Source organism: Anaerostipes rhamnosivorans, assembly GCF_005280655.1.
Taxonomy (GTDB): Bacteria; Bacillota; Clostridia; order Lachnospirales; family Lachnospiraceae; genus Anaerostipes; species Anaerostipes rhamnosivorans.
This window is the reverse complement of sequence record NZ_CP040058.1, coordinates 3,440,383-3,555,725: the sequence shown is the minus strand read 5'-3', so window position 1 is coordinate 3,555,725 and position 115,343 is coordinate 3,440,383. Positions and strand designations below refer to the sequence as shown.

Below are 115,343 nucleotides of genomic sequence, written 5' to 3'. Positions count from 1 at the left end.
ACTGGTTTGCCTTTTCCCCGTTGATAAATAACTGCTCATTCAGCGCAGTAAAAGCTTCCTTGCTTTCTTCTTCGTGACAAAAGACTTTTACTACCTTTTGCCCGTTCATCATCTCTTCTACAAAGCCTTCCTCTTTGGCCAGGGATTTCTGCTGAAGCATCATGTATCTGGAGCTGGCGCCTCCCAGCCGTTTGGTTACAGCAATCATGATTCCTAGAATGACCAGAACAGTAATCGTCAGCCACAGACTGTAGTAAAGCATCATGACAAACATAACGGCTACGGTCAGCATAGACTGTATCAGGGCCGGAAGGCTTTGTCCGATCAGCTGGCGGATCGCATCCGTATCATTGGTATAGGTACTCATAATATCCCCGTGGGCATTGGTATCAAAATACTGGATAGGCAGCTTCTGCATATGCTTAAACATATCATCGCGCAGATTCCGCAGGGTACCCTGTGTCACAACGGCCATGATTCTGGTATACAGAAATGCACAGACAATGCCCGCCACATAAAATGCAGCCATAACACAGAGGATAGAGGTGAAGGTAACCCACACGCTGGACAAACCTCCAGTGATTCCCGGGGTGATACAATCATCAATCAGTCTCTGAAGAAAAAATGTAGATACCACTGAAGCGCAGGAACTGATTACGATACAAATCATTACAACGGTTAACTGAACCGGATAATAATGAAAAATATAGGCTATCAGCCTTCTAAAACTATGAATCTTCTTTTTTTCGTCCATCTATTACTCCTCCTTTCCGCTGTTCTGTGAAACATAAACATCATAGTATTCACCTTTCTGTTTCATGAGCTCCTGATGGCTTCCAGATTCTTTGATCCGGCCGCCCTCCATAATAAGAATTAAGTCAGCGTCTTCTATGGAAGAAACACGCTGTGCGATTATGATCTTTGTGGTATCAGGGATTTCTGTTCTCATGGCCTGCCGGATCAGGGCATCGGTCTTGGTGTCTACCGCTGAAGTAGAGTCATCCATGATCAGGATTTTCGGTTTTTTTAACAGTGCCCTGGCAATACAGAGACGTTGCTTCTGCCCGCCGGAAACGTTGGTTCCGCCCTGTTCTATGTAGGTGTCATACTGGTCCGGGAACTGGCTGATAAATTCATCTGCCTGGGCAAGCCTGCATACGTGTCTGAGTTCCTCGTCACTTGCATTCGAATCACCCCATCGAAGATTCCCCTTAATGGTTCCGGAGAATAAAATGTTCTTCTGCAGTACAACTGCCACTTCATTTCTCAACGCTTCGAGATCATATTCGCGTACATCTTTTCCGCCGACATACACGGTTCCCTCTGTGGCATCGTAAAGTCTTGAAATGAGCTGGATCAGACTTGTTTTGGAAGCGCCTGTTCCGCCCATGATCCCTATAGTAGCGCCAGACGGTATCATAAGGTCAATCTCAGATAGAGCTGCCTTTTTGCCGTGTTTGTTATATTTAAACGACACATGGTCAAACCGGATACTGCCGTCTTTCACTTCTGTAATACCATTTTCAGGAGATACCAGGCTGCTTTCGTGGGTGAGCACCTCACAGATACGATTGGCAGATTCTGCGGCCATGGAACATAAGACAAACACCATAGACAGCATCATGAGGGAGGACAGGATCTGAACGCCATAGTTGATAAGAGAAGAAAGCTGGCCCGTAGTTAATACACTTCCCTGTGTACTAATAATCATCCGGGCGCCGATCAGGCTAACCAGGAAGATGGCAAGGTAAATCCCAAACATCATGATCGGGTTATTCAGGGCGAGCAGTTTCTCCGCCTTTGTAAAATCATTGCAGACATCCTCCGACGCTTTTTGGAATTTTGCTTTCTCATAGTCTTCCCGGACAAAGGATTTTACAACTCTAATACCGGAGACGTTTTCCTGGACTGAATTATTTAATGCATCGTATTTGCGAAAAATTCGTTGAAAAACCGGAAAGGAAAACCAAGCGATTCCGAGAAGGGCCAGACCAATGACTGGGATCATGGCCAGGAAGATGAGAGACATTTTTACATTGATCGCCATGCTCATGATTACTGAAAAAATCATCATCAGCGGAGTCCTCACCGCAATACGGATGATCATCTGGTAAGCGTTTTGTACATTGGTGACATCGGTTGTAAGCCTGGTCACCAGGGAGGACGATGAGAACTTATCGATATCAGCAAAGCTAAAATCCTGTATTTTAAAATAAATATCCCTTCGCAGATTTTTTGCAAATCCGCAGGACGCTGTTGCCGCATATTTTCCGGACAGGATACCAAAAACAAGCGACATCATTGCCATGATAAATAAAGCAACTCCGTATTTTATGACCGGGTTCATGGAAGTTGCAGTCATTTCGTCAATCAGTTTTGCCATAACCAGAGGAAGGATACATTCCATGATAACTTCCAAGGTCACAAAAACCGGTGTTTTAATAGATTCTTTTCTATATTGCCTTATACTTTTTCCTAATGTTTGAATCATATAACATTTCTCCTTTACTTTTTTCTCTATACAAATTAATATAATAATCAACAATCGTCTATTATTCAATCAACGGTTCTTAAATATCGTTGATTAATCTACGGCATCGTACGATGTGTTCATTACCTTTCACAGATAGGAATACAGAACTTTTAGGAAGGATTCTGAAACCATGAAAAAACGGGAAGATTTAAGAGTTGTAAAGACAAAGGCAAATTTAAAAAGGGTCTTAAAGAAGCTTCTGAGAAAAAAGCCCATCCGCAAGATCACAGTGACGGAACTGGCCAGGGAGGCTGTGATCAATAAGGGAACGTTTTATTTGCATTATTCAGATATCTATGACTTATATGAAGAAGTGATCCTGGAGCACATAGAAGGAACTCTTGGAAATCTGGATTATTATATGGAGTTCTTTACAAACCCAAAGATGTTTGTGAAAAAGTTCTTGGAGGATTTTGATTTTGGACGTCTGGAAAAGACTTTTCCATATCTGCATGAAGACGAACATAAACTGCCGCTTCCATTGATCGTAACGAATACCCTGTCTGAAAGGTTAATGTCTACCGGACTTTTAGAGGATACAATGAAGAACAAAGTAAAGCTTACTGTTGCAATTTCCTGTATCACTGAGCCATTTATACAGATGAGAGAGGAAGCGGATTTAATCTGTGAGATCGCAGGTGAGGTGATCTCAAATATGTTTTAGTACCGGTCTGTATGGCTGGATGGAAAGATGATGGGCTTGTCCACTTTGTTTTCATATGCTATCCTTTTTGGTAAAGAAAGGTCAGACAGAGGTGTGGAGGATATGAAAGAAAAACAGTACATCCGTCAACAGATCAAACAAAAAACAGAGAAGTTATCCACAAGATATCTTCGGGATTCGGAAGAAGAAATTCAGAAACAGATCCTTATGCTGCCGGAATTTAAGAGGGCGGAGACTGTTTTCTGTTACATATCCGTAGGAAAGGAAGTATCCACAGAATTGATTTTAACAGAATGCTTCCGACAGGGAAAACGGGTGGGAGTGCCCTTGTGCACAGCTCCCGGAATCATGGAAGTAAGGCAGATCACCTGTATGGACCAGTTAGAACAGGGCATCTACGGACTCATGGAGCCAAAAAGAAATACTCCCATTGTGGAGAAACGAGAGATTGACCTGGGGATTATTCCTTGTATCAGCGCAGACTTCTGTGGAAAACGTCTCGGACATGGAGCCGGGTATTATGACCGGTATCTAAGCGATACAGAATTTTTGAAGGTGGTTTTATGCAGAAGAGAGCTTCTGTGGGAGGAGATTCCTACAGACAGCTATGATGTGCCAATGGACCTTGTGGTCACGGAGAAGGGGTGAAACTTTGATTCGATTTGATATTAACCAGAATTTAAAAGAAGTTTTTGAGGACGGAAAGCTGCCAGCCATGGTATACATATCCAGACAGGAGAGCACCCCGGAGAAAATAAGTCGTCCGCTGCACAGCCATGAATCTATCTGTGAACTTTTGCTTGTATATAAGGGGACCGGAACCTATCAGGTGGGCACCAGTATTTATCCCATAGAAGAAGGCTGTGTGGCTTATTATAACCAGGGAGACCTTCATGAGATCGCAACGGCTGAGAAGACCAACATCGGCCATTATTGTATCGGTATTACAAACCTTCACTTAAAGGGACTTAAGAAAAACCAGATGGTGCCGGAGGGCGGGCCCTATATCCGCCATGCAGGATCCCTGTTTCCGTTTTTAAAGACGATGTGTGACCAGATTTACATGATGGAAGAGCTGAATCCGGCAGGCCAGCTGGCATCGCAGCTTTTCTGCGCCTCCATGGTGGTCATTGCCAGCCAGCTGGATACATTTCCGCAGGCTATGGCCGCGGAGACGAGGGAGGAAGAGTTTATCTCAAGGATCCTGGATTATTTGAATGAACACTTTACAGAGGAATTAAATCTGGACAAGATCGCCGAGGACATGCACTGCTCTGCCACTTATGTCTCCCACGGCCTGAAAAAAGCCACGGGTATGACTCCCATCAATTATATTATCCGCAGGCGGATCGGCCTTGCCCAGACAATGCTGATCTCTACCGATCTCACGGCGACCCAGATTGCCACTATGGTGGGATACGATAATACCAATTACTTCAGCACACTGTTTACAAAGACCGTTGGTATGACGCCGATCCGGTACCGGAACATGTATCTGGAAAAGCTGAGGGGCAGGAGGGACCAGTCATGAGAGTGAAAGGAGCAGGAATACATACAAGAGGGCAGGATTTCAGAATACTTCTGATAGATTCTAATTCTAAAAAGGTAGTTGGACAGATAGCAATCAAATAATTCTAAACTTAGAGTTACATGTTTTTTTCTTGAGATAATATTGTAATGCTTCCCCTATAAACTTTGAAGCTCCTTTACAGTACTGCTGATCCATAGCCTCGATCAGCTTTGGATTGTGGAGATATCCGTCAATCAGCTTATCATAGTAGTTCTCGCCCAGATCCATTGTAGGCTGGTCTTCTTCATCCAGCAGATTCAACATCTGGCCGATGATATTCTGTACTTCTTCAGATTTGACATCCCTTGAAACGTCACTTGTCAGCTGCTCCATCAAGTCTTTATTCTTTTCTACATACCCTTTTTCTTTGATCTTCCGCATCTTCTCCATATTCTCAGAGAAATGGCTTAGGCTCTCTTTCATGGCATCTGTGTATTTTTCAACACTGCCGTAATACTCCACCGCCGTTTGAGCGATGCTGGACTCATGATCCCTGGCTCTTTTTATAAATTCATCGAAGGCTTCGGTACTTCCCCAGTATTTCATAATCTCCTCTGTATTCTCTTTTTTAAACTGCTCCAATGCCTGGATATATTCACTTAAATCAAATTCTTTAAAACTCATATAGGTTTCTCCTTGTTCCAGTCTGCCGATCAGGTCTAACAGTCTGTTCAGCCTGTCCCGTTTTGCTTTTAGCAGTGTTTTTTGCCTGCTCAGAGCTTCTTCTTTGTTAAAATTGGGATTTTCCATGATCCTTTTAATATCCTTCAGAGGAAATTCCAACTCCTTAAAAAGTAATATTTGCTGTAGAGTGTTTATTGATTCATCATCGTATAGTCTATAACCGGCGCCGGTGACCTTTGCGGGTTTTAATAAACCGATTTCATCATAATACTGTAAGGTCCGCACGCTGACGCCTGAAAGTACTGCAACTTCTTTTATGGTTCTCAAGACATCATCTCCAATCTGTTGTGTATCTTTGATTCTATCTTACATTATCACGTTACGTGAGAGTCAATGGTTTTTCATATCTTTTTAAAATCATTATATGAGTAATTTATGGGTACTTTGTTTGTGTCTTATACAAGATAGTGGAGTCCTTGTTCTCATTTCTAATATATTTCTTTGAAATGCCCCTGTTTTTAATCTCACAGCGAACAAAATAGTAAAGGCGGAGGACCTTTGTTTTCTCTAAAATAATAATTACAGAAAGCGATGATGAACAAACAAAACAGGAGGTTTTAACATGAGTATGAATATCTGCGGAGCTCCTTGCTGCTGGGGCGTGGATGATGTAAAGAACCCTTATCTGCCGCCATGGCAGAGGGTACTTAAGGAGGCAGGCCAGGCGGGTTACCGGGCCATTGAGCTTGGACCTTACGGATATCTTCCGATTGATGTGGAGACAGTCTCTGAGGAGTTAAAAAAGAATGGATTAGCCATTGTGGCAGGGACGATCTTCGACGATCTGCTGAGTGAAGAAAACTATGAAAACGTATTGAGACAGACAGAAGAGATCTGTTCTCTGGTCACAAAGCTTCCGCCGCTTCCGGTACATGAGGGCCAGCATTTTGCTGCGCCTTATATGACCATCATGGACTGGGGTCATGATGAGAGAGATTATGCGGCTGGACATCCAGACAAAGCGCCGAGGCTTTCAGAAGAAAAATGGGCAGCGATGATGGGCCACATCAGGGGAATCTGTGAAAAAGCAAATGAATACGGTGTGCGGCCGGTCATTCATCCTCACGCCGGAGGTTATATTGAGTTTGCAGATGAGATCGAAGCGGTGGTAAGGGACATTCCTTATGAGCTGGCAGGTCTCTGCCTGGATACAGGGCATCTTTATTACTCCGGCATGGATCCGGCAGAATGGCTGAAAAAGTATGCGGACCGCCTGGATTATGTCCACTTTAAAGATGTGGATGAAAAGGTATACCGGGAAGTTCTGGGAAAACATATCCGCTTTTTTGAGGGCTGTGGAAAAGGAGCCATGTGTCCCATAGGAAAAGGCGCACTGGACTACCCTGAGATCAAGCAGACCTTGGAGGATATCCAGTACAGCGGATATATCACCATAGAACAGGAACGTGATCCAAGAAATTCAGACACAAGCCTCCGGGACGTGAAGGCCAGTGTTACATATTTAAAAAGTGTAGGATATGAAATCTAATTCAGAAAAGGAACAAAACTATGTATTACGGAGAAAAGAAAATTGAAAAACCGATCCGCTGGGCTATGGTAGGGGGAGGAAAGGGAAGCCAGATTGGCTATATCCACCGGTCTGCCGCAATGAGAGATTTTAATTTTGACCTGGTTGCAGGTGCCTTTGACATTGACCCGGAGAGGGGCAGAGAGTTTGGTAAGCAGCTTCATGTGGATGAGGACAGATGTTACCCAGATTATAAGACTATGTTTGCAAAGGAAGCTAAGCGCCAGGACGGGATCCAGGCGGTCTCCATTGCAACTCCCAACGGAACACACTTTGAGATCACAAAGGCAGCCTTGCTTGCCGGGCTTCATGTTGTATGTGAAAAACCTCTCTGTTTTACAACTGAAGAGGCGGAGGAATTAGAGGCACTGGCCGCAAAACAAAATAAAATCGTAGGTGTTACTTACGGTTATGCGGGACATCAGGTCATCGAGGAGGCACGACAGCTGATCGCCGAAGGAAAGCTGGGAAAGATTCGTATTGTCAATATGCAGTTCTCCCATGGATTCCACAACGTGGCAGTCGAAAAAAATACAGCCTCCACAAAATGGCGGGTAGATCCAAAGGTTGCAGGACCGTCCTATGTGCTGGGTGATGTGGGAACCCATCCGCTGTACTTATCTGAAGTCATGCTTCCGGATATGAAGATCAAACGGCTGATGTGCAGCAGACAGTCCTTCGTCGAGTCCAGAAAACCTCTGGAGGACAACGCTATGACCATCATGGAATATGACAATGGTGCCGTGGGATACGTTTGGTCATGCTGTGTAAACTGCGGTTCCATGCATGGGCAGAAGATTCGTGTCATCGGTGAAAAGGCATCTATTGAGTGGTGGGATGAGCATCCGAACCAGCTGACCTATGAAGTGCAGAATGAACCTGTACGTGTTCTGGAAAGAGGCATGGGATATCTGGCACCTTCTGCCCTGGAGGAAGACCGTATTGGGGCAGGGCATCCGGAAGGTTTGTTTGAAGCATGGAGTAACTTATACAGCCGCTTTGCGCAGGCCATGGACGCATGTGACAGAGGAGAGCATGTGGAGTTCTGGTATCCCAATGTACACGCAGGGGCAGAGGGCGTGCGCTGGGTAGAAAACTGTGTTCAATCCGCAGATCAGGGTGCACAGTGGGTAGATTATAAGTAAGGAGCTGATGAGATGAAAATAGCATTTGACGTGGATGTGCTGGCAAAGCAGATGGATATCAACCGGATGGTGCATCAGGTGGCAGACTGGGGTTATCAATACATCGAACAGTCTCCGCATCCAAGGATCAATCCATTCTATAAACACCCGCTGTTCTCCAGGGAATGTGAGGCAGAATACAGGAAAGCACTCCGGGAAACCGGAGTGGAGATCTCCTCCTTTATCGTGGTGTACCGCTGGTCCGGACCTACAGAGGAGCAGAGACAGATGGCAGTAGCCAACTGGAAACGGATGATTGAGATCGCCGTGGATATGGGCGTGCAGGTGATTAACACGGAGCTGTCCGGGGATCCCAACCAGCAGGAGATCTGCAACGGCATGTGGTTCCGTTCTATGGAAGAACTTCTGCCGATCATTGAGAGGGAAGGGCTCCGGGTGGAGATCCAGTCCCATCCGTATGACTTCTGTGAATTAAACAATGAGACTTGTGATCTGGTGAAATCCTTCCGCTCTCCGAACCTTGGATATGTGTATTCTTCCCCACATGGATTCTTCTATGACGAGGGCAAAGGGGATGTGTGCTCCATGTTACAGTACGCAGGGGAAGAACTGACCCACGTACTGTTTGCGGATACATTCAACCAGACCATGGACTGCCGCTATATCGCCAACCCGCCGTGGTTAAACGGAAGAGGAAAAGCGGATGTGACCATTCACCAGCATTTAGCCATGGGAGAGGGAGACGTGGACTTTGACGGGATTTTTGAGACGTTAAGAGAGATGGACTTCGCAAACAGCCAGTTAAGGGAAGCTGCACCGAAAGCCGGAGGAGACAACATCGCATGTGTATCCATGTTCGGATTCCCGGAAAAGATGGAGAAGCAGGCGCCGGAGGCAAGAGAACGCATTGAACGGGAACTGCTGAAAGGGTAGAGTGAGAATGGAAAAGAAGCAAGGAACGATATTAGAAAAATTATCATGGAAAACAAGATTCTCTTATGGATGCGGAGATACGGCGTGCAATGTGGTTTTTGGGATGATCAGCACGGTGCTGACGCTGTTTTACACAGATTACGTGGGAGTCTCTGCCGCAACAGTCGGAATGGTCATGCTGCTCTCCAGAGTATTTGACGGATTCTCTGACGTTATCATGGGATTTATTGTGGAACGAACCAACTCCAAATGGGGGAAATCAAGGCCGTGGATCCTGTGGATGGCGGCACCATATGCCGTCTCAGCCGTGTTGTTATTCACAGTGCCCCACACGACAAACTTTCTGCAGTTTCTGTATATGTTTGTGACGTATAATTTTTGTACGACCATCTGTTATACGGCCATCAATCTGCCCTACGGAAGCCTATCTGCTATGATGTCCAGAAGTTCTGAGGAGCGGAGCATGCTCAGTATCGTGAGAATGGGAATGTCACCGTTCGGGCGTATTCTGGCAGTAACCTGCACCATGCCGTTAGTAAAGCTGTTTGGGGATACCCAGTCCTCATGGGTGATCGTCATGGGCATATGGGCTGTGATCGCCATGGTCCTTTTAATCATCTGTTTTGCCAACTGCCAGGAGACCGTAAAGATCGAAGCCCGTGAGAAGCAGGAAAAGATACCTGCGCTCAAGGCATTAAAGCTTTTAGTGACCAATCAGTATTTTTGGGCCGTATTGGTCCTCTGGATGATGCAGAATGTGATCTACGGTGTGACAGGGACCATTCTGCCATATTACTGCAAGTACATATTCCACAACGATACATGGATGTACAGTACACTGTATCTGACGGAAACTCTGACCATCGTGGCATCCACGTGTATCGTATGCCCTATCCTGCTAAAACACTTCGGCAAGAGGAATATGGCGCTTGCGGGGGCGGTGTTAGCGCTGGCCGGACAGCTTGTGTTCTTTGCCAATCCCTACAGTTTTCAGTGGATGCTTTTGTGCTGTATCATCAGGGGTATCGGATTATCGCCGTTAAATGCTATTGTCTTTGGCATGCTGGGCGATGTGGTGGAATTCGGACAGTGGAAGCACCATATCCGCCAGGAGAGCCTGATATTTGCCGGCGGGTCGGTGGGAACAAAGATTGGTTCCGGCCTGGCCTCAGCCATCATGACGGGACTTCTCTCACTGGCAGGCTATCTGAGTTCTGCGGCAGGAGCAGTCACCCAGCCCCAGTCGGCCATTGATATGATTATAAACATTTATAAAACGGGACCGATCATTGTCTGGGTCGTCGTCATCATAACTCTTGTCCTGTACAAACTGGACAAAAAATATGAAACGATCATGGAGGAACTGACAGAACGGGAACTTCAGGGTCAGCTATAAATGAACAGCAGGGAAGGAACTTTTGAATCAGGCTTCCTCCCTGCATTTTATATTATAACAGGACGGCGGGCCTGCCCACGTTGTTCTTTATTACGGTTCCGGTATTCACGGGGCGAGCACTGGTAAGTCCTTTTAAACATCCGGGAGAAGTTACTGGGACTGTCAAAACCGCAGCTAATGGAGATCTCCGAGATGCTCTGGCTGGTCTTTGTAAGCAGAAGGGCGCCTTTGGACAGACGGTAGCGGATCAGATACTGCATGGGAGGGATCCCCAGTGTCCGTCGGAAGCACCGTAAACATTCCCTTTCACCAATATTGGCGGACTTTGCGATGTCATATAACTTTAATGGTTCCGCAAACCGCTCCTCAATCATATGAATCATTGTTTTGATGCGGCAGGAATCCTGGTCCGGCCTCGCCGTGGTTTCTGAGATCACAGATTCATGGCTTTGATATAGAAGAAAACAAAGGCGGGAGAGCTGTTCCCTGACTGTAAATTCATGGCCCTTTGAACCTTTAGAAAAGGCCTCGAAAGCCTTTAAGATGCACTGTGTGGATTCCGGCACAGTATCGTCTACTGGAGAAAACTGCAGACAGTCTATGGCACAGGAACTGATGAGCGGCTGGATATATTTTATATAGAAAACAGAGTTTTCAGAGCCGCATATGAGATCCGGATGAAAGACAAGAGACTGAAGCCGGCAGGTTCCGGAGGTTTCAGCCTCGTGAAGGATATTAGAATTGATCATCAGGCTGTCTCCTGCATTCATGCGCAGGGATCTGCCGGGGACCCTTATCTCTAAAGTCCCGGAGTACAGATAGATGACTTCCAGTTCTTCATGCCAGTGCCAAGGGATCCTGCTGACGTTGTCAACAGAATAGACAGAGTCATAGCCGGCACACGGGAATTCGATGGTTCCATGGGGCCGCACTTCCCGCCTGTCCTGGTCAGTATAGATTGTACAATCCTGCAAAGGCATAGAGATTCCTCCTTTTTGTCGCTTTTTTTATATTATAGGTCCAAATTTATATTGTTTCAATCAGCAAAAGACGGTATTTATATATTAAGGTGACTGGTGTACAGATATACAGGAGGTATGGGTTTTTATGATAGATTTACATATGCATTCTTATTACAGTGATGACGGGGAGTTTCAACCGGAAGAATTAGTGCAAAAATGCAAGGAAAAGGGCATCCGGTATATGGCCATTGCAGACCATAACTGTGTCCGGGCCGTGGAGAAAGGAAGAAAGGCAGCCCAGAAAGAGGGGATTCATTTTATCTCAGGGATAGAGATCGACTGCACCTTTCAAGGGGTTAATCTGCATGTTCTTGGGTATGGAATAGATGAAAGGGATGCGGCTTTTCAAAAGATCGAGGACAATATATCAGAGCAGAGCAGTGAAGCATCGGTTAAGATGCTTGAGGGGACGAGAAAATTAGGATTTGATGTGTCTGAGAAAGACATGGAAGCCCTGACGGAAACTATGTTTTGGAAAAACCGGTGGACAGGGGAGATGTTTGCGGAAGTTCTATTAAATAAACCGGAATATCAGGAACATGAACTGCTCCTGCCTTACCGTCCGGGAGGAGACAGAAGCAGCAATCCCTACGTGAATTTTTACTGGGATTATTACTCCCAGGATAAACCCTGTCATGTGGGTATAAAGTTCCCTTCTATGGAAGAGGTGATAACTCAGATCCATGAAAGCGGGGGAAAGGCAGTGCTGGCGCATCCGGGAGTGAACTTAAAGGACCATATGGAACTCTGGAAAGAGATCGCCGTTTCCGGCATTGATGGGGTAGAAGCCTTCAGCAGTTATCACTCACCGGAGGATGCTATGTTTTTCAGCCATGAGGCCGGAAAGTATGAATTGTTTGTGACCTGCGGAAGTGATTACCACGGGAAGACCAAGCCGTCTATTTGTATCGGACAGTACGGCTGCAGCCATCCGGAAGATGAAATCCTGCCCCAGCTTGAGAGCATCGTGAAGTAGACAGTTCAACAGAAAAAATAATCAAGAATAAAAATAGTCAAGCCCTTCCTATCATTTTGAAGGGCTTGACTATTTTATTGCATGGAATACTTAGATAATCCGTCTATTTTCTTGCGAGCTCGTTGGCCAGCTTAACAATGGTTCCAATGGGATCGGAAAGTTCGCTCTGATTCATGGCGTTCACATAGCTTGCCCGGTTGTCATAAACCTCGTGCACTGCGTTCAGCAGGGACTTAGAGGTGACATCCTCCTCGTTCAGTACATAGCTGTAGCCTTGCCGCTGGAATGACTGGGCGTTTAAGATCTGATCTCCCCGGCTGGCGTTTAATCCCAGCGGAATCAAGATATTCGGCTTCCTGAGGGCCAGGAGCTCACAGATGGCGTTGGCCCCTGCCCTGGAGATGATAACGTCTGCGCAGGCAAAGAGATGCTTCAGTTCCTTTTTCACATACTCAAACTGGCGGTAACCACTTTTGCCTGCAAGCATAGATTCCAGGTTATTCTTCCCGCAGATATGGATGATCTGAAAATCCTCCAACAGCTCATCAATATTGTCCCTGACCGCATTGTTTATCGCTACGGAACCAAGGCTTCCGCCGATGATAAGTAGAACAGGTTTTGAAGATGTAAAGTCGCAAAGCTTAAGGCCTTTTTCCTTAGAACCGGTAAACAACTCTTCTCTGATCGGTGAACCAGTAAGTACAGCTTTCCCTTCTGGGAGATGTTTTACGGTTTCCGGAAAATTGCAGCAAACCTTATTGGCACTTGGAATGCTTAATTTATTTGCAAGACCCGGTGTCATGTCAGATTCATGGATGATGACAGGGATCCGCAGATGCTTAGCCGCCATGACCACAGGTACGGTGACGAATCCGCCTTTGGAAAACACGACATTGGGTTTCAAATGCTTTAATGTTTTTTTAGCGTCAAAATAACCTTTCATGACCCGAAAGGGATCCGTAAAGTTCTTCACATCAAAATATCTTCTGAGCTTACCGGAGGAAATACCGTAGTAGGGAAGACCAATGTCTTCGATCAGCTTCTTTTCCATCCCATCTTTGGAGCCTATATAGCTGATTTGATATCCCTCTTTCTCCAGTGCAGGTACCAATGCCATATTCGGAGTGACATGTCCGGCAGTACCCCCTCCGGTCAATACGATTCGTTTCATAATACCTCCATCAATTAAACAGATGTTAATGAGTCTCTTTATATTCCTTTAAAGCTTTGGAAAGCTGGTCAGGACATGAGGTACCGCGGAAACCGCATTGGATGCCTGAAAGCCGTTCGATCACCTCGTCTACTGCCATTCCTTTTACAAGGGCTGCCACGCCTGTGGTATTTCCCTGGCAGCCTCCCCGGAACTGTATGTCTTTTATTATATCGTCTTCTATCTCAAATTCAATAGCGCTGCTGCAGACGCCTTTTGTTTTGTAAACCATCGTAGTTACCTCCTGATTTTTTTATTGTATACCAAATGGGTAATCCGTATTATATCACAAAAATCGAAGAATACATAGATGGGGAAGCTGTGTTATAATTTTTATCAGACGGAAATAATGACAGTAAAAAGGAGAATGATTTATGAAAATAGGAATTATCGGGGCAATGCAAGAAGAGGTGGAATCCCTGATCTCTTCTATGGAGAATGTAAAAAAGAAGACAAAAGCCTCCATGGATTTTTATGAGGGAAGGCTCTGGGGAAATGACACGGTTGTTGTTATGAGCGGCATTGGAAAAGTAAACATGGCTGTTTGCGCACAGATACTGATCGACAGCTTTGGTGTGGAAAAACTGATCAATACCGGGGTCGCAGGCGGCCTGTACAAGGATATTGAGATTGGGGATATTGTGATCTCAAGCGATGCTGTGCAGCACGATATGGATGCCGTGGGATTTGGTTATCAGCTGGGAGAGATCCCGCGTATGGAGTGTTCTGTGTTCCAGGCGAATGCCGCACTGATAAAAGAGGCGGAGGAAGCCTGCAAAAAGGCCAATCCGGATATCCAATGCTTTACCGGGCGGGTTTTAAGCGGCGACCAGTTTATCTCCAGCGACGAAAAGAAACACTGGCTGATCGAAAATTTTGGCGGGTACTGTGCGGAGATGGAAGGGGCGGCCATGGCCCAGACAGCATACTTAAATGACGTACCCTTTGTGATTGTAAGAGCTATCTCCGACAAGTGCGACGACACAGCAACAGTAAATTACAGTGAATTTGAGGAAGCTGCAATAAAGCATATAATTAGACTGATTCACGGTATTTTAGACAAAGAAGCGTCTAACTTTGTAAGTCAATAATCCGTGTATTCCCCTCCTTGTGATTTTATAATATAAGAATCATAAAGGAAGAAGGAGAAATAACATGGATGTATTAGAAAACGCATTTTTTGTGCAGGGATTGATCGCAGTCCTGGCAGTGGGGATTTTAGGAAAACTCATTGTCTGGAGGAATTACCGCAGGCTTTTGAAAGACTCCTATGAGATGGATGGAAATAAAAAGCAGTGGATGGGGGTACTGAAAAAGAAGTTTGAAAGTTATTATCAGCTGGAGGCAAATCTGCATAACATTCCGTGTGTTGTGGACAAGTATATGAAAAACCACAAAATATGTGGATTATCCTCCGAGATCATGGAACAGGTCACTGGACTCTGCGCTGTACTGAGCTTTTTTCTGGGCTGTCTGGGTGTGATCCGTGGGTACATAGAGGGAGCTGACCTTAAGGTGGTGGCGGAGAGTCTGTTTTTGAGCATGGCGTCGGGATTGTTTCTCGTATTCGTGGACAGGCTGGTCGCCTTTGACGGAAAGAAGCAGCTGGTGAGAGCCAACCTCATTCACTTCCTGGAGAACATCCTGCCAAACCGCTATCTGAAATCTGTGAAGAAACAGGAAAAAGAAGAGCAGGTGAAGCAGAAGGAGAAGAAAAAAGAGGACGAGCAGGTGAAGGAAGAAAAGAGAGAAGCAAGAAAAATCGAAAGACATTGGCAGGAGGCAGCAGCATCCAGGGAATTTGAGCTGACAGATGAGGAAATGCAGGCGGTGAAAGATTTCATAAATGGATTATAAATCTTTGGCATACATAATAGAATAATAAAAAAGCAGGAAATCGAACATGAGAAAAGTTTTATTATTATTCTGTATCGTGAGTATACTCGGACTTGCCGGATGCGGCAAGGAAGAGGCGCAGGTGGAGTCCACCAAAGTCATCAGCCAGGGAAGCAATACAAAAGAGGGATGGTGGCTGAAACGCAACAAAGAACATCAGCAGCCGGAGTTTTCACAGAATATCGACTTATCCAAGTACGACGCATATAGTGTGGACACAAAGGCCAAAAATAAAAAAGTCATGTATTTGACATTTGACTGTGGATATGAAAATGGTTTTACGCCTAAAATATTGGATGTGCTTAAGAAGGAAAAGGTGCCGGCCGCATTTTTTGTGACAAAGCCGTTCATAAGGGAAGATCCGGATTTAGTGAAAAGAATGAAAAAGGAAGGTCATGTGGTTGGAAACCACACGGTTCACCATAAGAGTATGCCTACCGTTTCTGACAGGGACAACAAGCAGGAACTGATCGACTGTGCGGAATACTGCAAAAAAACCACAGGATATGACATGGATATGTTCATGAGACCGCCTATGGGAGAATATAGTGAGCACACACTGGCTCTCACAAAGAAGCTTGGATATAAGACGATTTTCTGGAGCATGGCCTACGTGGATTTTAATGTGAACAGCCAGCCGGGAAAGGACTATGTGATCCAGCATTTTGAAGAGAATTACCACAACGGAGCCATTCCGTTGATGCACAATGTATCCCAGTCTAACGCGGAGGCCCTGGAGACTGTCATCAAGAATCTCAAGGCAAAAGGATTTGAATTCCGCTCGCTGAAAAAACTCCCTGACTATTGAATAGAAAGGCGTAATTTGTTAAAATATAGATAACGCATTTAACCAAGAGAGACAACAGTAAAGGAGAAAGACATGGGGAAAATTAAGTTTGATTACAGCAACGCAAAAGATTTTATCAGGGACCACGAGATCGGTATGATCGAGAAGCAGGTCGCAGATGCGAAAGAGTACTTGCTGTCAAGAAAAGGTCCGGGAAATGACTTCCTTGGGTGGATCGATCTTCCTGTGGATTATGATAAAGAAGAGTTTGCGAGAATTAAAAAAGCCGCTCAGAAAATCCAGAGCGACTCCGATGTATTGGTTGTCATTGGTATCGGAGGATCCTACCTTGGTTCCAGAGCCGTGATCGAAGGGCTGTCCAACAACTTTAACAACAAGCTGGACAAAGAAGTAAGAAAAGCACCGGAAGTATACTTTGCCGGACATAATATCAGTGGTACATATGTAAAACAGCTGATCGATGTAATCGGGGACAGAGACTTCTCTGTGAATGTTATCTCCAAATCAGGGACAACAACAGAACCTGGCATCGCATTCCGTATCTTTAAGAAGCTCCTCAATGATAAATACGGAAAAGACGAAGCTACGAAGCGTATTTATGCTACCACTGACAAAGCAAGGGGAGCATTAAAGACACTTGCCACAGACGAGGGATATGAGACATTTGTTGTGCCGGATGATGTTGGAGGACGTTTTACAGTTCTCACAGCCGTTGGACTTCTCCCGATCGCAGCAGCCGGAATTGACATTGACGAGTTCGTAAAAGGATTCCAGGACGGAAGAGACATGTTCCTAAACGCTCCGTTTGAAGAAAACCCTGCGATGTTATATGCTGCAATCCGTAATATTCTCATGCGCAGAGGAAAAGGCATGGAGATCTTAGCAAACTATGAGCCGAACCTCCATTTTATCTCTGAATGGTGGAAACAGTTATACGGAGAAAGCGAAGGAAAAGACGGAAAGGGTATCTTCCCAGCATCTGTAGACTTTTCTACAGACCTGCACTCTTTAGGGCAGTTCATCCAGGATGGATCCGCCAACCACTTTGAGACCGTACTGAATGTGGAAGAGCCGGAATTAGACATTGTGCTTGAAGCAGAAGAGAACGATCTGGACGGTTTGAACTATCTGGCAGGCAAGACAATGAATTTTGTTAACCAGAACGCTATGAAGGGAACCATCTTAGCCCATGTTGACGGAGGAGTTCCGAACTTAAGATTCGATATTCCGAAGATGGACGCATACCACCTTGGACAGCTGTTCTACACATTTGAATCTGCGTGTGGTATGAGCGGTTACTTAAACTGCGTCAATCCATTTGACCAGCCGGGAGTTGAGGCATACAAGAAGAATATGTTCGCTCTGCTTGGAAAACCAGGATTTGAAGACAGAAGAGAAGATTTATTAAAGAGACTATAGGAGACCAAATGAAAAAGATTGCACAGTTCCATAAAGTAAGTTTTGGACAGTTTTTAGAAAGTTGGCAGGATACCTTTGAAGGTACCCCGGAAGAAGAAGTAAAACAGATTTTTGACAGCATCAAGCTTCCGAAGCGGGCCACCAGAGGTTCTGCCGGGTACGATTTTTACAGCCCCATCAGTTTTGAGCTTAAACCAGGGGAGACGATCAAGATTCCCACCGGGATTCGTGTGTACATGGAAGAAAGCTGGGTGTTGAACCTATTTCCGAGAAGCGGACTGGGATTCAAGTTCCGTCTTCAGATGAACAATACGGTAGGAATCATTGACAGTGACTACTTCTATTCAGACAATGAGGGACATATCTTTGTCAAGCTCACCAACGATTCCAACGAAGGAAAAGTTGTCAGCGTAGAAGCTGGGACCGGGATCGTACAGGGCATTTTTATGGAATATGGTGTGACCATAGACGATGATGCCAAGGAAGTTCGCAACGGCGGATTCGGCAGCACAACCAAATAACAGCAAAAGACCCCGCCATTCGGCGGGGTCTTTTTTGACAGAAGGTATGTACCCTGAATATGAAAAATATCACGTTTGTTTGAGAGTTTGTGGCCAATGATATGATATTCAGGGGAAAAGTTTCTTGCTTTCCAATACACCTTCTATTATAGAAACATTTGTAAGTTTAAAAAGGTGAACCATGTCAGGAAGTTTCCTGATGCTCCATCTGATCCAGTTCTGTGGGGGTGTGGCCGGAAGCTATGAACAGCCGGGTATCCACATACAGGTCCATCATCTTTTCAGCAAAGGTATCTGCCTGGTCCTGGTCTGCGAAGACAACATCCCCCTTCTGAAGCATTTCAAAAATGTGCTCCGGGTCGGCTCCGACTTTCATGATATAGGAGATTCTCCTGGTCAGATCTGTAGCTTCCGCAATCTGGAACCCCAGCTGGTCGATCAGATAGGAAGTAAATTTCAGAGCCGAGGGATCCGGATCTGATGCATCCTGCGTGATCTCTTCCTTGGAAGGGCGATAGTAAGCATAGTCTTTTTGGATGGACATAATATCTTCCAGAAGATTCGGATCCTCAAGAAGCATAGCATCCACAAACATCTTGTCATGATAGCCGAAGCTGTAGGCGTGGGGAGAAGGCAGGAAGTAGAGATTGATCAAGTCCTTCTGCGTGATCCGGTCTTCTTCATACGCATTGTATAGGGCTGCGATCTGGTCTAATGGAGCGGCCCCGTAGATGCTGACACAGTAATAGCAGTATTGAATCTGTTTCCATATGAGTTCCCTTTTATCACGAAAAGCTGGCGTGTTCATAGCGGAGTAGGCTGACAAAACATCTGGAGGGATATATATTTCATTGTCCTCGTCCACGGCACAGTATCCCCCGTCCAGAAAAGCGTCGAAGATATCTTCATCATCAATGGGAAAATAACCTTCCAGCGCGGCCTCAAATGCCTGGATCTCCAGATCCGTCAGGGTCAAAAAGAAGCTGCCCATAGCGTCTGGCTGTAAAATGTATCCGGACAGAAAAGTGACTAAGGTGTTTTTATCCATCTGGGTACACTGGTCCAGCTGATGGATATGTGCGATCTCCAGAAGGTCCTCCTTTGTGTACTGGCGGTAGACATCCGCCAGGGAATCTGCCGAAAAATCTGGAGAGACATCTTCGATTTTTTTCTTATGTGACTCAAGGGACTGTCTTGTACCGTCTTCAGAGAAACAGAGGTTATCCTTTAGAAGGCTGTTCATGTCTTCCACTTCCAATCCGGATAAAAATCCGCCCTTATACTTCAGGACAGTGGGAAAACGGCTGCTGTAATTGGGAAGTATCTTTTCAACCTCAATCCTGAAATCAATCTTTCCTTTTAAGATATATGTGTAACTGATCGATTGACCTTCTTTCATGTAGGAATCAACCATCTGGGATTCATCGGTTATTTTCCTGTGCTGAGCAGGAAGCTCAAAACGGAAGAGACAGTGACCGGATTTTTGAAATACAGCCTGAATTATTTCGTGAAGGCCCGAGAAAGGGATCTGACCGGGTACGATGAGACGTCTCCATACTGGGGGCCTGCTTTCTTTTACAATGATTTTTATCTGATATCCGTCCATAATAAGCCTCCTGTCTGCAGTGATGGTGAAGGGGTTTCTTTGTACTTATTTTATCACATAAATAGGACAGAAAAAACCGGAACAGGGAATCCCTGCTCCGGTCTTAAATGTTGTCTTATATCTGCGGATATTTTATGAGAATTGTCCCACCCATGTCTCAATCTTCTTACCATTATCTTCAGCATCTTCCATGGAAGATCCTTTTACACCGTAGTAGAACTTGATCTTCGGCTCTGTTCCGGAAGGACGTACACACAGCCATGCATTGTCCTCCAATTCATAGTAGAGAACGTTGGAAGAAGGAAGTCCTGTCGGAGAGGTCTCCCCTGTGGTGAGATCCACGATCTCATCACTCTGGTAGTCGCGGGATTTAAGGACCTTGAGGTCCCCGATCTCCTTCGGTGGATTCTCTCTTAAGGATTTGAGCATGTTCTGGATCTTCTCAGCTCCGTCAAGGCCTGCAAACTCCAGCGCTTTGACTTTATCCAGATAGTAGCCGTACTTTTCATACATGTCGGTCATGGCATCCCATAAAGTCTTGCCCTGGGTCATGTAATAAGCGGCAGCCTCGCACAGAGCTACTGTGGCGGATACTGCGTCCTTATCACGTGCATAGGTGCCGATCAGGCATCCGTAGCTTTCCTCCAGACCGAACAGATAGGTTCCCTTGCCGCTGTTTTCGAAGTTCAGCATCTGCTGGCCGATGAACTTAAATCCTGTGAGCACTTCAATCAGATCCACTCCGTAGCCCTCAGCCACTGCATCCACCAGGTTGGTGGTAACGATAGATTTGACCACGGCCCCGTCAGCCGGGAGAGAACCGCTCATAGCCTTCTTCTGGCTTAAAACATACTCACACAGAAGAGAGCCGGACATATTGCCAGTCAGTGCGATATAGTCTCCAGTCTTGGAATCCTTCACATAGACACCAAGGCGGTCTGCATCCGGGTCCGTTGCCAATACAAGATCCGCATCTTTTTCCTTGGCAAGGGCTAAGCCCAGCTCAAAAGCCTCTTTGGATTCCGGATTCGGATAGCTGACCGTAGGGAAGTCTCCGTCCGGAAGCTCCTGCTGCGGTACTACATAGACATTCTGGAACCCTAAATCCTTGAGTACACGTCGGACTGGAAGGTTCCCTGTTCCGTGCAGAGGAGTATAGACGATCTTTAATTTGGATGCCATCTGATCGATCGCATCCTGATTATGTACTTGCTTTTCTACCTCGGCAATGTAAGCGTCATCCACTTCAGCGCCGATGACTTCATATAATCCGGCACTGACCGCGTCTTCTTTGGACATGGTCTTAACCTTGGAGATATCTGTAATCGCGTTAACCTTGGCGGTAACGCCCTTGTCATGAGGCGGTGTAAACTGTGCACCGTCCTCCCAGTATACTTTGTAACCGTTGTATTCCGGAGGATTATGGCTGGCAGTGATGTTGATTCCGGCAATGCAGTTGTAATAACGGACTGCAAATGACAGTTCCGGAGTCGGGCGCAAAGACTCAAAAATGAAGGCCTTGATGCCGTTCGCGGCCAGACACAGAGCTGCTTCGTTGGCAAATTCCGGAGACATATGCCGGGAATCAAAAGCAATCGCTACGCGCTTTTTGTCAGTACCCTGTTCCAGGATATAATCTGCAAGCCCTTGGGTGGCCTTGCGGACTACGTAAATATTCATACGGTTGATGCCGGCGCCGATGATCCCGCGAAGGCCTGCTGTTCCAAAAGCCAGATCAGCGTAAAAACGCTCTTTGATCTCGTTGTCATCATCCTGAATGTTCTTGAGTTCCTCTTTGGTAGCTTCATCAAAATATGGATTATTAAGCCATTCCTGATATGTTTCCTGATAGTTCATAGTAGTGCTCCTCCTTTACGTTTTTCCTTATGTTTTATTATAACTTATCTGGGTCTAAAAAACATTATAAAAATTGTGATATTGTAAAAGAAATTTCTCTCTTTTTTCTTTTAAATCAACAATATCCTGAAGCTTATTGAGATATCTTGGAGATACCCAATGTTTTTTATGATTCATGTACTGATTTGAGATTTTCCATAGTTTTTCAGGGTATAAAAATAAGACGTACAAGAAAGAATAATCGTTCATTGTCAGACGTTGTACCTTATTATAGCCTTTCAGCATGGTTTCGCAGATACTGAACTGATAGTCATTCTTCTCCAGAGCCTTCCGGATAAAATAATAGAGGTCAGTAAGTGGATAACCGTAGTAAAAATGCTCAAAGTGAAGCGTCGCGGTTCCATGAGGCCCCATCAGAACATTGTGCTGGTTATAGGAACCGTGGCACCAGCCTTCCCTCATGCCTGTCAGTTCTTTCATCTTGGCGGAAGATTCCTCAAGCTGTTTCCAGAAGGATTGAATTTCCTTTAAAAACAAATACTCAAAATCCCCTTTGTTTTTTCTGCTCCCGATGTATTTCCAGATGCTCTTAAGTTCTCTGCGTCTCTGGTTATAATGCTTTGTCAGAGAGAAATGAGGCGTCCCGTAATCTGCCCGGTAGGGGATCTTGCCGGATACACGGTGGAAAGAGGCAAGATTCCTGCACGCGGAAGATAAGTCGGAAGGAGAGTGGATATTGCATTCTGTACCATTGTAAGTCCTTCTCATTACAAAGGGTTCATAGTATTTATCATAGGAAATAAATTCATGTTCTTTGTTTACTATATATTGGTCAATTTTAGTAAATCCCTGGTCAATCAATTCATTTTTCCATTGATGCTCGACAGCCAGACGCTCTTCGGACAGTTTCGTAGCAGACAGGGCAAATAACCCCTGATCAGTGCCGCAGATGATTTCGCCGCGGCCCCTTTTTAAATAATCAATATGCAGATCATATTGATCTAAAAGTATTTTGTATTTGTCGTTCACAATATGCCCTCCTCAAAGTTCTACCTCTAATTGTATGTGCCCGGGGTGCTGGATATGATATCGTCTTGTAATTCGGAAAAAAATGAAGTATACTGGTACTAATCTAAATGTTACAAATGTTACAGAAGTGCAATTGGAGGAACTTTATTATGAGAAAAAAATATTTACTTATAACATGTATGCTGATGATCGGAGCTGTCAGTTTGATGGCATGCGGCAAGAAGAGCCCAAGCTCTGAAGCTACCACAGAGGCTGCAACAACGGAGACAGAGGCCACAACGGAAAGCGATGAAGTTTCTACGGTAGCTACCGAGGAGACTGAGGCAACCACTGCGGCTACGTCAAAGTCCACAACAGAAGCGACGATCGCAGACAAGAAGGATGAAGCGAAAAAGCCAGTCAGTGCGACGGGTGTCTACAATGGCTTCGGTGACAGCAATTCTGTTGAAGTGAAGATGTCAAACGGAGAATATAAGACATTTATCATTGAGGATGAGAAGGTTATGGATGCGTTAAATGACATGGAACCTGGAACAAAGATCTCCTTTACATACGGAGCTTTGGAAGGACAGGCAAACATGCAGATGCTGTCTGTAAAGAAAAGGTAATGATAAAGGCACAAAGGAGTAGAACTCTTTTGTGCCTTTTTTCTGGAGGGATGGAAAGTATGAAAAGAAAAAACAGAATCCGAAGGATCAGTGTTGTGTTGCTTGCTGTGATGCTTTGCGCTGTCCTTCTGCCGCCGGAGCAGACGGAAGCTGCTTCGGCAAAGTATGCGGTTTTATCTGGAAGCAGTAATTACAAGGTCGGTAAGCACCGCTATAAAGTTAATATTAAGGAGAGGGGGACCGCGGTGCGCAGCCCGTCTGCTGTGTTGTACAGGAAGAAAAAGGGGAAATGGAAAAAGATCTTGACTCATAAAAATACTTACGGTATGACTGTGAAGGCAGAGTACGGAAAATGGCTGTATTATTCTGTCTATCCATATGGGAACGAACAAAATCTATACCGTTATAACCTGAAGACAAAGAAAAAGTACCTTGTGAGAAGAAATGTGCGCCATATGCTGATCTCCGGCGGAAAGCTTTATACAAATGGCTTTGCCACTGATGTCCGCAGTGTGCCGATCTATATCAGCAAGACAAATGGAAAAAAAGCGAAGCGTATCACCAAAAAGGCGAATCAGGCAAGGATGAAGATTTATGGGAAGCGGATTTACTATCTTGAGTGTACCTATAACAAATCCCACAGTAAGAGTACGGACCGGCTTGTGAGCAGAGACCTGAAAGGAAAGAAACGCAGGGTTTTGTCTAAGAAGATCAAAAGCCCGGCTTCTGTGCTTTACTTCAGCAATAAATCCCTGATTTATGCCAAACCGGTTAAAAGCTCCATCAGATACTATAAGATAAGCCTTAATTCGAAAAGGCAAAAAAGGATTTATCCGTCGGCTAAAAAAGTTGATAACTGGATCAGGACATTTTATTAAAAAGAAGGGGCACTGAAGATTGTAAATCTACAGTGCCCAAATTTAATATGGTTAAAAATTAGTAGTTTTCTGAATTGATCTGGAAGTATTTTTTTGGATGTGCACATACAGGACAGACTTCAGGAGCTTCTGTTCCATAATGTACATGTCCACAGTTTGTGCAGATCCATGCCTGCTCAGTCTCTCTTTTGTAGACAATTCCTTTGTCAATATTCTCTGTTAACTGCTGGTAGCGCTCGTCATGGCGTTTTTCAATGTCAGCGACCATCTCAAACAGGGCAGCGATCTCATCAAATCCTTCTTCTTTTGCTTCTTTTGCAAAAGTAGGATACATGTCGGTCCATTCAAAATTTTCACCGGCAGCGGCGTCTTTTAAGTTCACTTCTGTGGAAGGCATTCCTTCATGTAAAAGCTTAAACCAGATCTTAGCGTGTTCTTTTTCATTCAATGCGGTTTCAGCAAAGATATTGCCGAACTGCACATAACCGTCTTTTTTTGCCTGGCTTGCATAAAAATCATACTTTGTACGTGCCTGTGATTCCCCTGCATATGCAGCCATTAGGTTCTGTTCTGTTTTTGTTCCTTTTAAATTTGGCATTACACACGACCTCCTAATTTTATAATAGTAATTATTACTGTTTTATTATCTCAGATATAAGTACATAAGTCAATACATACTCTTCTTTTATTATGGTACAATAAGGATAAATTATTCAATTGCTGCTAATATATCAGAGATTATAATGGTACGAAGAAAGGAGCAGCCGCTATGAGAATGTATGATTTGATACTAAAAAAGAGAAACGGGGTTTCACTCAAAGAGAATGAGATCCGCTGGATGATAGAAAACTATTTAAATGGGAGTATTCCGGACTACCAGATGTCAGCTATGATGATGGCAGTGTACTTCAAGGGAATGGACAGGAAGGAAACCTACCAGCTGACTATGGCCATGGCAGAGAGCGGCGATATGCTGGACCTGTCACAGATTCCGGGCATGAAAATCGATAAGCACAGCACCGGAGGAGTGGGTGACAAGACGTCGCTGGCCTTGGGGCCTCTGGTGGCATCCTGTGGAATTCCGGTGGCCAAAATGTCAGGGAGAGGCCTAGGGCATACAGGAGGCACCATTGACAAGCTTGAGAGCATCCCTGGATTCTGTACGTCTCTGACAGAGGAGCAGTTTATGGACCTGGTGACGGAGACTGGCATTGCCATCATGGGGCAGACAAAGGATTTGGCTCCTGCAGATAAGCTTTTGTATGCCCTCCGGGACGTGACAGCCACTGTCGACCAAATGTCATTGATCGCCAGCAGCATTATGAGCAAGAAACTGGCGGCAGGGGCAGATGCGATCCTGCTGGATGTGAAATGCGGCAGCGGAGCGTTTATGAAATCTCAGAAGAATGCAGAAGAACTTGCAGAAGCCATGATCGACATAGGAAAAAAGGCCGGCAGGAAGATGGCGGCCGTGATCTCCGACATGGACCAACCTTTGGGAAGGGCAGTGGGAAATGCTCTGGAAGTGAAAGAAGCTGTAGATACGCTCAAGGGAGAAGGGCCCGAAGACTTTACAGAACTTGTGCTGACACTGGGAGCACAGATGCTGTGTATGGCCGGAAAAGCTCATAGTTCCGGGGAGGCCAGATTGATCCTGGAGCAGAAAATCTCCAGTGGTGATGCCCTTGGGAAGTTCCGGGAGTTTGTCAAGGCGCAGGGGGGAGATCCGGGCTGGACCGACCGGCCTGAGAACTTCTGCAGGGCAGATTATATAGAAGAAATCCTTTCAGAAGACAGTGGATATGTGTCGGACTTTTCCACTCAGGAAATCGGCATCTGTTCCCTTCTCCTCGGAGGCGGGAGGGAGACAAAAGACAGCAGGATCGATCCGTCCGTGGGGCTGGTGCTCATGAAGAAAAAAGGAGACTTGGTATCAAAAGGAGATTGTCTTGCGGTCATTTATGCAAATGACAGCCTTAAACTTGCGAAGGCAAAACAGCATTTTTTGAAAAATGTCATCATATCTGAAAAACAGCCAAAAGCGGAACCGATCATAAAAAAAATACTTTCCTGAAAGACATGAGGAGGCATACTTTTTCATAGGTTAATAAAAAAACGGAGTGGCCTATGAAGAGGTTTGCTGTTGTTGTATTGCTATGCCTGTGCTGTATTTCCACCGGATGCGTAAAGCAGGAAAAACAGGGGACAAAAGAAAAGATAGAGTATGCAGTCTGTAGAAAAGAAAATCTTCCAAAGGAATTGGTGGGGAGAATTGATGAACAGAAGGATAAAGTTTTTCATTTTACGTATTCTATGAAGGAAACAATGTATTACGTGATCGGATACGGAAAGCAGACCGGCACAGGGTATAAAATCCGGGTCAAAAGCATGCTGATGGATGAGGATCACATCTATATCGATACCAATTTGATCGGGGTTCCCAAGAGCCGGCAGGGAGAAGGAGGCTCCTGTCCATATATTGTGATCAAGAGCCAGAATTATGAAAAAGATGTAGTGTTTTTGTGATATATCATAAAAACTTTAGAATTGTTTTATTGATTTTGAGGCAGTGAAACCATATAATGGAGTTTATAAATGCTTGAAGAGATCTAAGGAGGAAAAGCGTTCGTGGATAACAGACAGAAGAAACCAGATAAAAATAACAAGAATTCGATACAGATGATCATATCGATTTTAATTACATCTATTTTAGTTGCTGTCTTGTTCAACTTCGTCGTCGGAAAGTGGAAAAACGGTACAGAAACCGAGATTTCCTACGGCAAATTTGTCAAGATGATCGAGAAAAAAGAAGTTAAGAAGGTCGTATTCGACAGTGATGTCATCACTGTAGTGCCAAAAGAATCAGAAAATCCGCTGTATAAGACTACATATAAAGTAGTCCAGCTTCCTGTTCCTGACTATCAGCTGGTCAACCGGCTGGAGAAGGCAGGGATCGAGAATTATCAGGCCAAGGCTAAGGATGGCTCTGAGATCTTTATGAGTGTTCTTGTGAGTATCCTGCCGGCCATCATCATATTCGGACTACTGATGTTTATGATGCGTGGAAAGAGCGGAATGATGGGCGTCGGGAAATCCAACGCCAAGGTCTACGTGGAGAAGAAAACGGGCGTGACCTTTGCCGATGTGGCAGGACAGCAGGAGGCCAAGGAGTCGCTGACGGAGATGGTAGACTTCCTGCACCACCCGGACAGATACTTAAAGATCGGTGCAAAGCTTCCTAAGGGAGCACTTTTGGTGGGACCTCCGGGTACTGGTAAGACACTTCTTGCCAAGGCGGTGGCGGGAGAGGCGAATGTTCCGTTTTTCTCACTTTCAGGATCCGATTTTGTGGAGATGTTCGTAGGTGTGGGTGCTTCCAGAGTACGTGACCTGTTTAAGCAGGCCCAATCCATGGCTCCGTGTATTATTTTTATTGATGAGATCGATGCCATAGGTAAGAGCCGTGATAATGGGATACAAGGAGGAGGCAACGATGAGCGTGAGCAGACATTAAACCAGCTGCTCTCAGAGATGGACGGGTTTGACACATCCAAGGGTCTTGTGATCCTTGCGGCCACCAACCGTCCGGAGGTACTTGATAAGGCTCTGCTTCGTCCGGGAAGATTTGACCGTAGAGTGATCGTAGAACGCCCGGACCTGAAGGGAAGGATCGAGACCCTGAAGGTCCACTCCAAGGACGTGAAGATGGACGAGAGTGTGGACTTCGACGAGATCGCACTGGCTACCTCAGGAGCTGTAGGATCTGACCTGGCTAATATGATCAACGAGGCCGCGCTGGCCGCAGTCAAGGCAGGGCGTGAGTATGTCTCACAGTCTGATCTTTTTGAGGCCGTGGAAGTGGTGATCGCAGGAAAAGAAAAGAAAGACCGTATTCTCGGCAAGGAAGAAAAGCAGATCGTTGCCTACCACGAGGTGGGACATGCGCTTGTCATGGCTCTCCAGAAAGAGTCTGAGCCGGTGCAGAAGATCACGATTGTCCCGAGGACCATGGGAGCCCTGGGATATACTATGCAGAGGCCGGAGGAAGAGAAATATCTGAACAAAAAGGATGAGATGCTGGCTGATTTGGTGTCCTTCTTCGGAGGACGTGCAGCCGAGGAGATTAAGTTCCACACGGTAACGACCGGTGCGTCCAACGATATTGAGCGGGCTACTGCTATGGCCAGAGCTATGGTGACCCAATACGGCATGTCCGAGGAGTTCGGGCTTATGGGGCTGGAGTCTATCAGCAACCGATACCTGGATGGGCGTCCTGTGATGAACTGCGCAGAGTCCACCGCCGCAAAGGTGGATGAAGTGGTCATGGGCATCCTCAAGGAAGCCTACGCCAAGGCATTGGAGCTGATTCGTGCCAACATGGATATCCTGGACGAAGCCGCCCAGTTCTTGATCGAGAAGGAAACAATCACCGGAAAAGAATTTATGAAAATATTCAACGAGAAAAAAGGTATCTCTGATGAGACAGAAGATGCCCCTTCTGATGTGGAAGAAACCGGGGATACCGACGGATCCTTGGAGGCAGAGGAAGTTTTAGTGCAGGATGAGCAGCCTGCTGAACCTGAAAATAATTCTCAGGAAGTGTAAGATTCTGGACATCCCATGTATAGATTTGACAGAATTCGGTTATAATGATACAATAAAGTTTACAGTATACAGAAGGTGTCACGAGTTCTGTATAGATAGAATGGGGTGAAAGAATGACACAAATGGATATTCAGTGCATCCGAAAGTCAATTCAGGAGCGCATTGGCAGCAAAATCAAGATCAGCTCAAATAAAGGTAGACATAAGTTTGTAACTTCACAGGGAGTCATTACGGAGACATATCCGAATATTTTTCTGGTAGAGATTGAGGATGACAGCAGCAGCTCTAAGAGCAAGACGGTCAGCTTCAGTTATCAGGATGTCATCACAAAAGATGTCAGGATGATGTTGCTGGAAGGCTGACATTTACCGGATACAATTTTAATCTTGAAGGAATAGATTCCTTCCTGTCTGAATATATTTGTATATACAAGACAGGGAGGAATTTTTTATGGATTTTAACAAAAAGGATTTTTATGGAATAGTAGCAAAAGAACGAAAGCAGGTACAGATCACGATAGACCAGGACTGCAATGTGCCGGACACAAAACCGGATGTGGAGAAGATGATCCAGACCAAAGGACTGGTGATCATGCAGGAGACGGAGATGATGGTAGACCGTATCCGGATCAAGGGAGAATTCCATTTCTCAGGACTTTATGGAACGATTGATGCCAGGACCTATCTGGAGTCTTTGGACTTCGTTCTTCCATTTGAAGAGTTTATACATATGGACGGCGCTGTGCCGACAGATTATGTGAAGGTATCTTATGTCATTGACGATATTAATACGGTGCTGATCAATTCCAGGAAACTGAGCATAAGGATCCTTCTGACCCTGACCCTGCATGTCAATGAGGAGATCAAAGAAGAAGGAATCATCGATGTTCTGGGGGATGGTATATCCGCCCTGAAAAAAGAAGTGCAGGTAACAGATCTGATCGTCAACAAAAAGGATATTGCAAGAATGAAGGAGGAGTTGGTACTCCCCGCCAACAAGTCTAATATTTACGAGATCCTCTGGAGCCAGGTGGAGTTAGAGAATGTACAGGGGAAACTGAAAGACCACAGCATTGACATACAGGGGGATATGCATGTATTTATTTTGTATCTGGGGGAAGATGAGCAGCTGCCGGTTCAGTACGCCAGATGGGAGATCCCTCTGCACACAGAGCTGGAATGTTATGAGTGTGCTCCGGGGATGATTGGCAAGATTCATATCTCACTTGGCAATCACCAGCTGGAGATCCGCCCGGATGTGGATGGGGAGGAGAGAGTTATCTCTGTAGACGCCACATTGGAATGTGATATCAAGGTCTATGAGGATCAGGTGCTCTCCTATGTAGGAGACTGCTATACGATGAAAAAGACTCTGGTACCGGAATTCAGAGATTTCTCCTTTGAATCTCTTATAGGCAAAAACCAAGCAACAATGAAGATGGCAAAACGGTTTTCGATCGAACAGGAGCCGGGTAAGCTTCTTCAGGTATTGTCGGTGAAGGGAAGCTGCAATATTGACGATGTGGAGGTCAGGGAACAGGGACTCCAGGTTGAGGGAGTCCTGATGGCTGATGTGCTGTTCTTGTCCAGTGAAGACCAGAACCCTGTCATGAGCAGCTCCTACATGGAACCATTTTCTTTCTTTATTGAGGCAAAAGGACTGATGAAAGATGATGATTACCAGCTGGATGTGATGCTGGATCAGATCAGCGCAACCCCTACCGAGGGTGACGAGATTGAGATCAAAGCGAACGTGGTGTTTGATTTTATCTCTTTCCACAAAAAGGCTGAACAAATCATGGTAAATGTCGGCGAGCAGCCACTAGACTATGAAGAACTGCAGAAGATCCCAGGAATCGTGGGTTATATTGTGAAGGACGGCGATACACTCTGGTCTATTGCAAAACGGTATTTTACTACGGTGGATGATATCCGTGATCAGAATGAAGGGGTTGAGGAAGTCAAACCAGGGGATAAACTGTTGATTGTCAAAGAAATTGGCTGGAATTGATAAATAGGATTGCATTTTTATAGGAACAATACTATAATGTTCTGTATACAATACAATACTTCAATGGCAGAAGACAGTGAGGAGTACAGATGAAGAGGATAGTTCTGAAAGCTTATGGCAAGGTAAATTTAGGGCTGGATGTAGTAAGGCGGAGAGATGATGGGTATCATGAAGTTAGGATGATCATGCAGACGGTGGGTCTATTTGACCGGCTGGAGCTTAAAAAGACTTCTGGTGATTCCATTACACTTTCCGCCAATCTTAAGTTTCTTCCGGTTAACGAACAGAATCTTGTGTATCAGGCTATCGCGGCGATAAAAGAAAAGTATGCGCTGAAAGGCGGGGTGGAGGCCTATCTGGAGAAGAGGATCCCGATTGCTGCCGGTATGGCAGGCGGCAGTTCCAACTGCGCCGCGGCTCTCAGGGGGATGAATGAGCTGTTTGATCTTGGGATCGGAGAGAGCGGGCTCTGTGAGATCGGAGCCAGTCTGGGAGCGGATGTCCCTTACTGTGTCATAGGCGGAACCGCCTTGGCCGAAGGGATCGGGGAAAAGCTGACGAGGCTTCCTGCCATACCAGACTGTTGCATTCTGATCGCGAAACCTGGGATCAGCGTCTCTACAAAGGCTGTGTATGAGAACCTTGATGTACCCGGACTTGCGTCGCATCCAGACATTGACGGTATGGTCTCTGCCATAGAGAATCAGGATCTGTCCGGGATTACCGGCAGAATGGAAAACGTACTGGAGACAGTAACTGTCCCAAGACATCCTGTGATTGATGAGATTAAAAGTTTTCTGCTGGAGCAGGGGGCGGAGAATGCCCTTATGAGCGGAAGCGGACCGACGGTTTTCGGTATTTTTGCTTCGGAGGACAAGGCGCGCACAGCGCTTGCCAATCTCAAATCCTTTGACGATGTAAAGCAGGCCTATGTGGTGCCGCCGGTCAATAGAGAATCATAATTGGAGGGAACGAAAGATGAGCAGTGATAAATTAAAAGTAAATGTCAATGAATATCTGCCTCTCAGGGATGTAGTATTTAATACACTGAGGCAGGCGATCATTACCGGAGAGTTTGTGCCCGGGGAACGGCTGATGGAGATCGCCCTGGCGAATCGGCTGGGAGTGAGCCGTACACCAGTCAGAGAGGCGATACGGAAGCTGGAGCTTGAGGGTCTGGTTGTCATGATTCCGAGAAAGGGTGCGGAAGTGGCCAGGATCACGGAGAAGGATTTAAGAGATGTACTGGAGGTGAGAAGCTCACTGGAGGAACTGGCGGCAGGACTTGCGACGGAGCGGCTGGACGATGATTCCAGAGAGAAGATCAAGACCGCTCTTGACAATTTCCGGGAAGCCATCACCACAGGCGACAATCCGAGGATCGCAGACTGTGACGTGGAATTTCATGATGCCGTATTTGAAGCTACCAAGAACAAAAGGCTGATACAGATCATCAATAACCTAAGAGAACAGATCTACCGGTATCGGCTGGAATATGTTAAGGATACGGAATACCATGCGGTGCTCATGAAAGAGCACGAAGAACTGGTGGATGCTATGTTCAGTGGTGACAAAAAGGGTGCTCAGGAGATCATGAAGCGCCACATTGACAATCAGGAAGAGACTGTGATCAAAAAGATCCAGGAAGAAGAAAAGAGAGCTTAAAAGCTTTAAGAAGGACTCTGTGCATACGCATAGAGTTCTTTTTTTTGCCCATACTACTTTAAAAAGGTGGTGTGAAAATGGACCGATTTCATGATAGAGATCATAAGATGAAGGGCAGGATATCCAAAAATTTGGAACTGAATATTGCTTATCTAGAAGCAGTATTTTCTGACTGTAATGATATTGTAAAGAAAAAGTTTAACGTAGGGAAGAGAAAAAATACCGGCATGTATGTGATCTATACCGACGGGCTTGCAAAAGCTGATATGATTCAGGAAAATGTGCTGGAACCTCTTCTTAAGGAACCGTTGCAGCCCCTGAAGGAGTCTGTGACATCGTGGGTCATAGAGAGCGCAGACCGGAAAATGATCGCTACGATGGATGAGGCTGTCACTGCAGTTTTGTCAGGAGACACGGTATTGTTTTTTGACGGGATGGAACAGGCGATCTTTATATCCAGCAAGTTTTTTCCCACAAGAGGAGTGCAGGAGGCTGACAGGGAAGTAGCCATGATCGGCCCGAAGGACAGTTTTAATGAGAGCCTTCGGACCAACACGGCACTGATCCGCAGAAGAGTCAGGGATACCAGGATGAAGGTGGTACAGCTTCGGATCGGTACGAGAAGTAAAACGGATGTGGCCTTGATGTATATTGAGGATCTTGCCAGGGATGAAGTGGTCAAAGAGATAAGAAAGCAGCTCGATGAGCTGAACATTGACGGTATTTTTGACAGCGGAATGCTGGAGCAGCTCATGGAGCAGGATACGAAGACACCTTTTCCCCAGTACCAGCTGACGCAGAGGCCGGATAAGGCTGCCAGCGGCCTAATGGAAGGCAGGGTAGTCCTGGTGGTGGACAATTCACCGGAAGTGATTGTTCTGCCGGTAACGTTAAATATCTTTTTTCAGGCCAGTGATGACTATTATAATCGGTGGGAGGTGGCCACATTTGCGAGGATTCTTCGGTATTTGTCCTCCTTTATTGCCATTGGGCTGCCGGGATTTTATATTGCAATTGCAAATTATCATCCGGAGATCCTGCCTACACCGTTTATGCTGTCCATTGTATCGGCCAGGGAAGGCGTGCCTTTCCCTGTGGTCGTGGAGGTTCTGCTCCTTGAATTGGCCTTTGAGTTGTTAAGGGAGGCGGGGATACGGCTTCCGGGCCAGCTTGGCGGGACCATCGGAATCGTCGGCGGGCTGATCGTGGGACAGGCGGCAGTGGACGCCAATATAGTCAGCACTATTGTGGTGATCGTGGTTGCGTTTACGGCGATCGCATCGTTTTCCATACCGAATGAAAGCTTTGCGGGGGTCTTTCGTCTTTTAAGATTTTCTATCATGATCGCCTGTGCCATATGGGGGCTTTATGGCTTTTTCCTGGGCTTCCTCGCCATCGCGATTCATTTAATGAAGTTGACCAGCTATGGAATCCCATATTTGTTTCCGACAGTTTCCGCCACAGTGGAAGAGACGGACCCGTGGGAAGACTATCTTATTCGTAGGCCTATAAGGAGTATGATCTTCAGGCCATGGTTTACAAAAGACGGAGCAAAAAAGAGACAGGGAAGGAGGGAAGATCATGTGGACGGCAAATCTTGAAATCTCTAAAAAACAGGGCAGCAGGATCTTTCTTCTGGAAACGTTCTGCGGAGTGGGAATGTTCCTTCCTCAGGCCGCCGTTTTAACATCCGGCCAGATTGGTCTTTATACTGTGATCCTGGGTGCCTTGGCAGCTGCGTGCTACCCTTGGATAGTACAAAAGACAGAAGGATCCCTCACCATGGAACAGGTCCTGGAGAAACACAGGGTGATTTCTTTTATTTATTATGTAAGGTTTTTTGTAAACGCCGCATTTTTTTATGGTTATATGCTGATCTTAGCAAGGACTTTTCTTCTACCTTACATGAATATCTATTGGATCGGCCTGCCGGTAATCTTTTTGGCATTCCGAATGAATGGAGAAGGTTTAGACGACAGAGGCAGAGTCATGGAAGGATTGTTTTGGTTTATCCTTATCCCATTCATCTTTATTCTCCTTCTTAGTATGACCGAATTTTCAGTACAGCCGTTTTTGATCCGGCAGTTTGAGCCGAAAAACCTGGTGGTGGGAGGACTCTATGTACTGGCCTTGTTCCATCCTATGGAGCTGGTCTGGTTTTATCAGGGGCATATGAAAGAAAAGGGTATGAAGAAGCAGACACTTCTGGGAATGATTCTTTTGTCAGCAGGAGTTTTTGCAGCCACTGCGGGCAGTCTGGGACTTGCCATGATTAAAAGAGATTCTTTTCCTGTCATCTCAATGGCACAGAATGTGGCCATGCCGGGAGGCATCATGGCAAGACTGGACATTTTTCTGATCGCTTTCTGGATCGTAGGGGTATTCTGTGTGCTGAGCGGTTATCTGTTTTATGGGAACTGGAGCTTTGAAAAAGCGTTTCCAGGCAGAAAGAAATGGGGTAGATGGATCTCCTACGGAGGATTGTTTTTGATTTCAGGAATTTTGATCCCGGCCATCCGCTATTGGGAGAATTTTATTTCCATGTTTTTGTTTGGGAATCTGCTGCTGGGAATCTTTATTCCCTTAATCCTGTTTTGGATAGAACGGAGAGGAGGCGCCCATGAAGAAGATCATCCTTAGCCTTGTCCTGACCTTATGTATGTGTATGGGCCTTGCGGGGTGTAAGGAGGCTGGAGATATCGAGGACAGCAGCTATGTGCTGGCTATGGGGATTGAAAAGACGGAACATGGCTATCTGATTGATTATTCCTGTGCTGATTTTACGAAGGCCCAGGACAACCAGGGGACAAAAGTACCATCTAAGTCTATTGTCTACACAGGTAAATCCCTGAATGATGCCAATCAGAAGTTTGAACGCTCCCAGCCTAAGAAATTAAATTTTGGACATTTAAAAGTGATCGTATTTACCAACGGACAAATGGATGATACTATGATAGAGGAACTTTTAGACCATTCGGATATTGCCAAATCCGTTCTGGTTCTGAAAAGCAGGAAGACACTAAAAGAACTGTTTTCCATTGAAAAGAACCTGCCGATCTCCTTCGGGGAATACATGGCAAAAGGTATTGAAAGTTCTCCAAAAGTAAAAAAGCCCAAGGATCTGAGCCTTGGCAGGATTTACGGCAGAAGGTGACACAATTCAGCCTTGACTTGTCTGGTATGAAATGATAAGATGGAGACATTCACACACAATATAGTACAAGTAATTGATTTACAACACTAGATATTGTGTTTTTTATTCCATTGGAATGTTTAACGAACAAAATGCGCAAAGAAGGTATTTGGCTTTGTCAAACCGCCTATGGCGCATAAAGTGGATAAGCCTCTCAAAGGGTGAGAGGACCATTAAAGAAAGTGGGATTTCCCACTTCGTTTTGAAAATAATAGCAATGAGCCCCTGCCTGCGGTGTCTCCTGCGTCATGCAGGATATACCGCAGGCAGGACAATGCTTTGGGAACAGTCAGGGAGGAGCAGGTATGTTACGGGTAGTTAAAAAAGACGGAACAAAAGAAGAATTCAATATACAAAAAGTGGTCACTGCGGTGAATAAATCAGCCTACCGCGCACTTGTTAAGTTTACGGATGAGGAACTTGAGGAGATTTGTAGGTTTGTCAAGGTAAGGGTGGATGAACTTGGAAAATCAGAAGTACATATCACAGAGATGCACAATGTAGTGGAGGGAGCTCTTGAGAGAGTGAATCCAGATGTGGCCAAAAGCTACCGGGACTACCGCAACTATAAGCAGGATTTTGTGGAGATGTTAGATGACGTCTACAAAAAGAGCCAGTCCATCATGTACATCGGAGACAAAGAAAACAGCAACACGGACAGTGCCCTGGTATCCACCAAAAGGAGTCTGATCTTTAATGAACTGAATAAATCCTTGTACCAAAAGTTCTTTTTGACCACGGAAGAGATTCAGGCCTGCCGGGACGGCTATATCTATATTCATGATATGTCGGCCAGGAGAGATACGATGAACTGCTGTCTGTTTGACGTGGAGGCCGTGTTAAAAGGCGGTTTTGAGATGGGCAATCTATGGTACAATGAACCTAAGACACTGGATGTAGCGTTTGATGTCATCGGAGATATCGTTTTGAGCGCCGCAAGCCAGCAGTACGGTGGGTTTACCGTGCCGAATATTGAACTGATCCTGGAACCATACGCTGAAAAGTCCTATGAAAAAGGGATCCAAAAGTATGAATCACTGGGGCTTTCCCGGGAAAGGGCGGAAGAGGAGTCTTTAAAGGACGTGCAGAAAGAGTTCTGCCAGGGATTCCAGGGGCTGGAGTATAAGTTTAACAGTGTGTCTTCCAGCCGGGGAGACTATCCGTTCATCACAGTGTCCGCAGGAACCGGGACCGGACGTTTCGCAAAGATGGCATCTATCACCATGCTGGATGTCAGAAGAAAAGGCCAGGGCAAAAAGGGACATAAAAAACCGGTGCTGTTTCCGAAGATTGTGTTTCTTTATGACGAGAAGCTGCACGGACCGGGCGGAGAACTGGAGGATGTGTTCGAGGCGGGTATCCGCTGTTCCAGCAAGACCATGTATCCGGACTGGCTGAGTCTTACAGGCGAGGGTTATGTACCTGATATGTACAAAAGATATGGAAAGATTGTCAGTCCTATGGGATGCAGGGCATTTTTATCTCCTTGGTACGAAAAGGGAGGAGCGAAACCTTTGGACGAGACGGACGAGCCTGTCTTTGTGGGGAGGTTTAATATTGGAGCTGTGAGCCTGCATCTGCCGATGATCTATGCAAAGGCAAAGCAGGAGAGCAAGGACTTTTACCAGGTATTGGACTATTACCTGAATCTGATCCGTGAACTCCATATAAGGACTTACGATTATCTGGGAGAGATGAAGGCATCCACCAATCCTCTGGCGTACTGTGAAGGAGGATTTTTAGGGGGGCATCTGGGACTCCACGACAAGATCAAGCCGTTGCTTGAATCTGCCACGGCATCCTTTGGCATCACAGCCCTCAACGAATTGCAGCAGCTCCACAACAAAAAGTCTATTGCGGAGGACGGGGAGTTTGCCCTGGAGGTTCTTAATTATATCAATGATCAGGTAGCAGAATTTAAAGAAGCGGACGGACATCTGTATGCTATCTACGGTACACCGGCGGAGAACCTGTGCGGACTGCAGGTAAAACAGTTTAGGAAAAAATATGGAGTTATTGAGAATGTATCGGACAAGGAGTATGTGAGCAATTCCTTCCACTGCCATGTATCAGAAGAGCTGACACCTATCGAAAAACAGAATCTTGAAGGACGTTTCTGGGAGAAATGTAACGGCGGAAAGATCCAATACGTGAAGTATCCAGTCAGCTACAACAAAGATGCTATTAAAACACTGGTAAGGCGTGCCATGGACCTGGGGTACTACGAAGGAGTTAATCTTTCTCTGTCATACTGTGATGAATGTGGCCATGAAGAACTGGAGATGGAAGTATGCCCGGTCTGCGGAAGCAAGAACCTGACCAAGATCGATCGGATGAACGGCTACCTTTCTTATTCCAGAGTAAAGGGAGATACAAGACTGAATGATGCCAAGATGGCGGAGATCGCTGACAGGGTATCTATGTAGAAAGGATGGCTGCTATGGTTTATGTTGGAAGCATACTTTTGATCATAGGAATAGGGATCTTATTTCGGCCGGCTGCAAAGCAGTTTCTGAAGAGGCGCCAGTATTCTGTCACTGTAAAAGCGGTATGCTCCGGCCAGAAGCCATATGTAAATTATCTGAATTTAAAGATGAACAATCCTGTATTTACTTATACATATGAGGGAAAGGAATACAGTTCGGTGCTGTGGCTGTACAGAAATAGAGAAAAAGAAGAGTTTCAAGAGGGTCAGGAGACAGAAGTACTCCTGGATCCATCAAATCCTGAGGACATTTACATACCGCAGCCGCTCATTTCGCTGCTGGGGACAGAACGTCTCCTGCCATTCCTTGTGTTTGCGGCGGCGGGGCTGTGGATGATATTAGCATAGAGAGGGAAGACATGAGGTACCATAACATTACGAAGGACGATATGTTAAATGGAGACGGTCTGAGGGCCGTCCTGTGGGTGGCGGGCTGTACTCATCAGTGCAGAAACTGCCATAATCCAGTGACCTGGGACATCCAGGGAGGCGTGGAGTTTGACCAGGCGGCCAAAGAGGAGCTGTTTGAGGCACTTGACAAGGATTACATCAGCGGGCTCACCCTAAGCGGAGGAGATCCGCTGCACCCAGAGAACCGGGAGACGGTAGAAGAGCTGATCCTTGAATTCAAGGGAAAGTTCCCAGAGAAGACCATATGGATGTATACTGGATTCCAGTGGGAGGATGTCCAAATGCTAAATTCTGTGAAAAATGTGGACGTGCTGGTGGACGGACCGTTCGTGGAGGACTTAAAAGACACAGCTCTTCTTTGGAGGGGCAGTTCAAACCAGAATGTGATCGATGTAAAAAAATCCCTGGAGCAAGGTAAAAAAGTGCTGTACATAAGGTAAAACAAGGCTTGACGGCCGGCCTCTTCCATGCTACAATGTGTAAGCTAGACTTTAGCGTTGGAAGAGGTCTTTTTTTTATGCCTTATTTTAAAAACAATGGAGGTGGAAGTTGTGCGCACAAAAATCACATTAGAATGTACAGAATGTAAGCAGCGTAATTACGATATGATGAAGGATAAGAAAACACATCCGGAACGTATGGAAACAAAAAAATACTGCAAGTTCTGTAAAAAACACACATTACACAAAGAAACTAAGTAATGCACGTTTATTTAAGGAAGTGAGAACATGAAGAATACCAGCAAATCAAGCAAAACCAGCTGGTTCAAAGAATTGAAATCTGAATTCGGAAGAATCATCTGGCCTTCTAAAGAACGCATTGCCAAAGAAACCGGCGTTGTGGTCGTGTGTGCTATTATCATTGGTATTATTATTGCTGTTCTGGATTTGGGACTTCAATATGGAATAAAGATGTTAGTAGGGTAAAGGTAAGGAGAGCATATGACAGAAACAAATTGGTATGTAGTTCATACCTATTCCGGATACGAGAATAAAGTAAAAGCGAATATTGAGAAGACGATCGAGAACCGTAAGCTTCAAGATCAGATCTTAGAAGTCCGGGTGCCTCTTCAGGATGTAACGGAACTGAAGAATGGTGTAAAAAAACAGGTTTCCAAGAAGATGTTCCCAGGATACGTGCTGATCCACATGGTCATGAATGACGACACATGGTATGTTGTCAGGAATACCAGAGGTGTGACAGGCTTTGTAGGCCCTGGATCCAAACCGGTTCCATTGACCCCGGCTGAGATGCGGCCTTTGGGAATCAGTGTCGGCGGTACAAACGAAGAAACGCCTAAGAAGGAAAAAATTGATATTGATGTTGAAGTAGGGGATATCATTGTTGTTACTTCCGGTGCTTGGGAAGGTACGACAAGTGCAGTTACCACGGTGAATGAGCACAAACAGACAGTGACTATCGAGGTAGAAATGTTTGGACGTGCCACATCAGTAGAGATTGATTTCTTAGATATCAAAAAAGCAGAGTAAATAACAAGACCTCTGCACGTAACAAGGTGGGAGGGATATCTCCCGTAATTACCACAATCATCAGGAGGTTAACGATTATGGCAAAGAAAGTAGAAGGATATATTAAACTTCAGATTCCGGCAGGAAAGGCAACACCAGCACCGCCAGTAGGACCGGCACTTGGTCAGCACGGTGTAAATATCGTACAGTTCACAAAGGAATTTAATGCAAGGACAGCAGATCAGGGAGACCTGTTAATTCCTGTTGTGATCACAGTATACCAGGACAGAAGTTTCAGTTTTGTGACAAAGACTCCTCCGGCAGCGGTTTTATTAAAGAAAGCCTGCAAGATCCAGTCAGGATCCGGAGAGCCGAACAGAAAGAAAGTCGCAACAGTATCCAAAGCAGATTTACAGCAGATTGCTGAGACCAAGATGAAAGATTTAAATGCTGCATCTGTCGAAGCTGCAATGAGCATGATTGCAGGAACAGCAAGAAGCATGGGAATCGAAGTGGAAGAATAGGCATTGAACACTTAATGAGGGCAAGCCAGCGCAGGCCGAGTTTAGTGTGAAAGCCGTTACCGAGACTCAGTGAAGGCGAGTCGAAGACGAAGCCTGAACGCTTAGTCGAGTGTAACTTCCTAAATATAATATTTAGAAAGTGGGAGGGTTGCTCCCGATATGACCACAGGAGGTATTTTTAGAATGAAAAAAGGAAAAAGATATGCAGAAGCTGCCAAATTAGTAGACAGAACAAAGCTCTACGATGTACAGGAAGCAGTATCTGTAGTGAAACAGGCAGCAAATGCCAAATTTGATGAGACAATCGAAGCACATCTCCGTCTTGGTGTAGACGGACGTCAGGCTGACCAGCAGATCCGTGGAGCAGTTGTACTGCCTCATGGTACTGGTAAAAAAGTTCGTGTCCTTGTATTTGCAAAAGATGCAAAAGCAGAAGAAGCAAAGGCAGCAGGGGCAGAATTTGTCGGAGCAGAAGAACTGATCCCGAAGATCCAGAAAGAAAACTGGTTTGACTTTGATGTTGTTGTTGCAACACCGGATATGATGGGTATTGTAGGACGTTTAGGACGTGACCTTGGACCGAAAGGTTTAATGCCAAACCCGAAAGCCGGAACAGTAACTATGGATGTGACAAAAGCAATCGAAGATATCAAAGCTGGTAAGATCGAATACAGACTGGACAAGAACAACATTATTCATGTACCAGTAGGTAAAGCTTCTTTTACAGAAGAACAGTTAGCGGACAACTTCCAGACGTTAATAGATGCTATTATCAAAGCAAAACCGTCAGCAGCAAAAGGTCAGTATTTCAAGAATGTGACAATCACATCTACAATGGGACCTGGAGTTAAGATTGACACAGGCAAGTTTGCTTAAATAGAATAGTTAAAGTTATGACAAACCCCTCTAAATTGATAGAGGGGTTTTTGAATGTAATAAATTGTGTGCCATGCGTGCAAAAAGAGAGGAAGAAATGAAAGATTTAACAGTAGGGACTCCTTTTGAGGTCATCGGAAAATTTGCACTCCCAATGATCCTGAGTATGATATTCCAGCAGGTCTACAGTGTTGTGGACAGCATTGTGGCCGGCCGGTTTATCGGAGTAGGTGCACTGGGAGCTGTGGGTGCTTCCCAGCCGATCACGGTTATTTTTATTGCTGTGGCCGTGGGAACAGGCATGGGAGTCAACGTTGTGATATCTGGCTTTTTCGGAGCCAAAAAATATAAAAGAGTAAAAAGCTGTATTTCTACGGCAGTCATTACAATTGTGATCATGAGTGTTATTCTGACAGTGCTGGGGCTGGCAGGATGCAGATGGATGATGAGTGCCATGTCCACCCCATCTGATATATTTGAGGATTCGGCTCTGTATTTGAGGATTTATATCATGGGCATCTTGTTCCTGATGCTTTATAACGGTGCAAATGCCATTTTTACTGCGCTGGGTGATTCTATCACACCGCTGATCTTTCTGATCTTTTCTTCGGTGCTGAACATCATCCTGGATGTGTTGTTTGTCACCACGTTTTCTATGGGTGTCGCAGGGGTTGCCTGGGCGACCTTTATTGCCCAGGGAATCGCTTCCGTCCTGGCGGTGGTGACCGTATTCCGAAAGAATGCCAAGATCCAGGTGCCAAGCTACCAGAAGTTCAGCCCTCTGTTGCTGAGGAAAATGACATGGATCGCGGTACCGAGTATCATGCAGCAGTCCTTTGTATCCGTTGGACAGCTGTTCGTACAAGGGCGGATCAATAGTTTTGGTTCAGTGGTGGTAGCAGGTTATTCAGGGGGATTTAAAATACAGATCTTCATCCTGTCAGTGCTTGGAACCATCGGAAACGCGGTGTCCAGCTTTACGGCCCAGAATGCGGGAGCCGGAAAGTGGCAGCGGACGAAGGAGGGAACGGCAGCGGGCCTTAAGATCATTGTAGCTATGGCAGCGGTCTTCTCTGCGGCATGTCTGATCTTCAGCCGCCAGGCTATGGGGCTGTTTCTTGAAGGGAGCTCTGCGCAGGCTGTAAAGAGCATGGGAGCAGGTATCTCTTTTCTGAGGATCAATGCCCCGTTCTATGCATTGGTCAGTGTAAAGTTTGTGTTTGACGGCATGCTCCGGGGAATGAGTGAGATGAAAGGTTTTATGGCATCTACATTTGCCGATTTGATCGCCAGGGTCTCTCTGTCTTACATACTGTCTGTCCCGTTCGGGGCCACAGGGATCTGGGCAGCCTGGCCTATCGGCTGGGTCATAGGGACTAGTGTGTCTGTCTGGTTCGGAAGAAGGGCACAGAAAAAATATAGATAGATAAAAAAGACCGGGAAGTTCAGTTTCCCGGTCTTTTACTGTCTTTCCAGAGAAAGAATCTGCTTTTGGATATATTTTAGTGTTTCTGAAGCGGAATATACCTCTTCGCTCTCAATGACGTGTTTGAAAAAGTCTCTGATAGAAACAGCAAGACTATGTTCTTCTAACAAAAATGGTTTAGCGGTCCGAAACACAAGAGCGTTGGAACAAGTATCTGAAAAAAGCCTGAAATTACTGCTGAGGGTGATACAGTTTGGTTTCAGCAGCAGGGGAGTCTGATGACGAAGCTCCTGCTTGGAACAAAACTGTTTCAGGGCATAAATCGTATCCCCTGTTCTTAGAGGATTAAATAAATCTTTTGAAAGCCCGGGCAGATAACCGCTCTGAAGGAATTCCTCAAACCCCTCTTCTGTAAAGAAACAAAGGAATTTAGAGGAGGCCTGCATGATCTTTCTTATCCCTTGTGCGTATCTTAGCACAGCTTCCGTGGTGGATTCAAAATCGTAGATGTCTTTCCTAACCATTTCCTTCAAAGCTCTCTCAGAATAAAAAGGCAAAAGAAAGGGAACGGCTGACAGAACTGCTAAATCAGGCGTCTCACTGGAAGTATATTCTACCGGGTTCTTGGGGAGAAAAGAACAATCCTTGTCCCTGCATATGAGATTATCCGTACAAGATAACATTTGCTGAAAAATCGAAGTATACAGTGCCTGCCGATTGGCATCTGATGATATATCAGCAAGGGTGTAATCAGCGGACAGAGATACGGTATAGCTGCTGGTTAAAACGAAAAATGGCATTACATTCATATGGTTAATATGAGCAGGAACATCATCATAATAATACTTGGCACAGTATGAATCGGAATATGACAGCAGCGGATACATGGACCGGAGGCTCTCCACATTATACACTAGCTTATCAGCTTCAGAACCGGTCTGAAGACAGATGATCTGTGTAATCTCCATTTGAGGGCAGCTCAGGCTGACAGAGACAAGAACATCCATTAAAAACTGATAGTCGGGCTGGGCAACAATCCGGATAAAACCGTTTTCTTTGGATGTCTCCGATTCTAACACCGCCTTCACAATATGATTGACATCTGTTTTCCCATAATAGACAGAATTGGTGAGAGGACTATGTTGAAACTTGCAGATGGCATAATCACCGTTGAAACCGGAGATTGATGACAGAAACTTTTTCACTGCCTGATATTGAAGAAATTGATCCTCTCCAATCAAGGAAATCTTATAAGCATCCCATAAATCTTCTTTCTCAGAAGGAGACAGCCGAAGTGCGTTGATGAGAGAAACCAGATGTTCCTTCTTTCTGGGGAGACGTTCCCCTTTTTTTATTTTTGATATATAACTGACGTCAAAATTGCTGACTGAGGATAAGTAAAGCAGTGTCAATCTGGATTTCTTGATATAGTAAGAAAGTTTCTCGGAAAATAATGACATTGCCTTCCTCCTTTTCTTTAGATTTCTTTTGTGCAGTAATCATTATATATAGAAAAATAGATGTTTCCAATTCAATGGTAGAAAATACATGTTGATTTTTATAAAAAAATGTGTCAAAGAAGTTGGACATAAAACGTCCTTTTACTAAAATTATACAAGGTTTTTGGCTGAAAATAGCTGCCAAATAGTACCATTACGACCTGGTTTATCATGACATTGTAACGTTTATCCAGGCCAAATCAGGGACCAATACTAAATGTGATATAATGGAAAAGAGAGAATACAGGCTGTGGACTTATATTTCCCGGGGAAACCCGGCGCAACGAAAAGGAGGACTGGATATGATCTCAGTTGGTAATCAGGCAGAAGAACTGACCAGACAAGTGATGGAGGCTTTCTATCATCAGGATCCGGAAAAGATCATTAAAAAACTTCACTCAGATGTGACATGGATCGGCGCGGCGGACGGACAGTACATCAACGGACGGAAAAATGTTTCCGAGTACATCAGGAAGATTGATGTGCCCATATGTGAGATTCTTGAGAATGAATTTCAAACCGTAATCAATAGCGACAATCTGTATATCGTGACAGGGTGGATGAAGGTTGCCACCTCGCGGGAGAGCGACGAGATACTCAGCGCCGTGCAGCGTATCACTTTTATATGGAAGACAGAGGATAGGCAGTCTTGGCTGTTGCATTTTCATGTCTCGAATCCGATTGAGTTTCAGAAAATAGACGAATACTTTCCGCATTCAGCAGGAAAAGAAACATTCCAATATGTAAAAAGGCTGCTCAGACAAAAGCGGCGGCGTCTCATCGTCTGCGGGAAAAACGATCAGACTCATGTGATATGGAATAAAGAAATTGTATATATAGAGGCAGAAAATACGGACAGTGTGATCCATTGTCTGCACAGGGATATTTTGTCCAGGGAGTCGATCTCCAAGCTGGAGGAAAAGTTAGGTGAAGGGTTTATAAAGTTTCACAGGAGTTTTATTGTGAATTCCAGATATATCATAAGCATCAGAAGGTACCATCTTGTCATATATCAAGGGATTGAGCTTCCTATTCCGGAGAAAAAATATAGGGAGATCAAAGAAAAAGTCCTAAGGGCAGTTACCCAGAGACAGAATGGAAATCTTATCTGACATCAGTCATTCACTTATCCTGATCGGTTATTGACAGAAAATGATTGAAAAAATTCGAAGGCCCCGATATAGTAAAACACAAGCATTGTAAAAAACTGCAGGGTCTTCGTAAAAATACATGACATCAGGAGTTTAAACAGGCACAAATACATAAATTCATTTTTAGAAGATCCTTCAATGATTGAGGGATCTTTTTGTTTATTTGAAGCTGATGGCGCAATCTTGCAGGCGGAGGTGACGGCGTGGCAGAGGAAGCAAAGCTTCAGGCAGCACTTCAAACGAGGGTACAGATCGCCGGGGAACCTTTCCGGGCGTCCATTGTCTATGGGGAAGATGGGCTTTGTCTTGGAGCTGGCTGGGAGAATAAAAAGTATCACAAGCTGAGTCTTTCGGATATGGTAAAAAGCCTGTCTGTGAGTCTGCCGGAATTTCTTAACTGGGAGCTGGAACTTGGGCGGGCTGGTGTGATGTATAAAGCCGGGCCTAAGCAGATCTTCATGGAGATCAGTACCACAGAGAATCAAAGGCTTGTGTTTGCCGCAAAAATGAAGGAAGAAATTTATAGTCTTAGATTATATCCCGAAATTTCCTGTAAGCTTCATGATCTGCCAGTGATGGGCAAATATTTAGGAGAGCAGGACACTATCAAGGTCCATTATATGCAGGCTTCCTATCAAAAACAGGGAGGGCTGCAGGGACAGTGCCTCATAGAAGCCAGATTTTCGGGAATTGCATATAAGTTTGGAGACGAGGAGGTAAAACCTCCCGAACAGGCCATTGAGGAACCAAAGCCGCCGGTTCCTTCCAAAGAAGAAAAAAGCAGTATCCACTGGATGGAACTAAACAAAAAAATCGGTCCCTGTTTTGTAAAACGAGTGGGAGGGGTATTTAAAGATGGAGCCATTCAAGTTTGTCTGGACGCAGGGATCACCCTCTCTGTTCTGACACTTACCTTCATGGAACTCTCTCTTGCCATCAAGCCGGGTCCGAAATTTGAGTTCCGATTTGGGTTAAAGGGAATGGCAGTGACCGTTAAAAAATCTCCGCTGATGATCTCCGGTGGATTGTATGTGGCAAAGCCGGGGCGGCTCTATAACGGAGAACTTACGGTAGCATTTGAGAAGTTTTCTTTTCTAGCTCTGGGTTCCTACGGGTTGACGGAAAAAACGGACAAGCCCTCCTTTTTTGTCTATCTGATGCTTGACTATGCGTTTGGGGGACCGCCGTGTTTTTATATCACGGGTCTCTGTGCAGGATTCGGACTGAACCGCAGGATCAGGATACCGGAGCTTTCCGGGGTGAGGGAGTTTCCTTTTGTGGCGGCTGCAAGAGGAACCAGCAAGACCTTAAAGCCGGGGACAGGAGCGGCGGATGCGCTTACGACCCTGAGTGACCATATAGAACCGTGTGAAGGTATGAATTTTCTCACAGCAGGAATTAAGTTTACTTCCTTTGGCATGGTGGAATCCGTGGTTATCGTCAACGTTGAATTCGGAACAAAATTTGAGATTTCCCTGCTGGGCACATCCGAGATTTCACTGCCGCCCAAAAGCGCGGATCCGGTCGTCTATGGGTGCCTGAATCTACGGGCAGTGTTCTCGCCGGACGATGGGATTCTGTTGATTGAGGGGGCTATGTCAAATGATTCCTATCTGTTTTCAAAGGACGCCAGGCTCACAGGGGGATTTGCCTTTTACTCCTGGTTCAAGGGAATGTATGCAGGAGATTTTGTACTGTCTGTAGGAGGGTATCATCCTTCTTTCAACAGAGGACATTATCCCGCCGTGGACAGGGTGGGATTAAACTGGAAGATCAGCGAGCACCTGGAACTCATCGGGGAAGCTTACTTTGCCCTGACGCCAAACTGCCTGATGGCAGGGGGAAAGCTGGAACTCAACTATCACATAGGGAAATTGAAAGCGTGGTGCCACGCCTTCGCTGACTTTTTAATCCAGTGGAAACCGTTTCACTATGATATTTCTATTGGGGTGAGCGTGGGAGCTTCTTACCGTTTGGATCTTTGGTTTATCCACAAGACTTTTAAGATTGAACTGGGAGCCGATCTGCATTTATGGGGGCCGGAATTTTCAGGGACAGCACATATTAAATGGTTTATTATTTCCTTTACGATTCACTTTAACCAGGGCAGCCAGAATGAGCCGCCCAAGCTTGACTGGAAAACGTTCCGTCAGGAGTTCCTTCCGGATTTCGACGGCGGCATTACAGGGGACCTCTCAGCTTCTGATGTAAATGAAAAGAACGGAAAAGCCGTGAAGCTTGCCAGGCTGAATGCTGCGGCTGGTTATCTCGGTAAAAAACAAATAGGAGGGAGGGCCTGTCACTATATCAGTGCCAGGCAGTTTCAGTTAGAGATTGAGACGGCTGTTCCCGTAAATAAGGTACAGATGAATGGAGGTGTAAAGGAACATAAGGATCTGGGGCTGGGAGTTTACCCGATGGGGCTTTCAAGTCTTGATGCACTGCTGGAGATTCATTTTTACCGATACCAGTCTGACGGAAGCAAAAAAGAATGTGAGATAAAGGAAACACCTCTCTATAAAAATGTTCCAAGGGCATTATGGAATCCTGAAAAACCTGACATGAACCAAGATATGATAAGAGATGCATGTATGGGAATATCCGTCTGCGGGGGAGATAAGACAGGACATTGTATACCACCGGATTTGGGAGGAAAACAAAGGTGGTACCGTTTGTCTCAGCTTTTGGAAAATGAAAGGTATGAGTGCCCTGTCCACTATGTATGGGAACCTGTAAATTCTATCGGAGAAAAAGACTTTGAAGGTGATGATATGGCGGAAACGATGGTCAGAAATCATAAGAGGAAAACCTGGCTTTTGGAATTGAGTGAATATGGGGTGAGGACAGAAGGCCAGATACAGACGGAGCATTTTGCAGAACACTTACAAGAGCTTCTTTTGGCGCCTGTGGAGAAAAGAAAAACAGGCTGCAGGGAACACAAGAAAGAAGGAGGCCGGCTATGGACGTGAACATGAGATTTGCAGACAATGACCTGCCCGAGCTTACCAGTGGATTTTATGAACTGGATATAGAATTAAATACAAAAATCATGGAAAACGGCAGTGAGAAGAAAAGCAGAGAGACGTTATATCTGACTGCCACGGGCAAACGATTTTGTATGGACCCAGGGGAGGTGTATTCTGTCCATCCGGCTGCGGGAAGTGAAGGAGAATTCTTAAACTGCCTTCCCCACATTGTCTTTAACCGGGGAACACTGCCGTGGGAATATGCATGCAATGATGGAAGTCCGGGGCTGGCGCTTTTTCTCTGTACAGAGAATGAGGGTGTGTCAAAACGGACGATGAAAGTATCAGAAATATGCAGTTCAAAAGATTCTGAAACGTTTGTTTCCGGGGAACTTGGTCTACAGCCCAGTGACTCGGAATCCGGGGATGAAACCTGTGAGGTTGTGGATATCCCACGGGATTTACACCTTAAGCTGTGCACAGATTCAGAAGAGAGAAAACTCCTTACCCATGTAAGGCAGGTAAAGTTAGACGATAAGGTCACAGATCCTCTGGTCAAAGACGGAACGTTTTCCTGTCTTGTATCCAACCGGTACCCGAAAGAGCCAGAGGAAAAAGCGGAAAAGATAACTCATACGGCATATGTGGTCTCCCTCAGAGAATACGAAGGCCTCGCAATCCCGGAACATGCAAAGTTTGTCCGTTTGATTTGTCTGTATACCTGGGAGTTTTCAGTGACAAAAAAGCCATATGATTTCAGAGCAGCCATCAAAAAGCTGGTGCCAGGTGTCTTGAAAAAAGAGGTGAATGCAAAAGGAAAGCCGGAAGAACTTGCGGACATCTTAAGACGGGGTTATTGTCCTTTGAATCACGATCTGAGAGACGGCAGCAAAACGGTCTCCTGGTACCGCGGGCCGTGGATCCCCTACGGAGAACTGCAGATGAAGCCAAGATACCGGATCTTTTCGGATGAGTTTTACTTTTATGATCCGGACTGCGGAATGATGGATGTAAGTTATGCCTGCGCCTGGCAGTTAGGACGAATGGTTTCTATGAATCATTTGTCTGTGTGCCGGGATCTGGTCTCGTGGAGGCTTAACAACTGTACTGAGGCGGCCAGGAATTTACAGCAGGAGCAGCTTCTTGAGCGGATTCCGGCCGAGGGGAAGGATGTAAGGGAACAGCTTGAAAATGCATGTATCCAGGCAGCGATGGAGCTTAAGCCGGAGGAAGGGGATGAGAATGATGGAAAGGTGGATCCGGGAAAACAATGACCGTTCAGATTACTTTGAAGCACTGACTACAGGAACATTTCCGGAAACCGTGCTGGAACTGCTGAAAGAAGCCAGTTTATTTTATCATGTACCTGCAGCTTATCTGTTCCCGGTTCCGGATATGCAGAAACCGGACAGTCTGAATTTTTTTCAGGTGGACCACAACTGGGTGCTGGCCCTGCTGGACGGCATCTGCAGTGTGGGAAGGAATGCCTCCATTGACTATTCCCACGACACAGAAATGATCGTGGAAATCTACCGCCGGGCTTTAAAAGAAAATGGACAGGTGCGCCTTGGCCTCCAGGGAAAAGAGGTTTCAGATACCGGCGGGGAAATACCGGAAGTGATCAGCGGATTTTTGCTGAACTCTGTGCTGGTGGAGAATTTCAGAGGACTTGAATTCCGGGCATATGACGAGAGAGAGGGAGGCAGTCCTCTGGAAGCACTTCGCATTGAAACCCTGGGCCGACACCTTCTTTTGGGAATTTTTAAAGGGGAGATTAAACGGCTTGAAATTGCTCAGCCGCCAGAGGGGCTTCACTTTGGCTTTTTGACGGAGGGAGGTGTCCTCAAAAAATCAGTCCGGGATATGAATGAGGGCAGGCTTATAAAAAAACAGGCAGACCTTGTCTGGAAATCAAAAGAAGACAGAGTGATTGATGTAAAAGCCTCAGCCGCGAATTTAAAGAAGACGGCGGAACTTCCACAGATGACATCGGCAGAATTTGCACTGGAGATGATTCAGAACGCACAGACCGGAGTCTTCCGGATGGGAGAATCAAAAGCGGTGGAAGGGGGCCTGTAAGTGAGAATTTCAGATGATCTTAGCGAGATCCGGCTGTTTCCGATCCATGTGGAAGCTGCTCTATTTGGCACAAAAAAAGCTGTTCCCATGGCAAATATCAATGAAAACTATAACACTCTGAGGTCCATGCCTGCGGGAAACGGCCTGGAGAGCCAGCCCTTTACCGGCATGAAAAGCCAGGAAGTTCCGGGGGTCCATCTGCATTTTATTCTTCCTGAGGAGTTTACCCATGGAAGCCAGCGGGAAGAAGGGGGGGAGATAGTTTATCCGGACTTTCCGAACCGGTGGACGGTGACCAGGATCTCTGTATTGGAAAGAGAAGGGAGCGAACCGGTTCTTACAAGAAGAAACTGGATCTTAGAGAGCGACTTTCTTTCCATGTCTCCGATGAATGGATCCCAATATTCCGCTGTCGCTTATGATGACCCAAAGATTCCATACCGCTTTTTAGGAAGAGTGAGAGAGTACGACGGGGTGATCTCATCCCCGGGAGAACATTTTCCACATTTGTCGGCAGTCAGTACAGGGAAACCTTATTTCACAGGATATTATCCAGAGTGTAAGAATGTCCTTGGCTGTTATGACGATCTCTCGGACATTGAAATCAGAGAAGGCACAAAGGATTTTGCCAGACTCACCTACATAGTCTCCGGATGGTTGGAAAATGAGAATCCCGCAGACCATACGGTGTGCCATGGGATCGTCACGCAAATCAGATGGACGGGGATTCATGGCCAATATGAAACAGGAATACCGAGCGGTACCAATATGCCAAATGCAGCGGTGGGAAATTCTCTGGAGGAAGCGGCGGCAGCGCTCTGTGGTTATTATCTGAAACAGCCGGAGATGGAAAAGGTACTGGAGCATTTGTTTTTTGGCACTCTGTCTGAATGGGAAAAGCTGGACGGTGCTCTGGAGGGAGAAAAGAAGATCAAACAGTTCCAGTTCCGGCCGGTGTCCTCTCCAAAAGGAGTAAAGATCCAGGCAAAAGAGGATGCATTTTTACGGGAGCGGCAGGTGCTGATGGAGGAGATCTCAGAGTGTAGACAACGTCAGCAGGAATATGAGGAGCAAAGAAAGGAAAAGTGCAGGGAAGTCTATCTGCTTTGGCGCAAATATGCCATGAGCCGTGATTTTCTTGAGAGTGCAAAAAAAGGGATCTTTGTCAGAATCGAAAAAATCGAAGTTTTAAAGATAGAAAGACAGAAAGAAGCCGGCCGGGAACAAGAGATGACGAGAAGACTTGAGAGTCTGTTAAAGAAGGACGAATCTCTGCTTGAGACAGCCGGAGAAAGGTATTGGCAGCCGAAAGATCTGACATTTCTCCTGGAGGGAGCCGATCAGAGCAGCATTTACAAGCGCCTGGAAAACTATAAAGTAGATGGAAAGATTCCGGAACGGACCAGAAAACAGATCATCCGACAGGCGCAGATGAAGATTCCAGGGGTTACGGAGGAAGAAGAGATTCGGATTTCAGGAAAAGAGCTTCTGACCGGGACCACACAGTTTAAAGAACAGGTCTTGGAAGAACTTGTGGAGGAAGGTATGCTGATTGCTGAAGGGTGTAGATTCTATACGGCTCATTCTCTGCTTTGCCATTATGGAAAGAAAGAAGACGCAAGAATATTATCCCATGTGGTTGTGGAGATGGAGAAATGCCTTTCCTGCGAAGAAAATTTAAAAGGCGGCAGGATGCCGAGTCCTATAGGAAATTATGTCTGGGAGCCTTCCTGGAATCCGCTGATTCTTGAGTGGAGTATGAAATATTATCCTGACCCGGACATAAAGACGGGAAATACTTCTATGAAAAACTGGAGCCTTCGGGAACTGGACTATGATTATACAGGTCCGGAGATAGGACATGATTTTTTTGAAGTTGTGATGGGAAGAAGTATTTTATCGCCTTATGGGCCTGATTACTTATCCAAAATGTTTGGGCGGTTTCTGTCTGATGAAAAGTATGAGGATATCGCCGGAAAACTTGCCGGAATGAACATTTTGTCCCAGACCCTGGAGGGTTTTCATGACAAGCTGATTACAAGGCGGGACAGCACGGTCGTGGCTCCGTGGATGAATAAAAACCTGGACCCGGAACTCACTGCCATTGCAGCCTGTGTATCGGCGGGACTGGATCTCTATGAGGATATAAACCAGGAAACCATAAATCAGAGAGAACCGGAAGAGGCGTTTTATCCCATCCGGGCAGGATTGGCACAGATCGACCGGGTCCGTGTGGTCGACAGCTTTGGAAGAGTGCTGAAATATGACTTAGGGGACGTGATTGTCCCGGAAAGTCTCCGCATGAAAAAGGAATTGCTTACTTCCAGATTTTTATTGAGACCGAGAATTATAGCACCTATGAGAGTCCAAAGCCGGTGGAATATGGAGGAGTCAGGGATTGAGGACGAGGTGTCTCCGGTTTATGGATGGATATGGGCCAACCTTCTGGAGTCCTGTCTTCATATCTATCATCCCGATGGAACCATGGCCTGCAGCATACAAAATACTGCCAGTATGGACGAAAGCGGCAGATATAAAGTCTCCCTGAGAAATCCTCCCGGTGAGACAAAGAAGGAAGAGGTGCTCCTTCGTCAGATGGGGACAGGCTTGAGGGGTTTTACAAAAGGACTTCTGGATGCCTGCAAAAAGAACCCGGAAACTTTATATGAATTTTTGAAATCTCTGGATGAGAGCATGTGGACCAGCAGGTCAGGAGGGAGCACTGCACAGGAGGAGGTTTTGGCATATCTGGGCAGGCCTCTGGCCCTGGCGGGGATTCAGATAAAATTGGATATGAAAGGGGATGGTCCAAAACCCATGTATTACACGGGCGGCGAAAAAAAGGAATCCCTGTTTCAGCAGCTGGAAGTACCGCTGCGCATCGGAGACAAAGTGTCTCAGACAGACGGAACCGTCGGTTTTTATGTGCATGGAGACGGAGATGGTTACCGGGTATTCCACAGATGTCAGAGGAGATTAAAGAGAGATGCAGACGTGCCGTATATAGATGATAAGACAACTCTGTCTATGAAAACGGCAAAAGAAACGCCGCCAGTTAGTATTACTGTTTTATTTCATCCGGCGGGGAAAATTAGTTTGACTACGGGGCTGCTTCCTGTAAAAGAAATGAAGCTTTTAGATACATGGACAGAAAAAGCCATGAAAAATATGTTTCTTACGTTATATTATGGACCGTTTTTAACCCCAGAAAGCCAGCTTCAAATGTTTCTACCGAAAGCCATGGAAAAGGAATGGAGTTTTCTATCCTTCGAGAGACCTGGAGAAAAAAAGGCGGAAAGGGATATTAAGCCTCCGTGGATGGAGACAGATCAGGAAGAGGAATGGAAACAGATCATGGAAGGCTGGCTTTTACTTGGAGCCGGCACAACAAGAAAGGAGTGACAGAGATTGGACGGGAACTTTACATTTGAAAATGTGGGAGATAAAAAGCTGACGGTTTCTGACAGCCAGGCTTCTGCTGTAAAAAATCAGTTGGAGATGAAGGTAACCTATGATATGGATGAGAAGCCTGACATTGAGGAAATTGAGCTTATATTTCCTGCCGGATCAGAAGAAACAGATTTTGCAGAGCGGCAGAATCTGGATGAAATAGAGTTTAAGGTAGATGACTGGTCAGTAGTGAAACTCTCAAAGGAAAAGTATTTGGATTTAAAAAAGAGAAGAAAAGAAAAATCGGCGGATATAGAACCTCACAGATGGTATATGTACATCGACGAGACGGACAGTGAGAGTTTTTATCACTGTAGGCTGCTGCCATCGATGGTCTGGGAAATGAAAGATCACATTATTGTGGATCTTGATATGGAAAATGTGGTCACAACCGCCAAGGAGGGTGCGTGTACCGTTCAGTTTCTTGTGACAGATTACGATGGGGATGCCAGGAAAGGTGCCCTGGAGATTGTGAAGGAACAGAACCATTCTGTACGAATCCTGGATTTTTATCCGGAATCGGGGTCCGCATGGGAAGGAGAACAGGTGAGACTCAACTGGTTTGCCGAGAATGCGGAAAAGCTGGTGTTATACTCTGACGGAAAAGAAAAGGAACTCAATAAGTCTCAGACCAGTGAAATGGTCATGGTTACAAAGTCTGCAAAATATGTGCTGAAAGCGTTTAACGGGGACCAGCAGGACAGCAGGGAAACAACGATTCAGGTAACCCCGCTGTTTCTTGGGAAGTTCGCAGTCAACTATAAAGATGAAAAGCTTATCTGGGATGTCCACTGCGGAAAAAATATAAAAATAAACAACGTCCCAACTCAATTTGCCAGCGGGTCAGCGGAACTTAAAAATTATACAGAGGGAAAGGCTATTGTTCTGACTGCAGAGGGAAAAAACACTTCGGTGGAAAGTGCGCTGTACTACGGTACCAAAGAGCAAAGCACCGATGTGGTGCATTTTCAGAAAACCATTACATTTTATAAAAACTTTCAGATCCTGGATGTATCCTGGGAACTCTATGAGCTGCAGACAGAAAATGTGGCCAAGTCTGTCCGGATTGTCTATCAGGACCGGGAACGCAATGAGCTTTATGATATTAAAGGAGGTGAAAACCTGGGAACGACGGGGAGCTGGCAGCAGATCCTGACGGGAACAGAGCCGTCAAGAGCAGGAGAAAATATTCTGGTGACCATGTATGTGGAGCCGTTTCGGGACGAAACAGCCAAAGATTATACGATCACCATTTGATGAAAGGGGGATGCCATGGAGATTCAGTCATTTAAAATCAATGGAACGGAGGCCGGGGGTACCTATGAGGCGGCAGCGGGAGAACTTTTAAAGCTTCAATGGGATTGTCCGAACTGTGACTTTTGCCTGATCTATCCTTACAACTGGAAGGTCGGTGGAAAGGGTGAATTGGAAGTATATATTTATGAAACTATGACGCTGATTCTTAGGGCGGTAAAAGACAGAGACAGTGTACAGAAGGAGATTGTAGCAAACGTCAGTGGAGGAGAGGAGTTAAATGGAGTTTTGGTTTCCCCATCTGGAATTGTGTCGCCGGGAACAACAAGTGAATTTACATTTGATCTGACAAAAACCGGGTTTGGATATATGGATCACGGCATTGGAAGGATTGAGGGCAGTAAGTACTGTAAAGTGCTGCGTAATCAATATGGTGTTTACCGATATCATATTTTAACCGGAAGTCAGGAAATACAAGAAAAAGAAAAGTCAGTGAAAGCCGGAACAAGAGATGTACTGGAGCTTCAGAGACTTAAGTATGTGATGATGCAAAACGGGAACGAGTCTCAGTATGAACTTTCCTGGAGAGTTGTAAATAATGACGGTAACGATGTAATCATTGAGGCATCGGATCATCAGGGAGCTTTTGATAAAAGTGCCACCGGACATGCCTCTTTTACAAGGACAGGGGAAGAGATTGTAAGACTTTCTATCCGGTGCAACGCAGGAGACAAAGGGCAGATTGATTTTGCAGACATTTATCCGTTTGAAGTCAAGTGAGGAGGCATGTTATGCAGGGAACACAGACAGAGCTTTTTAACAGTAAAGAAAAAGAAATCATTGAAAGCATGTTCGGAGGAGAACAGAAATTTAAGAAGGAATTTCCTGCCTTATATCAGGATATGGAGGCGGCTCAAAAACTGGCTGCAAAAACAAAAATTCTAAAAAGTGCATCCAGACAGGAAGCCAATCCAGGAGGCTGGGAGGAGTATGAAAAATTAAAACTCTATTATCAGCCTAAAACAAAAACATTAAGGGTGAAGGGAAGAATCCATAGATCAGGGCATCCCCAGTATATGATTGCAGAATTGGACATACGAAACGGACAGGGGAAGTCGTGGAAGTTCTCTTATACGGTGGAGCAGTGCAGCTTTCTGATTATTGATGAAGAAATTCGGATAGAACAAAGTGAGATCAAAGGTATCAGAGCAGACGTCAATTATATGATGAGAATACCCCAGTGGCGGGAGCATTTGATAAAAATAGGATCACTTCGCCAGAATGCAGTGGAAACTGTGGGTATCGACATCATAGGGAAAGGAAAAATCCTCCATCCAGTCAGTAAAAATGGGAGACCTAAGATTAATATTGTTTATTTTAGATGGGATGCGAGCGGCAGTGCTGATTATTTTTATGAGGAACCTGACAGGATAAACGGAAATTTCTGTGTGTATCTGCCGATTGCCATGCAGTTTGAGCTGGAGTCTGGCATGGTGGTCGCATCGAATCCTAATGTGAAGGGTGAGGTTTATATCTACAGTGCAGCTCACTCCATCGTCAGGTTTAATAATTTTGAACAGATTAAGCTGCTACCGGCATCCCAGTGGGATGACAGAACCATGAATCAAAGAGTAGGGAGGAATAAGCCGTTACAATATCCAACGGTAAATGAGCAGACCTCCAGCGGTTATGTCCTGATCTTTCCTCAGCATTGGAAAAATGCAATTGAAGAGGGCGGAGTAGAGGGGAACGATGATTTTTATCTGTCTCTGGACGTCGAATTTACCTGTACGGACGGCAACACCTATTCTTTGGAAATAGACAGCCAGCTGAATCCTAAAAAATATGAGGGTGGAAATGTTGTGGAGATTCCCTGCATGCATCTGCTGTGGGGGTGTCTTGAGAAGACGGCCCGGATACAGACCAGGAATAAAGGAAAGATTCCAGTATGTGATGTAAAAAGCGGGGACTATATTGCCTCAGCAGACGGCACATACGAAAAGGTGGTTAATATTTATACGGGAAACGAAGATATTCTTAAGTTTATCAAGGCAGGAGAAAAGACTATCAAGATGACAATGGATCATCCGGTGATGACGAAAGACGGATGGAAACAGGCAAGACAGGTTTCAGAGTCAGACCAGATTTTCGTGGAGGGAAAGTACTGTAAGGTGGATGAAATTTATGATGAGCCTTATTATGACCGGGTATATTCTTTGGAACTTGAGAAGGGAGAAGGGTTCCTGGCCAACGGTTTTTATGTAGGCGATTTTGCCATGCAGAACAGTATGACAAAGCCGGAACCGGCACTGTCTCAGGATATTCTGGACGAATTAGAGAAGTTTAAAAATTTATCATAAGGAAAGGAGAAACATTATGGCAGATACGAAAGATCCAAAAACGGAGGTTGTTCCGAATCCAGATGGGGCGGTTTCCACAGAACTGACAGGTACAAGTGCTGCGATTCCGGTGAGGATCAATGCAGGAGTGAAATTTACATTGTTAAAGAATCATTTTGTGGCAGCTCTTGAAAAAGACGGAGACGTGATGATGCTGCTTTTAGCGCCGACAGATTCAGCAGGTCAGGAAGGAATGACCGTGAAAGAGATGGTGGATGAGGTAAAGAAATTAATGGGTGCTAAAGACGGGGATCCAGAGGTGGCCAAAATGGAAAGTGAACTTAAAGGAACCGTTGAAGGCATGAGTGATCCGGAAAAAGCAAAGAGTGGTTTTGATCCTATGAGTATCAGGATCTATGTGCAGCAGGCGTTTCTTTATTACCGCACTGGAGGGAAAAATGAAGATGGAACCGTGAAAAAAGAACTGGAATATGCGTTTAGCTTGAAAGCCGACACCTCTCAGCTTTTGGGCAAAATGGATTTGTTTACTCTGGATGAGATTTACTTCTCTGTGTGGAAGACAAACCGGAAGAAAGTGACAGACACAATGAATATGTTTATGATTGAGGACTATTTAAAAGAGACAGCACAGGCCTGAATCCGCTGAATGTCAGGGAACATTTGCGCACTTGAAAACGACAGGACCGCTATATAGCTTTCATATATTTTATAAAATTATGACAAAGTGGTGGAATTATATTTGTATAAGTAATATAATATAACCATAATATTATCAATTTATAATCAAAAGGAGAACGTTATGGCGGTAAAAGAAAAAGGTTGTTTTTATTGTGATTCAGACCATGAGGGAAGAAAGGATCTGATGATCGAAGTGGGGCAGATGAAGGAAGGTATTTTATATCTGTTCAAGGACCAGGCGCATTTAGGACGCTGTGTGGTAGCAGTGCCGGAACATAAAAGTGAACTGTTTGACCTTGAGCCGAAGCAGAGACATAATTACATAGATGACGTGGCAGCTGCGGCGAAGGCCATTAAAAAACTCTGGGGATGCACAAAGATCAATTACGGTGCTTATGGGGACAAGCTGCCCCACCTGCATTTCCATCTGGTTCCAAAATATGAAGGGGGATTTGAGTTCGGCGGTTCCTTTGCTATCGGAAATGATGAACCCAAATTCCTCACAGAAGAACAGTATGGGGAAATGATCGACCAGCTGAAAAAAGAACTAAATATAAAATAATCAAAACTCAGGAGCTGACTTTTTTCTATTTTGTAAAAGCCCTCACAGATACTGAAATAAAAGTTTCTGTGAGGGTTTTCTGTTCTTTGTAAAGCCTTGTGGAGAAAATTAATATCCCTTATAATGAACTCAAGAAAGGCAGAGAAATGGAGGAGCTCATGGAGCGTTTTTATACCACGGGGGAGTTTGCAAAGAAAGCCAAAGTAACGATCCGGACGATCCGGTATTATGACAAAAAGGGAATCTTAAAGCCCAGCTCCAGAAATGAAAAAGGTTACCGGATGTATACGGATCAGGATTTTCTGAGGCTTCAGAAAGTCTTGTCGCTTAAGTACCTTGGATTTTCACTGGAAGAGATTAAAAACATGACCATCAATGACGATACTTTGAACATTACCAATTCCCTTCGGATGCAGGCGGATCTGCTCCACAAAAAAGCAGAGCATCTGAGATCTGTGGAGGAAGCGCTTCTGAAAACAACAAAGGTCATTGAGGAGACAAATCAGGTGGACTGGAACGAGATTCTTAATCTGATCCATATGACAAGTATGGAGAGGGTTCTGGTGGAGCAGTATCAGAATTCTACCAACCTGGATATCCGCATCAGTTTGCATGACCGGTACTCCGTAAATTCCCAGGGGTGGTTTCCGTGGCTTTTTTCTCTGATTGATTTTCAAAATGTTAAATCAGTGCTTGAAATAGGATGCGGAAACGGACAGATATGGAAAAATAAACAGATACAAGAGCTCTCTCATGTAAAGGTTGTTTTATCGGATATTTCAGAGGGGATGCTTCTGGACGCAAAAAAACAGCTGGATGGCGTGACAGGACCAGAGCTTTTATTTCAAAGTTTTGACTGCGGCAAGATTCCATATCCAAACCAGAGTTTTGACCGGGTGGTCGCGAATCATGTGTTATTCTATGTAAATGATCTTGACCTTGCGCTGACTGAAATAAAACGGGTGTTAAGAGAAGAAGGAATTGTCTACTGCAGTACCTACGGGAAACAGCATATGAAGGAAGTGACAGAATTAGTCCATGAATTTGATCCAACGATCACACTTTCTGAGGTCAGTTTATACGATAGATTTGGACTTGAGAATGGCAGCGGCATCCTGAAAAAATATTTTTCGTCTGTAGAAAAAAAAGAGTATGAGGATAGTTTAATCATCACTGAGGCAGAGCCGCTTTTGGACTATATCTTATCCTGCCATGGCAACCAGAATGAGAGACTGAATGGCAGAAAAACAGAATTTAAGGAGTTTATCAAAAAGAAGATCAGAGAACAGGGGCAGGTGAAGATCACAAAACAGGCTGGGGTCTTAATTTGCAGAAAAAATAGTTAAAGATCATCGATCCAAAAAGAACATATGAAAAATGAGAAAATTATGATATTAAAGAGGTTCTAATCATGACCTGTAAGACTAAAAGGGGCTCTGCATTTTATAGTCTTCAGGTTGACGTGCTGTACACGATAAGGTATACCCACAGGGCACACCGTATTTCATACCCTCCGGGTTGACGTGCTGCGCACGATGAGGTATACTAAAAATAAATAAGGAGCAATCCATCCACATAGATGGTTAGCCTTTAAAGTTGGAAATAAGCCTACCTTGACTGGCTAAGTACAAAGGTAGGCTTATTTATTTGCGCTTGTTGTTCCTATCTATATAGGCAAGCAGCGCTATGATGAACATACCAAATGCCAGCATCAAAGATAAGGCCTCATATGTAGTCATCAGCACCACCTCCCTTCTTCTTATGAACTGGGAGGCTGCCACCTCTGTACACAGATTGCTCCGTACAAATATAATATCATGTTTTGTTTTTAGTTACAATAATTAACTTAAAAGGATGAAATTTAAATTATCACAAATTAGAAGTGTAATAATTTCTTGACCATTACGTTACGTCACCCATTATGATACTATTAACTGATAACGGAATTAAAAGAAAGGGTATCTGAATATGAAAGGAATTATTCTAGCGGGAGGATCGGGGACCAGATTGTATCCGCTCACAAGGGTTACGTCGAAACAGCTGCTTCCGATCTATGATAAGCCGATGATCTACTATCCTCTGTCTGTGCTGATGAATGCGGGGATCAGGGAGATCCTGATCATCTCCACACCAGAAGATACACCGAGATTTGAGGCGCTTTTGGGTGATGGTCATCAATTTGGGATTGAACTGGCTTATGCGGTACAGCCGTCACCGGACGGTCTTGCCCAGGCGTTTATCATAGGAGAGGACTTTATCGGGAATGATAATGTTGCAATGGTGCTGGGAGACAACATCTTCCACGGACACGGGCTGACAAAAAGGCTCAAAGCCGCCGCGAATAAACAGATGGGGGCTACAGTATTCGGTTATTATGTGGATGACCCGGAGCGGTTTGGCATCGTAGAGTTTGATTCTGACGGAAAGGCTATCTCCATTGAAGAAAAGCCAGAACATCCAAAATCCAATTACTGTGTGACAGGGCTGTATTTTTATGACAACCGGGTCGTGGAATACGCCAAAAAGCTTGCCCCATCTGACAGAGGCGAGCTGGAGATCACAGACTTAAATAAGATTTACCTTGAAAACGGTGAGCTGGAAGTGACTCTGCTGGGACAGGGATTTACATGGCTGGATACAGGGACCCATGAGTCCCTGGTGGAAGCAACGAATTTCGTAAAAACAGTGGAGACTCATCAGCACAGGAAGATTGCGTGCCCTGAGGAGATCGCATATTTACAGCACTGGATCACAAAAGACCAGCTGTTAAAAGATATTGAACCTTTAAAGAAAAACCAGTACGGACAGTATCTGCTGGACGTAGTGGATGGAAAGTATATTGACAAGTAAGGCGGGAGAAGACATATGAAGATTTTAGTGACCGGCGGGGCCGGATTTATCGGAGGGAATTTTGTACACCATATGGTGAATAAATATCCGGACTATGACATCGTAAACCTGGATCTGCTTACCTATGCAGGCAACTTGGAGACATTAAAGCCTGTAGAGGACAAGCCTAATTATAAGTTTGTCAAAGGCGATATAGCGGATGAGCCGTTTATCATGGAGCTTTTTGAGAAGGAGAAGTTTGACATGGTGGTGAATTTTGCCGCGGAGAGCCATGTGGATCGTTCCATCACTGATCCAGGGATTTTTGTGACGACCAATGTGATGGGAACCAGAGTGCTCTTGGATGCCTCCAAAAAATACGGAGTAAAACGGTATCATCAGGTATCCACTGACGAAGTGTACGGGGATCTCCCCCTGGACCGCCCGGATCTGTTTTTTACGGAAGAGACACCTCTCCATACATCCAGTCCATACAGCAGTTCCAAAGCCAGCGCTGATCTGTTTGTCCTGGCATATTACCGGACTTACGGCCTTCCAGTGACCATTTCCAGATGTTCCAACAACTATGGTCCTTATCATTTTCCAGAAAAACTGATCCCTCTTATCATAAGCAGGGCATTGGCCGATGAAGAACTTCCGGTCTATGGAAAAGGAGAAAATGTAAGAGACTGGCTGCATGTGACTGACCATTGCGAAGCCATTGATCTGATCCTCCACAAAGGAAGACCAGGGGAAGTGTACAATGTGGGCGGCCACAACGAGAGAACAAATCTGGAGGTTGTGCAGACGATTTTAAAAGCGCTTGATAAGCCGGAAAGCTTGATTAAGTTTGTGACGGACCGCCCGGGCCATGACATGCGCTATGCCATAGACCCGTCTAAGATAGAGACAGAACTTGGCTGGAAGCCCAAGTATACATTTGATACAGGGATCAAACAGACGATCGAGTGGTATTTGGATCACAAAGAATGGTGGCAGAATATTTTGTCCGGCGAATATGCAAACTATTTTGAGAACCAGTATGGACAAAGGTTAGAACAGGAGTAGAGTATGAGGGTTTTAGTGACAGGAGCAGCCGGGCAGCTGGGACATGATGTCATGGATGAGTTAAACAAGAGAAACCATGATGCAGTCGGCGTGGATGTACAGGAGATGGACATCACAGATGCCGATAAAGTAAATCAGGTCATCACGGACGCACAGGTGGAGGCCGTTATCCACTGTGCCGCTTACACTGCGGTAGATGCGGCGGAAGATGATATTGAAGTATGCAGGAAGATCAACGCAGACGGGACAAGAAATATAGCGGAGGTATGCCGCAGGCTGGATCTTAAAATGATGTATATCAGCACGGACTATGTATTTGACGGGCAGGGAGATAGGCCGTGGGAGCCGGATGACGAAAGACACCCTCTGAATGTATACGGACAGACAAAGTACGAAGGCGAGCTTGCCATTGAAGAAAACCTGGGTAAATATTTTATTGTACGGATTGCCTGGGTATTCGGAGTGAATGGAAAGAACTTTATCAAGACCATGCTGAATCTGGCCCAAAACCATGACAGGCTCACAGTGGTCAATGACCAGACAGGGTCCCCAACCTACACATATGACCTGGCAAGGCTTCTTGTGGATATGATTGAGACAGACAAATATGGAAGGTATCATGCCACAAATGAAGGGCTGTGCACCTGGTATGAGTTTGCCTGCGAGATCTTTAGGCAGGCAGGCATTGAGATCCAGGTGGATCCCGTGGGCAGTGAGGAATATCCGGCAAAGGCAAAAAGGCCGGAGAACAGCCGGATGAGCAAAGACAAACTGACAGAGAACGGGTTTGAGCGGCTTCCTTCCTGGCAGGATGCCCTGGCAAGATATTTAAAAGAAATTCAGTACTAGGAGGAACAAATGGGAAAGATCAAAGTGACAGACTGTGAGATAGAGGGGCTGTATATTATAGAGCCGGCGGTATTCCCGGATGAACGTGGATATTTCATGGAGACATATAATCAGAGGGATTTTGAAGAGGCGGGACTCAAGATGAACTTCGTCCAGGATAACCAATCCATGTCGGTTAAGGGAGTCCTTCGGGGCCTTCATTTTCAGAAACAGTATCCCCAGGGAAAACTGGTGCGGGTTGTTCGGGGAAAAGTGTTTGATGTGGCAGTTGACTTGCGGAAAGATTCCAAAACGTATGGGAGATGGTTTGGAGTAGAACTCTCAGCAGAGAACAAAAAACAGTTTTATATTCCGGAAGGATTTGCCCATGGTTTCTTGGTGCTTTCTGAGGAGGCGGAGTTCTGCTATAAGTGTACAGACTTTTATCATCCTGGAGATGAGGGTGGAATTAAGTGGGATGATCCTGAGATCGGTATCAAATGGCCGTTACAGGACGGAACAAACTTGATCATATCAGAAAAAGATCAGAAATGGGACGGGTTAATTGACACATTTCTGTTTTGATCTATGATTAATATCATACAAGGATAATAGGAATTATATACAAAATTTAAAAAAGCCATTAATCAGGTTAGAATTTCTGATTAATGGCTTTTTTGCTCATATAAAATAAAGTCTAAACAAAAATATGTAAAAAAAGTTACGAGAGTTTATTGTGCAATATGAACAAGACTAGAGTTGATTTGTTATCTTTTTGACAAAATATTGACTTATTAATTGACATTTATCAATGATAATACTACAATCAAGAAGAATTCAAACATTTTATATGCAATCTGTGAAGGAAAGGTCACAGGTTTTCTTTGCATTTCTAAATAAAAATAAAAAAGGGGCATAAAGTCCGTAGGGGGAACGGGATTATGAAAAAACGAATTAAGCAGGTCATTTCTATGATTCTGTCACTATTAATGGTGATTCAGAGTCCAAATTTTTCAACACTTATCAAAAATGTAAAGGCAGATGAAGTGCCGGGGCTGCAGGTCAGTTTTTCCTGCCATCAGGAGCCGGGCACTAATGTAACGATGCTCAAAAACGGCGCGTCAGAGGAACTGACGGGCCAGGTTGACGTTGTGGGTACGTCTTCTGGTTATGCCAAAGGCACGAAAGTCACAGTCGCGCTGCCTTCATTTTTCTATGACAGTGAAGGAAACCTTCAGGTATACGATGAAAATGTCAACCCGGAGGATGTAAAGCTGGGGATGCAGGCCAATGTCATAGAGGCAGACAGCTGGCAGACAGAGGACGGAAAAGCTTTTGACCAGGATACGGTTTACAAAGGAAAGATCGTATTTGTAGCCAGCAATGACATGAAGGGCGGGGAGTCTCTCACCTTCCGCATCAAAGTGAAATTTTTTGGGGATGTGCCGGAAAAGACACAGGGCAAGGTCACCGGAAGTTCTTCCTATAATGAATATTATGATAAAAACGGCAACAAGATCGCGGATGAATGGAAGTCTCCGGGGGTAGATGAGAATGCCATTAAAGTCTTTGTAAATACAAATCTTTCATGGGAAACCATCTTTGAAGATTCACCGGCTGTTCCGGCTTGGAAAGAGTACAATTATGCGGATCATTATGTAACGGTAAAGAATACCTCAGAGGCATCTGACAGCAATGGTCCCAAGGATGTATCCTTTGATAAGATGAACCTGATGTTTGAGGTGCCATTCTGTTCTTCTGACGGTGGAGTAGATGGCATCTTTACGAGAGATATCGCAAAATGGATCTACAAAGACGGGAAGGTCACAGAAAATAAAGAACCCAATAATCCAAATACATGGAAGAACACAGAGTTCATAGGCAAGGAGGACGAAGGGGGTGTCCTCGTCTATGATGTAACGGATCTGACAGAGGATGAGATCAAAGAGGGAAAGCTGGGAGATCCCGTTCCCTATTCCTATACGGGAAACGGTCAGATCGCGGTAATCCATGAGGAAGAGATCCACGCTAAAAATTACGCAGAAGCCCATCCGGACAAAAAACTGCATCATCAGGCGAAATTTCTGGTTAGGCTTCCATTTACAAACAACATCCAGTTTAAGGGAAACAGTACGGTCAATGAGCTTCAGACAAAACTGGTATCCACGATTATTTTTGGAAAGCCGGAGATATACTGGTCTAAGACCACCAATGCCACGGCTACATTCACCAAACCGCAGCCGGATTATGCTGCAAAAAAGACAGCAGAATCTGAGGCTCCTTACAATAAACAGGTTTATGTAAACAGCCTGTCTGAGTTCTACATAGAAGGGTTAGAAAACAAAGGAAATATTCCTCTGTTTTCCCCGAGAGTGACGGATACTATCCCAAGCCATTACCTTCTGGACGGCCTGTTTTATGAAGTTCCGGTGAAGGATGCAGCGGAAGGAAAAGATGCTTTTCTTGCCAAAGAACATCCATTTCAGTATGAGATCACCAACCAGAATACCGGTGAAAAAGAGTGGGTGGATTTTTCGCAGGCAGTGACTGAAAAAAAGATGGAAGATCATGTGCGCTGGGGCTTTGAGGGAGTAAAAGGAAGGCTGCCGAATAATGCCACCGGAAGGGTCCGAATCAATCTGACAGAAAAAATTAATGCACATACAGTTCTGCCTGGGAAGATTGTGATCAGCGGTTATCCAACCAACAATGTCACGATTCAGAATAAAGCAGAACTTCAGTTTGATTACAAATATTATAAAGTAAGCGACGGAGACAGCAAGGGCGACTGGGTCATCAAAGAGCAGGAGCCGTATAAAGTTCAGGCAGACATGGTGTTGACTCCTCCTGAGATTGACACGGTAGTGACTGCGGTCCATTCAGAAAAGAAGGATGGAGAGAGCGGGACGACGGTCACAGAGGGAGGAAGCAGCCGGTCCCCATATAACCAGACCGTTTATGGAAAGTATGACCGTCAGGGAATGGATGGTTATATTTTGAGAGCTGGAACTCAGTCAAAAGGGCCTATCGCGCCGGGTTATATCCAGATGAATGTTCCGGGTGCGGCCAATGACAGAGGATATGTGACGGAACATGTATTATTGAAAAAAGAACTCTTGGATGCCATGATTAACACTTCCATTGGGGCCAGTGAGGATGACCAGAAATACCCGTCCGGCACCCTGATCCTCACAGACATCAATAACCAGACGAAGAAAATCTCATTAAAAACGCTGGTTCAGGGGTATGCGGACAGTGACGGGAATGTGACTTTTGACAGATCCTTTTGGAAAGGGGATCTGGACAATCTGAAAAGCATCCGCATTGAATATGATTTCTTTGCAGGCAATAAGAAGATCGAGAGAGGTAAAGAATTGGATGCCCAGACCTATATGAAGGTGATGGGAACCCTGAAGGATTACGGATCACTGACAGCCAACGGAACAGTTTCAACCAATTATCCGGGGTCTTCTTCCAGCACTGTGACAAAGACTGGCAGCGGAACCATCACCATTGAAGGTGTGAACCCTGAGATCACAGGAAATGTCTACAATGAACCAACCAGCACAGAGGCCTCTAAGCTGGGTTCTATCACTGTGCCGTATAATGAAGACGGAGCAAAGGCAGTTTTCCATATCGGAAATAAGTCTCATTCCGAGATGAATCCAGGGGAATTCCTCATGACTCTCCCGGCCAATTTAGTGGACGGCAAAACCGTAGGATTTCTGGCGGATGAGATCACCATCACCGATATAAAGAAGTTTGGTTCAATCTCAAAGATTGAGTTCTATGATATTGCCAATAACACATATGCAGGTTCAGCAAAGGAACCTGATTTTGTCCTGTCAAAGGAGCAGATTCCTGCACCTGCATCAGGGTTTATCACGATTCCGAAAAGTCTGTGGAAGAATTCTGTGACCAATGGGCTTAAGTATGTGCGGATCGTATTTGAACCGTTTAACGGAATGGAGAACACAGATAAACTGGATATCACGGTGGGAGGCACGGCGGATTTTTACGGAACCTCATCCTTCCGTGGAGAATGGTCCTGCAAGGACCCGCTGAACATGAACAACCCTGCCAAGACAGCCAGTATGTCCATGACGGTGAATAACCCGAAACCGGAGGTCAATGTCCATCTGAACCCTTACTATGATAAGGCGGAGGTTAATTCAGAAAATAACAGCAGTATGGTGGACGGAAACATCATGGGTCTTGCTATCCCGTATGAAAAAAAAGCGACTTTCGCTTTTTGGTTTGGAAACAGTGCTGCCAATGATGCTCCGGCATTTGATACCGCCATCAATTTTACGGAACTGAATGCGGGAAACCAGATTTCCCAGGAAGAAGGAAAAGGTTTCTATGCAGAATCGATCCTGGTGAAAGAAAAACTTCTGGAAGCTGCTGACGTTAAAGAGATCACGGTTACGGGCTCCAAAGGGAGCAGGACGTTTATCTACGACAAAGATACCAAGGTATTTCAGCAAAAGGATCAGCCCTCCAATGTTTTTGCGAAAGGAGAGAAAGGCTGGACATTCCCCAAGGAAAATATCACAGATCTGGGTATCCTCAAAGACATAAAGGTGTCTGGGGGAACCATGAAGGGGGGGAAGGCACCTGCTGCGTCACAGGCAATCGAGGTGACAGGGTTATCGGACATTCAGATGCGCAAAATTAACCAGGCGGCAGCAGTGATCACAAGCAGGCTTTATACAACAGAGAAATCCTATGACCTGAGCAATCAGGATGCGGCAAGACTGCTTATCAGTCCGATGTATTTTGACACAGCGGTAGATGCCTATTTTGTAACGCCGGACAACAAGACCACCAGATATAATAATGGTGCCGAACCTTCAGAGCATAAGCGTTCTACCTCGAATTACAGCGATGACTCCAGCTTTGAGATAGGATATAAGGCATTGGGAAGCATTGGAGTGGACTTCCGCCAGTATCTGCAGGATACGAAAAGCGGCCCTCCAGAAAGGCATAATACGCAGGAGCAGAACATCGATTCTACATACTCCAGATATAACATTCAGAACTATGCCTACAATACTCCGGCAGATCTGAAGATGACGGTCAATCTGCCGGCTGAGGGATTTGAGACCTACTACCTTAAGGTGGATCCCAGGGTGAAGGACTATATCAACGAGATCAAGATCACCCGGGCAGACGGATCGGAGTATACGATCCAGGACCCGAAGGCAGTCTGGGAGGCAAATCAGAATGCCAAGAGCTGGAATGGAAGTGATGGTTACTGGAGGATTAATCTGTTGGACGGACAGCCCAACTATCAATCTGACAAAGAGGGAAATTACTATCGGGATCCGAAAATGACGGCAAATGGAAATACTGCGGTAAAAAAAGCAGAGATTTCATTTTCCATCAATCAGGAAGAGTTCGAAGAAAAGAATGGTACGAAAACTGCCAAATCACCGGATTACGGAACCTGGTATAACCAGGACAATGTAAATACCCAGAATACCTTTGAATTTGTGGGAAGGTATTATAAGCTGGGCAGCTATAATGCAACGGCGGATACACAGATGTCCATCGGCGGCGCAAAAAGACCCGATGGCACCACGACTGCGGTCAGGACGGAAGATACTGACACTACCAAAAACAACGGTTATCGGTCCGACTGGTCTTTTAAAAACTATTATTACACCTATAACATCAACGGATATCACAGCGGTACCTATGAATATACGGCAAGACACATGAAATCTTCAGTGCCTATCGTGGTCTATGACGACGCAAAGATGTATTCACTGAAGGGTGTCAATCTCCATCCGGAGACAGACAAGAAGGAGTCCTATCCTTATGGAGCTACTGGATGCTACAGTATGTCCTTTTACAGGTATAAAGCAGGATATTACGGAGCAAACTGGAATGGCTATATCCCGTACATTGATAATGCGGTGCTGGAAGATTCTCTGCCGCCGGTCACTAAGGACAGTAATGGAGAGTTCAAAGGCTTTAAGAGCACTTCTGTGCAGATGAAGACAAAGCTTTTGGACCGGGTTGACGGAGAGATCCTTCTGACGCTTTCTGACGGAACTGTTATCAAAAGGAATGCCAGTGATTTTAAGAACTCAGATAAAGCGGATCACAAAGAGATCAGAGTATTCTATGAAGGGGAAGACAATGTAAGCCAGGCTGTGGACGGAGTGGATATTGTCCTGAAGACAGGGCAGTATCTGTCAAAAGTCAGGCTGCAGGTGAAAGACATCGCAGGAGACGGTGACTTTACTAAGACAGAGATCGACGGGGTTAAAAAGGAAACAATCTTTGATGACAAGAACGAACCGCTGATCAATATCTACGGGCAGATCCTCGCGCTGAAAGGTGACGGCAACAATGCGGGAGTCAATACGGTAAACACGAATACCTTTAAGAATTACGATCCCTCCGGTACAATTGTCAACGGAGTGACAGAGACAGGAACCCTGCTGGCCAGAAGAATACCGTTAAAGCCGGGATATAAACTGACTGCAGACCAGACAAAAGGATGGGATTATCAGGCCTCTAAAAATACGGATGGTCAGCCTGAGATGAAACCGGAGGCGTCAGCGTTCACCATACATCTGGAAAACGCCGGTACAGACGATGGAGGAAATGATCCCGCAAACTCTGAGTCAAGGGACGCAGATATCAGCGGATTTACATTCGACCAGAATCTGGACACCCGATTCCGGCTTCAGACGGTCAAGATCCCGAAATCTGTCTTTGACTCTGACAAGTGGCATGTGACTCAGTTCAAGATCAATGACGGAACCCATTCCGGTACTGATAAAGGGGTGGATGTAAAAGACAAGTTCAGCCAGAAGACCATTAACGGAACTGACTATTACGTTTTAGATGTCTCCAAGCTGTTTGTGGGGGATGATGCCTTAAAAACATCCACCTATACTATAAGTGGTACAGAATTTACAAAATGTTATATCCAGAGTTTTACAATTAAGATTGAAGCGAAAGAGACGAATGCGGAACACTATGATAACTTCCTGAGGCCGAAACAGGCCCTGGATGATCTTGCGTTTGACGGTATCTTCGCTGACCGGACCAAAGACGACATTGCCAATGATGTGTGGAATGAGAATTCTATACCGACAGTGGGCGGAAGCGGCACCCATGACTATTTCTATACAAGCGGCATTCAGAATAAGATCACTGGATTTGAAGCAGAGTCTTCAACATTCGGCTATCAGCTGAGCACCGTAACTGCAGCTCCGACAGCAACCGAGACAGTGTATAACAGAGTATCCCATGTGGATTTGACACAAAAACGGGAGGACGATGCCACAAAGTCACCGGCATATGATGAAAAGAACGGGACAAAACAAAAGGTAGACCAGGATCATATCATCCCCGGGGACAGAATCGAATATCAAGTGAAGGTATCCAATAAATCTGACAAGGAAACCGACGGCAGTGAAAGTAATACTCCGTTTAAGAATCCGTCTGTCCGGGTAACTGCACCGGTGGGCATGAAGATCGTGGGATGGAAATATACAAAAAATACATCCTCCGGGATCGGGGATCTGAAGGGAGAGCTTCTTGAGAGCAGCAGTTCTGTGTCCGCTAGAACCCCAGCAGCAAACGGAACTCTTGAGGCACCGGACTCTAAAAACACATACCGGAGTCTTGTGATCCAAACGGACACGGAACATGGTGACCAGTACCTGAAGCTGGGCAAAGACTATACAGTGACCGTGGTGCTGGAGGCTAAAGATGAATTCTCTGGAGCGTTTGAGGGCAAGAGTGTCCAGACGAGTGTATATGCAGGGGGAGGCCAGAGAAACCATTATTATCCTTACTATTTTGTTAACAGAGATACAAACTCAGCCACATCTTATTCTTCCTGGTGCAGTGACGCATTCGGAAGTGCGGTGATGAAAAAACACTGTGCGGAAAACAGCTCCGCTGTGGATCTGTCTTTTAATGGCGTTACAGTTCCTGCAGGCGAGCTTGTCAGCAGTGTGTCCTTTATGGACGCCGGGTCTCCTACTATAAAATACTCAAATCCTTCCTCCACGGAAGGCGGTACGACTTGGGTCAATGATCAGATGGATGTTGATCTGACAGTGTCAGATATAAAGAATGCGACCATGCATGAACTGAAAGAGACTGGAATCAGCATAGACCTTTCAAACCGGACGGTGAAAGATGAACAGAACTTTTATCTGAAAGATTGGCCGGAAGCCAAATATACGGTAAACGGAGTCCAGCATGACGCTGTTTTTTACTTTAAATCCGACGGGGACACAGACTGGAAAGCCATGGACGATGCCTTTAAGACGGATGCCGGCAATATGAAAAAAGTAAAACAGATCCGCTGGGTCTATGAGGATATCCCAGCGGCAGAAGGCAGCAATGTATATAGAATGCCAAATGTGGTGCTTCACGGTACAGCCAACTATATAGATGAAAACGGGACATCCGCAATCAACAAAAATAACAGCACTATGAGCGGTATCCTGGATATTGATTATGGACATGAGCATTATAAAGTGTCTGATGACGATAAGATGGAGGCACATCTGCTGGCAGGCACAGACCATACATTTACTGTATATCGTCTGCTTCCAAACATGCTCGCCGATGTTCAGGCATTTGACAAAGAGGGCGATGCCAAGGCGGTCTATGCCGAGAATAACAGCAAGAATAAAGCGGCATACCGTCCGAATGAAACCTTTTGGTATAAACTTACGGCGTGGAACAAGTGGACAGAAGACAGTTCAAGGCGGGGAGCCCTGGAACATCCGGTACTCTATGACAAGATACCGGAATATGTAGATGCCCCGGATCCGGCCGATGTCACAGTTCTTTGGTATAATAAAGACGGCAGTCTAAAGCAGGACTCTGACTATCAAAAACCAGCAGTCACGGTTTCTGACATGGAGGATCTGGATATCGGAGGAAGCCAGGAATTCCAGAAGGTGACGTCTGCAACAGACAGAAAACCGACGGATACTGCCACCAATCCAGCGAAAAAGATTCACTTTAAAGTTTATAAGTATGACTTTGGATCCCAGGAACTTTCCAGAGGTGAGCGGATCGAGATTGTCTATAAGACAAAAGCAAGAAAAGACGGACTGCCTATGGCAACCTGGAGTGACACAAAAGAAAATGCTTATCTTCCACGCTACGGAGAGTACGCTGACGGTCCTACGCCGAATGCGGACGCCACAAAATCAAAGACTATGGACATGGATAATCTGATTCATGACTTCGGAGTCAGCGGAACACCGGGTAAGGGCATTGATGCGGGAGAATTCCTGAATGATTCCTATGCCTATATTCCGGGACAGATTACTGGTGACGGCGGCAGATTTTTTGACTACGACATCAATTCATCATCCAGGCAGATGTGTTATACCAGTATGTCTGTGACGGATCCTTCCAAAGAGGCGGCCTCCATCTCCTACCGGAATAGTACCGGAGGGGGAGGAACTGAGAGTGCCTACTACAGGTACTTGACGACGGGAAGAATTGTTTCCGGAACAGGTTCCGCAAATATGGATAAGTGGAAAAACGTCATGGACGATGGGTACCACAATACGATCTGGGCAGAACATGCACTGCATCTGCAGAAAGCATGGATCACCGGAAGCAGTGATATACAGACAGATAATACCTACTATGATCAGGCAGACATCAATTACTCCGGGGGAGGCGGACATTATCACAATGTCCCCAGCTACGACCAGCAGACTGCGGCATTGGAAGCCGAAGAAAAGTATACAACAAAACTGTACGCATTTAATTATGGAGACTGGGATACAGACGGTGCAGAGTTTACCTATGTGATGCCGAGAGGTACAAAACCAGTGCTCAAGGACGGCAGACTTGAGGTTGATGCGCGGATGAAAGACGGCACGAAAGTTACAGTGCCTGAGGAGAACATTAAGATTCTCCAGCAGCCGGGAGACACGGATATCGGGGCACTGGCTCCAAAAGAATGGGCAGATCCTGTCCACAACGATTCATACTCTGCAAAAACCTACAACTCAGCAGATGCCAACGCAAAGTCCTGGGTGATCCGGATTACAGTCCCTGAAAAGCTTACCAGGTTCTGGAATAGAGGAACCCTGGACGCTTCTAAGCAGCAGCATTACCTAATGTCTGTAGAATTTAAGTCTGAGGTAACAAATGAAAACTTAAATGAGATGTGGTACGACAGGCTTTATGTACGGCCTGTGGACCTGGACTCTAAGGACAGTGACGTTCCAAACACCATGTACCATCAGATTTACGATAAGAATGACAGCATGGATATGTCTGAAGCAAATAAGAGCGGTACGATCCAGTGCAATGACCCGGAAAGCGGGGTGTGGTACTGCAGCACCTGCAATACAGACGCTTACTATAATCTGTTGTCCCCATGGCCGCTGTATTTAAAGGGTAGAAATACATATTCCCAGGCAGTGGAGAGAAAAGACGTGGGATTCTCAATCGGGTCAAATGATGGAAGTGCTGACAACACCAAGTATGCGGTAACCGGTACCCGGGCAAAACAAAGGAAACCTGTGGTGCGTTTCTGGGCCGAGTACGGCAAGAGGGATTCAAATGATATATTGACGGCAGACCAGTGGTATACTCAGGCAGAGACAGAGGTCAAACAGCTGAATATCCGCCTGGAGAATGAATATATACTGGCGGATTATAACCACGGAAGCGGAAGCGGCGCAGACAGCAAAAGAAATTACAACTATACGACTAACGGCGGGGCAAGGGGAACCTTGTTTAAACCGACAGTGACGGTTGTTCTTCCGTATGGGGTCCAGCCGTTGGATGAGGACGGCAATGTAATCCATGTCAGACAGGACGGCACGGCTGCCCAGAACCTTGACTGGGAGATGGAGCAGAAGGTCTGGTCCTCCGGGGGCAGGCTGGCCGCCGACACAGATCCGGACCTGCCGGCAGACTTGAAATCCAAATTTGACACGGAGATCAGGTATATGGATGTGGACGATGATGGAACGGAGGCAAAACGGTATGTAATCAAGTTTGTACCGAAGGCGGGCACATCTACGGAAGATGTGAGACTCCTTTCAGGTCGGTCAAGGAATATAAAGATCAACGTGGTTGCCGCTGACTATGCGGGCAACTGGCCGAATGGAGCGGATAAGACGAAGGACTGGGACAGCACCAGGGTCTATATGGGCAGCCAGCACAACCTTTTCCGTTATCTGACGGATGAACAGATCGGCGGGGAAAACAGCGGCTATGCTGTGGGTGTTGACACCAATCAGGGTTATTATAACCAGGATCCGAGATTGGATGCGGTCAGCCCTGATTATGCGGCCAGCACATACCGTACCGGAAAGACCTATTATGACAATAAGGCGATGGGCCAGAGAGCTATCGGCCGTATGACGTCTTATTTTGAGGGGGATAAGATCAACCTTCAGGATACGGGACTGGCAGATTCCCTGTTCTTCTGGCAGACAGGAAACGGGGACGGTAAGTATACAGACTTGAATTACGACGGCAAAAAGGAATATGGGGACGAAGCTGACGGTTCCGTTCTCCAGGATCACGGAGTCATGAATACCGCAAAGCTGTATTCTAAAAATCCGAGACTCAGCCTGACGGCAGGGGTATCCGGCAGCAGGACGGGAAGTTCCTACACTGCCGAGCCGGATAATAATACGGGGAATTCCAACAAGCTGGCACCTTTGCAGTTAGCTTACGGGGATAATCTGTGGTACCGTTTAAAGACAGAAAACCATCCGGCATATAGAGACAGCGGTCAGACACTGAAAGATTATGCGACTACAGGAGATGTGACTCATTCTGTCTTTACTATCAACCATACACTGCCGAAGGCATTGATTTATGACGATGACAGCAAGATTGAGAGTTATTATATTGAATATACGGACCAGAACGGCAATAAGCAGACCTTAAGCCAGTCAGACATTGAAAGCAGTGATCCGGCCAAAAACCATGGCTGGAAGGTTCAGTTGGAAGTTAAGAAGGTTAAGGACCAAAACGGAGATTATGACCATCAGGAAGTGCTGGCCAATATCACTCCCGGACAGGAAGCGGATGTGACTTCAGAGAACATACACAAAGGAAAACTTCCGGCAGGCGCGCTGAGGACAGGAAAAGACTTCTCCTTAGTGCTCAGATCCAGGATCTCCGAGCTTCCGGAACCGGAAGATATCCTCAAGGATCCGGATTACTGGCAGTATAATTCTGAGCCCAGCTACCTGGATCTCCACCATATGGACCGAGATTTCATAGTTGGCGGAAACTTTAAAGAACGTCCGGTGGAGACCGTTGCCTACACAAACCAGGTAAAAGACAGTGAGGGTAATGATTACGATTACGACAGGGTATATGATGAGCGGTACAGCATGGCGAAAGCCGCTGGTATCAGGATCACGAAACCAGAGATCTCAGTGAGGACCGATACGAAGGATCCGAGAAGAATTTACCAGAAGGACGACATCACACATGACATCCGTTCTTCTGACGCGCTGTATAAGACAAAGGATGTCTTTACCCTTTTGGTAGATGAGGCGACAGTGCATAAAGGAAATCTGGCACAATTTATTGTTCAGTATAAGATTCCGAACCGGGCGCCGAACACAATGAGGGATGGGCCGGCGGAAGCGTCAGATCCAAAGATCGGCGTCTCCGTAAAACGAGTACAGACCGGAAAGTGGGAAATTCCTCAGGACACCAAGTGCAATGTAGATATCGACAAACTGAAAGAGCATTTGAGAGTGTATGTAGACGTACTGGATATCGACAGCGGAAGTTCTAATGTGACAGACGAAACCGATAAAAGTATGAAATGGGTCCGCCTGAATCCGGACGGAGCAAAGATTAATGAAAACAAAGTCATTGAACTGACCGGTAACTTAAAGAAATATTCTGAGAAGGGCGCCATTGACGAGATGAGATGGATCGTTGCCTCTGATGACCCGGTACACTATCCGGTGCCACAGGGATTCCGGCTGGATGTGGACGCAGATGACAGTACGGCGGACAAGGAAGATGTATCTGTGGTGGAGAAGAAGAAAGCTGCAGACAATGGATATAAAACTGACAAGATGCACGCCGATACCTTTACCGACAGCGTTAACAAAAATGCCTTGCAGATCGCGGTACAGATCGGTTTGGAAGAGCAGACGGAGATCAGCAAGTTCCCGAACTTCTTTGCCAGCGGATGGGGCAAGTACAGTGATACCCAGTATGCAGGCCTTACGGTGAAGGATGACCGGGCAGGGGTTGAGATATCTTCACAAAACCCAAGCATGGACTTGAAGCAGGGGCTTCAGTATCTGAAAAAGCATGTGGACGCAGATAAGAATATCTCTTATGAGTGGGATAAAAACATCGCGATCAACCTGAAGAACAGTTCTAAGCTGAAGCAGACGGTGCAGCTTATTAATGCCAGTGACACCATGATGAAACTGCCGTCGGGCGATCCGGAAAAATCTAAGGAAGACAACATGTCGAGGCCTGAGCTTGCGGTGGGACTTCCGTTCATCGCCAATATCGACGAGATGAAGTTTGATTATGTGCCGTATGAGCAGGTGGAAAGTGACAAAGACTGTCCTTTGAACCCGGATTATTCTGCCAAAAATGCAGAGACAAAGAACAGGTTTTACTGGACCTGGAGAATCGTTAATGCAGAGGATGAGACGCAGCCGCCGCATACACAGGATCTGAAGTTAAAGGCGGGAACACCGGAATTTTACCGGAAGGCAGTGGATACGAGCAGAGACAGAAACCTGGTGACCTGGAGGTTTGACAATGACCTGGCACCGGGAGACAAAATCGTGATCGACTATATCTACGAAATACGGGAACCGGATATCGGAGTACCGCAGGAAGACATGACCACGAAGGTATATGGAACGAAGGATGGTTCTTTCCGGTTTTTCATTACAGATGAGGATGATGACGAGCAGGCATCCCTGAGGGTCGATGTCTCCGATGTAAACAATGACAGCAACACGACGGACAAAAACCTGGCGATCTCAAGCAACAATATTGCGTTTGAGGCGTTCAGCACTCTGACCAGAGGAAAGAAGGTCGTCACGGAAGTGGACGATTCTTATATGCTCAATACGAAACCGCTGCCGGTACAGGAGGGAGGAAAATATACCTTCTCAGATATCCTGACCAATTCAGATACAACATCCAACTATTCTGTTCCGATTTTCTTTGATGTGCTGCCGTATGACGGTGATAAAGCTATCACGGGAAGCAAAAACGCAGATGGGACTTATACATCCCTTACAAGGGAATCCCAGTGGAACGGATGGATTGATTTAAAGAGTTTTCGGATTGAGAAATCTGATACGGGCGGAACCGCCCAACTAGATAAAAGTAAATATGAAGTCTTTGTGGGTCCAGTGAAAAAGAATGGGGATGGAAGCTATTCCCTGTATGACATGAAGAATATGCCGGACGTCAACGAGCGTAGTACGAAGGAATACTATCAGGCCATTGCCGATGACAAAGATAAGCTGAACGAGCACTTTGTGAACGTGCAGGATCTGCTCAGTGCAAATCCAGACAACATGGAAGAGATCTGCAAGGGTGTCAAGATGTTTATGGTGCGTTTTACGAACCAGACGGCTGACTTCGGGCCTTCCACCAGCTATGTGCTGAAATATGATATGGAAGCGCCGTTAAACCTGCCGTTTATGCGCGGGAATGCAGATCCTGCCAAAAACGGAAACGATTCTGACCCTTATGTGGGATGGAATACCTTCGCGTTCTGGGCAAAAAGAGACGCCCCTGTTGATTCCGCCAGATCCGGTGTAGTCCTTCAGGCACCGACCGGGCGGGGATATGTAGGAGACTATGTATGGAATGACTTAAACGGAAATGGTAAGCAGGATGAAGCACAGTATAAAGAGGCAGAAAACGGAAGAATGCTGCCGAGCAAGTGGACTACGGACCTGAACGGAGACGGAAAGGCAGATGATCCGGGAATAAACGGAGTAAAAGTAGAACTGCTCACGGCGAGTGGAAACCCATGTAATGTGGACGGAGATGCGGTGATCAATAAAAACGGCCAGGACTTTGTCATGGATGAATCCACCGGTGATGTCAAGAATGATATTTACGGCGGACCTGTGACTACAAAGAAACAGCCGTATTCAACCGTGACCAGAAGCGATTATTGGGGCAATCAGGGTTATTACATCATTGCAAACCTGAAGCCAGGAAAATACAAGCTCAGATTTACCATGCCGAACCAATATGATGATTATCAGCTTTCAACTCCGATCACAAAGACAAACACAAAAGTTACCACCGGGCATAAAGGAGACGGCGGTCTCACAGCAGAGACGTATACTACAGACAGCTTTGATGTGAAAGCCATTGACCTGTCCTCTGAGGCGGCTGTCAAGGCATATGATAAGCAGGCAGTGGATGCGGATATCGGTGTGACAAAACCGGTGCGCTATAAAGGAATTGTCTGGAAGGATCTGATCGATGATGACGGAGCCAATCATGAAGATACTGATTTTAACGGAAAGATCGATCCCGGTGAAAAACTGCTGGAAGGGGTGAAAGTGACAGCCCATGAAAAGGGCAGTACAAAGACTGCCGTTGGAATGGATGGAAAAGATTTGACAGCGCAGACGAATGCAGACGGGGTTTACCAGTTTGATATGCTTTGGCCGAACAAAGAGTACTATTTTACCATTGACGAATTGACTGTGGACGGCCAGCTGATGAAGACTTCCCCGGTACGGCTCACCAAGAATCCTCTGAAGTACAAAAATGACAACGACGGAACTATGACAGCTTCCGGAAGCAAAAACATTGCCAAGACAGAGAACTTCAAGGCAGAGATTCCAAGGGACTCCACTACCGGACATCCGGTCTACGACAGTGATGGCAAGCGGTATGCAGTTTCCGAAGGAATCAACTTTGGACTGGTACTTGCAAAAGCCGGATATATCGGAGACTATGTCTGGGACGATGCAAACAGAAACGGCATTCAGGATGAGAATGAAAAACCGCTGGAGGGCATCAAGATTAAATTGGAGGCAAGTTATTATGACCCTGCGCTTAAAAAATGGGTGAGAATTGAGAAATATGATAGAGAGACCGAATCTACAGAGGAGGGTACTTATTATTTCTCTAACCTTCCGGTTTCCACGGCGGTTCCAGCAGACAGCGGACCGGATGTGGATTGTCTCATGGGGTACCGGCTGGTTGTTCCTGAAATGAAAGAGCAGTATATTTATACGAAAGCGGCCCAGGGAAAAGATAAAACCAAGGACAGTAATTTGTATTCTGACGGATATGTCAAGGAGCAGAAGGTGCCTTATATTATCCTGGCGGAGGAGATTAAGAAATCAGACATCACAGACGCCAACAAAAACTCCGTGATTTCCTACAACCAAAAGTACTATGATACACTGAACGCTGTTTTTGACCGGGACTATGATATTGGTCTTCTTCCTTATGACAAAGGAGAGATTGAAGGGCTGATCTGGAACGACACAGAGGATAAAGACGGACTGCAAGCCGCCCACCATAAACCTGTAGCAGGGCGCACCGTATGGCTGGAGCACAAAGTGGAACCTAAGGAAGAAGAACCCGCACCGGACGGAGGAACGACAGGAAATGACGAGAGCCAGGATCCGGATGCAGGAAAGAGCAGAAAGAAAGGAAGGGATGGAAGTATCCAGGCAGGCACCAGCAGCTATCAGGAACCAGTCATGCTGGAGGACGACACCTACGAAACGGTGGCATCTGCTAAGACAGACAGCAAAGGTGTCTTCCGGTTTAAGAATCTGGATATCTACAATAAGGAATTGGATGCTCCGGAAAAATACCGGATACGGACAAAGAAAAATAATGATGAGGATTTGACACTCCTGAAGGCAGGAAACGGAAAGAACAAGGAGATCGACAGCGACTTCGGTCTGTTTGACGAGGAAGACCGTCTCCATGCTATATCCAACAGCTTCCTGCTGGTAAACCCGCTGGAAAGAGAAGATGCTTACGGCAACGGTTATGATTATATCACTGCCCGGGACGAAAAGACCGTGGACTGCGGTATCATTAAATACGAAAATCGTGTGAATCTGGGAGACACCGTATGGAATGATGAAAACCAGAATGGTATTCAGGATGAAGGCGAGAGGGGCATCAAGAATGTCAAGATGAACCTTTACCGCTATGACGCAGAGGGTGATACATGGCAGACAGTGAAGGACCTGCGGGGTACGAGCAGCATCAAGACAGACAAAAACGGACATTATAAGTTTACTGTTCCGGTGACAGACCTGAATCCAGGCTCAAAAGACTATCTGAAGCCTTATCGTTATAAAGTTGAAGCTGAGACGCCGAACGAAGCATTCCTCACCAAAAGGAATGCAGGGAAGGATACGGAACTGGACAGTGACGGGTGGTATGTAGATGAAAACGGACAGCCGTCCGGACAGGAGACGATCACAGGTCTTGTGGGAGCGAAAGAATTTGATTTTGTGAGCACAAGGATGCTGAAACTGAACGCAGAGGAAGCTGAGAAGCTGGGGCTTGAAGAGGATGCAGACAGGATGTTTGAGGCTGTTGACCTGAATACGGTCAGAGACGACGAGAGCATTGACTTTGGGTTCTATTATGAAAAGGAAGAAGAACCTTACTACAACAAAACAAAGGATCAGACTCCAAAAGCCCAAAAGAGACCGAAACGCCCAATCCGGGTACGCCGTGTTCTTAGGACCGGTGACAGCAGAAAACTTTATATTTTCTTTATTCTCATTGCGGCATCAGCTGTGACAGCGGTCGTTGTGTACAGAAAGAAAAGAAAGGACGAAGAGGTATAACAGAAAACATCCATCATAGGCGGTTCTTAAGTTTGTGATGGATGTTTTTGCGGTTATCCAGACAACAGGAGGGAGAACATTGGAGAAGGCAAAAGAGTTTTTAAAAAATAAAAAGAATCGGACTGCTGTGGCAGCCGCCGCTGCGGTGATCCTGGGCATAGCTATGTATTTTGGACTTAGCCGGGGAGGGAATAATGCACAGGTGCTCTATAAAGCAGAAAAAAAGCTCCCGGACAAAAAAAGCAGCGAAATGGTCATTGGGATTCAAAACTATCAGGGCGGTCTGCACCCGGCCTTTGCTGAGTACTCAGGGGAGAAGGCTCTTTCAGAACTTTTATTTTCACCGCTGATCAGGATCAATGCCGACGGCACAACAGAATATGTCCTGGCAGACAGCGTCGACGTTTCCTCTGATCACAAGGAATATACTGTGAAATTAAAAAGCGGCTTAAAGTACAGTGACGGCTCAAAGCTCACAGCAGACAAAGTAAAAAAAGATCTACTGCTTTTGGGCGACGGAAGATCATCTTTTGCCTACAAAGACTGCTTTGCACGGCTGAAAGGCTACGACAGCGGAAAACTGACTCAGGCAGAGGATTTGGAAGGGATCCGGGTTGAGGATGATACAACCTTGATCTTTAAGTTCACTGAGGCAGATCCGGCCAACATGTATCTGTTTACAGGAGGCATCGGCGAAGTGAGCGATCGGAGCAAAAATAAGTATCTGTATACTGGTGCATACAGACTCAAGGGCCAGCCGGCAAACCTGCCGATTGAGCTTAAGGCCAATCCAGAGTTCTATGATGGAGAAGCACAGCAAAAAAAATTAACGGTTAAAAATATCAACAGCAATAACATAGAAGAAATGCTCACAAAAGGAAGGGCAGATATCGCACAGTTTCAGGCAAACAAAAGCTTGATTGCCAGCCTGAAGAAATCAGGGGTCATCAGCCTTTATTATGGAAGCAGCGACATTCAGACGGTCCTTGATTTCCATCAGGGTAAAAAGTCTGCTGTCAATAAGAAAGAGGTGCGCCAGGCGGTTTGTTATGCATTTCAGAAGGAAACGTTCGTAAAAGAATCTGCAGGCGACAGTGCTTCACAGTCCTTCTCCAATTTTAAAGAAGGAAGCTTTCTTGCGGGGAGAGAAAAAGAGGCATATCCTTATTCTAAAGAGGATGCGGTAAAAACCCTTGAGCGTGCAGGATATAAAAAAAATAAAAAAGGAATCTTTGAGAAAGAAGGAAAAGAACTGTCTCTGACATTAAAAGCTGACGGGATTTTATATGCGGATCTATTTGTAAAACAGTTTTCCAAGGATATGAAGGCGGTTGGAATCAAGGTCCAGACCACAGATACGTCAGAATATGATCTGTATTATCACAACACGGCAGTACCTGGACTTACTTCAGTGGGCGGATTTCTGGACGAGAGGAATTTCCAGGATGAAAAAATATCAGCATATGAGAGTAAGCTTAAAAAAGCCGGAGATCTGAAAGAAGCGGGCGGAATCTGCCGGGAGTTGGACGAAAAAATCATGGAACAGGCCCTCTGTATGCCGGTTTATGCGGAGAGAAAATTCACTGCGGTAGGCAACGGAAGCCACAATATAAAAGTAACAAACGTAGAGCAGCCTTTCAGTGAGCTGTGGAAATGACAATAAAGTTGGACAGAGATAGACCAGAGGAGGCAGACGTGTCTGTCTCCTTATCTTTTGTTATATTCCTTGATTTCATTTTATGTAGACAGAACTTTCTTTTGGGTCAGGGCATAAACTAGAGTGAAGAAGTGAATACAAAAGTTGACTTTTTTGATAGAAAAATGTACGATTAATTTCAGATGTCTTGTATTGACAAGGCTTAAGATGGAGTTTATACTATTTCATATATTACATACTAGAAAAGTATGAAATAAAGAAGGGGCAAGAAATGGATTGGTTATTTATAGAACGAAACATACCTCTCTATATAGAGGCAACAAAACTGACATTGGGGATCGGGGCTCTGGGAGTCGTTTTGTCAGTGGTGATCGGATTCTTATGTTCCATGGTTCGCTATTATAGAGTTCCTGTGTTAAACAGGATTGTAGGGATTTATATAGAGCTTTCCAGAAATACGCCTCTGTTGATTCAGCTGTTTTTTCTCTACTACGGTCTGCCGAAGATCGGGATCAAGCTCAATGCTTTTATCATTGCCGTCATAGGACTGACCTTTTTGGGAGCCAGCTACATGTCCGAAGCTTTCCGGGGAGGACTGGAAGCGGTCAATAAGATTCAGGAGGAATCAGGTCTGAGCATTGGCCTTACCAAGTTTCAGCTGATGCGTTATATTATCCTGCCGCAGGCTTTGGCTATCGCCATGCCGTCGGTGGGGGCCAATGTGATCTTTCTTTTGAAGGAGACCTCTGTGTTCAGTGCCATTGCACTGGCAGACTTAATGTTTGTGGCCAAGGATTTGATCGGAATGTACTATAAAACAAATGAAGCGTTGTTTATGCTGGTCGTCGCTTATTTGATCATCTTACTTCCGATATCTGTGATTTTTAGTTTGTTAGAAAGGAAGGCTCGCTATGCTGGCTTCGGGAATTAATATTTTATTTGAAGGGAAAAACATGGTCCGTCTCATGTCAGGTCTGGCCGTGACAGTTAAGATTGCCCTGATCGCGGTGGTCCTGTCTCTGGTTTTCGGAGTGATCTTCGGGATCATCATGACTTCCAGGAATTTTATCGTTAAGGCAGTGTGCAGGCTTTATCTGGAGGCGATCAGGATCATACCGATCTTAGTATGGCTGTTTTTGTTTTATTTCGGATTAACAAGAGCGCTTGGCATTCATCTGGAAGGAGAATTTATCTCCATTGTGGTATTCACCATGTGGGGCACGGCGGAGATGGGAGATATCGTTCGGGGAGCCGTAACTTCTATGCCGAAGCACCAGACAGAGAGCGGCATGTCACTGGGACTTACGAAGCTTCAGATTTACCGCTATATTTTAGTCCCGCAGACGGTCAGGAGAGTGCTTCCGGGTGCGATTAATCTTGCCACCAGAATGGTGAAGACTACATCCCTTGTAGTGATCATCGGCGTGGTAGAAGTGCTGAAAGTCGGACAGCAGATCATCGAGGGCGGAATCCTGAACACCCCCACAGCACCGCTCTGGGTCTATGGATTTATATTTTTCTTATACTTCATCCTCTGTTACCCGATTTCGATCGTAGCAAAGAGGCTGGAAGCAAAATGGCAAAGTTAGGAGTTGGCAAATGGGTAATCAGTTATTGAAAATCAGTCATTTAAAAAAATCATTTGGGGAGACAGAGGTATTAAAAGATATCTCTTTTGATATAAATAAGGGAGAGGTAGTTGTCATCTTAGGCCCTTCCGGGTGCGGGAAGAGCACCCTGCTTCGATGTATCAACGGCCTGGAGGAATTCCAGGGCGGGGAGATCAGCCTGGACGGACAGAACCTTTCGGATGGGAAAGTGCCGTGGCATTTGATCCGCCAGAAGATCGGCATGGTATTCCAAAGCTATGACCTTTTCCCGCACATGACCATTTTGGATAATATTCTGCTGGGGCCGGTAAAGGCTCAGAAGAGAGATCCCAAGGAAGTGAGAGAGATGGCCGTTTCCTTGTTAAAAAGAGTGGGACTGGAAGAGAAAAAGGATTCTTATCCGAGACAGCTGTCAGGAGGACAGAAGCAGAGAGTTGCCATCGTAAGATCTCTCTGTATGAATCCTGAGATCATGCTGTTTGATGAGGTGACAGCCGCTCTGGATCCGGAAATGGTAAGAGAGGTTCTGGATGTTATGCTGGAGCTTGCAAAGCAGGGTATGACCATGGCTATCGTGACCCATGAGATGCAGTTTGCAAAGGCTGTGGCGGACCGTGTGATCTTCATCGATGAGGGCCGTATTGTGGAACAGAACACCCCGAAGGAGTTTTTTGAACATCCGCAGACGGAACGGGCACAGAAGTTTTTAAACATGTTTAATTTTGAGGAGATGAAAAAAGATGAAAAAATTTAGCAAGATTTTAGTGGTACTGGCAGTCCTAAGCATGGCTATCGGCCTGATGACAGGATGCGGAAGTAAAAAGTCTGACGAAAGCGACAACCAGTCTTCCGTGGAACAGATTAAGAAGAACGGAAAGATCAAGGTTGGTGTATTCAGCGATAAACCGCCATTTGGTTATGTAGATAAAAACGGAAAGAACCAGGGGTATGATGTGATGCTGGCCCGCCGTCTGTCAAAGGATTTATTCGGCGATGAAAACAAAGTGGAATTTGTGCTGGTAGAGGCGGCAAGCCGTGTGGAATTCCTCCAGAGTAACAAAGTGGATGTGATCCTCGCCAACTTTACTGTCACTGACGAGAGAAAAGAAGTCGTAGATTATGCTCTTCCATATATGAAGGTGGCTCTCGGTGTGGTATCACCAAACGGAAAAGTGATCACGGACGTCAAACAGTTAAAAGGAAAGAAGCTAATCGTAAACAAAGGGACAACGGCAGAGACATATTTCACCCAGAAATATCCTGACATTGAGCTTTTAAAATATGACCAGAACACAGAAGCTTTTAACGCGTTAAAGGACGGCAGAGGAGCCGCGCTGGCACATGACAATACGCTTGTTTATGCATGGGCAAGAGAAAACAAAGGATTCACCACAGGGATTAAATCTCTGGGAGAACATGACTTTATCGCGCCGGCTGTCAAAAAAGGAAATGATGATCTGAAGAAATGGCTGGACGAAGAGATCACGAAACTTACAAAAGAAGGATTCTTCGAGAAGGATTATAAGAAGACACTGCTTCCGGTATATGGAAAGACTGTTGATTCCGATACCATTATCATGAATGAAAAAGAATTAAAAGAATATAAATAAGATGGATCTGCCCGGGAAATATTGATTGTCTCCCGGGCAATTTTTTTTGATGATCTTTCTAAAATGGGGTAAGATCACGCCTCCTGACTGGGAATACATCAAGTGGCTTTCATGTGGAAGGAACCATCGGTGGAAGGCGCAAAGCTTGAGGTCAGGAACTCAGAAGGAGAAGAGGACATCGTTGGATACCAAAGACAAATGTAAAATATTGACAAGTTGAATCGGAGGAGATATAATAAAATAAAAAAATTAGGAGGGCGCCATGTTAAAGTTAGAGATAAAACTAGATGAAGCAAAAATTAAGTCAGAGCATAAATATGATGTAATCAGTATTTATCAAACTCTTGAAAAGAGTTTTTTTAAGTATGATATTCCTATGAATAAGGAAAAAGATGGGACATTGGTTTTTTACGGAAGAGGACATGCAAGAGACTATGGTGCCTTTGGAGCTGTCATAACTTCGCTGAAAGAAAAGGGTTGGTTCATGGACTATGTTATTAAGTGAGTATGGTATAATAGTGACGATGGGCTGAATGAAGAAGATTATTCTGTGGAGGATGTGCTGTACCACTATACAAGGAGAATAAGTGTTGCATGATGTCAGATCGTGAGAAAAAGTTTTACAAGGCAGTTTATTTTGATTTAAGTACCAGGGCTTTGGAAGAGAACTACTCCAGGCAGAGTCCTCAAAATGCATATCACCTAATTCGTAATTTTTTTCAAAAAGAGAAGTTTTCCCATGTCCAGTATTCAGGATATCATACTACATTTAAAACAACAGATTTATATGTGTATGATTTGATTCGTACAATGTCAGCGGAATTCCCATGGCTCCGTCTTTGCATCAGCAATTTTGAAGTGACGAATATAGGACGGAATCACGATTTGTTGGATTTATTTACCGGTGAGGCTGAGGAGATGGAGCCGCTCCCGTAAATTTAAAAAAACTAGTTGACGTTTTCGGTACCATATGATATATTACTACAGTATCACTGCCGAAGACAGCAGGTGCCGCAAGGCATAACGTAAACTACCTGCCGAGGATGATGATTAGTCAAAAGCTAATTGTGCCCTTTGTCTTTGCGGACAAAGGGCTTTTCTTATATTTAGATTCCACGCGGCGGTACACTAAAATAAATCAAGGAGGTGCACCATTTCATCATGGCAAAAGTAGAATTAAAACAACCTATCGTTAACGAAATCAAAGAATTGCTTACAGATGCACAGTCAGCAGTTTTAGTTTCTTACCGCGGTATCTCTGTAGAAGAAGATACAGCAATGCGTAAGGAATTAAGAGAAGCAGGTGTAGACTACAAAGTATACAAGAATACAATGATTCGTTTTGCGGTAAAAGATACGGAATTCGAACCGTTATCTGCTGATCTTACCGGACCGACTGCAATCGCTGTTTCTAAAACAGACGCAACAGCACCGGCAAGGATCCTGGCAAAATACGCAAAGAAGATCGAAGTATTCAACCTGAAATCTGCAGTTGTAGAAGGAACTTTCTACGACAAAGACGGCGTACAGGTTATCGCAAGCATCCCGTCAAGAGACGAATTACTTGCAAAATTCCTCGGAAGCATCCAGTCTCCTATTACAAACTTTGCTCGTGTTATTAAACAGATCGCAGAGAAAGACGGAGAAGCTCCGGCAGAAGAAGCAACAGAAGCGGCTGAATAATCAGCGGTTTACATTAAATTAATTATCAGGAGGAAATAAAAATGACAACTCAGGAAATTATTGAAGTTATTAAAGGTTTATCAGTATTAGAATTAAATGAATTAGTAAAAGCATGCGAAGAAGAATTCGGTGTATCTGCAGCAGCAGGTGTTGTTGTAGCAGCAGGCGGAGCAGCAGACGGTGCAGCAGCTGAAGAAAAAGATGAGTTCGATGTAGAGCTTACAGAAATCGGCGGAGCTAAGGTTAAAGTCATCAAAGTTGTCCGTGAAGTAACTGGTTTAGGATTAAAAGAAGCGAAAGAATTAGTTGACGGAGCTCCTAAAGTAATCAAAGAAGCTGCATCTAAAGCAGAAGCAGAAGACATCAAAGCTAAGTTAGAAGGCGAAGGAGCAAAAGTAACTTTAAAATAGTTCTTTGTTCAATATCTAATGTAAGAAAACTTCATGAAAGAATCGGCTGACTCTGTCAGTCCGATTCTTTTTGCGTCTGTCCAAATTAACGCTTGACATGCGATGGACACTGTGGTATTATTAGGCGATGCTTTAGTATGGGATTGTATGCCCATAGCCAAGCCTTTTTTTCGTTATTTAAATTGTGAGAGATTCGCACAATAAGTAGTATATAAACCATGTAGAAATCAAGAGGTGAACACGTCCATGGAAAAAAACAGAATTCAACCAATGAAATCGGGTACGAGCATAAGGATGAGTTATGCGAGACAAGATGACGTCTTGGAAGTACCGAACCTTATTGAAATCCAAAAGGACTCTTACAACTGGTTCCTGGGGGAAGGACTCAAAGAGGTATTTGAGGACATTTCTCCGATTGGGGATTACAGCGATCAGCTCAGCCTGGAATTCATCGATTTCAAGCTGTGCAGAGATGATATTAAATATTCCATTGAAGAGTGTAAGGAGAGGGATGCCACATATGCCGCTCCGATGAAGGTGAAAGTAAGACTTCATAATAAGGAAACGGATGAAATCAAACAGCATGACATTTTTATGGGCGATTTACCTTTGATGACTGACACGGGAACTTTCGTGATCAACGGAGCTGAGCGTGTTATTGTCAGCCAGCTGGTCCGTTCTCCTGGTATCTACTATGGGATTGCCCATGATAAGATCGGTAAGAAACTGTACTCTGCTACAGTTATACCAAATCGTGGAGCTTGGCTCGAGTACGAGACAGACTCCAACGACGTCTTTAATGTGCGTGTGGACCGTACTAGGAAGGTGCCGATCACCGTATTGATCCGTGCTCTTGGTATCGGGACCAATGCAGAAATCAAGGAATTATTTGGAGAAGAACCGAAGATCCTTGCAAGTATGGAAAAAGATCCATCTGATAACTATGAAGATGGTCTATTAGAGTTATATAAAAAGATCCGTCCGGGTGAGCCTTTGTCTGTGGACAGCGCAGAGAGCCTGATCAACAGCATGTTCTTTGATCCGAGACGTTATGACCTTGCCAAAGTAGGACGCTATAAGTTCAATAAGAAGCTGGCGTTCAGAAACCGTATCACGGGACATATGCTGGCGGAAGATGTCATTGACACCTCCACAGGAGAGATTCTTGCGGAAGCAGGGACGGAAGTCACACTGGAACTGGCAGACCAGATCCAGAATGCCGCAGTGCAGAGTGTATTGATCCAGACCGAATTCGGCAATACCAAAGTACTATCTAATATGACCGTAAACATGGACGAATATGTAGATTTCGACCCGGAAGAACTTGGCATCCATGAGAACGTTTTTTACCCTGTGCTGGAGAAGATCCTGGCAGAAGGTTTAAGCGGCGACGAATTAAAGAATGCAATTAAAAAGAATATCCATGATCTGATTCCAAAGCATATTACAAAGGAAGATATTTTAGCTTCTATTAATTACAATATGCATCTTGAGTATGAAATCGGAAACCATGATGACATTGACCACTTAGGAAACCGTAGGATCAGAGCGGTCGGAGAACTTTTGCAGAACCAGTACCGGATCGGACTTTCCCGTCTGGAAAGAGTTGTGCGTGAGAGGATGACGACCCAGGATATTGAGACGATCACACCTCAGTCTCTGATCAACATCAAACCAGTGACTGCGGCAGTGAAGGAATTCTTCGGAAGTTCCCAGCTCTCCCAGTTCATGGATCACAACAATCCACTGTCTGAGCTGACGCATAAGCGCCGCCTGTCTGCATTGGGACCTGGTGGATTGTCAAGAGACCGTGCCGGATTCGAGGTCCGGGATGTACATTATTCCCATTACGGAAGAATGTGTCCAATCGAGACCCCGGAAGGTCCGAACATCGGTCTGATCAACTCCTTAGCTACCTATGCAAGGATCAACGAGTATGGATTTATCGAAGCTCCATACCGTGTATTGGATAAAACAGATCCGGAAAATCCGGTTGCGACCGATGAGGTTGTCTATCTTACTGCTGATGAAGAGGATAACTTCGTCGTGGCACAGGCCAATGAACCTCTCGATGAGGATGGACATTTCGTCCACACCCATGTAACCGGGCGTTTCCGTGAAGATACTTCAGAATTTGATAAAGCAAACCTGGATCTGATGGATGTATCGCCTAAGATGGTATTTTCTGTAGCTACCTCTATGATCCCGTTCCTGGAAAATGACGATGCGAACCGTGCCCTCATGGGGTCCAACATGCAGCGTCAGGCTGTGCCGCTGCTTTCCACAGAAGCGCCGGTGGTAGGAACAGGTATGGAATCTAAGGCAGCTTTTGACTCTGGTGTTTGTATTGTTGCAAAGAATGACGGAGTGGTAGAGAAGTCTACCAGCACCAGGATCGTAGTCCGCAGAGACTCCGACGGCGGCAAGGATATCTACAATGTCATCAAGTTTGCAAGGAGCAACCAGGGGAACTGTATGAATCAGCGTCCGATCGTCTTTGAAGGGGATCACGTCAAAAAGGATGACATCCTGGCAGACGGTGCCTCCACTAAGAGCGGAGAGATGGCTCTCGGTAAAAACCCTCTGATCGGATTTATGACCTGGGAAGGTTACAACTATGAGGATGCAGTCCTATTAAGCGAGCGTCTGGTTCAGGAAGATGTGTACACTTCTGTTCATATTGAAGAGTACGAGGCAGAGGCCCGTGATACCAAACTTGGACAAGAAGAGATTACAAGAGATCTAGCAGGTCTTAGTGAGGATGTGTTAAAAGACCTGGATGAGAACGGTATCATCCGCATTGGAGCGGAAGTGCGCGCAGGAGATATCCTGGTTGGAAAAGTAACTCCAAAGGGAGAGACAGAGCTGACAGCAGAAGAGCGTCTGCTCCGTGCCATCTTCGGTGAGAAGGCAAGAGAAGTCAGAGACACCTCCTTAAGAGTTCCTCACGGAGCTTACGGTGTCGTTATGGATACAAAGATCTTTACAAGAGAAAATGGAGACGAACTGCCTCCTGGAGTAAATAAAACAGTCCGCGTCTACATTGCACAGAAGAGAAAGATCTCTGTGGGAGATAAGATGGCCGGACGTCACGGTAACAAGGGTGTAATTTCACGTATTCTTCCGGTGGAAGATATGCCGTATCTTCCGAACGGACGTCCGCTGGACATCGTGCTGAACCCATTGGGTGTGCCGTCACGTATGAACATTGGGCAGGTGCTGGAGATCCACTTATCCCTTGCGGCTAAAGTATTAGGATTTAATGTTGCGACTCCGGTATTTAACGGGGCCGATGAGAATGATATTGCGACGACACTGGAAATGGCTAACGACTTTGCCAATACCAGCTGGGAAGATTTCGAAGCGAAATGGACAGAACGCGTTGACGCAAGCGTGATAGATTACCTTAAGGCAAATAAGGATCACAGAAAAGATTGGGAAGGTGTGCCGATCGACAGTACCGGAAAAGTAAGATTAAGAGACGGACGTACCGGCGAAGAGTTTGACAGTCCGGTTACCATCGGATTCATGCATTATCTGAAGCTCCATCATCTGGTTGACGATAAGATTCACGCGCGTTCCACAGGTCCGTACTCTCTTGTTACACAGCAGCCGCTGGGAGGTAAAGCCCAGTTCGGAGGACAGCGTTTCGGAGAGATGGAGGTTTGGGCTCTGGAGGCTTATGGGGCATCCTATACACTTCAGGAGATCCTGACCGTTAAATCCGATGACGTCATCGGACGAGTGAAGACATACGAGGCAATCATCAAAGGTGATAATATCCCTGAGCCGGGTATTCCGGAATCCTTCAAGGTACTGTTGAAAGAGTTCCAGTCCCTGGCGTTAGACGTCAAGGTACTCGATGAAAATGCGCAGGAAGTAGAGATCAAGGAAAATGTGGACCTGGCTGAAAACAATCAGGACCTGAAGCCGATGATCGAAGGGGACAGCGTATTTAATAATTATGAAGAAAGCGAAGATTCCCTGGGAGCTTTAGGATTTAAAGAGGGGAACTTTGAAGATGGCGAAGACACTACTATTTCATAGGAGTGCAGTTAGAAGGAAGGAGCAACCTTAATGATAGGATCAAGCAACGAATATGCAAATCATAAAATTGCCTTTGATGCAATTAAGATCGGGTTGGCTTCCCCGGAAAAGATCCGTGAGTGGTCCAGGGGAGAAGTAAAAAAACCTGAAACCATCAACTATCGTACCTTGAAGCCTGAAAAAGACGGACTTTTCTGTGAGAAGATCTTCGGGCCGAGCAAGGACTGGGAATGTCATTGTGGTAAATATAAAAAAATCAGATATAAAGGTGTTGTCTGTGACCGATGCGGCGTAGAGGTAACAAAAGCCAACGTACGCCGTGAACGTATGGGACACATCGAACTGGCGGCTCCGGTCTCCCACATTTGGTATTTCAAAGGAATTCCAAGCCGTATGGGACTGATCCTGGATATTTCTCCAAGGAGCCTTGAAAAAGTATTGTATTTCGCCTGCTACATCGTTCTGGATGCAGGGGAGACAGACCTGGCTTACAAACAGGTACTGACAGAAAAAGAATACAGGGATGCCTACGACAAATACGGAACTTCCTTCCGTGTGGGGATGGGTGCTGAATCCATCAAGGAACTGCTGGAAGCCATTGATCTTCCGGCAGAGGCAAAATCCCTGAAAGACGAATTTAAGACAGCTACAGGACAGAAAAGGGCAAGGATCGTAAAACGCCTGGAAGTCGTGGAAGCCTTCTTAAACTCTGAAAACAACCCGGAATGGATGATCCTGGACGTTGTTCCGGTCATTCCTCCTGATATCCGTCCAATGGTACAGCTGGACGGAGGACGTTTTGCAACTTCTGACTTGAATGATCTTTACAGAAGGATCATCAACCGGAACAATCGTCTGAAACGTCTTCTGGAACTTGGAGCTCCGGATATTATCGTAAGAAACGAAAAACGTATGCTCCAGGAAGCGGTGGATGCTCTGATCGACAACGGCCGCCGTGGACGTCCGGTCACAGGACCAGGTAACCGTGCATTGAAATCCCTTTCTGATATGCTGAAAGGTAAACAGGGACGTTTCCGTCAGAACCTGCTTGGAAAACGTGTTGACTACTCAGGACGTTCTGTTATCGTTGTCGGGCCGGAACTGAAGATTTACCAGTGCGGTCTGCCAAAAGAGATGGCAATCGAATTGTTTAAGCCATTTGTAATGAAAGAACTGGTGGAAAGGAAACTTTCCCATAATATAAAGTCTGCCAAGAAGATGGTGGAAAAACTCCAGCCGGAAGTGTGGGATGTGCTGGAGGATGTCATCAAGGAACATCCGGTTATGCTGAACCGTGCACCGACTCTGCATAGACTTGGTATCCAGGCGTTTGAGCCGATCCTTGTAGAAGGTAAGGCCATCAAGCTGCATCCATTGGTATGTACTGCTTACAACGCCGACTTTGACGGTGACCAGATGGCTGTCCATCTTCCGCTTTCTGTGGAAGCTCAGGCAGAGTGCCGTTTCCTTTTATTGTCACCGAACAACCTGCTGAAACCTTCCGACGGAGGTCCGGTAGCCGTTCCTTCTCAGGATATGGTCCTGGGAATCTACTATCTGACTCTGGAAAAAGAGGGAGATAAGGGTGAAGGCAAGTACTTTAAGTCAGAAAATGAGGCATTTCTTGCCTACGAGAATAAAGCGATCACACTGCACGCAAGGATCAATGTAAGGCGTACAAAGGTCGATAAGAACGGAAATAAAATCTCTAAAGTCGTGGAATGTACTCTGGGAAGGATCTTATTCAACGAGATCATCATGCAGGACCTGGGATTTGTAGACCGCTCTGACCCGGAAAACGCCCTGAATCTGGAGATTGATTTCCATGTAGGAAAGAAACAGTTAAAACAGATTCTTGACAAATGTATCAACATCCACGGTGCTACCAAGACCGCGGAAGTGCTGGATGATATCAAGGCACTCGGTTATAAGTACTCCACAAGGGGTGCCCTGACAGTTTCCATCTCCGACATGACAGTGCCGGAAGAAAAGAAAGAAATCCTGGCAAAAGCACAGGATCAGTCAGAGTTTATTAACAATCAGTTCAAACGTGGACTGATGACTGAGGAAGAACGTTACAAGGCGGTTGTCAAGACATGGTTTGATGCCGATGATGTTCTGACCGACAAGCTGATTACAGGATTAGATAAATACAATAACATCTTCATGATGGCCGATTCCGGAGCCCGTGGTTCCAACCAGCAGATCAAGCAGCTGGCAGGAATGCGTGGACTAATGGCCGATACGTCAGGACGTACCATCGAACTGCCGATCAAGTCAAACTTCCGTGAAGGTCTGGACGTATTGGAGTACTTTATCTCCGCCCACGGTGCGAGAAAGGGACTTTCCGATACGGCTCTTAGAACTGCCGATTCAGGATACCTGACGAGACGTCTCGTAGACGTGTCCCAGGATCTGATCATCAGAGAAGCAGACTGCGGACTGGATCCGGACGGACAGATTCCGGGTATGTACGTGGAAGCGTTTATGGACGGACAGGAAGTCATTGAAAGTCTTCAGGACCGTATCACAGGACGTTACGCTGCTGAGGAGATCAAACATCCTGAGACAGGAGAGGTGCTTGTAAAGGCAAACCACATGATCACACCGAGAAGAGCAAAGACCGTCATTGATGCCGGACTTACTAAGGTTAAGATCAGAACTATGCTGACCTGTCAGTCCCAGGTGGGATGCTGTGCCAAGTGTTACGGCTCCAACATGGCGACCGGTCAGGCCGTACAGGTGGGAGAAGCAGTCGGAATCATTGCTGCCCAGTCCATCGGTGAGCCTGGTACACAGCTGACCATGCGTACGTTCCATGCCGGAGGAGTTGCCGGTGACGATATCACACAGGGTCTTCCTCGTATCGAAGAGCTTTTCGAGGCAAGAAAGCCGAAGGGTCTTGCGATCATCTCTGAGTTTGCAGGAAAAGTGCAGATCAAGGATACGAAGAAGAAACGTGAAGTTGTCATCACCAACAAAGAGACCGGAGATATGAAGGCGTATCTGATTCCTTACGGTTCCAGACTGAAAGTCATGGAAGGCCAGGAAGTGGAAGCCGGAGACGAGCTGACAGAAGGTTCCGTCAACCCGCATGATATCTTAAAGATCAAGGGTATCCGCGCCGTTCAGGACTATATGATCCGTGAAGTGCAGAGAGTATACCGTCTGCAGGGTGTAGATATCAACGACAAGCACGTCGAGGTCATCGTGCGCCAGATGCTTAAAAAGGTCCGCATCGAAGAAGGCGGCGACAGCGAGTATCTGCCAGGTGCCATGATCGACGTACTGGAATTTGAAAAGACAAACAGGGAGCTGGAAGAAAGAAACTTAGAGACTGCAAAGGCGGAACAGATCATCCTTGGTATCACCAAGGCATCTCTTGCCACAGACTCCTTCTTATCCGCAGCATCCTTCCAGGAGACAACCAAAGTCCTCACCGACGCGGCCATCAAAGGAAAGGTCGATCCGCTGGTAGGATTAAAGGAAAATGTTATCCTCGGAAAACTGATCCCTGCAGGAACCGGAATGAAACGGTACCGCAATGTTAAGATCAACACAGAAGAAGAAGAACTGACACTTGAAGACGAAATCGATTTCGAGTAGGGTTTTAACAGATCCCGCCCCTGGATTTTCCCAGTGGGCGGGGTTTGTGGTATAAAATGTTCGGAAATCCCCTTGACAAACGATTTTTGCACATTTATAATTAAAAAATGCGCGTAGATATCTATGTGCAACAACAGATCATAAGTAACTACAGCAGAAAACATGCATGGAGGTGAAAATTAATGCCAACTTTTAACCAATTAGTTAGAAAAGGGAGAAAGACATCTACTAAGAAGTCTACAGCACCAGCTCTTCAGAAAAGTTTTAACTCTTTAAAGAAGAAATCTGTAAACACCAGCTCTCCTCAGAAGAGAGGGGTTTGTACAGCTGTTAAAACTGCGACTCCTAAAAAGCCTAACTCTGCTCTTCGTAAGATTGCCAGAGTACGTCTTTCTAACGGTATCGAAGTAACAAGCTATATCCCAGGTGAGGGACATAACTTACAGGAACATAGTGTTGTTCTGATTCGTGGTGGTCGTGTTAAGGACTTACCAGGTACTCGTTACCATATCGTTCGTGGAACACTTGATACAGCAGGTGTTGCAAACAGAATGCAGGCTCGTTCCAAATACGGAGCTAAGAGACCGAAGAAATAATCAAACGAAACTAAATTGGTACAAAGCAGCGTAAGTCTTACGCTACCTTGTATAGTTGTGCCGGAAATGAATGTTTTCCCTGTAGTACAGGAGATAGATATAAATTCTGGCACGATCAGGCATTGAGCGCTTGAAGGCCGGCGGAAAGCCGGTAGCTGCGCAAGGATGAATGAGTACCGATGAATTAAGGCCGGCGGTATAAAATTTCTGCCGTTGGCAATTATTAAGGAGGGAAGAAACGTGCCACGTAAAGGACATATTGCGAAAAGAGATGTTTTGGCGGATCCTATTTACAATAACAAAGTTGTGACCAAATTGATCAACAACATCATGTTAGACGGTAAAAAAGGAGTTGCCCAGAAGATCGTATACGGTGCATTTAACCGTATTGAAGAAAAAGCTGGAAAGCCTGCCCTTGAAGTATTTGAAGAGGCAATGAACAACATTATGCCTGTGCTGGAAGTAAAGGCTAGACGTATCGGTGGAGCTACCTACCAGGTGCCGATCGATGTGCGTCCGGACAGAAGACAGGCCCTTGCACTCCGTTGGTTGACTTTATACTCTCGTAAAAGAGGAGAAAAGACAATGGAAGAAAGGCTTGCAAACGAAATCTTTGATGCGTCCAACAACACTGGAGCATCTGTAAAGAAAAAAGAAGACATGCACAAAATGGCAGAAGCAAACAAAGCATTCGCACACTACAGATTCTAATCTGGTGTGCGGGGCCTACCGCTTTATCCGAAAAACAATAGGAGGAAAAGATCTTGGCTGGAAGAGAATATCCATTAGAGAGAACCAGAAATATTGGAATCATGGCTCATATCGATGCTGGGAAAACCACTTTGACAGAGCGTATCCTCTATTATACTGGTGTAAATTATAAGATCGGTGATACTCATGAAGGTACTGCTACCATGGACTGGATGGAGCAGGAACAGGAGAGAGGAATCACGATCACTTCTGCAGCGACTACATGTCACTGGACTCTCCAGGAAAACTGCAAACCAAAAGACGGAGCATTAGAACACCGTATCAACATCATTGATACACCGGGACACGTTGACTTCACTGTAGAAGTAGAGCGTTCACTGCGTGTACTTGACGGTGCGATCGGTGTATTTGATGCAAAGGGTGGGGTAGAGCCACAGTCTGAGAACGTATGGCGTCAGGCAGATACCTACAATGTACCAAGGATGGCATTCATCAACAAGATGGACATCTTAGGTGCAGACTTCTACGGTTCCGTAGATCAGATCAAAGACCGTCTTGGTGCCAATGCAGTTATGATTCAGCTGCCAATCGGCAAAGAAGATGACTTCCAGGGTATCATTGACCTGTTTGAAATGAAAGCCTACATCTACAACGATGACAAGGGTGAAGATATTTCAATCACAGATATCCCTGAAGATATGAAAGATGATGCAGAGATGTATCACACTCAGTTAGTAGAACAGATCTGTGAGTTAGATGACGATCTGATGATGGAATACCTGGAAGGGGAAGAGCCATCTATAGAAGCATTAAAAGCAGCATTAAGAAAAGGAACATGTGAATGTAGTGCGGTTCCGATCTGCTGTGGTACTGCTTACCGCAACAAGGGTGTTCAGAAGTTACTGGACGCAGTTCTTGAGTTCATGCCTGCACCGACAGATATCGAGGCAATCAAGGGTGTGGATGAAGACGGAAATGAAGTCGTGAGACATTCTTCAGATGAAGAACCTTTCTCAGCGCTGGCATTTAAGATCATGACAGACCCATTCGTTGGAAAGCTTGCTTTCTTCCGTGTTTATTCCGGAACAATGAATTCAGGTTCCTACGTATTAAATGCAACAAAACAGAAAAAAGAGCGTGTTGGACGTATCCTTCAGATGCATGCCAACAAGCGTGAAGAGTTAGATAAAGTATACTCAGGTGACATTGCTGCGGCTGTTGGATTTAAGTTCACAGCAACAGGTGATACGATCTGTGATGAGAAGAGTCCAGTAATCCTGGAATCTATGGAATTCCCAGAGCCGGTTATCGACGTTGCGATCGAGCCTAAGACAAAAGCGAGCCAGGGCAAGATGTCAGAAGCTCTTGCAAAACTTGCAGAAGAAGATCCGACTTTCAGAGCTCATACAGATGAAGAGACAGGACAGACCATCATCTCCGGAATGGGTGAGCTTCACCTGGAGATTATCGTAGACCGTCTGCTCCGTGAGTTTAAAGTAGAAGCTAATGTAGGTGCTCCACAGGTTGCATACAAAGAGTCCTTCACAAAAGAAGTGGATGTGGACAGCAAATATGCAAAACAGTCTGGTGGACGTGGACAGTACGGACACTGTAAAGTACACTTTGAGCCAATGGATGCCAATGGTGAAGAACTGTTCAAGTTTGAATCCACTGTTGTCGGCGGTAACATTCCGAAGGAATATATCCCGGCAGTCGGAGCTGGTATCGAGGAAGCTGCTCAGTGCGGTATCCTTGGAGGATTCCCGGTACTTGGTGTGAAAGCTACTGTATACGATGGATCTTACCATGATGTCGATTCCTCAGAGATGGCCTTTAAGATCGCCGGTTCTATGGCATTTAAAGAAGCAATGCAGAAAGCCGGAGCTATCATCTTAGAGCCGATCATGAGAGTCGAAGTTACAACTCCTGAAGATTACATGGGAGATGTTATCGGTGATATCAACTCACGCCGTGGACGTATCGAGGGTATGGACGATGTTGGAGGCGGAAAGATCATCAGAGCTTTCGTTCCTCTTGCGGAAATGTTCGGATACTCAACAGACTTACGTTCCAGAACACAGGGCCGTGGAAACTACTCTATGTTCTTCAACAGCTACGAGCCGGTACCGAAGAGTGTACAGGAAAAAATCATCGCTGACAAAACAAAATAAGCAGGTTTTTTTCATTAAAAATTTGCTTGAATTCTTCAAAGAAATGAAATATAATCAAGGGTAGGACGGCCTTTGGTAAGGTGAATCGTCGACCCGGTAGTAAATAATAATTTATCTATTTGCCCAAAGGGCTAATAAGGAGGACATTTAAAATGGCTAAAGAAAAGTTTGAGAGAACCAAACCTCATTGTAACATTGGTACCATTGGTCACGTCGATCATGGTAAAACTACTTTAACAGCTGCGATCACAAAGACATTAAGTGCCAGAGTAGAAGGAAACGCAGCCGTTGATTTCGAAAACATCGATAAAGCTCCGGAAGAAAGAGAACGTGGAATCACTATCTCCACAGCTCACGTAGAATATGAAACAGACAACCGCCACTACGCTCACGTAGACTGCCCAGGCCATGCCGATTATGTAAAGAACATGATCACTGGTGCTGCTCAGATGGACGGAGCTATCTTAGTAGTAGCTGCAACTGACGGTGTTATGGCTCAGACAAAAGAGCATATCTTACTTTCTCGTCAGGTAGGTGTACCTTACATCGTAGTATTCATGAACAAATGTGACATGGTAGACGATGAAGAATTATTAGAATTAGTAGAGATGGAAATCCGTGAGTTATTAAGCGAGTACGAATTCCCAGGTGACGATACACCGATCATCCAGGGATCTGCCTTAAAAGCTCTTGAAGATCCTAACAGCGAGTGGGGAGACAAGATCATGGAACTTATGGCTGCAGTTGACAGCTGGATTCCAGACCCACAGCGTGACACAGACAAACCTTTCCTTATGCCAGTAGAGGATGTATTCTCTATCACAGGACGTGGTACTGTTGCAACTGGTAGAGTTGAAAGTGGTGTTCTTCACGTATCTGAAGAAGTTGAAATCGTTGGTATCAAAGAAGAGACAAGAAAAGTTGTCGTAACTGGTATCGAGATGTTCCGTAAACTTCTTGACGAAGCTCAGGCTGGTGATAACATCGGTGCTCTTCTCCGTGGTGTTCAGAGAGAAGAAATCGAAAGAGGACAGGTTCTTTGTAAACCAGGTTCTATCACATGCCACACAAAGTTTACAGCTCAGGTATACGTTTTAACAAAAGATGAAGGTGGACGTCATACTCCTTTCTTCAACAAATACCGTCCTCAGTTCTACTTCAGAACAACTGACGTAACAGGTGTTGTTGAATTACCAGAAGGTGTTGAAATGTGCATGCCTGGTGACAACGTAGAAATGACAATCGAACTGATTCACCCAATCGCTATGGCTCAGGGATTATCTTTCGCTATCCGTGAAGGTGGACGTACAGTTGGATCAGGAAGAGTTGCTACAATCATCGAGTAATTCTAGATCTGTATTGTAATATACGATTAATAAAATCCGGGAAACCATGTTTGGTTTTCCGGATTTATTTACATTTAGCAAAGGAGTTTTTAGATGATACTTGAAAATAAATTAGGTATTACAGATTCTGCAGAACTTGCAAGGGCAGAAGAAAAAATAAGTAAGAAAAAGGCTGTAGAAATGTTTGAGTCTTGCTTTTTGGATCACTTGAATGCAGGATCATATGATGCTCTTGAACAAATTCATAAGTATTTGTTCGGAGATATTTATGATTTTGCTGGAAAACTCCGTAAAGTGAACTTGGCAAAAGGTAATTTTAGATTTGCGCCGATCATGTATTTAAAAGACGCATTAAAAAGTATAGAAAAAATGCCACAAGGGACTTTTGATGAGATTATTGAAAAGTATGTTGAGATGAATATAGCCCATCCATTTCGGGAGGGAAATGGGCGCAGCATGCGAATTTGGCTTGATCTCATGTTAAAAAATAAATTGGGTCAAGTCATAGATTGGAGTGCGGTTGACAAAGATGATTACCTGCTTGCTATGGAAAGAAGCCCCATAAAAGAGATAGAAATAAAAGTCCTTTTAAAACAAGCATTAACAGATAAAATAAATGACAGAGAAATGTATATGAAGGGGATTGATTATAGCTATTACTATGAAGGATACAGCGTGTATAAAACAAAAGATTTATAGAAACAAATACCTTATTATTTTTATGGAATCTCTCGGTTTTTATTCAGAGCTTTTAAGCCTTGATAAAATGAAACCGGTTGGGTTCCTTTTTTGTGCTTAATTTCTGCCTTTCTGGTTATTTCTATGGTTAGAAATTAATTTCTATAATCAACACATTTCAACTGTGAAATCCAGATCTACGTTATGTGATCTTTGCAAATGGCTCCTGTATATATGACAGGAAAAGAGATAAAATGATTGCTGAAAGGTTTATCCACACTGATACAGTTCAATATACTATGAATTATATTTCTTCAAAAGATATCTTGGTATATGCCAAGATGGACCATGGTTCTTTCACGGACCGGTGCCGGATTAGCGGTTGCCATGGAGAATGCAGAGGCTGATGTAAAAAAGGCCTGCCGCATTGAAACAGCAGATTGTGACCATGAAGGCGTAGGCAGGGCTATTGATAAGTATCTGCTATGAGTTGATCCTTATCATTTCCCAATGTACTGACCATCATATATCGGTCTGCCCGATTGATGGTAATACAATATTCTATCACTTTTTCCTCATCGTATGCAGTGGATTTAATGCAGAATCCAATATCGTTTTCTTCTGCATTTAAATAGCGGCTTTCCTCATTTGTCAGGGAAGTGATCGTGATCGTTTCATCAATCCGTTTTAAATTCAAATCATAAACATGAATGAGAGTATCATATAGAGATTGAACAGCAAAATTGTACTGCTCCAGACCAGGACAGTACTTTTCAGGAATGAACGAGGTTTCCAATAGGAAAGGTTCATCTTCCAGATAGCGCACTCGTCCCAGGCAGTAAACCTTTTCACCCAGGGCAATCCCCAGATGGCTGCTGACAGACAAAGAAGCCTCCTTCTTGTCAAAGGAAATAACTTTGCTGGAAGTCCTAAATCCATCTGCGCTCCACCCATCGGTAAAGGAGCAAAACTTTTCTGTATCATCGTCAATCTTCGGGGGAGCAATGAAATTGCCTCTTCCGTGCTGAGTGAAGATATGGTGCTCATAACGCAGCCTTTTTAACGCAGAACGAATCGTCAGACGATTTACGTTAAAGGTTTCTGCCAACTTACGCTCAGAGGGCAGGGGATCATAAGGTTTTAACTCATTTTCAATAATATACGCTTCTATTTTTTCTTTTACTTCCTCACTCAAAAGGTTAATATATTTACTCATGTGATCTCCTTAAGTTAAAGTAGATGTAAAGGTAATGGTCCGTTCACTATAATAGGATCGTGTATATTCAATCGTCCTTCCGGAAGAATCTCTGACAGTATTGTGGAGCATGAACACAGCAGAGCCTTCTTCCAGATTTAATAAAGAGGCCTGAGGATTTAGAACTCTCACAATTTCAAGACGCTGTGTATCATGTGACGGGCTGATATGGTTTGTCTCCAGAAGGTCATAAAACGAGCACTGCTCAAAGTCATAGCTGTCCAGATTGGGGACAATGTCATATGGTGTATAGGTGTATTCCAAAGCAAAAGGTTTTCCGTTTGCCAGCCGCAGCCTAAAGAGCAGAAAAATATCATCATCAGGACTTAAATGAAAAATCCTGGAGTATTTTACTCCGGCTTTTTCTTTTTTTGTCAGCAAAACTTTGTTGGACGGCAGCAGTCCTGAGTCCTGGATAAACTTCCCCATGGACTGAATACTGTCAAGAGGGGAACGCACAGTGGCCTGGCTTACATAGGTACCCTTTCCGTGGACCCTTGTTAAAAGACCCTTCTCAATTAAGACTTCGATCGCTTTGCGGACAGTCATACGGCTGATGCCAAAAGTGTCAATTAATTCTCTCTCTGAAGGAATTTTACTTCCGAGAGGATATTCATTTTTATTAATTTTTCTTTCAATCAAATCTGCAAGCTGTAAATAAACGGGATGTTTTTTCGGCATTTCGCCCCTCCTGTCAATCTTCACTGGTATTCTTAATTCTCCACGATTATTAAATAAAGAAAAATAAGTGGTATTTGTTTTAGTATATTAAAACTACAAAAAAAGAGTAATTTCAACAACTGGTCTGCTTATCTGGTATATGAAAAGAATATACCAGTTGCAATAAAATGTCAAGAGGTATGGGGAAGTATCAAATAATTAGATTTTAGAAAACAACAAAAAAATCGAAAAAATTGTGCAAAATGCATAAATATATAAGAGATATAACCGGTGTAAGTAGGAGTATTGACAGGTGCGAACGGATATGGTATGCTAAAAGCACCAAGACGTATACGTGGTATATCAAAGTGACGATGGAATTGAAAGGAGAATAAAAATGGCTTACAAAAATTATGACAGAGAAACATACTTAAATAACTTTAGAGAGATTATGAGGTTAAAACCTCAGATTGAAAAATATATTGATGATGCATTTGAAAAAGGGGTAGATAATCTGGTCATGGCAGGTGTCGGAGGGAGTATTTCCATCATGATGCCAATGGAGTATTTTGCAAAAAAAAGAACGGCTATGCCAATCTACATGGAGAATGCGGCAGAATTTGTGCTGGGTATTAATAAAGCGGTCACTAAAAAATCACTGGTAGTCCTTTATAGTGAATCCGGTACCACAAAGGAAGCGATCGCTGCAGCAAAATACTGTAAAGAGAGAGGAATCCCTACGATTGGAGTGAGTGGAAATGAAGAGGCACCGTTACAAGACCTCTTGACGTATCCAATCGTGTGCGGTGCGGGTGATGAACTTTCATGTGATGGAGACCATATGAAATTGTTTTTGATTGTCAGCGCTGTATTACATAAAAATGGAGATATGGAAGATTACGATGAATTTATTGAGAACCTCGAAAAGTTACCGGAAGCATTGGCGGATATAAAAGAAAAAGTAGATGAAGAAGCCAAGGCATATGCGTACCAGATCAAAGATGAAACATACCATATGCTGGTTGGATCCGGAAACCTATGGGGATCAACTTACTGCTTTGCCATGTGTTATCTTGAGGAAATGCAGTGGATCCGTACAAAATCTATTCAATCACCGGAATTTTTCCACGGAACACTGGAACTGCTGGAGGAGGATACCAGCATCATGATATTTAAAGGAGAAGATGAGACAAGAATGCTGACAGAACGTGTAGAGAATTTTGCAAAGAAGATCTCCAAAAAAGTAAAGGTGATTGACACCAAAGATTATGAAGCAAAAGGAATTTCTCAAAAATACAGAGGAGATTTCTCACCTGCTTTCCTGGAAGCTTATCTTGGAAGACTGACTGCACATCTGGAAGATGCTACAGGACATTCCCTTGACATCAGAAGATATTACAGAGTGATGGATTACTAAATAATTGCGGTAAAACTTTTTACAGAAAGGAGTACGGGCAGTGGGCAAACGGATGGAAGACTATATACAGGAAACCTCGTCTGTAATGGTCCGAAACATAGAACAGAGAAAAGAATTGACAAAAGACCTGATAGAATGGCTTGAAAAGGAAGGGATCAGACAGGGGAAGACACTTGTTATTGTGGCATCCGGGTCATCTTATAATGCGGCATTCAGCGCTTTGGCATTTATGAAAAGGTATATGAAAAATCCGGTTCGTTTGATGACACCTTTTACTTTTACTTACTATGAAGAACCGCAGGAAAATAATATTTATTTATTTATTTCACAAAGCGGAAGCAGTACAAATGTGGTAAAGGCGATTGAAAAATACCAGAAGGAAGGGCATCGGACAATGGCGGTGCTCGGAAAAGCAAAATCGGCTGTGGCAGAGCTTTCCGACTGTTTTGTGGAATACGGTGCGGGAGAAGAGCGTGTTGGATATGTAACGAAAGGTATGAGCACACTGACTTGTTTCCTTATGCTGGTATCCCTGGAGCTATCTCTCGGGGAGCTGGACAAAGAAGTATATGAAAAAGCGATCAGAGAGCTTAAAAAGGCATGTAAGGAGCACAAGCGTATTTATTTGAAGGCAAAGGAATTTTGTATAGAAAACAAAGAACAGCTACTGTCAATGAAACATGCATTTTTTATCGGCTGTGGAGCAAATATGGGAACCGTAAAAGAAGGTTCCCTCAAGCTCTCGGAGATGGTACATATACCTACGGCGTCCTTTGAAGCGGAGGAGTTTATTCATGGGCCGGACCTTCAGCTGACACCGGAATACACATTGTTTTTTGTGAGTGCGGGGGACAGGGCAGGAAAACGGACAGAGGAAATCTGCTGTGCTGCCAGAGAAATTACGAACAAGACCTTTTTAGTGAAAGCAGATTTTAAGAAAGAGGACAGGATGGATGAAACTGTTTCGCCATTGTATTTGACCGCGTTTTTTCAGTATCTGGCTTATTGGACTGCAAAGAGTAGAAACATTACAACGGAACACCCGTTATATGCAAAGTATGAAGAAAAAATACATTGTAAAACAGGCGATTATGAAGAGGATCTACCATTCTAGGGAAAGGAGCTGATACGGTGCGGCACATCATTTTGACAGGACATTCCCGTATTTCTGAGGGAATTGCATCTGCCATTGAATTTGTTTTGGGAAACAAAATACCTTATTTTAACGCTTATATGGAAGGAGAGGAGTTGTATTTAAAGAAGCTTCAGGCAAAGCTTGCTGAATATCCTTTGAAAGATGACATTATCATACTTACAGATATTATGGGAGGGAGCGTCAACAATGATATGATGAAGTTTCTGGACCGGCCGAATATTCATTTAGTGTGCGGTATGAACCTTCCTCTTGCAGTACAGTTGATCTTATCGGAGGAGAAGAACACGGAACTGTTGATCAGGCAGGGCATTCAGGCGGCAAAAGACGGAATCCAATATTGCAATGACATACAAGTTTCAGCCAGTATGGATGATCTTGGCGATTTTTAGTTGAGAAAGGAGCATATACAAATGATTAAAAAGGTAAGAGTAGATTATCGTCTTCTGCATGGACAGGTGGCATTTTCCTGGACCTCAAAGCTGAGTGCAGACTGTATTTTGCTTGTCACAGACACACTTCAGGATGACCCTGTCCGTGTCACCTCTGTGAAATTGGCAAAACCGCCGGGAGTTAAGGTGGTGGTAAAAACAATCGAAGAAAGTATCAAAGCGATTAAAAGTGGAATTACAGATAAATACCAGTTATTTATTGTCTGTGAAAATATAGAAGGGGCTTTCCGACTGGTAAAAGAGCTTGGAATTAAGGAACTCAATCTCGGAGGTACCATGCCGGGGGAAGATAAAAAGTGTCTGGCGCCGGTTGTCTATGTAAATCAGGAAGAAGAACAAATGTTAAAGGAATTGATTGAGGATGGTGTGCATGTTTACCAGCAGGGAGTGCCGGAAAAGGCGGAGCAGAAGATCCATCTTTAATGTGATGAAAAGGAGGAGCAGCTATGAGTACAGGAGTACAGGCAATACTTCTGGGAATCCTGGGGTTTTGTACAAACTTTGAATGGTTTCTGGGAACCTGTATGATTCAGAGACCTATTGTGATCGGACCTTTTGTAGGGCTGATCATGGGCGATCTGCAGGCAGGTATTATCATGGGGGCGACGCTGGAACTGGCGTTTGCCGGAGCAGCATCAATCGGAGCATATGACCCGCCGGACATGGTCAGCGGAACAATCCTCGGCGTGGCGCTTGCCATAAAGGCAGGAGCGGGACCAGAGATGGCACTGACTCTTGGACTACCGGTGGCCAGCATCGTATTAGCTATCAGCAATGTGACAGGTTATCCAATCCTGAACTTTTTTGCCCATTTGATGGACAAAAATATTGCCGACGGAAATGACAGAGCCTTTCAGAGAAACTTTATATTAAGCGGTTTTGTGGCATGGGGAGTGACAACACCGATTGTACCGATTGCTTTTTATCTCGGATCAGACAAGATTACCACACTGATGAAATTAGTTCCGGAATTCGTACAGACAGGTATGGAGATTGCAGGCGGGCTTCTGCCGGCGATGGGATTTGCCCTTCTGGCACAGATGATTATGAAAAAGAGCATCGCTCCGTTTTTCTTTATCGGTTATTTTATCGTCGCATATTCGGGGGTATCTACAACAGGTGTTGCTTTATTTGCAATTTTGATCCTGGCGGCGCTGTTTGGAATGTCCAGCACTGGCTTGTTCGGATCAGGCCGGATGCCGGCTGTCGCTGATGAAACGGAAGGAGGCGATTTCGATGAGTTTTAACATACATGCCGACTATAATGGAAAAATTACAAAAAGTGATCTGAGGAAAGTCTGGCTTCGTTCCATTCCAATGGAGCATTCATGGAACTATGAACGTATGATGCACTCTGGTTATTGTTTTGCCATATTGCCGATTCTTAAAAAATTATACCCAAACAAAGAGGACTACATCAAAGCGTTGCAGCGGCATATGGAATTATACAATGTAACCATGTACATTTCCACGCTGCCTCTTGGAATTACGGCAGCTATGGAAGAAAAAAATGCGGCAGACCCGGATTTTGATACCACATCTATTTCCGCCGTAAAGACAGCCTTTATGGGGCCGCTGTCAGGAATCGGAGATGCAATGTATCACGGAACTCTCCGGATTATCGCAATGGGGATCGGTGTTTCTCTGGCTATGAAAGGAAACATTCTGGGTCCAATCCTGTTCTGGCTGATTTTTAATATACCGAACTTTGGACTGCGCTATCCATTGACATTTTTAGGATATAAACTGGGCGTGGAGGCCATGGATAAATTAGAGAAATCCGGAATCATGGATAAAGTCATGCAGGCAGCCAGTATCCTCGGACTCACTGTTGCCGGTGCCATGACCGCAGAAAATGTGTATTTGTCGATTCCGATTAAATTCGGAATAGGAAAGGATGCCACAACAGTACAGTCAATTTTAGATGGAATTATGCCGGGAATTCTTCCATTGGCATTGTTCGGTGTTATTTATTACATTTTTAAGAAGGATAAATGTAATCCGATTGTCATGATGCTGTTATTGATGGCCCTTGGAGTCGTAGGTGCATTCTTTGGTTTCCTCGGGTAAACATCATGTATGAAGCAGTGATTTTTGATATGGACGGAGTCATCATCGACAGCGAGATCGTCTATTATAACTGGCTGAAAGAACTGCTGATGGAAAAGGGATGTATGATTCCGGAAAAAGAGTTGAAAAAAATTGTCGGCTTGTCAAATGCCCAGAGTCTTCAAATGATGATGGAGTGGTTCGGCAGAGAAAAGGGCAGAAGTCTATGGGAAACTTACTGCGAGGAGGAAGAAGGATATGAGCTTTCTTACAGGGAGATTTTGAATCCCGGAGTTAAGGAGCTGTTGGAACTTTTGACTAAACATCATATTAAGACTGCATTGGCTTCTTCCAGTTCTATGGAAGAAATTCTGGAGGTTCTCGATGAAATCAAATTAAGGAAGTACTTTCCGGTGATCTTAAGCGGAGAAATGTTTCTGGAGAGCAAACCGAACCCGGAGATTTATATGGAGACGATGAAATGGCTGAATGTGAAACCCGGAAGATGTATTGTTGTTGAGGATTCGGATTATGGAATATCTGCGGCAAAAAATGCAGGAGCTTATGTGATCGCATATAAAGATGAAAGGTTTGGGTTTACCTGGCAGATGGCAGATCACATTGCCCCCGATATGTTTCAAGTACAAGAAATCATTAGAACAAAATTTAAATTGCAAAGACGGTGATAGAATTGTAAGAGAGAATTATAAGTCAAAAGGGAAAAACAAAACACCGGAATTGAACTGGAAAAGCTTCTACAAAGGAGTCATTGCCCTTGTCCTTCCGATGGCCATGCAGAATTTGATCAATACCGGTGTCAGCGCATGTGATGTGTTTATGCTTGGAAAAGTAGGAGAGACTGCCTTGTCGGGAGCATCTTTAGCCAGACAGGTGCAGTATATCATGTCACTATTTTTGTTCGGTTTAACATCCGGCGCAACGATTCTTACAGCTCAATATTGGGGAAAAGGTGATACAAAGACGATCGAGAGGATACTTGCTATGGGGATGCGCCTGGCAGTTACAGTGACACTTGTTTTTACATTGGCATCCCTCTTGATACCGGAGTCATTGATAAGGATATTTACCAATGAAACAGAGGTGGTCAGACAAGGTACGAAGTATCTGCGGATTGTGGCGTTTTCCTATACAGTCACTGGAATGACCCAGGTGTACTTGTATATTATGCGGAGTGTGGAGCGCATTCAGGTTGCTACTTTTGTATATTTGAGTTCTCTGATCTGCAATATAATATTGAATGCCATTTTTATATTTGGAATGTTTGGATGTCCTGTGATAGGGATTCAGGGAGCGGCATTGGCGACCCTTCTGGCAAGAATCCTGGAATTGATCCTTGTCATTGGATACGCAAAATTATTTAACAGGGAAATTCTTTTTCGTATGACTTATTTAATACATATTGACCGCAGATTATTAAAAGATTTTCTTATGTATGCAATCCCTGTTATTTTAAATGAAGTTTTGTGGGGAGCAGCCAACTCTGCAAGCACAGCGATTCTCGGACATATGGGAAGTGCGGCGGTAGCGGCAAACTCAGTAGCTCAGGTTACCAAGGAAATGTCTATGGTTGTTGGATTTGGAATATCCAACGCCGCGGCCATTTACCTTGGGAAGATTCTTGGAGAGAAAAAATATAAACATGCCAGGGTTTATGCGGACCGTTTTGTAAAACTGAGTATTCTTCTGGGGATCTGCAGCGCTGTGATTATACTATTGTCTTCCCGGATGATTCTGTCCGTGTTAAATATGTCACCGTTAACAAAGGATTATTTGCGTTGTATGATGTTTGTGATGGCTTATTATGCGGTTGCCCAGACATTTGATGAAACTTTGATTGTAGGGATTTTTCGCTCCGGCGGAGATACCAGGTTTGGTTTGATCGTAGACACAGTATCTATGTGGGGATTTTCTCTGCTGTTAGGAGCCACTGCAGCAATTATTTTCCACTTTAGCGTACCGGTTGTGTATGTGCTGCTCATGAGCGATGAGCTGATTAAGATACCAATCATATGGAAAAGGTATCGGAGCTTTTGCTGGATGAAGAATATAACCAGAGAGAGGGGGAGTGAAGAGAACACATCCATGCCATGAAAGAGGCCGTGAAGATCAAACAAGAAGTCCTTTTACTGGTATCAGAGGGTGATCAAAACAAACGGCGAAGAATTATAGAAGTTTCTTTCTTCAAAACTGTGAGACAGCAGATAGCAAAAAGCAGAGCATTCATTTGTTCTGCTTTTTTTGACACATATAAACAATTACACAGCCAGGCTTAAGAGGTATAATATACTTGAGATAAAAATGTGTCAATGCTTTTGGAGGATGTGTCAATGGCCAGGATAACGAACAAAGATAAAATAAAACAATATTTTCTCGAGATTGACGGACACTTAGGAATCGGCGCCGGTACCGTGGCAGAGGCTGTGGGGATGAAACGGAATGCAGCAAGCGCTATTTTAAATGAACTGGAAAGAGAGCACTTTCTGACCAAAAAGAAGACAAAGCCTGTACTGTTTACTTTATACGAGGGAGAGACAGACCAAGACAGGATTGATAAGAAAGATGAGCAAGTTGAAGATGACGTATTTAAAGAGATCTCGGAGCTTTCTTATGACATGGAGCAGGTGCTGAATAAGTGCAAAATTTCTGCTGCTTATCCGGGACGGGGACTTCCAATCATGCTGCTGGGGCCCAGCGGGGTAGGAAAAAGTATGCTTGCGGAGAAGATTTATCTGTATGCCAGGCGGCAGAAGATCATATCGGAGGAAGCACCGTTTGTTGTTCTGAACTGTGCAGATTACGCAAACAATAAAGAGCTGTTATCATCTGTTTTATTTGGATACAAAAGAGGAGCATTTACCGGGGCTAATAAAGACTTTGCAGGGCTTCTGGAAAAAGCGGATCAGGGTTATCTGCTCTTGGATGAAGTGCACAGGCTGCCTCCAGAGGGCCAGGAAAAGCTGTTCCGTTATATTGATACAGGAAGGATCACGCCCCTGGGGGATGGAGCAGATGAAAAAGAGTTAAATGTCAAGCTGATTTTTGCCACCACGGAAAATATTGATAATGTTTTGTTGGAAACCTTTATCAGGAGAATCCCGCTTACTGTTACCATACCATCCTACAGTGAGAGAAGCAGCAATGAACGGATGAAGATCATACAAAATCTATTTGAACAGGAAGCACACATCCTGGACTGTAATTTTAAAATCAGCAGTAATGTGATAAATAATCTGTTAACCTTTAAAGGAAAAGGGAATATCGGATCCCTGAAAAATATAATCAAGATCAGCTGTGCCAATGCCCAGAACAGACAGGAGAAACATCAGGATTACATTGAGGTGACGATGCAGGACTTAAATGTCCAGTATTCTGTGGATTATAATTCTATAAAAAACAGCAGTACCTCCCAATGGATCTTTGTCAACAAAGACTCGGAGGACATTATGATCCGTTCTTTGGACTCTATCGGAGAGATTCTGCAGATGGATTCTATGATCCGCCTTATAAAGAAATATACAAAAAATAGTATTACATATGACAGGTTCAGCAAGCAGAATAAGAAACTGATAGAAGGTATTATGGACCATATTGTATATGACATAGAGTCTTCATCGGTGGAAATTGTTTATAAAGAGCATGTGGAAAATATCTTTAAATTCATGCAGAGCAACTATGGGTTTGAATATACGGGCACTGCAGTGATTGTTCTGACAAAGGTGTTGGTTCTTCTGAGCAGAAACAGCACGTTTCTCAGAGAGGATAAAAAGGACTACCTGACGGAAATGAAATCGAAACTGGCAAAAAAGCTGTTCCGGCAGTCCAAAATGGCGGAGTTATTTTACAGAATGGTAAATGAGACTATGGATTACAATGCCAACGAGGAGCTGCTGAAGCTGTTTTTAATCCTGTTTTTCCACTGCCAGATGGATGAAGAAAAATATTTATATAATGCCATTATCATCACACACGGATATTCCACAGCATCCAGCATCGCAAGCCTTGTAAACCAAGTATATTCAAGCTATATATTTGACGCCTTTGATATGCCTTATGACACGTCAAAAAAGCAGATAGTGGAGAGACTCCGGTCCTATTTAAAAAAAGTCAACACATCCTCCGGGGTACTTATACTTGTGGATATGGGTTCGGTTCTGAGCATCACAGATGATATCAGTGATCTTGTGGAAGGAAATTTAGGGATTATCAACAACGTGACAACGCAGATGGCGCTGGACGTGGGAAATGAATTGCTGCAGAAACGGGACATAGAGGCAATTCTAAAAACAACCGTGCGATATAATTCAACGACCTATCACTTTATTAGAAAAAAAGAAAAGCAAAACGCCATCTTAGTCTGCTGTATGAAGGGGTTGGAGGTTGCAGATAAGATTTGTGACATGCTGAGAACCTGTTTTGACGATGACAAGATTCTTATTCTGGAGTATGACTACGAAAAACTGGCACAAAGGGGGAGTGGTGACGATGTATTTGATCTGTATAACGTATCCCTGATCATCTCTACCAATGAATTGGAATTAGAAGATATGGAAGTATTGCTGCTGAATGAATTAGTGGACCAAAAAGGATATGAAACATTAAATCATGTACTGAAAACAATCTATTCAGAAAAGAGAATCAACACGATGATTGAAAATATCATCAAAAGCTTCAGCCTGCGTAACATTATGAGTCAACTGACCATCTTAAATCCTGAAATTATCATAGATGATGTAGGATATGCGATCCATCAAATGGAACTGGAACTAAAATTAAAGTTCACGCCGGATTTAAAGCATATTCTGTATATGCATATCGGTATTATGGTGGAACGCCTTATGCAGCAGAAAAATCAGGAGCCGTTACACACATTCGGTGAGTTTGCCAGGACACATCAAGAGTTCTGTGAGATGTCGAAGAAGTGCCTGTCATCCATTGAGAAGAGATATCATGTATCAGTCAACATGAGAGAAATACGGCTGATCTATAATTTGATCGAGAGCAAGATCAAAGACTTTGGAAAATAAAGAGAGAGTAAAAAAGACTGAACTTGGTGCATATCAAGTTCAGCCTTTTTTGCATGTGTCAAACTTTTTTTGGAGATATATGCAATGTGTCAAAGAAAGATCCCGTCATGTGTCAAAGATAAATATGGTTTTAGGGGGGCAGAGACACTTGGCACGGTATTTGCTATTAAATTTCGTATAAAGAAAACGATCAAAACAATGAGAGGAGGTGTAGGTGTGGTCGGATTAATCATTGCTACCCACGGGGACTTGAGCAGGTCGTTGATGAGAAGTGTTTCTTTGATTGCGGGTGAATATAGGAATATTATAACCCTCTGTCTGGAAAAGAACGACAACGCTGATAATTTTTACGAGGAGATACAAAGCAGCATTGAAAAAGCAGAGGAGGGTGACGGAGTCATGATCTTTACGGACATCTTAGGGGGTACCCCGTCTAACCTGTCTACTCTGGCTGCGCGCAGACATCATCTATTCTGTCTGACAGGGTTAAATCTACCGATGATGATAGAGTTTTTGATGTCTGCGGAGGATGGACTGACTTTGGAGGAACTTGCAGACCGCTGTTTTGAAGCGGCATCCAGCGGAATACGGATTACAAATAAGGTATAAAGGAGAGAAATATGGCAGATATAAAAGTAGCCAGAATTGACTTCCGGCTGATTCACGGACAAGTTATCACAAAATGGATCAAATATTATCCAGTAGATATGATTGTGGTAGTAGATGACGCCTTAAGGAACGATGATTTTATGATCGAAATTTATAAAATGGCCGTCCCCAAAGGTGTGAAATTTAAAGTTGTTTCCCAAGAGGGTGCGGCTGAAATCTTAGAACAGATCAATGCATCTGTATTTTTGCTCTTTAAAAACGTGGAAGCCTGCGCAAAGGCTGTGGAGAGCGGTGTGAAGTTTGATTTCCTCGTGGTGGGAGGTGTCCCGGGAGAGGGAGAAAGACAGTTTATCTCAGATGGCATTTATCTGAACAAAAAAGAATTTACAGAGCTGGAAAATATCAACCAGACGGTATCTGAGATCATTTTTAAGAGCATTCCTGAGGAAACAGCAGTAACGATGCAAAAAGCGAAAGAGAAACTGAGATAGGAGGAAAAGATATGCAGTTATTTTTATTGGCGGCAGTGATGGGGCTGTGCAACTGGCTTCATAAGATGGAGATTGGATACAACACTGGATATACGATTTTTGAATCTCCAATTACCAGCGGATTGCTGGCAGGGCTGATTTTAGGAAAACCAATCGAGGGTTTGATCATAGGTGGAACCATTCAGCTGATCTATGTGGGGGTTATCGCACCGGGCGGCAACTTCCCGGCGGACAGTGCCATCGCAGGGGCCTGTGTAGCACCTATTGCGCTGATGACGGGTATGAAGCCGTCAGTTGCGGTTACACTGGCAGTTCCTGTGGGACTATTGGGAGTGTTTTTGATCAACTTGAGGAAAACCATTGCTATCAGGTTTGCACATTCAGCAGACCGGTATGCGAAAGAAGCAGATACAAGAGGAATATACAGATGTGCAGTGATCTATCCCGGACTGTTAAATCTTCTTGTGGCGTTTCTGCCCGTGTTTATCGTAGTGTTATTTGGAACGTCGGTGGTGGATGTCATTCTAAAATATATTCCGGAGGTAGTGATGCATGGACTAGAGGTCGCCGGTGGAATGCTTCCTGCATTGG

General features: G+C 44.9%; 93 protein-coding genes and 1 other annotated feature (2 of these 94 only partly in view). Of the genes, 79 read left to right on the top strand and 14 right to left on the bottom strand.

The features are described from left to right. Positions 1 to 754, bottom strand: the start of a protein-coding gene (locus tag AR1Y2_RS17485; protein WP_137330123.1) for an ABC transporter ATP-binding protein. 1,142 nt of this gene lie to the left of the window's left edge; 754 of the gene's 1,896 nt are visible here — the first part of the coding sequence; it begins with the start codon at positions 752 to 754; its stop codon lies beyond the left edge, outside the window. Between the two features lie 3 nt (positions 755 to 757). After that, positions 758 to 2,491 (bottom strand): ABC transporter ATP-binding protein, encoded by a 1,734-nt coding sequence (locus AR1Y2_RS17480; RefSeq protein ID WP_137330122.1) that lies wholly within the window; start codon positions 2,489 to 2,491, stop codon positions 758 to 760. 172 nt (positions 2,492 to 2,663) lie between these two features. Between AR1Y2_RS17480 and AR1Y2_RS17475 the strand changes: the two genes are divergently transcribed. From AR1Y2_RS17475 to AR1Y2_RS17465, 3 genes are all read left to right on the top strand, one after another. Further along, positions 2,664 to 3,197: a TetR/AcrR family transcriptional regulator gene (locus AR1Y2_RS17475; protein WP_137330121.1), complete on the top strand. Its 534-nt coding sequence runs from the start codon at positions 2,664 to 2,666 to the stop codon at positions 3,195 to 3,197. A gap of 102 nt (positions 3,198 to 3,299) precedes the next feature. Further along, on the top strand, positions 3,300 to 3,845 hold the full coding sequence (locus AR1Y2_RS17470; RefSeq protein ID WP_243118803.1) for a 5-formyltetrahydrofolate cyclo-ligase: 546 nt from the start codon (positions 3,300 to 3,302) through the stop codon (positions 3,843 to 3,845). Positions 3,846 to 3,849: 4 nt separating this feature from the next. Beyond that, the gene (locus AR1Y2_RS17465; RefSeq protein ID WP_137330120.1) at positions 3,850 to 4,728 is read left to right on the top strand and encodes an AraC family transcriptional regulator; all 879 of its coding nucleotides are present in this window, start codon (positions 3,850 to 3,852) and stop codon (positions 4,726 to 4,728) included. Positions 4,729 to 4,821: 93 nt separating this feature from the next. Here the strand turns inward: AR1Y2_RS17465 and AR1Y2_RS17460 are convergent, their stop codons facing one another. After that, positions 4,822 to 5,718 carry a MerR family transcriptional regulator gene (locus tag AR1Y2_RS17460; RefSeq protein ID WP_137330119.1) on the bottom strand — a complete coding sequence of 299 codons (897 nt, stop codon included), beginning with the start codon at positions 5,716 to 5,718 and terminating at the stop codon, positions 4,822 to 4,824. 295 nt (positions 5,719 to 6,013) lie between these two features. Here AR1Y2_RS17460 and AR1Y2_RS17455 point away from each other — a divergent pair, with 295 nt between their 5' ends. The 4 genes from AR1Y2_RS17455 to AR1Y2_RS17440 are packed head-to-tail and all read left to right on the top strand — an operon-like array spanning position 6,014 to position 10,453. Beyond that, on the top strand, positions 6,014 to 6,940 hold the full coding sequence (locus AR1Y2_RS17455) for a sugar phosphate isomerase/epimerase family protein (RefSeq protein ID WP_137330118.1): 927 nt from the start codon (positions 6,014 to 6,016) through the stop codon (positions 6,938 to 6,940). A 20-nt stretch (positions 6,941 to 6,960) separates the two neighbouring features. Next, positions 6,961 to 8,124, top strand: a complete 1,164-nt coding sequence (locus tag AR1Y2_RS17450; RefSeq protein WP_137330117.1) for a Gfo/Idh/MocA family protein — start codon at positions 6,961 to 6,963, stop codon at positions 8,122 to 8,124. Between the two features lie 12 nt (positions 8,125 to 8,136). Beyond that, positions 8,137 to 9,057, top strand: a complete 921-nt coding sequence (locus tag AR1Y2_RS17445) for a sugar phosphate isomerase/epimerase family protein (RefSeq protein ID WP_137330116.1) — start codon at positions 8,137 to 8,139, stop codon at positions 9,055 to 9,057. A gap of 7 nt (positions 9,058 to 9,064) precedes the next feature. Continuing rightward, entirely contained in the window at positions 9,065 to 10,453 is a 1,389-nt protein-coding gene (locus AR1Y2_RS17440; RefSeq protein WP_137330115.1) for an MFS transporter, read from the top strand. 47 nt (positions 10,454 to 10,500) lie between these two features. On the opposite strand, the gene AR1Y2_RS17435 is transcribed toward AR1Y2_RS17440, so the two are convergent. Further along, positions 10,501 to 11,433, bottom strand: coding sequence for an AraC family transcriptional regulator (locus tag AR1Y2_RS17435; protein WP_137330114.1), 933 nt, complete (start codon positions 11,431 to 11,433; stop codon positions 10,501 to 10,503). A 127-nt stretch (positions 11,434 to 11,560) separates the two neighbouring features. Here AR1Y2_RS17435 and AR1Y2_RS17430 point away from each other — a divergent pair, with 127 nt between their 5' ends. Next, entirely contained in the window at positions 11,561 to 12,451 is an 891-nt protein-coding gene (locus AR1Y2_RS17430) for a PHP domain-containing protein (RefSeq protein WP_137330113.1), read from the top strand. 103 nt (positions 12,452 to 12,554) lie between these two features. On the opposite strand, the gene AR1Y2_RS17425 is transcribed toward AR1Y2_RS17430, so the two are convergent. Next, positions 12,555 to 13,622 carry an undecaprenyldiphospho-muramoylpentapeptide beta-N-acetylglucosaminyltransferase gene (locus AR1Y2_RS17425; protein ID WP_137330112.1) on the bottom strand — a complete coding sequence of 356 codons (1,068 nt, stop codon included), beginning with the start codon at positions 13,620 to 13,622 and terminating at the stop codon, positions 12,555 to 12,557. 25 nt (positions 13,623 to 13,647) lie between these two features. Further along, positions 13,648 to 13,893: a TIGR03905 family TSCPD domain-containing protein gene (locus tag AR1Y2_RS17420; RefSeq protein ID WP_137330111.1), complete on the bottom strand. Its 246-nt coding sequence runs from the start codon at positions 13,891 to 13,893 to the stop codon at positions 13,648 to 13,650. A 142-nt stretch (positions 13,894 to 14,035) separates the two neighbouring features. Here AR1Y2_RS17420 and AR1Y2_RS17415 point away from each other — a divergent pair, with 142 nt between their 5' ends. From AR1Y2_RS17415 to AR1Y2_RS17395, 5 genes are all read left to right on the top strand, one after another. Then, a complete protein-coding gene (locus AR1Y2_RS17415; protein WP_137330110.1) occupies positions 14,036 to 14,752 on the top strand; it encodes a 5'-methylthioadenosine/adenosylhomocysteine nucleosidase in 717 nt (238 codons plus the stop codon). Positions 14,753 to 14,816: 64 nt separating this feature from the next. Next, positions 14,817 to 15,518, top strand: a complete 702-nt coding sequence (locus tag AR1Y2_RS17410; RefSeq protein WP_137330109.1) for a hypothetical protein — start codon at positions 14,817 to 14,819, stop codon at positions 15,516 to 15,518. A 46-nt stretch (positions 15,519 to 15,564) separates the two neighbouring features. After that, positions 15,565 to 16,365 (top strand): delta-lactam-biosynthetic de-N-acetylase, encoded by an 801-nt coding sequence (locus tag AR1Y2_RS17405; protein WP_137330108.1) that lies wholly within the window; start codon positions 15,565 to 15,567, stop codon positions 16,363 to 16,365. A 72-nt stretch (positions 16,366 to 16,437) separates the two neighbouring features. After that, the gene (locus AR1Y2_RS17400; RefSeq protein WP_137330107.1) at positions 16,438 to 17,784 is read left to right on the top strand and encodes a glucose-6-phosphate isomerase; all 1,347 of its coding nucleotides are present in this window, start codon (positions 16,438 to 16,440) and stop codon (positions 17,782 to 17,784) included. A gap of 8 nt (positions 17,785 to 17,792) precedes the next feature. After that, on the top strand, positions 17,793 to 18,305 hold the full coding sequence (locus AR1Y2_RS17395; RefSeq protein WP_137330106.1) for a dCTP deaminase/dUTPase family protein: 513 nt from the start codon (positions 17,793 to 17,795) through the stop codon (positions 18,303 to 18,305). 184 nt (positions 18,306 to 18,489) lie between these two features. Here AR1Y2_RS17395 and AR1Y2_RS17390 read toward each other — a convergent pair whose 3' ends face one another. The 3 genes from AR1Y2_RS17390 to AR1Y2_RS17380 all read right to left on the bottom strand — a co-directional run bounded on the left by AR1Y2_RS17390 (position 18,490) and on the right by AR1Y2_RS17380 (position 22,797). Beyond that, positions 18,490 to 19,911 carry an IS1096 element passenger TnpR family protein gene (locus AR1Y2_RS17390; RefSeq protein ID WP_137330105.1) on the bottom strand — a complete coding sequence of 474 codons (1,422 nt, stop codon included), beginning with the start codon at positions 19,909 to 19,911 and terminating at the stop codon, positions 18,490 to 18,492. A gap of 132 nt (positions 19,912 to 20,043) precedes the next feature. After that, on the bottom strand, positions 20,044 to 21,768 hold the full coding sequence (locus tag AR1Y2_RS17385; RefSeq protein WP_137330104.1) for a phospho-sugar mutase: 1,725 nt from the start codon (positions 21,766 to 21,768) through the stop codon (positions 20,044 to 20,046). A 54-nt stretch (positions 21,769 to 21,822) separates the two neighbouring features. Next, positions 21,823 to 22,797 carry a phosphotransferase gene (locus tag AR1Y2_RS17380; protein WP_137330103.1) on the bottom strand — a complete coding sequence of 325 codons (975 nt, stop codon included), beginning with the start codon at positions 22,795 to 22,797 and terminating at the stop codon, positions 21,823 to 21,825. Positions 22,798 to 22,946: 149 nt separating this feature from the next. On the opposite strand from AR1Y2_RS17380, the gene AR1Y2_RS17375 reads away from it, so the two are divergent. Next, positions 22,947 to 23,405, top strand: coding sequence for a nucleolar protein 3 (locus AR1Y2_RS17375; RefSeq protein WP_243118802.1), 459 nt, complete (start codon positions 22,947 to 22,949; stop codon positions 23,403 to 23,405). Between the two features lie 59 nt (positions 23,406 to 23,464). Then, entirely contained in the window at positions 23,465 to 24,283 is an 819-nt protein-coding gene (locus AR1Y2_RS17370) for a TolB-like translocation protein (protein ID WP_137330102.1), read from the top strand. 58 nt (positions 24,284 to 24,341) lie between these two features. Here the strand turns inward: AR1Y2_RS17370 and rbr are convergent, their stop codons facing one another. Continuing rightward, positions 24,342 to 24,881 (bottom strand): rubrerythrin, encoded by a 540-nt coding sequence (gene rbr / locus AR1Y2_RS17365; RefSeq protein ID WP_137330101.1) that lies wholly within the window; start codon positions 24,879 to 24,881, stop codon positions 24,342 to 24,344. 171 nt (positions 24,882 to 25,052) lie between these two features. On the opposite strand from rbr, the gene AR1Y2_RS17360 reads away from it, so the two are divergent. From AR1Y2_RS17360 to AR1Y2_RS17270, 19 genes are all read left to right on the top strand, one after another. Continuing rightward, positions 25,053 to 26,357, top strand: a complete 1,305-nt coding sequence (locus AR1Y2_RS17360; protein WP_175403690.1) for a pyrimidine-nucleoside phosphorylase — start codon at positions 25,053 to 25,055, stop codon at positions 26,355 to 26,357. 53 nt (positions 26,358 to 26,410) lie between these two features. Next, the gene (locus AR1Y2_RS17355; protein ID WP_137330100.1) at positions 26,411 to 26,809 is read left to right on the top strand and encodes a protease complex subunit PrcB family protein; all 399 of its coding nucleotides are present in this window, start codon (positions 26,411 to 26,413) and stop codon (positions 26,807 to 26,809) included. Positions 26,810 to 26,911: 102 nt separating this feature from the next. Beyond that, positions 26,912 to 28,888, top strand: a complete 1,977-nt coding sequence (ftsH, locus tag AR1Y2_RS17350) for an ATP-dependent zinc metalloprotease FtsH (RefSeq protein WP_243118801.1) — start codon at positions 26,912 to 26,914, stop codon at positions 28,886 to 28,888. Positions 28,889 to 29,001: 113 nt separating this feature from the next. Further along, positions 29,002 to 29,250: a Veg family protein gene (locus AR1Y2_RS17345; RefSeq protein WP_137330099.1), complete on the top strand. Its 249-nt coding sequence runs from the start codon at positions 29,002 to 29,004 to the stop codon at positions 29,248 to 29,250. Between the two features lie 88 nt (positions 29,251 to 29,338). Further along, positions 29,339 to 30,898: a DUF3794 and LysM peptidoglycan-binding domain-containing protein gene (locus AR1Y2_RS17340; RefSeq protein WP_137330098.1), complete on the top strand. Its 1,560-nt coding sequence runs from the start codon at positions 29,339 to 29,341 to the stop codon at positions 30,896 to 30,898. Positions 30,899 to 30,987: 89 nt separating this feature from the next. Next, positions 30,988 to 31,860 carry a 4-(cytidine 5'-diphospho)-2-C-methyl-D-erythritol kinase gene (gene ispE, locus AR1Y2_RS17335; RefSeq protein WP_137330097.1) on the top strand — a complete coding sequence of 291 codons (873 nt, stop codon included), beginning with the start codon at positions 30,988 to 30,990 and terminating at the stop codon, positions 31,858 to 31,860. Between the two features lie 16 nt (positions 31,861 to 31,876). After that, a complete protein-coding gene (locus tag AR1Y2_RS17330) occupies positions 31,877 to 32,563 on the top strand; it encodes a GntR family transcriptional regulator (RefSeq protein ID WP_137330096.1) in 687 nt (228 codons plus the stop codon). Between the two features lie 77 nt (positions 32,564 to 32,640). Then, a complete protein-coding gene (locus AR1Y2_RS17325) occupies positions 32,641 to 34,164 on the top strand; it encodes a spore germination protein (protein WP_137330095.1) in 1,524 nt (507 codons plus the stop codon). Beyond that, positions 34,145 to 35,203, top strand: a complete 1,059-nt coding sequence (locus tag AR1Y2_RS17320) for a GerAB/ArcD/ProY family transporter (RefSeq protein ID WP_137330094.1) — start codon at positions 34,145 to 34,147, stop codon at positions 35,201 to 35,203. Before AR1Y2_RS17325 ends, AR1Y2_RS17320 begins: the two co-directional genes overlap by 20 nt. Beyond that, a complete protein-coding gene (locus tag AR1Y2_RS17315; protein WP_137330093.1) occupies positions 35,184 to 35,717 on the top strand; it encodes a Ger(x)C family spore germination protein in 534 nt (177 codons plus the stop codon). Before AR1Y2_RS17320 ends, AR1Y2_RS17315 begins: the two co-directional genes overlap by 20 nt. Before the next feature lie 344 nt (positions 35,718 to 36,061). Beyond that, positions 36,062 to 38,182: an anaerobic ribonucleoside-triphosphate reductase gene (nrdD, locus tag AR1Y2_RS17310; protein ID WP_137330092.1), complete on the top strand. Its 2,121-nt coding sequence runs from the start codon at positions 36,062 to 36,064 to the stop codon at positions 38,180 to 38,182. 14 nt (positions 38,183 to 38,196) lie between these two features. Further along, positions 38,197 to 38,589 carry a DUF3592 domain-containing protein gene (locus AR1Y2_RS17305; RefSeq protein WP_137330091.1) on the top strand — a complete coding sequence of 131 codons (393 nt, stop codon included), beginning with the start codon at positions 38,197 to 38,199 and terminating at the stop codon, positions 38,587 to 38,589. Between the two features lie 11 nt (positions 38,590 to 38,600). Further along, positions 38,601 to 39,092: an anaerobic ribonucleoside-triphosphate reductase activating protein gene (gene nrdG / locus AR1Y2_RS17300; protein WP_137330090.1), complete on the top strand. Its 492-nt coding sequence runs from the start codon at positions 38,601 to 38,603 to the stop codon at positions 39,090 to 39,092. 111 nt (positions 39,093 to 39,203) lie between these two features. After that, entirely contained in the window at positions 39,204 to 39,353 is a 150-nt protein-coding gene (gene rpmG, locus AR1Y2_RS17295) for a 50S ribosomal protein L33 (protein WP_137330089.1), read from the top strand. Between the two features lie 27 nt (positions 39,354 to 39,380). Then, positions 39,381 to 39,578: a preprotein translocase subunit SecE gene (gene secE / locus AR1Y2_RS17290; protein WP_006568182.1), complete on the top strand. Its 198-nt coding sequence runs from the start codon at positions 39,381 to 39,383 to the stop codon at positions 39,576 to 39,578. Between the two features lie 15 nt (positions 39,579 to 39,593). After that, on the top strand, positions 39,594 to 40,142 hold the full coding sequence (gene nusG, locus AR1Y2_RS17285) for a transcription termination/antitermination protein NusG (RefSeq protein WP_137330088.1): 549 nt from the start codon (positions 39,594 to 39,596) through the stop codon (positions 40,140 to 40,142). Between the two features lie 77 nt (positions 40,143 to 40,219). Beyond that, the gene (gene rplK, locus AR1Y2_RS17280; protein WP_137330087.1) at positions 40,220 to 40,645 is read left to right on the top strand and encodes a 50S ribosomal protein L11; all 426 of its coding nucleotides are present in this window, start codon (positions 40,220 to 40,222) and stop codon (positions 40,643 to 40,645) included. A gap of 183 nt (positions 40,646 to 40,828) precedes the next feature. Beyond that, positions 40,829 to 41,521 carry a 50S ribosomal protein L1 gene (gene rplA, locus AR1Y2_RS17275; RefSeq protein ID WP_137330086.1) on the top strand — a complete coding sequence of 231 codons (693 nt, stop codon included), beginning with the start codon at positions 40,829 to 40,831 and terminating at the stop codon, positions 41,519 to 41,521. 97 nt (positions 41,522 to 41,618) lie between these two features. Beyond that, positions 41,619 to 42,947: an MATE family efflux transporter gene (locus tag AR1Y2_RS17270; protein WP_330576953.1), complete on the top strand. Its 1,329-nt coding sequence runs from the start codon at positions 41,619 to 41,621 to the stop codon at positions 42,945 to 42,947. Between the two features lie 35 nt (positions 42,948 to 42,982). On the opposite strand, the gene AR1Y2_RS17265 is transcribed toward AR1Y2_RS17270, so the two are convergent. Beyond that, positions 42,983 to 44,407, bottom strand: a complete 1,425-nt coding sequence (locus tag AR1Y2_RS17265) for a helix-turn-helix domain-containing protein (RefSeq protein ID WP_137330084.1) — start codon at positions 44,405 to 44,407, stop codon at positions 42,983 to 42,985. A 341-nt stretch (positions 44,408 to 44,748) separates the two neighbouring features. Between AR1Y2_RS17265 and AR1Y2_RS17260 the strand changes: the two genes are divergently transcribed. The 11 genes from AR1Y2_RS17260 to AR1Y2_RS17210 all read left to right on the top strand — a co-directional run bounded on the left by AR1Y2_RS17260 (position 44,749) and on the right by AR1Y2_RS17210 (position 60,292). Further along, complete coding sequence (locus AR1Y2_RS17260) at positions 44,749 to 45,558, top strand: LytTR family DNA-binding domain-containing protein (protein WP_137330083.1); 810 nt, start codon at positions 44,749 to 44,751, stop codon at positions 45,556 to 45,558. A gap of 242 nt (positions 45,559 to 45,800) precedes the next feature. Beyond that, positions 45,801 to 48,566 (top strand): DUF6603 domain-containing protein, encoded by a 2,766-nt coding sequence (locus AR1Y2_RS17255; RefSeq protein ID WP_137330082.1) that lies wholly within the window; start codon positions 45,801 to 45,803, stop codon positions 48,564 to 48,566. Then, entirely contained in the window at positions 48,557 to 49,837 is a 1,281-nt protein-coding gene (locus AR1Y2_RS17250) for a hypothetical protein (RefSeq protein WP_137330081.1), read from the top strand. The genes AR1Y2_RS17255 and AR1Y2_RS17250 overlap by 10 nt, the downstream gene beginning before the upstream one ends. Next, positions 49,800 to 50,642, top strand: a complete 843-nt coding sequence (locus AR1Y2_RS17245; protein ID WP_243118800.1) for a hypothetical protein — start codon at positions 49,800 to 49,802, stop codon at positions 50,640 to 50,642. The genes AR1Y2_RS17250 and AR1Y2_RS17245 overlap by 38 nt, the downstream gene beginning before the upstream one ends. Then, on the top strand, positions 50,643 to 54,044 hold the full coding sequence (locus AR1Y2_RS17240; RefSeq protein ID WP_137330080.1) for a hypothetical protein: 3,402 nt from the start codon (positions 50,643 to 50,645) through the stop codon (positions 54,042 to 54,044). It begins immediately after the preceding gene. A 6-nt stretch (positions 54,045 to 54,050) separates the two neighbouring features. After that, the gene (locus AR1Y2_RS17235) at positions 54,051 to 55,349 is read left to right on the top strand and encodes a hypothetical protein (protein ID WP_137330079.1); all 1,299 of its coding nucleotides are present in this window, start codon (positions 54,051 to 54,053) and stop codon (positions 55,347 to 55,349) included. Between the two features lie 15 nt (positions 55,350 to 55,364). Further along, complete coding sequence (locus AR1Y2_RS17230) at positions 55,365 to 56,126, top strand: hypothetical protein (RefSeq protein WP_137330078.1); 762 nt, start codon at positions 55,365 to 55,367, stop codon at positions 56,124 to 56,126. A gap of 11 nt (positions 56,127 to 56,137) precedes the next feature. Continuing rightward, on the top strand, positions 56,138 to 57,706 hold the full coding sequence (locus AR1Y2_RS17225; protein WP_137330077.1) for a Hint domain-containing protein: 1,569 nt from the start codon (positions 56,138 to 56,140) through the stop codon (positions 57,704 to 57,706). 16 nt (positions 57,707 to 57,722) lie between these two features. Continuing rightward, positions 57,723 to 58,343, top strand: a complete 621-nt coding sequence (locus AR1Y2_RS17220; protein WP_137330076.1) for a hypothetical protein — start codon at positions 57,723 to 57,725, stop codon at positions 58,341 to 58,343. Between the two features lie 162 nt (positions 58,344 to 58,505). Next, positions 58,506 to 58,946 carry an HIT family protein gene (locus tag AR1Y2_RS17215; RefSeq protein ID WP_137330075.1) on the top strand — a complete coding sequence of 147 codons (441 nt, stop codon included), beginning with the start codon at positions 58,506 to 58,508 and terminating at the stop codon, positions 58,944 to 58,946. Between the two features lie 158 nt (positions 58,947 to 59,104). Then, a complete protein-coding gene (locus AR1Y2_RS17210; protein ID WP_137330074.1) occupies positions 59,105 to 60,292 on the top strand; it encodes a MerR family transcriptional regulator in 1,188 nt (395 codons plus the stop codon). Positions 60,293 to 60,589: 297 nt separating this feature from the next. On the opposite strand, the gene AR1Y2_RS17205 is transcribed toward AR1Y2_RS17210, so the two are convergent. Continuing rightward, entirely contained in the window at positions 60,590 to 60,685 is a 96-nt protein-coding gene (locus tag AR1Y2_RS17205; RefSeq protein ID WP_207670569.1) for a putative holin-like toxin, read from the bottom strand. Positions 60,686 to 60,914: 229 nt separating this feature from the next. Between AR1Y2_RS17205 and rfbA the strand changes: the two genes are divergently transcribed. The 22 genes from rfbA (at position 60,915) to AR1Y2_RS17090 (ending at position 102,110) form a co-directional block, all read left to right on the top strand. Then, entirely contained in the window at positions 60,915 to 61,796 is an 882-nt protein-coding gene (rfbA, locus tag AR1Y2_RS17200) for a glucose-1-phosphate thymidylyltransferase RfbA (RefSeq protein WP_137330073.1), read from the top strand. A gap of 15 nt (positions 61,797 to 61,811) precedes the next feature. Continuing rightward, entirely contained in the window at positions 61,812 to 62,843 is a 1,032-nt protein-coding gene (gene rfbB / locus AR1Y2_RS17195; RefSeq protein ID WP_137330072.1) for a dTDP-glucose 4,6-dehydratase, read from the top strand. A gap of 3 nt (positions 62,844 to 62,846) precedes the next feature. Continuing rightward, positions 62,847 to 63,692, top strand: coding sequence for a dTDP-4-dehydrorhamnose reductase (gene rfbD, locus AR1Y2_RS17190; RefSeq protein WP_137330071.1), 846 nt, complete (start codon positions 62,847 to 62,849; stop codon positions 63,690 to 63,692). A 9-nt stretch (positions 63,693 to 63,701) separates the two neighbouring features. Next, a complete protein-coding gene (rfbC, locus tag AR1Y2_RS17185; RefSeq protein ID WP_137330070.1) occupies positions 63,702 to 64,256 on the top strand; it encodes a dTDP-4-dehydrorhamnose 3,5-epimerase in 555 nt (184 codons plus the stop codon). A 356-nt stretch (positions 64,257 to 64,612) separates the two neighbouring features. After that, entirely contained in the window at positions 64,613 to 81,496 is a 16,884-nt protein-coding gene (locus AR1Y2_RS17180) for an SdrD B-like domain-containing protein (protein ID WP_137330069.1), read from the top strand. Positions 81,497 to 81,575: 79 nt separating this feature from the next. Then, complete coding sequence (locus AR1Y2_RS17175; protein ID WP_243118799.1) at positions 81,576 to 83,153, top strand: ABC transporter substrate-binding protein; 1,578 nt, start codon at positions 81,576 to 81,578, stop codon at positions 83,151 to 83,153. A 271-nt stretch (positions 83,154 to 83,424) separates the two neighbouring features. Then, positions 83,425 to 84,084 carry an amino acid ABC transporter permease gene (locus AR1Y2_RS17170; RefSeq protein WP_137330068.1) on the top strand — a complete coding sequence of 220 codons (660 nt, stop codon included), beginning with the start codon at positions 83,425 to 83,427 and terminating at the stop codon, positions 84,082 to 84,084. Next, entirely contained in the window at positions 84,065 to 84,742 is a 678-nt protein-coding gene (locus AR1Y2_RS17165) for an amino acid ABC transporter permease (protein ID WP_137330067.1), read from the top strand. The genes AR1Y2_RS17170 and AR1Y2_RS17165 overlap by 20 nt, the downstream gene beginning before the upstream one ends. A gap of 10 nt (positions 84,743 to 84,752) precedes the next feature. Continuing rightward, positions 84,753 to 85,517: an amino acid ABC transporter ATP-binding protein gene (locus AR1Y2_RS17160; protein WP_137330066.1), complete on the top strand. Its 765-nt coding sequence runs from the start codon at positions 84,753 to 84,755 to the stop codon at positions 85,515 to 85,517. Beyond that, a complete protein-coding gene (locus AR1Y2_RS17155; protein ID WP_137330065.1) occupies positions 85,504 to 86,373 on the top strand; it encodes a cysteine ABC transporter substrate-binding protein in 870 nt (289 codons plus the stop codon). Before AR1Y2_RS17160 ends, AR1Y2_RS17155 begins: the two co-directional genes overlap by 14 nt. A gap of 262 nt (positions 86,374 to 86,635) precedes the next feature. After that, positions 86,636 to 86,878, top strand: a complete 243-nt coding sequence (locus AR1Y2_RS17150) for a hypothetical protein (RefSeq protein ID WP_243118798.1) — start codon at positions 86,636 to 86,638, stop codon at positions 86,876 to 86,878. Positions 86,879 to 86,967: 89 nt separating this feature from the next. Next, positions 86,968 to 87,309 carry a virulence associated protein D gene (locus AR1Y2_RS17145; RefSeq protein ID WP_137330064.1) on the top strand — a complete coding sequence of 114 codons (342 nt, stop codon included), beginning with the start codon at positions 86,968 to 86,970 and terminating at the stop codon, positions 87,307 to 87,309. Positions 87,310 to 87,350: 41 nt separating this feature from the next. After that, positions 87,351 to 87,483, top strand: a sequence feature (ribosomal protein L10 leader region). A 51-nt stretch (positions 87,484 to 87,534) separates the two neighbouring features. Next, positions 87,535 to 88,056, top strand: coding sequence for a 50S ribosomal protein L10 (rplJ, locus tag AR1Y2_RS17140; protein WP_137330063.1), 522 nt, complete (start codon positions 87,535 to 87,537; stop codon positions 88,054 to 88,056). Positions 88,057 to 88,097: 41 nt separating this feature from the next. Continuing rightward, positions 88,098 to 88,466, top strand: coding sequence for a 50S ribosomal protein L7/L12 (rplL, locus tag AR1Y2_RS17135; RefSeq protein WP_024729148.1), 369 nt, complete (start codon positions 88,098 to 88,100; stop codon positions 88,464 to 88,466). A 246-nt stretch (positions 88,467 to 88,712) separates the two neighbouring features. Further along, complete coding sequence (gene rpoB / locus AR1Y2_RS17130; RefSeq protein ID WP_137330062.1) at positions 88,713 to 92,513, top strand: DNA-directed RNA polymerase subunit beta; 3,801 nt, start codon at positions 88,713 to 88,715, stop codon at positions 92,511 to 92,513. A gap of 30 nt (positions 92,514 to 92,543) precedes the next feature. Next, on the top strand, positions 92,544 to 96,119 hold the full coding sequence (rpoC, locus tag AR1Y2_RS17125; protein WP_137330061.1) for a DNA-directed RNA polymerase subunit beta': 3,576 nt from the start codon (positions 92,544 to 92,546) through the stop codon (positions 96,117 to 96,119). A 182-nt stretch (positions 96,120 to 96,301) separates the two neighbouring features. Further along, positions 96,302 to 96,715 carry a 30S ribosomal protein S12 gene (gene rpsL, locus AR1Y2_RS17120; protein WP_137330060.1) on the top strand — a complete coding sequence of 138 codons (414 nt, stop codon included), beginning with the start codon at positions 96,302 to 96,304 and terminating at the stop codon, positions 96,713 to 96,715. 240 nt (positions 96,716 to 96,955) lie between these two features. Then, a complete protein-coding gene (rpsG, locus tag AR1Y2_RS17115; RefSeq protein WP_024729154.1) occupies positions 96,956 to 97,426 on the top strand; it encodes a 30S ribosomal protein S7 in 471 nt (156 codons plus the stop codon). Positions 97,427 to 97,527: 101 nt separating this feature from the next. Continuing rightward, positions 97,528 to 99,597 (top strand): elongation factor G, encoded by a 2,070-nt coding sequence (gene fusA / locus AR1Y2_RS17110; RefSeq protein ID WP_243118917.1) that lies wholly within the window; start codon positions 97,528 to 97,530, stop codon positions 99,595 to 99,597. 152 nt (positions 99,598 to 99,749) lie between these two features. Continuing rightward, positions 99,750 to 100,943: an elongation factor Tu gene (gene tuf, locus AR1Y2_RS17105; protein ID WP_137330058.1), complete on the top strand. Its 1,194-nt coding sequence runs from the start codon at positions 99,750 to 99,752 to the stop codon at positions 100,941 to 100,943. A gap of 93 nt (positions 100,944 to 101,036) precedes the next feature. Then, positions 101,037 to 101,642: a protein adenylyltransferase Fic gene (gene fic, locus AR1Y2_RS17100; RefSeq protein ID WP_137330057.1), complete on the top strand. Its 606-nt coding sequence runs from the start codon at positions 101,037 to 101,039 to the stop codon at positions 101,640 to 101,642. Positions 101,643 to 101,954: 312 nt separating this feature from the next. Continuing rightward, positions 101,955 to 102,110 (top strand): HAD hydrolase family protein, encoded by a 156-nt coding sequence (locus tag AR1Y2_RS17090; RefSeq protein ID WP_137330055.1) that lies wholly within the window; start codon positions 101,955 to 101,957, stop codon positions 102,108 to 102,110. On the opposite strand, the gene AR1Y2_RS17085 is transcribed toward AR1Y2_RS17090, so the two are convergent. Both AR1Y2_RS17085 and AR1Y2_RS17080 read right to left on the bottom strand, forming a co-directional pair. Beyond that, complete coding sequence (locus tag AR1Y2_RS17085; protein ID WP_137330054.1) at positions 102,088 to 102,837, bottom strand: GntR family transcriptional regulator; 750 nt, start codon at positions 102,835 to 102,837, stop codon at positions 102,088 to 102,090. The two genes, AR1Y2_RS17090 and AR1Y2_RS17085, sit on opposite strands and share 23 nt — an antisense overlap. 9 nt (positions 102,838 to 102,846) lie before the next feature. Beyond that, positions 102,847 to 103,557, bottom strand: coding sequence for a GntR family transcriptional regulator (locus AR1Y2_RS17080; protein WP_137330053.1), 711 nt, complete (start codon positions 103,555 to 103,557; stop codon positions 102,847 to 102,849). Positions 103,558 to 103,933: 376 nt separating this feature from the next. Here AR1Y2_RS17080 and AR1Y2_RS17075 point away from each other — a divergent pair, with 376 nt between their 5' ends. The 12 genes from AR1Y2_RS17075 to AR1Y2_RS17020 form a co-directional block, all read left to right on the top strand. Beyond that, complete coding sequence (locus AR1Y2_RS17075; RefSeq protein WP_137330052.1) at positions 103,934 to 104,953, top strand: SIS domain-containing protein; 1,020 nt, start codon at positions 103,934 to 103,936, stop codon at positions 104,951 to 104,953. 40 nt (positions 104,954 to 104,993) lie between these two features. Further along, positions 104,994 to 106,067: an SIS domain-containing protein gene (locus tag AR1Y2_RS17070; RefSeq protein WP_243118797.1), complete on the top strand. Its 1,074-nt coding sequence runs from the start codon at positions 104,994 to 104,996 to the stop codon at positions 106,065 to 106,067. Between the two features lie 17 nt (positions 106,068 to 106,084). Beyond that, a complete protein-coding gene (locus tag AR1Y2_RS17065; protein WP_137330051.1) occupies positions 106,085 to 106,498 on the top strand; it encodes a PTS sugar transporter subunit IIA in 414 nt (137 codons plus the stop codon). Between the two features lie 21 nt (positions 106,499 to 106,519). Next, positions 106,520 to 106,981 (top strand): PTS sugar transporter subunit IIB, encoded by a 462-nt coding sequence (locus tag AR1Y2_RS17060; RefSeq protein ID WP_137330050.1) that lies wholly within the window; start codon positions 106,520 to 106,522, stop codon positions 106,979 to 106,981. Between the two features lie 23 nt (positions 106,982 to 107,004). Further along, the gene (locus tag AR1Y2_RS17055; RefSeq protein WP_137330049.1) at positions 107,005 to 107,805 is read left to right on the top strand and encodes a PTS sugar transporter subunit IIC; all 801 of its coding nucleotides are present in this window, start codon (positions 107,005 to 107,007) and stop codon (positions 107,803 to 107,805) included. After that, positions 107,795 to 108,628, top strand: coding sequence for a PTS system mannose/fructose/sorbose family transporter subunit IID (locus AR1Y2_RS17050; protein ID WP_137330048.1), 834 nt, complete (start codon positions 107,795 to 107,797; stop codon positions 108,626 to 108,628). The genes AR1Y2_RS17055 and AR1Y2_RS17050 overlap by 11 nt, the downstream gene beginning before the upstream one ends. A 5-nt stretch (positions 108,629 to 108,633) precedes the next feature. Beyond that, a complete protein-coding gene (locus AR1Y2_RS17045) occupies positions 108,634 to 109,293 on the top strand; it encodes an HAD family hydrolase (protein ID WP_137330047.1) in 660 nt (219 codons plus the stop codon). Positions 109,294 to 109,393: 100 nt separating this feature from the next. Continuing rightward, positions 109,394 to 110,719: an MATE family efflux transporter gene (locus tag AR1Y2_RS17040; RefSeq protein WP_175403723.1), complete on the top strand. Its 1,326-nt coding sequence runs from the start codon at positions 109,394 to 109,396 to the stop codon at positions 110,717 to 110,719. A 236-nt stretch (positions 110,720 to 110,955) separates the two neighbouring features. Beyond that, positions 110,956 to 113,652 (top strand): sigma 54-interacting transcriptional regulator, encoded by a 2,697-nt coding sequence (locus AR1Y2_RS17035; RefSeq protein ID WP_175403688.1) that lies wholly within the window; start codon positions 110,956 to 110,958, stop codon positions 113,650 to 113,652. An 84-nt stretch (positions 113,653 to 113,736) separates the two neighbouring features. After that, positions 113,737 to 114,261, top strand: a complete 525-nt coding sequence (locus tag AR1Y2_RS17030; RefSeq protein ID WP_137330045.1) for a PTS sugar transporter subunit IIA — start codon at positions 113,737 to 113,739, stop codon at positions 114,259 to 114,261. 11 nt (positions 114,262 to 114,272) lie between these two features. After that, positions 114,273 to 114,752, top strand: a complete 480-nt coding sequence (locus AR1Y2_RS17025; RefSeq protein WP_137330044.1) for a PTS sugar transporter subunit IIB — start codon at positions 114,273 to 114,275, stop codon at positions 114,750 to 114,752. Positions 114,753 to 114,763: 11 nt separating this feature from the next. Next, positions 114,764 to 115,343, top strand: the 5' portion of a protein-coding gene (locus AR1Y2_RS17020; RefSeq protein ID WP_137330043.1) for a PTS mannose/fructose/sorbose/N-acetylgalactosamine transporter subunit IIC. Its footprint extends 185 nt past the window's final position; the window shows 580 of its 765 coding nt (coding positions 1-580); its start codon is at positions 114,764 to 114,766; its stop codon lies beyond the right edge, outside the window.

Coding starts and splice junctions, on each gene's coding strand:
- rpsL (WP_137330060.1), top strand. CDS start 96,302: ATGCCAACTTTTAACCAATTAGTTAGAAAAGGGAGAAAGACATCTACT.
- AR1Y2_RS17480 (WP_137330122.1), bottom strand. CDS start 2,491: ATGATTCAAACATTAGGAAAAAGTATAAGGCAATATAGAAAAGAATCT.
- rfbD (WP_137330071.1), top strand. CDS start 62,847: ATGAGGGTTTTAGTGACAGGAGCAGCCGGGCAGCTGGGACATGATGTC.
- rplA (WP_137330086.1), top strand. CDS start 40,829: ATGAAAAAAGGAAAAAGATATGCAGAAGCTGCCAAATTAGTAGACAGA.
- rplJ (WP_137330063.1), top strand. CDS start 87,535: ATGGCAAAAGTAGAATTAAAACAACCTATCGTTAACGAAATCAAAGAA.
- AR1Y2_RS17245 (WP_243118800.1), top strand. CDS start 49,800: ATGAGAATGATGGAAAGGTGGATCCGGGAAAACAATGACCGTTCAGAT.
- AR1Y2_RS17080 (WP_137330053.1), bottom strand. CDS start 103,557: ATGCCGAAAAAACATCCCGTTTATTTACAGCTTGCAGATTTGATTGAA.
- AR1Y2_RS17385 (WP_137330104.1), bottom strand. CDS start 21,768: ATGAACTATCAGGAAACATATCAGGAATGGCTTAATAATCCATATTTT.
- AR1Y2_RS17360 (WP_175403690.1), top strand. CDS start 25,053: ATGAGAATGTATGATTTGATACTAAAAAAGAGAAACGGGGTTTCACTC.
- AR1Y2_RS17170 (WP_137330068.1), top strand. CDS start 83,425: ATGGATTGGTTATTTATAGAACGAAACATACCTCTCTATATAGAGGCA.
- rfbC (WP_137330070.1), top strand. CDS start 63,702: ATGGGAAAGATCAAAGTGACAGACTGTGAGATAGAGGGGCTGTATATT.
- rfbA (WP_137330073.1), top strand. CDS start 60,915: ATGAAAGGAATTATTCTAGCGGGAGGATCGGGGACCAGATTGTATCCG.
- AR1Y2_RS17410 (WP_137330109.1), top strand. CDS start 14,817: ATGGATGTATTAGAAAACGCATTTTTTGTGCAGGGATTGATCGCAGTC.
- AR1Y2_RS17030 (WP_137330045.1), top strand. CDS start 113,737: ATGTGTCAAAGAAAGATCCCGTCATGTGTCAAAGATAAATATGGTTTT.
- AR1Y2_RS17315 (WP_137330093.1), top strand. CDS start 35,184: ATGAAGAAGATCATCCTTAGCCTTGTCCTGACCTTATGTATGTGTATG.
- AR1Y2_RS17150 (WP_243118798.1), top strand. CDS start 86,636: ATGTTAAAGTTAGAGATAAAACTAGATGAAGCAAAAATTAAGTCAGAG.
- rpoB (WP_137330062.1), top strand. CDS start 88,713: ATGGAAAAAAACAGAATTCAACCAATGAAATCGGGTACGAGCATAAGG.
- AR1Y2_RS17400 (WP_137330107.1), top strand. CDS start 16,438: ATGGGGAAAATTAAGTTTGATTACAGCAACGCAAAAGATTTTATCAGG.
- rplL (WP_024729148.1), top strand. CDS start 88,098: ATGACAACTCAGGAAATTATTGAAGTTATTAAAGGTTTATCAGTATTA.
- AR1Y2_RS17425 (WP_137330112.1), bottom strand. CDS start 13,622: ATGAAACGAATCGTATTGACCGGAGGGGGTACTGCCGGACATGTCACT.
- nrdD (WP_137330092.1), top strand. CDS start 36,062: ATGTTACGGGTAGTTAAAAAAGACGGAACAAAAGAAGAATTCAATATA.
- rpoC (WP_137330061.1), top strand. CDS start 92,544: ATGATAGGATCAAGCAACGAATATGCAAATCATAAAATTGCCTTTGAT.
- AR1Y2_RS17230 (WP_137330078.1), top strand. CDS start 55,365: ATGGAGATTCAGTCATTTAAAATCAATGGAACGGAGGCCGGGGGTACC.
- fic (WP_137330057.1), top strand. CDS start 101,037: ATGATACTTGAAAATAAATTAGGTATTACAGATTCTGCAGAACTTGCA.
- AR1Y2_RS17305 (WP_137330091.1), top strand. CDS start 38,197: ATGGTTTATGTTGGAAGCATACTTTTGATCATAGGAATAGGGATCTTA.
- AR1Y2_RS17370 (WP_137330102.1), top strand. CDS start 23,465: ATGAAAAGAAAAAACAGAATCCGAAGGATCAGTGTTGTGTTGCTTGCT.
- AR1Y2_RS17330 (WP_137330096.1), top strand. CDS start 31,877: ATGAGCAGTGATAAATTAAAAGTAAATGTCAATGAATATCTGCCTCTC.
- AR1Y2_RS17450 (WP_137330117.1), top strand. CDS start 6,961: ATGTATTACGGAGAAAAGAAAATTGAAAAACCGATCCGCTGGGCTATG.
- AR1Y2_RS17050 (WP_137330048.1), top strand. CDS start 107,795: ATGAGTTTTAACATACATGCCGACTATAATGGAAAAATTACAAAAAGT.
- AR1Y2_RS17160 (WP_137330066.1), top strand. CDS start 84,753: ATGGGTAATCAGTTATTGAAAATCAGTCATTTAAAAAAATCATTTGGG.
- AR1Y2_RS17060 (WP_137330050.1), top strand. CDS start 106,520: ATGATTAAAAAGGTAAGAGTAGATTATCGTCTTCTGCATGGACAGGTG.
- AR1Y2_RS17165 (WP_137330067.1), top strand. CDS start 84,065: ATGCTGGCTTCGGGAATTAATATTTTATTTGAAGGGAAAAACATGGTC.
- AR1Y2_RS17270 (WP_330576953.1), top strand. CDS start 41,619: ATGAAAGATTTAACAGTAGGGACTCCTTTTGAGGTCATCGGAAAATTT.
- AR1Y2_RS17405 (WP_137330108.1), top strand. CDS start 15,565: ATGAGAAAAGTTTTATTATTATTCTGTATCGTGAGTATACTCGGACTT.
- AR1Y2_RS17205 (WP_207670569.1), bottom strand. CDS start 60,685: ATGACTACATATGAGGCCTTATCTTTGATGCTGGCATTTGGTATGTTC.
- AR1Y2_RS17440 (WP_137330115.1), top strand. CDS start 9,065: ATGGAAAAGAAGCAAGGAACGATATTAGAAAAATTATCATGGAAAACA.
- AR1Y2_RS17320 (WP_137330094.1), top strand. CDS start 34,145: ATGTGGACGGCAAATCTTGAAATCTCTAAAAAACAGGGCAGCAGGATC.
- AR1Y2_RS17250 (WP_137330081.1), top strand. CDS start 48,557: ATGGACGTGAACATGAGATTTGCAGACAATGACCTGCCCGAGCTTACC.
- AR1Y2_RS17215 (WP_137330075.1), top strand. CDS start 58,506: ATGGCGGTAAAAGAAAAAGGTTGTTTTTATTGTGATTCAGACCATGAG.
- tuf (WP_137330058.1), top strand. CDS start 99,750: ATGGCTAAAGAAAAGTTTGAGAGAACCAAACCTCATTGTAACATTGGT.
- AR1Y2_RS17265 (WP_137330084.1), bottom strand. CDS start 44,407: ATGTCATTATTTTCCGAGAAACTTTCTTACTATATCAAGAAATCCAGA.
- AR1Y2_RS17220 (WP_137330076.1), top strand. CDS start 57,723: ATGGCAGATACGAAAGATCCAAAAACGGAGGTTGTTCCGAATCCAGAT.
- AR1Y2_RS17455 (WP_137330118.1), top strand. CDS start 6,014: ATGAGTATGAATATCTGCGGAGCTCCTTGCTGCTGGGGCGTGGATGAT.
- AR1Y2_RS17090 (WP_137330055.1), top strand. CDS start 101,955: ATGCCAAGATGGACCATGGTTCTTTCACGGACCGGTGCCGGATTAGCG.
- AR1Y2_RS17035 (WP_175403688.1), top strand. CDS start 110,956: ATGGCCAGGATAACGAACAAAGATAAAATAAAACAATATTTTCTCGAG.
- AR1Y2_RS17180 (WP_137330069.1), top strand. CDS start 64,613: ATGAAAAAACGAATTAAGCAGGTCATTTCTATGATTCTGTCACTATTA.
- AR1Y2_RS17145 (WP_137330064.1), top strand. CDS start 86,968: ATGATGTCAGATCGTGAGAAAAAGTTTTACAAGGCAGTTTATTTTGAT.
- AR1Y2_RS17355 (WP_137330100.1), top strand. CDS start 26,411: ATGAAGAGGTTTGCTGTTGTTGTATTGCTATGCCTGTGCTGTATTTCC.
- AR1Y2_RS17045 (WP_137330047.1), top strand. CDS start 108,634: ATGTATGAAGCAGTGATTTTTGATATGGACGGAGTCATCATCGACAGC.
- AR1Y2_RS17075 (WP_137330052.1), top strand. CDS start 103,934: ATGGCTTACAAAAATTATGACAGAGAAACATACTTAAATAACTTTAGA.
- fusA (WP_243118917.1), top strand. CDS start 97,528: ATGGCTCATATCGATGCTGGGAAAACCACTTTGACAGAGCGTATCCTC.
- AR1Y2_RS17445 (WP_137330116.1), top strand. CDS start 8,137: ATGAAAATAGCATTTGACGTGGATGTGCTGGCAAAGCAGATGGATATC.
- AR1Y2_RS17210 (WP_137330074.1), top strand. CDS start 59,105: ATGGAGCGTTTTTATACCACGGGGGAGTTTGCAAAGAAAGCCAAAGTA.
- AR1Y2_RS17345 (WP_137330099.1), top strand. CDS start 29,002: ATGACACAAATGGATATTCAGTGCATCCGAAAGTCAATTCAGGAGCGC.
- nrdG (WP_137330090.1), top strand. CDS start 38,601: ATGAGGTACCATAACATTACGAAGGACGATATGTTAAATGGAGACGGT.
- AR1Y2_RS17390 (WP_137330105.1), bottom strand. CDS start 19,911: ATGGACGGATATCAGATAAAAATCATTGTAAAAGAAAGCAGGCCCCCA.
- AR1Y2_RS17085 (WP_137330054.1), bottom strand. CDS start 102,837: ATGAGTAAATATATTAACCTTTTGAGTGAGGAAGTAAAAGAAAAAATA.
- AR1Y2_RS17340 (WP_137330098.1), top strand. CDS start 29,339: ATGGATTTTAACAAAAAGGATTTTTATGGAATAGTAGCAAAAGAACGA.
- AR1Y2_RS17415 (WP_137330110.1), top strand. CDS start 14,036: ATGAAAATAGGAATTATCGGGGCAATGCAAGAAGAGGTGGAATCCCTG.
- AR1Y2_RS17155 (WP_137330065.1), top strand. CDS start 85,504: ATGAAAAAATTTAGCAAGATTTTAGTGGTACTGGCAGTCCTAAGCATG.
- secE (WP_006568182.1), top strand. CDS start 39,381: ATGAAGAATACCAGCAAATCAAGCAAAACCAGCTGGTTCAAAGAATTG.
- nusG (WP_137330088.1), top strand. CDS start 39,594: ATGACAGAAACAAATTGGTATGTAGTTCATACCTATTCCGGATACGAG.
- rfbB (WP_137330072.1), top strand. CDS start 61,812: ATGAAGATTTTAGTGACCGGCGGGGCCGGATTTATCGGAGGGAATTTT.
- AR1Y2_RS17025 (WP_137330044.1), top strand. CDS start 114,273: ATGGCAGATATAAAAGTAGCCAGAATTGACTTCCGGCTGATTCACGGA.
- AR1Y2_RS17475 (WP_137330121.1), top strand. CDS start 2,664: ATGAAAAAACGGGAAGATTTAAGAGTTGTAAAGACAAAGGCAAATTTA.
- AR1Y2_RS17040 (WP_175403723.1), top strand. CDS start 109,394: ATGGCCATGCAGAATTTGATCAATACCGGTGTCAGCGCATGTGATGTG.
- rbr (WP_137330101.1), bottom strand. CDS start 24,881: ATGCCAAATTTAAAAGGAACAAAAACAGAACAGAACCTAATGGCTGCA.
- AR1Y2_RS17395 (WP_137330106.1), top strand. CDS start 17,793: ATGAAAAAGATTGCACAGTTCCATAAAGTAAGTTTTGGACAGTTTTTA.
- AR1Y2_RS17375 (WP_243118802.1), top strand. CDS start 22,947: ATGAGAAAAAAATATTTACTTATAACATGTATGCTGATGATCGGAGCT.
- AR1Y2_RS17435 (WP_137330114.1), bottom strand. CDS start 11,433: ATGCCTTTGCAGGATTGTACAATCTATACTGACCAGGACAGGCGGGAA.
- AR1Y2_RS17420 (WP_137330111.1), bottom strand. CDS start 13,893: ATGGTTTACAAAACAAAAGGCGTCTGCAGCAGCGCTATTGAATTTGAG.
- ispE (WP_137330097.1), top strand. CDS start 30,988: ATGAAGAGGATAGTTCTGAAAGCTTATGGCAAGGTAAATTTAGGGCTG.
- AR1Y2_RS17225 (WP_137330077.1), top strand. CDS start 56,138: ATGCAGGGAACACAGACAGAGCTTTTTAACAGTAAAGAAAAAGAAATC.
- AR1Y2_RS17055 (WP_137330049.1), top strand. CDS start 107,005: ATGAGTACAGGAGTACAGGCAATACTTCTGGGAATCCTGGGGTTTTGT.
- AR1Y2_RS17470 (WP_243118803.1), top strand. CDS start 3,300: ATGAAAGAAAAACAGTACATCCGTCAACAGATCAAACAAAAAACAGAG.
- AR1Y2_RS17325 (WP_137330095.1), top strand. CDS start 32,641: ATGGACCGATTTCATGATAGAGATCATAAGATGAAGGGCAGGATATCC.
- rplK (WP_137330087.1), top strand. CDS start 40,220: ATGGCAAAGAAAGTAGAAGGATATATTAAACTTCAGATTCCGGCAGGA.
- AR1Y2_RS17260 (WP_137330083.1), top strand. CDS start 44,749: ATGATCTCAGTTGGTAATCAGGCAGAAGAACTGACCAGACAAGTGATG.
- AR1Y2_RS17430 (WP_137330113.1), top strand. CDS start 11,561: ATGATAGATTTACATATGCATTCTTATTACAGTGATGACGGGGAGTTT.